Source organism: Pseudacidobacterium ailaaui, assembly GCF_000688455.1.
Lineage (GTDB): Bacteria > Acidobacteriota > Terriglobia > Terriglobales > Acidobacteriaceae > Pseudacidobacterium > Pseudacidobacterium ailaaui.
Genome location: NZ_JIAL01000001.1, coordinates 3,598,004 through 3,686,523 on the forward strand (window position 1 = coordinate 3,598,004; position 88,520 = coordinate 3,686,523).

At 54.5% G+C, this 88,520-nt stretch carries 72 protein-coding genes, 2 tRNA genes, 1 CRISPR repeat array and 1 riboswitch (1 of these 76 cut by a window edge); of the genes, 28 read left to right on the top strand and 46 right to left on the bottom strand.

Features of this window, described 5'->3' with window-relative positions:
• Window positions 1-792, bottom strand: the 5' portion of a protein-coding gene (locus N655_RS0116035; RefSeq protein ID WP_026443800.1) for a beta-N-acetylhexosaminidase. The gene continues 1,290 nt to the left of window position 1, outside the view; only the first 792 of its 2,082 coding nucleotides appear in the window; it begins with the start codon at window positions 790-792; the stop codon falls past the left edge of the window.
• A gap of 209 nt (window positions 793-1,001) precedes the next feature.
• A complete protein-coding gene (locus N655_RS19485) occupies window positions 1,002-2,525 on the bottom strand; it encodes a YncE family protein (protein WP_044934911.1) in 1,524 nt (507 codons plus the stop codon).
• Window positions 2,526-2,617: 92 nt separating this feature from the next.
• On the opposite strand from N655_RS19485, the gene N655_RS0116050 reads away from it, so the two are divergent.
• Both N655_RS0116050 and N655_RS19490 read left to right on the top strand, forming a co-directional pair.
• The gene (locus N655_RS0116050) at window positions 2,618-3,451 is read left to right on the top strand and encodes a DUF92 domain-containing protein (protein WP_081823760.1); all 834 of its coding nucleotides are present in this window, start codon (window positions 2,618-2,620) and stop codon (window positions 3,449-3,451) included.
• A 134-nt stretch (window positions 3,452-3,585) separates the two neighbouring features.
• Entirely contained in the window at window positions 3,586-4,479 is an 894-nt protein-coding gene (locus tag N655_RS19490) for an alkaline phosphatase family protein (RefSeq protein WP_238324838.1), read from the top strand.
• Between the two features lie 57 nt (window positions 4,480-4,536).
• On the opposite strand, the gene N655_RS0116060 is transcribed toward N655_RS19490, so the two are convergent.
• The 5 genes from N655_RS0116060 to N655_RS0116085 all read right to left on the bottom strand — a co-directional run bounded on the left by N655_RS0116060 (window position 4,537) and on the right by N655_RS0116085 (window position 9,474).
• A tRNA-Cys gene (locus tag N655_RS0116060) sits at window positions 4,537-4,612 on the bottom strand.
• Between the two features lie 43 nt (window positions 4,613-4,655).
• Complete coding sequence (locus N655_RS0116065; protein ID WP_026443803.1) at window positions 4,656-5,312, bottom strand: peroxiredoxin; 657 nt, start codon at window positions 5,310-5,312, stop codon at window positions 4,656-4,658.
• Window positions 5,313-5,541: 229 nt separating this feature from the next.
• Window positions 5,542-6,729, bottom strand: a complete 1,188-nt coding sequence (locus N655_RS0116070; protein ID WP_026441353.1) for an IS256 family transposase — start codon at window positions 6,727-6,729, stop codon at window positions 5,542-5,544.
• 467 nt (window positions 6,730-7,196) lie between these two features.
• A complete protein-coding gene (locus tag N655_RS0116080; RefSeq protein WP_081823762.1) occupies window positions 7,197-8,183 on the bottom strand; it encodes a radical SAM protein in 987 nt (328 codons plus the stop codon).
• 151 nt (window positions 8,184-8,334) lie between these two features.
• Window positions 8,335-9,474: a PDZ domain-containing protein gene (locus N655_RS0116085; protein ID WP_026443805.1), complete on the bottom strand. Its 1,140-nt coding sequence runs from the start codon at window positions 9,472-9,474 to the stop codon at window positions 8,335-8,337.
• 197 nt (window positions 9,475-9,671) lie between these two features.
• On the opposite strand from N655_RS0116085, the gene N655_RS20030 reads away from it, so the two are divergent.
• The 4 genes from N655_RS20030 to N655_RS0116105 all read left to right on the top strand — a co-directional run bounded on the left by N655_RS20030 (window position 9,672) and on the right by N655_RS0116105 (window position 12,772).
• Window positions 9,672-10,064, top strand: coding sequence for a DoxX family protein (locus tag N655_RS20030; RefSeq protein WP_155987630.1), 393 nt, complete (start codon window positions 9,672-9,674; stop codon window positions 10,062-10,064).
• 84 nt (window positions 10,065-10,148) lie between these two features.
• Complete coding sequence (gene lpxD / locus N655_RS0116095) at window positions 10,149-11,156, top strand: UDP-3-O-(3-hydroxymyristoyl)glucosamine N-acyltransferase (protein WP_026443806.1); 1,008 nt, start codon at window positions 10,149-10,151, stop codon at window positions 11,154-11,156.
• 130 nt (window positions 11,157-11,286) lie between these two features.
• Window positions 11,287-12,054 (top strand): response regulator, encoded by a 768-nt coding sequence (locus tag N655_RS0116100; RefSeq protein WP_238324798.1) that lies wholly within the window; start codon window positions 11,287-11,289, stop codon window positions 12,052-12,054.
• A gap of 337 nt (window positions 12,055-12,391) precedes the next feature.
• Entirely contained in the window at window positions 12,392-12,772 is a 381-nt protein-coding gene (locus tag N655_RS0116105; RefSeq protein ID WP_044936183.1) for a hypothetical protein, read from the top strand.
• Between the two features lie 220 nt (window positions 12,773-12,992).
• Here N655_RS0116105 and N655_RS0116110 read toward each other — a convergent pair whose 3' ends face one another.
• The 7 genes from N655_RS0116110 to N655_RS0116145 all read right to left on the bottom strand — a co-directional run bounded on the left by N655_RS0116110 (window position 12,993) and on the right by N655_RS0116145 (window position 24,238).
• Window positions 12,993-14,237, bottom strand: a complete 1,245-nt coding sequence (locus tag N655_RS0116110) for an MFS transporter (RefSeq protein ID WP_026443809.1) — start codon at window positions 14,235-14,237, stop codon at window positions 12,993-12,995.
• Between the two features lie 66 nt (window positions 14,238-14,303).
• A complete protein-coding gene (locus tag N655_RS19505; protein ID WP_044934915.1) occupies window positions 14,304-16,481 on the bottom strand; it encodes a molybdopterin oxidoreductase family protein in 2,178 nt (725 codons plus the stop codon).
• On the bottom strand, window positions 16,478-17,983 hold the full coding sequence (locus N655_RS0116120) for a DmsC/YnfH family molybdoenzyme membrane anchor subunit (protein WP_026443810.1): 1,506 nt from the start codon (window positions 17,981-17,983) through the stop codon (window positions 16,478-16,480). Before N655_RS0116120 ends, N655_RS19505 begins: the two co-directional genes overlap by 4 nt.
• A gap of 73 nt (window positions 17,984-18,056) precedes the next feature.
• Entirely contained in the window at window positions 18,057-19,832 is a 1,776-nt protein-coding gene (locus tag N655_RS0116125) for a sulfite reductase subunit alpha (protein ID WP_238324799.1), read from the bottom strand.
• Between the two features lie 15 nt (window positions 19,833-19,847).
• Window positions 19,848-21,626, bottom strand: a complete 1,779-nt coding sequence (locus N655_RS0116130) for a NirA family protein (protein ID WP_026443812.1) — start codon at window positions 21,624-21,626, stop codon at window positions 19,848-19,850.
• Between the two features lie 196 nt (window positions 21,627-21,822).
• Window positions 21,823-23,316 carry an alginate export family protein gene (locus N655_RS0116140; protein WP_026443813.1) on the bottom strand — a complete coding sequence of 498 codons (1,494 nt, stop codon included), beginning with the start codon at window positions 23,314-23,316 and terminating at the stop codon, window positions 21,823-21,825.
• A gap of 79 nt (window positions 23,317-23,395) precedes the next feature.
• Window positions 23,396-24,238: a formate/nitrite transporter family protein gene (locus N655_RS0116145; protein WP_026443814.1), complete on the bottom strand. Its 843-nt coding sequence runs from the start codon at window positions 24,236-24,238 to the stop codon at window positions 23,396-23,398.
• A gap of 331 nt (window positions 24,239-24,569) precedes the next feature.
• On the opposite strand from N655_RS0116145, the gene N655_RS20035 reads away from it, so the two are divergent.
• The gene (locus tag N655_RS20035; protein WP_238324800.1) at window positions 24,570-25,973 is read left to right on the top strand and encodes a uroporphyrinogen-III synthase; all 1,404 of its coding nucleotides are present in this window, start codon (window positions 24,570-24,572) and stop codon (window positions 25,971-25,973) included.
• Window positions 25,942-26,229, top strand: coding sequence for an ANTAR domain-containing response regulator (locus tag N655_RS20985; protein WP_238324801.1), 288 nt, complete (start codon window positions 25,942-25,944; stop codon window positions 26,227-26,229). The genes N655_RS20035 and N655_RS20985 overlap by 32 nt, the downstream gene beginning before the upstream one ends.
• 33 nt (window positions 26,230-26,262) lie before the next feature.
• On the opposite strand, the gene N655_RS0116155 is transcribed toward N655_RS20985, so the two are convergent.
• Window positions 26,263-27,453 carry a tetratricopeptide repeat protein gene (locus tag N655_RS0116155; RefSeq protein WP_026443815.1) on the bottom strand — a complete coding sequence of 397 codons (1,191 nt, stop codon included), beginning with the start codon at window positions 27,451-27,453 and terminating at the stop codon, window positions 26,263-26,265.
• Window positions 27,454-27,528: 75 nt separating this feature from the next.
• On the bottom strand, window positions 27,529-30,909 hold the full coding sequence (locus tag N655_RS0116160) for a TonB-dependent receptor (protein WP_026443816.1): 3,381 nt from the start codon (window positions 30,907-30,909) through the stop codon (window positions 27,529-27,531).
• 220 nt (window positions 30,910-31,129) lie between these two features.
• Between N655_RS0116160 and N655_RS0116165 the strand changes: the two genes are divergently transcribed.
• The gene (locus tag N655_RS0116165) at window positions 31,130-32,533 is read left to right on the top strand and encodes a glycoside hydrolase family 30 protein (RefSeq protein ID WP_044934917.1); all 1,404 of its coding nucleotides are present in this window, start codon (window positions 31,130-31,132) and stop codon (window positions 32,531-32,533) included.
• Here the strand turns inward: N655_RS0116165 and N655_RS0116170 are convergent.
• The 3 genes from N655_RS0116170 to N655_RS0116180 form a co-directional block, all read right to left on the bottom strand.
• Window positions 32,517-33,596: a LacI family DNA-binding transcriptional regulator gene (locus N655_RS0116170; protein ID WP_026443818.1), complete on the bottom strand. Its 1,080-nt coding sequence runs from the start codon at window positions 33,594-33,596 to the stop codon at window positions 32,517-32,519. The two genes, N655_RS0116165 and N655_RS0116170, sit on opposite strands and share 17 nt — an antisense overlap.
• Window positions 33,597-33,736: 140 nt before the next feature.
• A complete protein-coding gene (locus N655_RS0116175) occupies window positions 33,737-34,180 on the bottom strand; it encodes a hypothetical protein (protein WP_026443819.1) in 444 nt (147 codons plus the stop codon).
• 10 nt (window positions 34,181-34,190) lie between these two features.
• Complete coding sequence (locus tag N655_RS0116180) at window positions 34,191-34,439, bottom strand: hypothetical protein (protein WP_155987631.1); 249 nt, start codon at window positions 34,437-34,439, stop codon at window positions 34,191-34,193.
• A gap of 173 nt (window positions 34,440-34,612) precedes the next feature.
• Between N655_RS0116180 and N655_RS0116185 the strand changes: the two genes are divergently transcribed.
• Window positions 34,613-35,557, top strand: coding sequence for a tetratricopeptide repeat protein (locus N655_RS0116185; protein ID WP_155987632.1), 945 nt, complete (start codon window positions 34,613-34,615; stop codon window positions 35,555-35,557).
• Between the two features lie 342 nt (window positions 35,558-35,899).
• Here the strand turns inward: N655_RS0116185 and N655_RS0116190 are convergent.
• Window positions 35,900-35,976: transfer RNA gene (locus tag N655_RS0116190), tRNA-Arg, on the bottom strand.
• A 129-nt stretch (window positions 35,977-36,105) separates the two neighbouring features.
• Between N655_RS0116190 and N655_RS0116195 the strand changes: the two genes are divergently transcribed.
• Entirely contained in the window at window positions 36,106-37,452 is a 1,347-nt protein-coding gene (locus N655_RS0116195) for a D-arabinono-1,4-lactone oxidase (RefSeq protein ID WP_026443822.1), read from the top strand.
• Window positions 37,453-37,490: 38 nt separating this feature from the next.
• Here the strand turns inward: N655_RS0116195 and N655_RS19515 are convergent, their stop codons facing one another.
• Window positions 37,491-38,849, bottom strand: a complete 1,359-nt coding sequence (locus tag N655_RS19515; protein WP_044936192.1) for a M20/M25/M40 family metallo-hydrolase — start codon at window positions 38,847-38,849, stop codon at window positions 37,491-37,493.
• Window positions 38,850-39,179: 330 nt separating this feature from the next.
• Here N655_RS19515 and N655_RS0116205 point away from each other — a divergent pair, with 330 nt between their 5' ends.
• On the top strand, window positions 39,180-39,482 hold the full coding sequence (locus N655_RS0116205) for a hypothetical protein (RefSeq protein WP_026443823.1): 303 nt from the start codon (window positions 39,180-39,182) through the stop codon (window positions 39,480-39,482).
• A gap of 9 nt (window positions 39,483-39,491) precedes the next feature.
• Here the strand turns inward: N655_RS0116205 and N655_RS0116210 are convergent, their stop codons facing one another.
• A complete protein-coding gene (locus N655_RS0116210; protein WP_238324803.1) occupies window positions 39,492-39,716 on the bottom strand; it encodes a permease in 225 nt (74 codons plus the stop codon).
• Window positions 39,717-39,807: 91 nt separating this feature from the next.
• Between N655_RS0116210 and N655_RS0116215 the strand changes: the two genes are divergently transcribed.
• The 3 genes from N655_RS0116215 (at window position 39,808) to N655_RS20805 (ending at window position 41,913) form a co-directional block, all read left to right on the top strand.
• Window positions 39,808-40,512, top strand: coding sequence for a CoA transferase subunit B (locus N655_RS0116215; RefSeq protein WP_044936195.1), 705 nt, complete (start codon window positions 39,808-39,810; stop codon window positions 40,510-40,512).
• Window positions 40,513-40,624: 112 nt separating this feature from the next.
• A riboswitch (Fluoride riboswitch) is annotated at window positions 40,625-40,705 on the top strand.
• Window positions 40,706-40,813: 108 nt separating this feature from the next.
• Window positions 40,814-41,191: a fluoride efflux transporter CrcB gene (gene crcB, locus N655_RS0116220; RefSeq protein ID WP_026443826.1), complete on the top strand. Its 378-nt coding sequence runs from the start codon at window positions 40,814-40,816 to the stop codon at window positions 41,189-41,191.
• A 14-nt stretch (window positions 41,192-41,205) separates the two neighbouring features.
• Window positions 41,206-41,913 (top strand): DUF190 domain-containing protein, encoded by a 708-nt coding sequence (locus tag N655_RS20805; RefSeq protein WP_202900348.1) that lies wholly within the window; start codon window positions 41,206-41,208, stop codon window positions 41,911-41,913.
• Between the two features lie 50 nt (window positions 41,914-41,963).
• On the opposite strand, the gene N655_RS0116230 is transcribed toward N655_RS20805, so the two are convergent.
• The 4 genes from N655_RS0116230 to N655_RS0116245 form a co-directional block, all read right to left on the bottom strand.
• Window positions 41,964-43,169 (bottom strand): hypothetical protein, encoded by a 1,206-nt coding sequence (locus N655_RS0116230; RefSeq protein ID WP_026443828.1) that lies wholly within the window; start codon window positions 43,167-43,169, stop codon window positions 41,964-41,966.
• 1 nt (window position 43,170) lies between these two features.
• The gene (locus N655_RS0116235; protein WP_026443829.1) at window positions 43,171-44,331 is read right to left on the bottom strand and encodes an alkaline phosphatase family protein; all 1,161 of its coding nucleotides are present in this window, start codon (window positions 44,329-44,331) and stop codon (window positions 43,171-43,173) included.
• Entirely contained in the window at window positions 44,331-45,659 is a 1,329-nt protein-coding gene (locus N655_RS0116240) for a tetratricopeptide repeat protein (RefSeq protein WP_155987633.1), read from the bottom strand. Before N655_RS0116240 ends, N655_RS0116235 begins: the two co-directional genes overlap by 1 nt.
• Window positions 45,660-45,775: 116 nt before the next feature.
• Entirely contained in the window at window positions 45,776-49,231 is a 3,456-nt protein-coding gene (locus N655_RS0116245; RefSeq protein ID WP_238324804.1) for a carboxypeptidase-like regulatory domain-containing protein, read from the bottom strand.
• A 561-nt stretch (window positions 49,232-49,792) separates the two neighbouring features.
• Between N655_RS0116245 and N655_RS0116250 the strand changes: the two genes are divergently transcribed.
• The gene (locus N655_RS0116250) at window positions 49,793-51,196 is read left to right on the top strand and encodes a C45 family autoproteolytic acyltransferase/hydrolase (RefSeq protein ID WP_238324805.1); all 1,404 of its coding nucleotides are present in this window, start codon (window positions 49,793-49,795) and stop codon (window positions 51,194-51,196) included.
• A gap of 64 nt (window positions 51,197-51,260) precedes the next feature.
• Here N655_RS0116250 and N655_RS0116255 read toward each other — a convergent pair whose 3' ends face one another.
• From N655_RS0116255 to N655_RS0116275, 5 genes are all read right to left on the bottom strand, one after another.
• Entirely contained in the window at window positions 51,261-51,740 is a 480-nt protein-coding gene (locus tag N655_RS0116255) for a nucleoside deaminase (protein ID WP_044934922.1), read from the bottom strand.
• Between the two features lie 5 nt (window positions 51,741-51,745).
• Window positions 51,746-52,915, bottom strand: a complete 1,170-nt coding sequence (locus N655_RS0116260; protein ID WP_162173572.1) for a glycosyltransferase family 2 protein — start codon at window positions 52,913-52,915, stop codon at window positions 51,746-51,748.
• A 58-nt stretch (window positions 52,916-52,973) separates the two neighbouring features.
• Window positions 52,974-55,487: an alpha-L-rhamnosidase-related protein gene (locus N655_RS0116265; RefSeq protein ID WP_202900374.1), complete on the bottom strand. Its 2,514-nt coding sequence runs from the start codon at window positions 55,485-55,487 to the stop codon at window positions 52,974-52,976.
• Window positions 55,484-56,686 (bottom strand): L-rhamnose/proton symporter RhaT, encoded by a 1,203-nt coding sequence (rhaT, locus tag N655_RS0116270; RefSeq protein ID WP_026443836.1) that lies wholly within the window; start codon window positions 56,684-56,686, stop codon window positions 55,484-55,486. Before rhaT ends, N655_RS0116265 begins: the two co-directional genes overlap by 4 nt.
• Before the next feature lie 129 nt (window positions 56,687-56,815).
• Entirely contained in the window at window positions 56,816-57,988 is a 1,173-nt protein-coding gene (locus N655_RS0116275; protein WP_238324806.1) for a pyridoxal phosphate-dependent aminotransferase, read from the bottom strand.
• A gap of 36 nt (window positions 57,989-58,024) precedes the next feature.
• Between N655_RS0116275 and N655_RS19520 the strand changes: the two genes are divergently transcribed.
• Window positions 58,025-58,681, top strand: a complete 657-nt coding sequence (locus N655_RS19520) for an HAD family hydrolase (RefSeq protein WP_044934927.1) — start codon at window positions 58,025-58,027, stop codon at window positions 58,679-58,681.
• 7 nt (window positions 58,682-58,688) lie between these two features.
• On the opposite strand, the gene ribB is transcribed toward N655_RS19520, so the two are convergent.
• From ribB to N655_RS0116295, 3 genes are all read right to left on the bottom strand, one after another.
• Entirely contained in the window at window positions 58,689-59,858 is a 1,170-nt protein-coding gene (gene ribB, locus N655_RS0116285; protein WP_026443838.1) for a 3,4-dihydroxy-2-butanone-4-phosphate synthase, read from the bottom strand.
• 68 nt (window positions 59,859-59,926) lie between these two features.
• Window positions 59,927-61,171: an ABC transporter permease gene (locus N655_RS0116290; protein WP_026443839.1), complete on the bottom strand. Its 1,245-nt coding sequence runs from the start codon at window positions 61,169-61,171 to the stop codon at window positions 59,927-59,929.
• Window positions 61,164-62,069: an ABC transporter ATP-binding protein gene (locus N655_RS0116295; RefSeq protein WP_026443840.1), complete on the bottom strand. Its 906-nt coding sequence runs from the start codon at window positions 62,067-62,069 to the stop codon at window positions 61,164-61,166. The genes N655_RS0116290 and N655_RS0116295 overlap by 8 nt, the downstream gene beginning before the upstream one ends.
• A gap of 214 nt (window positions 62,070-62,283) precedes the next feature.
• Here N655_RS0116295 and der point away from each other — a divergent pair, with 214 nt between their 5' ends.
• Window positions 62,284-63,708 carry a ribosome biogenesis GTPase Der gene (gene der / locus N655_RS19525; protein WP_044934930.1) on the top strand — a complete coding sequence of 475 codons (1,425 nt, stop codon included), beginning with the start codon at window positions 62,284-62,286 and terminating at the stop codon, window positions 63,706-63,708.
• A 43-nt stretch (window positions 63,709-63,751) separates the two neighbouring features.
• Here the strand turns inward: der and N655_RS0116305 are convergent, their stop codons facing one another.
• Complete coding sequence (locus N655_RS0116305; RefSeq protein ID WP_026443841.1) at window positions 63,752-64,546, bottom strand: tyrosine-protein phosphatase; 795 nt, start codon at window positions 64,544-64,546, stop codon at window positions 63,752-63,754.
• A 15-nt stretch (window positions 64,547-64,561) separates the two neighbouring features.
• Window positions 64,562-65,293 carry a phosphoribosylformylglycinamidine synthase subunit PurQ gene (gene purQ, locus N655_RS19530; protein WP_155987634.1) on the bottom strand — a complete coding sequence of 244 codons (732 nt, stop codon included), beginning with the start codon at window positions 65,291-65,293 and terminating at the stop codon, window positions 64,562-64,564.
• Between the two features lie 130 nt (window positions 65,294-65,423).
• Here purQ and N655_RS19535 point away from each other — a divergent pair, with 130 nt between their 5' ends.
• From N655_RS19535 to N655_RS0116325, 3 genes are all read left to right on the top strand, one after another.
• Window positions 65,424-65,927, top strand: a complete 504-nt coding sequence (locus N655_RS19535; RefSeq protein ID WP_044934933.1) for an AI-2E family transporter — start codon at window positions 65,424-65,426, stop codon at window positions 65,925-65,927.
• Window positions 65,928-65,984: 57 nt separating this feature from the next.
• Entirely contained in the window at window positions 65,985-66,236 is a 252-nt protein-coding gene (locus tag N655_RS0116320) for a CPCC family cysteine-rich protein (RefSeq protein ID WP_026443842.1), read from the top strand.
• 71 nt (window positions 66,237-66,307) lie between these two features.
• On the top strand, window positions 66,308-67,072 hold the full coding sequence (locus N655_RS0116325) for a YggS family pyridoxal phosphate-dependent enzyme (RefSeq protein WP_026443843.1): 765 nt from the start codon (window positions 66,308-66,310) through the stop codon (window positions 67,070-67,072).
• On the opposite strand, the gene recO is transcribed toward N655_RS0116325, so the two are convergent.
• Genes recO through N655_RS0116350 form a run of 5 tightly spaced genes read right to left on the bottom strand, consistent with a single transcriptional unit; the run spans window position 67,061 to window position 70,956 of the window.
• Window positions 67,061-67,801: a DNA repair protein RecO gene (gene recO / locus N655_RS0116330; RefSeq protein WP_026443844.1), complete on the bottom strand. Its 741-nt coding sequence runs from the start codon at window positions 67,799-67,801 to the stop codon at window positions 67,061-67,063. The two genes, N655_RS0116325 and recO, sit on opposite strands and share 12 nt — an antisense overlap.
• Before the next feature lie 18 nt (window positions 67,802-67,819).
• Entirely contained in the window at window positions 67,820-68,305 is a 486-nt protein-coding gene (locus N655_RS0116335; protein ID WP_202900349.1) for a YbhB/YbcL family Raf kinase inhibitor-like protein, read from the bottom strand.
• Window positions 68,306-68,307: 2 nt separating this feature from the next.
• Window positions 68,308-68,931: a P-loop NTPase family protein gene (locus N655_RS19540; RefSeq protein ID WP_044934934.1), complete on the bottom strand. Its 624-nt coding sequence runs from the start codon at window positions 68,929-68,931 to the stop codon at window positions 68,308-68,310.
• A 4-nt stretch (window positions 68,932-68,935) separates the two neighbouring features.
• Entirely contained in the window at window positions 68,936-69,925 is a 990-nt protein-coding gene (lpxD, locus tag N655_RS0116345) for a UDP-3-O-(3-hydroxymyristoyl)glucosamine N-acyltransferase (RefSeq protein WP_026443846.1), read from the bottom strand.
• A 5-nt stretch (window positions 69,926-69,930) separates the two neighbouring features.
• Complete coding sequence (locus N655_RS0116350) at window positions 69,931-70,956, bottom strand: UDP-N-acetylmuramate dehydrogenase (protein ID WP_026443847.1); 1,026 nt, start codon at window positions 70,954-70,956, stop codon at window positions 69,931-69,933.
• Window positions 70,957-71,018: 62 nt separating this feature from the next.
• Between N655_RS0116350 and N655_RS0116355 the strand changes: the two genes are divergently transcribed.
• Window positions 71,019-71,444, top strand: a complete 426-nt coding sequence (locus tag N655_RS0116355) for a BrxA/BrxB family bacilliredoxin (RefSeq protein WP_026443848.1) — start codon at window positions 71,019-71,021, stop codon at window positions 71,442-71,444.
• A 19-nt stretch (window positions 71,445-71,463) separates the two neighbouring features.
• Here N655_RS0116355 and N655_RS0116360 read toward each other — a convergent pair whose 3' ends face one another.
• Complete coding sequence (locus N655_RS0116360) at window positions 71,464-72,678, bottom strand: threonine synthase (protein WP_026443849.1); 1,215 nt, start codon at window positions 72,676-72,678, stop codon at window positions 71,464-71,466.
• 40 nt (window positions 72,679-72,718) lie between these two features.
• Between N655_RS0116360 and N655_RS0116365 the strand changes: the two genes are divergently transcribed.
• Genes N655_RS0116365 through N655_RS0116380 form a run of 4 tightly spaced genes read left to right on the top strand, consistent with a single transcriptional unit; the run spans window position 72,719 to window position 76,009 of the window.
• Complete coding sequence (locus N655_RS0116365; RefSeq protein WP_026443850.1) at window positions 72,719-73,621, top strand: Cof-type HAD-IIB family hydrolase; 903 nt, start codon at window positions 72,719-72,721, stop codon at window positions 73,619-73,621.
• 14 nt (window positions 73,622-73,635) lie between these two features.
• Complete coding sequence (locus tag N655_RS19545; RefSeq protein WP_081823845.1) at window positions 73,636-74,424, top strand: lytic transglycosylase domain-containing protein; 789 nt, start codon at window positions 73,636-73,638, stop codon at window positions 74,422-74,424.
• A gap of 16 nt (window positions 74,425-74,440) precedes the next feature.
• Complete coding sequence (locus N655_RS0116375; RefSeq protein ID WP_026443851.1) at window positions 74,441-75,502, top strand: lysylphosphatidylglycerol synthase transmembrane domain-containing protein; 1,062 nt, start codon at window positions 74,441-74,443, stop codon at window positions 75,500-75,502.
• A gap of 51 nt (window positions 75,503-75,553) precedes the next feature.
• Entirely contained in the window at window positions 75,554-76,009 is a 456-nt protein-coding gene (locus N655_RS0116380) for a DUF1440 domain-containing protein (RefSeq protein WP_238324807.1), read from the top strand.
• Window positions 76,010-76,243: 234 nt separating this feature from the next.
• On the opposite strand, the gene csb2 is transcribed toward N655_RS0116380, so the two are convergent.
• From csb2 to cas3g, 4 genes are read right to left on the bottom strand one after another with little or no spacing between them, the layout of a single operon-like run.
• Window positions 76,244-77,728, bottom strand: a complete 1,485-nt coding sequence (gene csb2, locus N655_RS0116385) for a type I-G CRISPR-associated protein Csb2 (RefSeq protein ID WP_026443853.1) — start codon at window positions 77,726-77,728, stop codon at window positions 76,244-76,246.
• A 3-nt stretch (window positions 77,729-77,731) separates the two neighbouring features.
• Window positions 77,732-78,751, bottom strand: a complete 1,020-nt coding sequence (gene cas7g / locus N655_RS19550; RefSeq protein WP_044934936.1) for a type I-G CRISPR-associated RAMP protein Csb1/Cas7g — start codon at window positions 78,749-78,751, stop codon at window positions 77,732-77,734.
• A gap of 28 nt (window positions 78,752-78,779) precedes the next feature.
• Complete coding sequence (gene cas8g1, locus N655_RS0116395; RefSeq protein WP_026443854.1) at window positions 78,780-80,954, bottom strand: type I-G CRISPR-associated protein Cas8g1/Csx17; 2,175 nt, start codon at window positions 80,952-80,954, stop codon at window positions 78,780-78,782.
• The gene (cas3g, locus tag N655_RS0116400; RefSeq protein ID WP_026443855.1) at window positions 80,951-83,356 is read right to left on the bottom strand and encodes a type I-G CRISPR-associated helicase/endonuclease Cas3g; all 2,406 of its coding nucleotides are present in this window, start codon (window positions 83,354-83,356) and stop codon (window positions 80,951-80,953) included. Before cas3g ends, cas8g1 begins: the two co-directional genes overlap by 4 nt.
• A gap of 405 nt (window positions 83,357-83,761) precedes the next feature.
• On the opposite strand from cas3g, the gene cas2 reads away from it, so the two are divergent.
• Window positions 83,762-84,091 carry a CRISPR-associated endonuclease Cas2 gene (gene cas2, locus N655_RS0116410; protein ID WP_202900350.1) on the top strand — a complete coding sequence of 110 codons (330 nt, stop codon included), beginning with the start codon at window positions 83,762-83,764 and terminating at the stop codon, window positions 84,089-84,091.
• 24 nt (window positions 84,092-84,115) lie between these two features.
• Complete coding sequence (locus N655_RS0116415; RefSeq protein ID WP_026443857.1) at window positions 84,116-85,930, top strand: CRISPR-associated endonuclease Cas4/Cas1; 1,815 nt, start codon at window positions 84,116-84,118, stop codon at window positions 85,928-85,930.
• Between the two features lie 184 nt (window positions 85,931-86,114).
• A CRISPR array of direct repeats spans window positions 86,115-88,463; the repeat unit is 36 nt; unit sequence CTTTCCGCAGTGGAAACACTGCGGCCTCATTGAAGC.
• Window positions 88,464-88,520 lie beyond the last annotated feature (57 nt).

Sequence of the window (88,520 nt, forward strand, 5' to 3'; positions counted from 1 at the left end):
CAATGATGCGTACTGCTGCCAGGTAAGTACATGATGCAAATGCCCAAAGGCCTCCTGCTCCGGGACAATCGTGATGTGATATTGCTTTGCATACTCGACAAGTTCTTTTGCCTCGGCCTGCGACATGGACCCGCCGGGAAGGGCAGGCAGCGGATGAGACGCATACTGCATCGTGTTCTCAAAATAGGGTGAGTACACGTTGAGCTTGAACGCAGCAAAAGTGCGGACCTGCTTCTTCTGAAATTCGAGCGTTGGGACCGGGCCCCGCGAGAGATCATCATGCACGCCGCGATACTTCATCGCTGGCCAGTCACGGATGACGCAACCGCGAAGTACGGCGTTCTCTCCAGTGCCGGAAGTCAACTGCTTGATGGTTTGAACGCCATAAAAGACGCCGGCCGAGCTGTGCCCTATGACATACACGTCTCTGCGGGAGGTCACCAGAACATACCCTTCCTCGTACATTTGGGGCAGAAAAGACTGTCCGGACTGGGAGAGAATACGCCGGGCAGACGGGTCAGAGTCCCGCAGAAGATGAATGCGAACAGAAGACGCTTTTGCAGCGAAAGGAACTCCCCGGGCCTTCAGGTCATCGGAAAGATCTCGGGCCGCGAATTTATCGTCTTGTTGGTTTCCGGGCACAGAAACCTGCACACCGTGTGCCAGAGAAATATCTTCCCTGCTCTGAAATTCACGAGGTTCCGGGATGAGCGCAGGGCGTTTGGACTGGCAGAATCCAGCAAAAACAGCAACGGACAAAAACACGAAGAGAACGGCAGTATGTCTTCTCACGTAAGGTCCTCTGGAACTTCCTCAGACCATCCGAAGATGGAAGGAAGGGGAAGCAAAACCGGATGCTGAATCAAGAAAACAAGAAATTCCGTGCTTGATTACTTTGATAGAAGACTATACTGCCGATGGCAGAGCAAGTCAAGAAAAAGGCGCCGCTGATCTGACGGCGCCTCACGCAGATGCCTCTTGAGAGGCTTGCCTGTCCTCACTCACGGGGCCCCAGAACCTGCGGAACGACTTTGTGTGATGCTGTTGGCGCTCGTACCGCTGGTACCGGCATATTGGGTCGTGGTCCGCAGATCTACCCCATAGCCCTGAAGAAGGATGGATGAGGACACAATATCCGTATCTGTGCGGATCACGGTCACATAGGGACTGTCCTGGGCAACCGTGTAGACCTTGCCCGCGGGGTAATTATAAGTAGAAGCGATAGACCGCGGGTGGCCATTGACAGTAAGGGTCTTTTCTACTGTAAAGCTCGACAGATTGATGACGCTTACAGTGCCGTTCCCTTCATTGGCTGTATATGCGCGGCTACCGTCCTGCAATACTGTCACCGCCGCAGGATGGCTTCCTGACGGCAATTTCACCGTTGCTAGGACATGGCCGAAGTTGGCTGTGTCGGTGTAGCCCTGCACCGCCCCGTTGATGCTCACATCGATGATGCTGACCGAGTCATCATCGTAGTTTGCAGTCACCAGAAGCGCAGATGGGCTGTAAATGTCCGCGTGCACCGGGCCGGCGCCGACTGTGATGGTGGCATTTTTTAGATAAGTGCTGGGAGAATTTGTGTCCAGCGCGTTTTTGTAGCTGTCAATCACAGTAATTGTTCCGCTGCCGCGGTTCAGAATAAATGTTCTGCGGCCATCCGAGGTCATCAGGCCATAGACCGGACAGACCCCCAAGGGAAGCTGACTGGTTACAGTATTGGTCGCAAAATCGATTCCATCTGCTTCGCCCGTAGTTGTCACCGAAGAAGGGGTATCACATGCTCCCCACTTGAGGTTACCGCCCTGTAAGTTACCCTGGCTGATGGCATAGAGTCGCTGTGCATTCGAGTTTCCGACGGCCACTGCATTGATCAAGCCAGGAGCGACGGGGATCTCCAGCTTGAGCGAAGGCGGACTTCCAGTCAAAACTCCAATCGCGGGGCTCCCATTCAGGTCAGAAGTGAAAGGCTCCACGACATACTGCCCGGAGGTGGTGGTTAGGATATTGGTCGGAACCGTGGCCACTTGATTGCTTTCAGGCAAAGTGGTGTTCTGGACCTTGTTGGTCTGAAGGCTGGTGCTAAGAGGCACCGTGCTGAGAGTACTGGTGCAGGTCCCGGTGGGGTTACCGCTGCTGTCCGTGGCTTCTGTGACGTTTACGCTGTAAGCAGTAGAGCCTGAAGGATCAAGAGCAAAGGTCAAGGGGCCAGGACCCACATTGGCCTGGGCCATGATGCTGTCACCGGAGAAGTCAATCAGGGTGACTACGCCTCCATTGTCGTAAGTTGAAGCTGTGGCCGGACACAACGACTGTGGAAAGGCCAGACCAGACGTCTGCCCATACCTCACTAGATTTGGCTGGGAAAATGCCACCAGATAAGCCGTCGGTTGCGGGGCCGGACCCGATGGCGTGACCGGCGTCACAACGGGGCGATATTGGTTTCCGCATCCTGCCGCAGCAAACAAGGCAAGCAGCGCCCCGGCGGCAAACCACGGGCGCTCAGGCCCTGTCAGACTTCGCACTCTTTGATACCTCACTCAGCAACAAATCCTATCGTTAAGAAAGCTGGGCAGTCCTGTAAGAATTAGATTGTAAATCACAGAGCCCCATTCACATGAGACAGGAAACTCGGTTCCGCCCGCCGCTCTATTGGCAGTCACAACTGCTCCTCCTGATTGTAGTGCCTGTTTGTTGCATATGGATATTCTTTCAGACGGTGGAAGCCTGGGAACGTCGCGATCCAGTCCTGGTGCAAACCGCAGGAATCTGCATATTTTTTGGTCTCGCGGTTTGGATTGCACGTGCAGGAACGGTCCCGGCCATTTTCACCGGCGTTCTGGTTACAGCATGCCTGTACCTGCGCTTTCCTGGCCGGGAAACCGCGCTCTGGTGTCTGGTGGCAATGCTGACGCTGACGCTGGCAGCAACGCGATTCGGACGCAAACACAAGGAAAAGCTGGGAGTAGCGGAGAGGCCTTCCGGACGCTCGGCAGCGCAGGTAGCAGCAAACCTGGGCGTGGCCGCGCTGGCCTGTCTTCCTGCCCATGCGCCGTGGGTGGCGGCGGCTGGTGTTTGCGCCGCGTTGAGTGAAAGCACTGCCGACACCTTGTCTTCTGAGCTTGGGCAAGTCTTCGGAGGTAGACCACGCCTGATGACCACCTTCCGTCCAGTTGCCACCGGGACCGATGGCGGAATCACCCTTGCTGGAACTGCCTGCGGGTGCCTGGGCGCGGCCACCATTGCAGCTGTCTCAGCGTGGACTTTTCATTTCAATCTGAAATCCGGAATCAATGTTTTCTCCTGCGGCGCGCTGGGCCTGTTTTTAGACAGCCTTCTGGGAGCGACGCTGGAAAGACGCGGCCTGTTGAACAATGATGCGGTCAATTTTCTCTCGACTCTGGCTTCGGCCCTGTGTGCGGAACGGATAGCGGGGTTGCTTGGAAGGTAAGAACAATTTCTCAATTTCTAGCTTTATGGCCACTTTTTTGTGCAGAGGTGCATCATCACGCATAAATTTGGTGGTGGTGGTGATGAACCATGAGCTCACCCAATCGTTTAGGAAAAGTTCCATGCTTGTTTCCCGTGTTTCTGCTGTTGGGGATGACTTCGTGTGGCAATCCGTCCTATCAAAATGCGCCCCCTCAGGGGCATATCCAGAATGTTTTCATCATTATGATGGAAAACCACAACTGGACTGGCGCAGGCGCCAATAGCATCGAGAACAACCCAAATGCTCCCTACATCAACCAAGTCCTGATTCCTATGGGGGCGCATCCGAGCAACTATAACAATCCTCCTCATATGCACCCCAGCCTGCCGAATTATCTTTGGCTGGAAGCCGGAACCAATTTTGGCATTCTTACGGACGGGCCAGCAGTGGCTGGTCTGAGTCAAACGACCACCCTGCACCTGGTTACCCTTCTGAAAAATGCCGGGATTTCCTGGAAGGCCTATGACGAAGCCGCGGATGGGAAGACTTGCCCCCTTACACACTGGCATACGCCCTTTGTTTTCTTCGACGACGTTACCGACAACATGAATCCGCAATCCTCTTATTGCATTTCCCACATCCGGCCACTGAGCGAACTCACGGATGATCTAAAAAGCGACAGCACCGCTCGTTACAACTTCATTGTGCCGAATGACTGTCATAGCATGCACAGTCCCTGCAATGGAGGAAACCAGATTGCCCAGGGAGACGAGTGGCTGAGCGAAATTGTTCCCCAGATCCTGGGGTCCAGCGCTTACAAAAACGGCGTGCTTTTCATTGTGTGGGACGAAGCAAAAAAAGGAGATGGGCCGATTCCTATGCTGGTGCTCTCACCTTTTGCCAAGACCGGCGGATATACAAACCTTACGTATTACAATCACGGATCCACTTTGCGAACTGTGGAAGAAATTTTTGGAGTGCAGCCCTTGCTGAGAGACGCAGCCAAAGAAACGGACCTGAGCGATTTCTTCAACCAATTTCCGTGATTCGCTGCTGGTGGCGCCGAGTTCCTACTCTTTCTCTTTGAGTCAAGCGAGGAATACTGGAGCACCGGGCGGGAATTGAACCCGCGAATACTGGTTTTGCAGACCAGCGCGTTAGCCACTTCGCCACCGGTGCCCATTTTCCGCCGCAGTCTCCCGCGGCGGAGGCTGACCTAAGTTTACTGCGGCTGTGAAGCGACGCGCAGATAAGGCTTCACCGTCCTGTATCCCGGGAAGAGCTTATTTGCTTCTTCATTGGAAACGGCACCGCTGATGATGATGTCCTCGCCCTGCTTCCAGTTGGCCGGGGTAGAGACCTTGTGTCTGGTGGTGAGCTGGAGAGCATCAATCACGCGCAGAATCTCATCAAAATTGCGGCCCGTGGCCATCGGATAGGAAAGGGTCAGCTTGATGCGCTTATCCGGACCGATCACAAAAACAGTACGGACAGGAGCATTATCGGCAGGCGTACGTCCGGCCGCTGTGTCTCCGGCTGAGGCCGGCAGCATGTCATACAGCTTGGCAATTTTCAGCTCCGGGTCTCCAACCAGAGGATATTTCACCGGATGGCCGCCTACGTCCTCAATGTCCTTTGCCCATTTCTTGTGGTCTTCCACAGAATCCACGCTCAGGCCCAGAACTTTTACACCGCGCCGAGCAAACTCATCCTGAAGGCTGGCCACTGCTCCCAATTCGGTAGTGCAGACAGGGGTGAAATCCTTTGGGTGTGAAAAGAAGATGACCCAGCTGTCTCCAATCCACTCATGAAAGCGGATGGTGCCCTCAGTGGTTTCGGCTGTGAAGTCCGGCGCAATATCGTTAATACGGAGTGACATACGATTCTCCCAATCTTTGTCTAAAAATAGAAAACCCACCCGGCAGGTCGCTGCGGGTGGGTATCTGAGCTTGGTTTTTCCGGCTTAGCTCCAGCAATACACCCGCACGGTGCGGCAGCAACAGCAGCAGCAGAGACACATGCAGGTTGGAGCAAGATGTTCCATTACTGAGTTAGACTATAAGCGCATACTCCGCATTGTGTCAAATCTCCCTCTGGCCGGGGTGACGTCAAGCTGCTTGTGTAAATACGCGGAGGGTGCGGTTTTTCCATTCCAGATTGAATCTCTGGAAGATGGAGTAGATGATTCGGTCCACGGACTGCACGTTGACGAAGCAAACCATGGGCCTGGTTCTTCGACGCACTTCGACGAAGCAGCGTTCAATGATGTTGGTGGTGCGCAGCTTGCGCCACAGGTGCTTGGGAAAATGGTAGAAGACCAGCAGGTCGGGCAGATCGCGTTCCAGTTGCCGCACCATGGTGGGATATTCCCGGCGCCAGCGGCGGCTGAAGGCGCGCGCGGCAGCCTCGGCCTGACGGCGGCTATCGGCCAGATAGATGGCCTGGGCATCCAGCTTGACGGCATCATGGTCGCGCTTGCGCACCTTGTCGAGGATATTGCGCATCTTGTGCACCCAGCAGCGTTGATGGGCTACGCGGGGATAGACGGTCTGGATGGCGGCAGCCAATCCGGGGCAGCCGTCGGTGACGATCAGCAGCAGCTTGTCGCCCTTCAGACCGCGCCGGTAGAGATCCTCAAGCAACGCCTCCCAGTGAGCCTGACCCTCACCCTGGGTGCGCAGAAAGCCGAGCAGTTGCCGGGTGCCGTCCCGGCGCACGCCGTAGGCCACCAGCATCTGCACATGCTGCCGTCCCGCCGGCCGGCGCACCTTCAACGCCACGCCATCCAGAAACAGGTAAGCCCATTCGTCCTGCAGGGCGGCTCGATGAAACTCCCGCACCGCCTGATCCAGATCACGCGTCAGCCGCGAGACGGTCTGGGCACTGATCGTCTCGCCCGTCAAAGTGGCCACCAGCCGACCCACCTGGCGGGTAGAGATGCCGCGCAGAAACGCCTCCCGGATGAGTATGGCCAGCTCCGGCGCCCGGCGTTGGAACTTCTCCATCGCCCGGGGAAGAAAGCTCTTGCCGCGGGCCCGCGCCACGCGCAGCCGGATGGTGCCGAAGCGGGTCACAAAATCCCTCTCGTAATAGCCGTTACGGTACTGTCCCGGCTTGCGCGTTCCCCGTTCGTAGCTGTCCCAAACTGCATACTGATCGCGCAACCGCTCCGATTCCGCTTCCAGAAATCGCTTCCAGGCCACCTGCGTCTTCTGCTCCAGGTCGCCCCAGAAGCTCTCCTTCAGGTTGGTCAAGAAGTGCTGAAAATGCTCGGTGATCGATACAATCTTCGCCATGGGTGTAAGGCTCCTTTTCAAGTTCGGCTTTAGCTCGTCAGGCCAAAGCCACCTTACACCCTCCTGCCTTTTACACAATCGAAGTTACGTCACCTCTGGCCGGGCAGCTTATCAGGGTTTGCGACTAAAAAAATGTTCGTAATTTTGCCCGATTCATCCATATCCAGGGTGATTACATCCGCCAGAGACCCATTTCTGTAAATTAAAGCGCCAGGTTCTCCGTTGACCTGGACCATTCGCGCGGAAAAATTGTCCAACTCATGCTTTCAGTCAGTCCTGCCAGTCCTCCACCCACAACGATGTAGAAACCCATATCTGATTTCCTCCACGGTCAGGACGAAGCAGACGCAGGATTTGTGACAAGGGATTTCGGGGACAGGCTTCCACAGACGCACTCGCAACTGCTCCCGTCCGGACTGAAGTGCGGACAGAAGAATGATCAGAATTGCGTCGAGGCCACAGCAGTCCTATAGCTGAATGTTGACCAGGCCGGCGGTGCTGCCAGGGGCGGCTGGACGCTGGGGAGAGCGCCAGTGATCAATATAGGAAACCTGATGGACGCAACTGATCGTGCAGTGCGGAGCACAGCTCTTTTCGGTAAAAAACTCCCGGCGAAGGTCATCCTTTGTGTATTCGGCCAGTGGTTTCCCGGGATATCCGCGTTGCTGGGAGCAGTAGTGGACCAGGCCGTTCTCACAGATGTAAAGGTAACGTGCGCCGGCGCGGCAACGCCAGTCATTGGGCTGCCCGTTGGCGATGGCTTCCTGAAACTGATTGAAGCGGGAATAGTTCTTCTTTTTCCAGCTCCGCATCTCGTTCCAGACGGCACGCTCCTCCCCTCCTAGAGGTTTAAGCTGGCCTTCGCCATCATGAATAATTCCGATGGTCGAGGTAAAGCCGAGTTCGAGAGCGCGTCTGCCGATAATGAGGGCGTCCTGCGGGTTCTTGATACCTCCTCCCACGACAGAATTGATATTGACGTGAAAGTCGGCGTATTCAGAAAGCCATTGCAGCTTTTTGTCCAGCACCTTAAGGCTCTTCTTGGAGATTTCATCCGGCTGCACATTGTCGATGGAAATCTGAAGATGGTCGAGTCCTGCCCGATTGAGACGCTGAATGCGCTCCGGCACAAGCAGATAGCCATTCGTGATCATTCCGGCCAGGCTGCCATGATGACGGATACGGGCAATAATCTGGTCCAGGTCCGGATGCAGCAGGGGCTCTCCCCCCGAGATGGTGATGATGCTCGTACCGAGCCGGGCGAGATGGTCGATGCGGCGCAGCATTTCATCGACCGGCACAGGCTTGGAGACCTCGTCATATTCATTGCAGTAAGCGCAGGAAAGGTTACAGCGGCGCATGGGCACAATCTGTGCCATCACCGGATGCCGTGTGGAAAGCAAGGCATGACCGACAATGGCAAGCTCTCTTACCCGGCGACGGGTCGCTTTCATGCGATAACTCAATCTCTTTTGACGGGCTGCTGGCATGTGCTTTTCTTATTGAAACACAGAGAGATAGCACAAGGCGAACCGGCTGGGTGGAAATGCCCTCGCCCCGGAGCGAATGGAGACCGATGCGGGTTGAATGGGTATGCTCAAGAACTTAATTCATTTCTTGGCCTAGCTGGTCCAGCCTTTCTGTAAGCTGCTCCAGTTGCTTTTGCATCTGCTGAAACTCCTTCGACTGGACCTGCTTCTGGACCTCATCAGAGAGCTTTGACAAGTCCTGACGACGGGCAAGGAGTTCGGCCTCTGCCTTGGAGGCGGCCTCGGCTGCACTGCGGGTTTCACGGGACATCTGGTCCCAGGGAACAGCAGCAAAATCGCTTTCGAGTTGTGCCCGCAACTGCCCCGGATCCGGGAACATACAGGGTGGATTGACCTCGCCCTTCTTTTTCGCCTCGCCAGCCTGCATCGTCAGCTTCTGCTCTTTTTTGTCTCGCATGACAGTGAGCTGGACCTGCTTACCGCGATTATTGTGCAGGCTGCGAAACCAGTCAGCACGAGAGGCAACTCGCTCGTTGTTCACCTTTGTGATGACATCGCCGGCCTTCAATCCCGCGGCTGCAGCCGGACTATTATCATCCACGCTTTTGACCAAAAGACCGGTTCCATCCGTCACCCCGAAATAATTGGCCAACTGCGTGCTGATAACATCCACGTCAGCGCCAACATACAAACTATTTCCAGTAAAAATGCCGAAGAACCCATTTCCGAAGCCATGCGAAGTAGACGGGGCCAGAAAGCCATCAGGAAGCGGCGTCTGTTCCGGATCGGGAACGGAGAAGTGCTTGGACCATGCCTCCGCCTCCACTTTTGAGCGGTCGGCCAGTTCTACGGAGACCTCTTTCTGCTGGCCATCCCGAAACACAAGAAAATGCACTGTACGGCCGGCCGGCGTCTCACGCAGCATACGCTTTAATTGCTCGGCACCCTCAATCCGCTGGCCATTCATCTCCAGAATCACGTCGTGAGGCTTCAGACCGGCCTTGCTGGCGGGGCCGTCGTGGTCCAGGGTAGCAATCTCAGCACCGTGTGGATCTTTCAGATGCAAAGCAGCCGCGCGGTCATTGTCAATTTCATGCAGCTCAACGCCCAGATATCCCTGCGAACTGTGCGCCAGATAAGCCGCCGTATCACTGACTACGCTGACGGGTTGCGCAAGACCCCAGTTTGTTTGCAAAACAAGCCCCGCCCCACCTGCCACGAGAATCGTCCAACCCAGCCTCAAAACCTGTTTCATCGGAACCGCCTCTTGTTCTTTTTACTTACTGGTATGTAAGACTTTTCGGCTGTGGAAAAGTCACCTCCAGCATCGCACAGAAAAATGAAATTTTGGAAGATTTGAAGCAAATTCGGGGCCTGCTCAAGGCCGGACATGAGCAAAAGCTGATGGGTGCCAGGTAGACGGGTGGATTGCCGGAGACATCCAAAGACGGCATGAGCTTCGATCTGTCTCCCTACGTCAACTGGAGCCTGCTTCTGCTACGTTTCATGGTCGGGATGGTCTTTCTAGCCAGTGGTTTTCTGCATCTGAAGGCACCCGAAGAGCGTGCCAGGAGTATTGGAATGAGCAAAGGGTTTACCGTCTTTCTGGGTGCAGCTGAGCTTTTGGGCGGCGCAGCCGTCATCGCAGGTGTTCTGACGCAGTGGGCGGCCATCGGCCTGAATCTGGTTCTGCTCGGGGCAATTTATATGAAAGTCGTGAAGTGGAAAACCGGATTCTGGGGAGAAAAGTCTTCGGGATGGCACTATGATCTGATGTTCTTTGTCATGAATCTGGTGATTCTGTGCACCAATGGGGGCACCATATCGCTGATGCACGGACGATAAATGGAATATCGGGAGTATCCAACAAAAAAGAAAGCGGGAATGGAAGTATCAAAGCTCGGGCCAAGCTTCCGATACAATCAGCGCATGAAGTCTGGGGAGCTTGCGGAGCGTCTGGGTGCAGCCTGCCATGGCAACGCGGATCTTGAGCTGACCGGAGTTGCAGCCATTGAGAATGCCGGTCCTGGAGATGTAACGTTTGTTGCGAATCCACGATATACGGCCTTGGCCAGGAACACGAGAGCGGGGGCGGTCCTGGTGGCGCCAGACTTTCCGGAAATTCAAGCCACAACACTGCGCATTGAGAATCCTTATTTGGCCTGGGCACGTGTTCTTGAGATGTTTCACCCCGCACCCAAATATCCTCCCGGGATTCATCCCACCGCTGTGATTGCTGCTTCTGCGCAAATCGGCGAAGGGGCCTCGATTGGGCCCTACGCCGTGATCGGAGACAACTGCGTCATCGGAAAACGCGCCACACTGCTTCCTCACGTGGTGATTTATCCAAATGTGCGAATCGGGGACGATTTCCTTGCCCATGCTCACTCGGTCGTGCGTGAAGGATGCGTGCTGGGAGACCGTGTGGTGCTGCAAAATGGCGTGATCGTGGGAGGCGACGGTTTCGGCTTTGCCAAAGACCAGGCGGGACACTGGCAGAAGATTGTCCAGCCCGGACCAGTAGTACTGGAAGATGATGTTGAAATCCAGTCTAATTCGTGCATTGACCGCGCCAGCGTGGGAGAAACACGCATTGCAAGAGGGGCAAAAATCGACAACCTGGTACAGGTGGGGCACAGTTCTACTGTGGGCGAGGACACTCTGCTATGCGCACAGGTTGGGTTGGCCGGTTCCACGCATATCGGTAAAAGCGCCATTCTGGCCGGTCAGGTAGGGGTGGCGGGGCATTGCCATCTTGGCGACCGGGTGATTGTGACGGCACAGTCCGGTATTGGCGGAGACGTTGAGGAAGGAAAGGTGGTCAGCGGATCACCTGCGTATGACAATAAGCAGTGGCTTCGGGTTTCAGCCTTGATGCCGAGGCTGCCGGAGATTCTTAAACGGCTGGAGCGTGCCGTGAAAAAAACAGCCGAATAAGAAGGCTCCTATAGTTCTATAGAACGGAAGAAAACGGTGAGGGAACGCTGGAAAGATTGCAGCTTTCCACGCGAGAACCGCATCCCACCTAACAATGCCACCAGAAGAGACAGAGATCAAAGAGGTTGGCGTGCAGACGCCGACTGAAACTCCCGTCCGCGTGCTGCTGCTGGACGATCAGGAGGAAAACCTCCTGCTGCGCTCCACAATTCTGCGCAAGTACGGATATATGACCCAGACTGCTTCCACAATTGAAGAAGCGGAATCCTTGCTGGACACGATTGATATTGCAGTGCTGGACTATCATCTGGGGGCGGGAAAATTCGGCACATCCGTAGCAGCAGTCCTGCGAGAACGCCATCCGGAGGTCCCGATTATTATCCTTTCAGCAACACTGGAAAGGCGCTTTGGTGGTCCGGAGGACATGCACCTGCTGAAAGGACACAGCTCTATCGATGACCTAGTAGCCGCGCTCCGCACTTTCGAAGCAAAAATGCGCGGGAAACCGGTTGTGGTGGATGCGCGAGAGTTTTTCTATTCCCGCATCAACATGGCCATGGGCGATGATGTGGTCTTGGAGGTCCTGGACGCAAACGGCATCTGGCAGTATGTGAATGAAACCTGCGCACGCCTGCTGGAGCATCCGCGTGAATGGTTTCCAGGACGCAACATGTTTGAAGAAATGCCCGATCTGGCCTCCGACTGGCGAGAGATCCTCCGCACGGTAGCAGAGGCACGCGAAACCTATATTGACCGTACGTATCGCGGGCTGCTGAACCTTCCGCGCAAGGGTGAGGAATGGGTCTGGAATGTAGTCGCGTTTCCCCTGACTCTGCATTCGGGCAAAACCGGAGTTGTGCTAACTGCGCGGATCCTGGAGCGGAAGACTACGTTATAAGGAACAGCGCCAGACCCCCCTTTTAGGCCTGGGATATTCAGACGAACGTGTTGCAAAATCCACATCTCTTCAAGATGTAGGGCACCCGTTATACGCTGTAATTTGCGACAACTTTGATTATCTGTCCCCTTGAATCGAATTCCATGTACTCCCCGGTTTCTGTTCCCTTTTGATTGGCGTCATCGAGGATGATGGAAGACGGTCCCCGCATTCCATCTACCAACTCAAACTTCAGGTTTGGATATGCTTCATTTCTCCAGTTGCCTGAGGATCGCGTTTTATCAGAGATTCTCCGAACCAGCAGAAGTATTTACTATAAGACGGTGTGAAAATGCGCATGAACAGTTGGATCTCTTGGACACGGCGGACAGCAGCCACCCTCTTCCTGGTTCTTATCGCTTGTTTCATAGCGGGATGTCGTTCCCCCTATATAACGGCCACGATTACAAACCAAAGTGGTGGCCCACTTTCTCTCATTGAAGTGGATTACCCCAGTGCGAGCTTCGGTGTCGGCTCGCTGGCTCCGGGGGCGCAATACCACTATCGCTTTAAGATTCTGGGGAGTGGTCCGGTCAAAATCCAATTTACGGACGCATCGGGAAAAGAACATGCTTTCTCAGGACCAGCGTTGAGGGAGAGACAGGAAGGCAATCTGGCAATTACTGTCGAAAAGAATGCAGAGGTCTCGTGGGGGCTCAAACTCACCGCATCCAAATAAACATGCAAACTTTTAACCTAGATCCAGTACTGCTTGCCAAAGCTTCCGCCCCTGGCGAAAAACCCTATCCTCCTGTAACTCCAGACCCTGATCCGAAGCCAAGGCCCGATCCAGAGCCAGAACCAGGATTTGGACCGGACGTTGTCCCTGTGAAAGAGCCTGAGCCGGAAGATGTACCAGACGTAACGCCACCCTCACCAGAACCTTTACACGCGCTGCGTTACACCAACGAGGTTATTGCAGCAGACTGAGCTTCCACCGGATGCAAGGCGCGGCCGCCCGCACCTACCCAGGAGCGGGTCCACTGGCGGGCGACGATTCGCATCATGGCGAACACGAGAAACGCGATTCCGATATAGAGAAGAAACCCTGGCGCATAGGAGCCAAAATGTTGCCTGGACTGTCCCAGCAGGTTGGGGAGGATGGAGCCGCCCAGTGCACCGATTTCGCCAATCATGCCGCCGGCTACAGCAGTCGTCACAGGCCAGCGGAGGGGAACAAGCTGAAAGGTTGCTCCATTTCCTGCTCCAAGCGCCGCAAAGCAAAGCATGAAGAGCAGAGTGGTAACCGTGAGTGAAGGGGACGCTGTCAGTCCCAGCAGTCCGGCAATTGCGATTACAAAAACATAGGTCAAAGTGGTGATTCCGCCCAGGCGGTCTGCAAGCCATCCGCCGACGACGCGCGTCATGCTTCCGGTAAGTGTGGCAAGCACGGTAAGCGATCCAGCCTCTACCTTGGAGACGTGAAACTGCTTGAAGTAAAACGAAGGCAGGAATGTGGCAAGGCCTAGGAACCCACCAAAGGTGATGATGTAAATAAGATTGAAGGCCCAGCCGTCTTTTTCCCAGAGGCAGCTTAAGTGCTCTTTCAGGCTCTGGTGCTCAATGTCTGGAGGCTCTTTTGCAAAAAAGATCATGACCAGAAGCGGGAGCATCATAAAGAGCGCGGCGAACCCATAAACATGCTGCCATCCAAAATGCTGCGCGAGGCGTGGCGCAAATAATGCGGCAACCGCAGTACCACTGTTCCCCGCCCCCGCGATGCCCATCGCAAGACCTTTGTACTTTTTAGGAAACCAGCCCGAACCCAGAGAAAGCGCTACGCCAAAACTTGCTCCGGCAATGCCAAGAAGCACACCCATGGCGAGAACATCGTGGTATGTTTTTACAAAAAGAAAACCATAGAGAAGCGCCAACACGATGGCTGACATCTCTACGATTGCAGCACTTTTTCGCCCGATGTACTGCGAAAGCACACCAAGAGGAAAGCGCATCAGCGCGCCTGCAAAAGTGGGAATGGAAACCATCAGTCCAACCTGGCCCTGCGTGAGGTGAAACTGCTCGGAGATGAATGGTCCCATCGCTCCATTCAGCACCCATACGGCAAAGCTGAAATCGAAATATAGAAATGCAGCAAACAATGTAGGAATATGACCTGATTCACGAAATGCTTTCAGTCCTGCCATGATGTTCCTCCCAAAGACATGTATTGGAATACCTCATCGAAGCTTTTTCGCCGCTGGGCCTGGGGGTCATCGGCGGCCTTCGTTTGGTGCAGACCGCTCCACGCGCACGGCGCATTGTTTAAAGTTTGGTTCCCGTGAAATGGGATCGTAGGCTCCGAGCGTGACCAGATTCGAGTTGGATTCTGCAAAGTGAAAGGGCATGAATACCTGCCCCGGTGCAACAATACCGGTGATTCGCAGTTCGACATTCTTTACGCTGCTACGGCGTGAAATGATGGTGACACGATCGTATGGCTTCAGGCGCAGGCGCGATGCGTCGGCGGGATTCATCTCCAGCCATGCATTGGGGACCATGTTCTGCAGCAGGGCAACCTGGGCCGTTTTTGTGCGAGTGTGCCAGTGTTCCACCGTGCGTCCGGTATTGAGAATGAACGGATATTCTTCGTCAGGCTGTTCAACAAATGGCTCCCAGGGAACGGCATGGAAGCGCGCTTTACCGTCCGGATACTGGAAGACTCCGTCCTGATAGAGACGCGGACCACCCCACTGGATTCCGCCGCGCTCTTCGATCTCTTTCCAGGTGAATTTGCTGTAATCACAAAGTCGACCCTCTGAGACGCGCTGCCATTCCCGGAACGCGTCTTCCGGGCCTTGCCAACCAGGATAGAGTTCATCACGCACGCCCAGACGTTCAGCAAGATCAAGAAAGATGTCAAAGTCCGGCCGCGCTTCGCCCGGGGGCGAAACAAGGCGATTTACTTTGCTGACTCTCCGCTCAGAGTTTGTGAAGGTCCCTTCCTTCTCGCCCCAGATCGCAGCAGGCAATACCAGATGAGCAAATTCAGCGGTGGGCGTAGGATAAAAACCATCCTGCACTACAAGAAAATCAAGACGGCGCATTGCATCTTCAAACAGTCCGTAATTCGGAAAGGAGACGGCAGGGTTGGTTGCGATGATCCACAAGGCCTTGATTTTTCCTGCAACCGCGGCCTCGATCAAATCAGGATAAGCAAGACCCCTCGCTGCAGGAATGCGGTCCACAGGGATGTTCCAGATGCGCGCAAGCTCTTCGCGGTCTGCAGGATTTTCAAATTTGCGATATCCAGGCAATCCTGAAGTAAAGCCGCTTTCCCGAGTGCCCATCGCATTGCACTGTCCTGTAATAGAAAAGGGAGCGGCCCCAATGCGGCCGATGTTCCCCGTCATTAAAGCAAGATTATTGATGGCGGCAACCGTGACCGCGCCCTGCGTCGAGTGGTTGACCCCCATCGTCCATCCGATCCATGCTGCTTTTGCGCGTCCATAAAGGCGCGCCACGCGAAGGATGGTTTCCTGGTCCAAGCCAGTGATTGAAGCCACGCGCTCTGGGGTGTATTCCTGCACATGTGCCGAGAAGGCCTCATATCCTGAAGTGTGCTGCGCGATGTAGTTTTCATCCACCATACCTTCACGGATGAGGACATGCGCGATGCCATTGAGCAAAGCGATGTCACTCCGGGGCTTGATGGGCAGATGGATGTCGGCCATCATCGCAGTCTTGGTTACGCGCGGGTCCACGACAATGAGGGTGCGCTGATGGTTGCGGTCCAGGCGCTGGCAAAGCAGCGGATGATTGTCGGCAATGTTGGCGCCAATGAGAAAAATAACATCGGCGTGCTCCAAATCCGCATAAGCTCCGGGCGGCCCATCGCTACCGAAGGAAAGCTTGTATCCGCTGACTGCGCTGGCCATGCAAAGCGTAGTGTTGCCATCATAGTTCGGGGTCCGGAAGCCAAGCTGCACGAGCTTACCCAGGGTATAAAACTCCTCGGTAACAAGCTGACCGGTGCTGATGACGGCAAAGGCCCCCGGTCCATACTTCTCCTGGACAGAGCGCACACGCCGAACCATGGTACTCAGCGCCTCATCCCAGCTGATGCGGGCCATGGCGCCTTTTTTGCGCAACAGCGGATAGCGCGCGCGGCCTGGGGCGGTGAGGATATGATGCTCACTCAGTCCTTTGGGACATAGCTTTCCGGAATTTACGGGGTGTTCCGGATTTCCTCGCACTGCAACGGCTTTGCCCTTGCGAATGCCAACCAGCATCCCACATCCGACCGAGCAGTATCCGCAGGTGGTCTTTATCCAGTGTTCAGCAATTCGAGAGGCCGAGATCATACCGGCTTCTGCATCGTAGCCATAGGCATATTTCCCCCGCAAAGTATCCAGTCCCAACATCTGGCGGAGGCGCGCAATGGTGCTCATTCATGTCCTCCGCGAACAAAAGTAAGGGCCATGTTGAGCGGCACGACAGAAACAAAGAACAGATAACGGGAGAGTAGAACTCCACATACCGCAAAGGCGGAAGCCAGAGCAGCATGATTGCCGGCACACAGCATGGCCAGCCCAACCAGAGCAAAGGACATGAGTAGCAGCGCACGCAGTCTGGGAGTACATAACAAAGCTGCACTCGCCCGCTTTTCAAAGAGGTTGGCGTGATAGAGGCGCAGCAATTTGATTCCCAGGTTCGCAGTCCAGGAAAAACCAGACAGCCACAGCAGACGCGCGTTCCATGGAAGGCCTGTTTGTATCATTAGCGGTGTGCAGGCAAACCCAAGCAGGGCGGCGCTCAAAAGGAAATCCGTCGGAGTATGGACCATGTTCCAAGCTGGTCGCGCCGGCACAAGATAAATGAAAGCGCTGGCCACAATACCGGACAAGCCAGCGATGAGCGCCAACCAGCCAAGGACCACAGGAGCGCCCTGCGGAAATATACGCACCCAGGAAGTCGCGGTGGCGAGCGCAAGTGCTCCGGAAAACAGCCCAAACAGCAACACCTCACGGCTCAGCCAGGAGCGCCGCCACATCTTAAGAGCACGCCACGCATAGGCTGGCCTGCCAAGATGAAAGACCGATATGTTCAGTGCGATACTGGTGGCGAAAAGAAGGATTGTCAGGACACCTTTCCCCGCCGCATGAAATAGCAGAACCCCGAAAAGTGAGCCAACGACCATCTGCATCAGGACGGTCATCAAAACAAGCGAAAGATGGGCATGTTCGGGACGGATACGGTCTGTATCCACGCGCTCCAGGACCACCGAAGTATTTTTGGGCAAGGTAATGCGGGTGGTAGAAAGCGTCTGTCCAGCCGCGGGCATTCCTGGGGATTCGGCGGCGGAGTAGTCGGCCCGCCACTCGGCAATGTTCACGATCTCCACTTCAATGGCACGTTCTGGACAAGCGTTGACACAGGCTGGCTCAAATCCTTCCGCTAGGCGGCCGTAACACATGTCGCACTTGCCTACGACACCCCGTTCAGGATTGAACTGCGGAACACTGTAAGGACAGTTCCAGACGCAATACTGACAGCCGATGCACGCTTCAGCCGAATGCAGGACAATGCCGGTGAGCGGATCTTTGGTATATGCATTGACGGGACATCCGCGCAGACAATCAGGATCGAGACAGTGGTTACAACCCATCGAGAGATAGTGCCGTCTGGTATGCGGCCATTCACCTCCCTCAATTTCACCAATGCGCCGCCAATGAATTGTGGCCGGATTGCCGTTCTGCTCGTTACAGGCGACTTCACAGGAACGGCAACCGATGCACTTTGTCATGTCGAAGTGAAAGCGGTATTGCTCACCGGCGCGCGGGAAGCGATCAGGTATCAGAGGAGCGCTTTGTGTCGCTGCGTCCGCATCCCCGGTCGTCACGCGTACAAAGCTGTCGCTGGTTCCAATGCGCTCATGTAGCGGCAAAGACACGTATCGGTTCCCTCTTGTTTGAAAGGTCTGATGGTTGCAACTTTTTGTGAACGGCAAGCGGCCAGTGTTTCCGCTAATACACGTCCCGGTGATAGCGATGGTCTTCTTTCAACTGCCGGACATATTCTTTCGCGCCTTCCTGGTCCAGGTTTCCATGCCTGGCGACGATGGCGTGCAAAGCTGCATCCACGTCCTTGGCCATACGCGAAGCATCCCCACAGACATAGAGACTTGCACCATCCTGAAGCCAGGACCAAAACAGTGGCGCGTTCTCCATCATCCTGTCCTGTACATAGACTTTGTGCTCCTGGTCCCGCGAGAAGGCCGTATCGAGACGGGTGAGATGGCCATCGGCCGCCATGCTTTCCAATTCTTCGCGGTACAGAAAATCATTGGCTGCATTCCGCTCTCCAAAGAAGAGCCAATTTCGGCCCTTCGCGCCTCGCGCACGGCGTTCGTGCAGAAAGGCACGGAAGGGTGCAATCCCTGTACCAGGGCCAATCATGATGACCGGGGTATCCGGATCTTCCGGAAGGCGAAACTTCTTATTGGGCTGGATGTAAATCGGCAGCCTTTCGCCGACCGGGACCCGATCTGCAACGAGAGTAGAGCATACGCCGCCGCGCTCGCGGTTCAGGGAACGGTACCGGACCACGGCAATCGTGGTATGTACTTCGCCTGTATGCACGGATGGGCTGGACGAGATCGAATAAAGTCGGGGGGTAAGCCGGGGCAGCATTTCCACCAGCTCTGACGGATGATGGATGACGCCGGGACATTCTTCCAGAATGTCGATCAGTCCACGCTCGTAAACGTATTGCTCCAGATGCGATTGCTGTTCGGGGGCGAGAAGGGCGAGAAGCCGCTTGCACTGGCCCATTTTGGCATAGCGCTCAATCAGCTTGCGGTTTAGACGGGTGATGACCAGGTATTTTTCCAGTGCCTTCTTCAAAGGCATGGCACCGGCTTTGGACAACTCCACCTGCTCTTCTCCGCTGAAGCGCAGTAAGTTAAGGATTTCTTCTACCAGAACGGGATCATTGTGTGGGATGATGCCGCAGGCGTCGCCGGGCTCATATCGAATACCAGACTCGGCAATCGACCAAGTAAGATGCAGCGTGAGTTTTGTCGAACCGTTGCGTGTGAGCGGACGCTTTTCCTTAAGCGGAGCAAGATAAGGATGCTCACGTGTGGCCGCAGCCGATGATACGGGAGCTGCCATGGCAATCGAGGGAGGCAGCACCGGCGAGGCAGGAGGAAGAGAATCAGGCGGCTCTTCTTTGGAGATGGCTTCCAGACGCCGGAACAATTGCTCCTTCCATGCTGCAAAAGGGCCGTCGATTTCGACATCGCACTCGACCCGGTCCAGAATCCGGGTAGCACCGAGAGAAGCCAGCTTGTTGTCAAGATCAATCCCGAATTTACAGAACGTCTCATAGTGGCGGTCTCCAAGGGCGAAGACGGCATACTGCAAATTCTCATATCGAGGAAAGTGCTCGACACAGACCTGCTCATAGAAAAATTGTGCGCTATCCGGGGCCTCTCCCTGGCCATAAGTGCTGGCAATAAAGATGGCGTACCGCTCGGCTGCAAGAGCGGCGGAGGTATAGGCCTCCAGGGATGTCAGAGTTGCATCGAAACCTTTGCTCTTCAGGTCCTTTGTCAGCTTGCGCGCCAGCCCTTCTGCTGTTCCGGTCTGCGAGGCATAAAAGACGGAGATCTTCAGCGGTGCGGGCTTTACTGCAATTTCCTTTGCGGGCGCACTCGAAAACATTCCGGCCAGAAAACCGTTCAGCCATGCGCGCTGTTCTTTTGAAAATGGTGCATCGTCGGGAACAAATGGGACCATCTGTGTCATTCTGGTTTAAACCGCCCTTTCTATACAGAATGATTGGAGTGTTTGAACGTCGTGCCTCCGGGTGAAGGAGAGAAAGGACTCGCCCGGAGTGCGCCGCTCAAGATAGGCTCGAAACAACCGTTCCATCACTGCAGGCAGATCGCTGGCTTTGATGGCCGGAACCAATTCGCGGGCCAGCCCCTGAGTATCATCGGCCCCGCCGCCAATGACTACCTGATATCCTTCCTCGCCCTCGACCCTGGTTCCGAGAAGTCCGATGTCTCCGATATAGTGCTGGGCGCAGGAGTGGGGGCAGCCGGTAACATGCAGATTCACCGGCTGCTCGATGACAAAGCGCTCATCCAGATAATTGGCCAGCTCGACCGCATGGCGTTTGGTATCGGTAGCAGCATAACGACAACCTTGATTTCCTGTGCAGGCCACGGTGCCGCGCAAAACGGTGCCTGCGGAAACCTTCAGCCCTGCTGCATGGATGGCCTCCAGGGCGGCCTCCACATCATTGGTACGAATATTGGGAAGAATCAGGTTCTGCCAGACCGTCAATCGCATCTCTCCGCTGCCGAAGCGGTCTGCAATGTCAGCCAGGGCGCGCATCTGGCCAACAGGCAGCCTGCCCACGGGGACGGAAATGCCGATATAGTGCAGTCCTGGCTGCTTTTGGGGATGAACACCGAGATGACCCGCGCGATCGATTGGCTTACGGGGCAAACATTTTTCCGCCGGAAACCGCAGCAGGGGAAAAGCGAGCAGCTTTTCGGTCTCTTGAAGAAACCGCTCAACGCCCCAGCGGTCTACCAAATACTTGAGCCGGGCCTTCTTACGGTCTGTACGGTCTCCGTTTGCAATGAAAACGCGGACCATGGCCGCGGCCACCGCAACTGTCTGCTCTGGCGTCAGCAGCAGACCACAATCGGCAGCGAATTGTTTGTGCCCGGTGATTCCGCAGAGCAGAGTACGGAAGTAGACGCCGGCCGGAACATCCTTTCCCTCCTCCACCCTGGTAGCGACAAAACCGATGTCATTCGTATCGGCCAGCACACTGAGTGATCCGCCATTATCGAAAGCCACGTTAAACTTGCGCGGGAGACCATAGAGATCGCGCGAGTTGAGAATGTAGAAATGCAAAGCATCGGCCAGCGGACCAACATCGTACAGCTCGTCAGGATCAATCCCGGTGAGAGGCGATGCCGTGATGTTACGGATGTTGTCTGCGCCGGATCCACGGGAGGTCAACCCGAGACTTTGCAGCTTCATGAGCACGCGGACAATATCTTTTGGCTGGAATTCGCGGATCTGAATGTTGCCGCGCGTCGTTATGTCGGCGCGTCCTGAACCCCAATCGGCGGCCATCTCCGCAAGACCACGCATCTGATGGGACCGCAGAATGCAGCCAGGAATCCGCAGACGCAACATGAAGGAGTCCTGCGCTGGAGCAACATAAAACAACCCATGAAATTTAAAGCGGAAGACATCACCCCCGGCAGGGGGCCGGTTCTCGCGGGCGTGTTCGAGAATCTTGTCCCAAATATCGAGGGGATTTTCTTCATATTTCAGCCGTTCTTCCTTGCACAGGTCCGCGATGGGAGTGCCGAACCAAGTTTCTTCCTCGGGCTCGGCGGCCTGGTTTGAGCCACCCGACCCAGGATCGTGTGTCATCAGCCCAGTTGGGGTCTGACCAACATAAGGAAGCTTGCCGCGCTGCATGACTCCCGCAAAAAATCCCTGGAGATAAAACTTCTGCTCCTCTGTAAAATCAACTGCCGGAGAAAACGTCCCTGTTGCCATGACAGAAATCCTTGTTAAGAGATGAATGTGAGTTCGCCAGATGGAACTGCCGTTCAGTGCTCTTCGCGGAGCGTGAGAAATTTTCGAGGATTTTCTGCCATGGCACGGCATGGTGCCAGGCGAGCGCGACTGGTTAGATCATACTTCGGCCGGTCTTCCCAGACAAGCCGAAGCGGGCAGAGAGATGCGCCTTTTTTCATTTTTTCTGGCCACCTCTCTGTTCGATATCGAAGCGATATACCAGCTCTGCGTATCCGTATTGAGCATCATGATTTGCTGGATAAATCTTTTCTATGACCTGTTTTCCCCAGGTGTGCGCATAGTAGAAGTTCAGCGCCACGTTTCTTGTGGTCTGCCAATCAGCGCTGATATCGGCCATGGAAGCAAAGGAGGTGCTGTTGTTGGCTGGCCGTCCTTGAAAGCCAAAGACTTTGTTGTCATACGCGCCGCCCCCCAAATACCAGAGATCTTTGCCTGACGTAAGCTGGAGCCAATGCAGATCAGCACGAAGGGCGAGCTTCCCTACAGGCTTTTCCGCAACCTGGAGGAAGGTGTCTGTATTGTTCATCAGGTTATAGAACGGCATCCGAGCATAAACACGCGGCGTCGGCAATACCTGAAAGAATGTGCCATGCTTCGCATCCGTCGGGTTGTTGTCACCGCTGCCGCGAAACCATCCGGCACGGAGCCAGGGTGAAGAGGCGGCGCGAGTAAACTTATAGCCACCTTCAAGTGCCGCAGCACCGGCTTTGTGGTCCAGCACTCCCCAGCTTCCGTTCTGGATGGCCCCCCAGAAGAGGAAATCAAATTGGCCAGGGCCGAGCGGGACCGCAGCCAGCAGGTCTCCACCATAGGTGCCAATGCGGATATTCCGATGGTCTGCCGAACGGACGGAGAGGGCACGGTTGTCCGTTTTCGTGATGCCAGTCCGGCCATCGTGATAACCCAGCGCGAAGGCGCGCCAGAGCAGATGCTGCTTTGCCGTGGATTGCGTAAAGGCCAGATACTGAACATCAACATTCAGCTCCGGATTGCCGTTCATATTGAATACTCCCTGATCGGCGCGCGCAGCAAAGGCCGTGATGTCCCAATTGCCTGAGCCAAGATGCCCATCCACACCATCAAAACTGCGCTGTGCGGTGGAAAAACCAAAGTTGCCTACCAGCCGCTGTGCTACTCGATTGGTCTGAAGCCAGGCGATGGTTGCATTTTTGGGCTGTATCTCCTGGCCCTCCAGAAATTCGAAGCGTCCAAGACGAAGGTTCCTGTCCGCACCATGAAAGTGATAGCGCAAGTATCCCTGTTTGAAAAATGCAGCAGCGGCGTTGCTGTTATTACTGTTTGAAGCATAGTACGTCGCCCCCAGGCCTAATTGCCCCTGTGCGGTCACAGGAGACACGGCGTGGTCCGGTGCCCAAAGAACAGATGGCTGGGCCAATTCAAGCTGCCAGTCCCAATGCTGGAGATGCTGCGCCATACCAATACGGAGCAGATTTTCCAGATACCCATAAGTCTCGGTCTCTGGTGGAGCAGCAAACCACTGCCATGCGTTGACACGGGCGCGATCGTAGACAGAGACACTGACAGGCAGACCGCTGGCAGGCGCGTTCTGCGCCCGCAGGCATTGCGGAACTGATAGCCATATCGGCAGAACCAGGAGAAAGGTTGTAATTTTCCATCGACTCGTCATATGAGCTTTGCCTCCACGTTTTTGAAATTGTTTTTGATCGATTTCTTCCCATGCTGTCTGGGCCGGGCGTTCTTTTACTTCAGGCCTCTACAGCCTCCGGCTGGGTGGTCGGTATTCGCTCTTCCCCACGCTTTGTCTCCCTGATGCCGCTCATCCAGAGCATGGGCAAGCCTACAAACAATAGGCCGCCAAACAGGTTTCCAAAGGTGACAGGAAGCTGGTTCCACAGCCACCAGTCCCGCAAGGAAACAGGCGCACCCAGCAAAATACCGGCAGGCAGAATGAACATGTTCACAACGGAGTGCTCGTATCCGAGAGCAAAGAAAGTGAAGATGGGCAGCCAGCAGGCGGCGATCTTTCCCAAAGTCGAGCGCGACGTCAGCCCCATGACGACACCCATACAAACCATCCAGTTACAGAGCATGGCCTTGATGACAGAAAGGCCAAGGCCAGCCATGCCGAGCTTTTGATAAGCCAGTGTCTTGGCCTGCGCCGCTGCGATGAGAAGAGTCCCTGCTCCTGCGGCTGGTACATGATGAAACTGGGTAAGGACCATGGCATAAAGCCATGCATAGAGACAGCCGCCGATGAGATTTCCCAGAAAGACCAGGGCCAGATTCACCAGAACACGGGGCAGAGTTACTCCGCCCGCAATCCAGGCAGCGGGCAGCATGGCGAAGCTTCCGGTCACCAGTTCAAGACCGAGGACAACGATCATGGCAAATCCCACAGGGAAAAGAATGGCGCCCAGGATGGGAGGCAGGTTCTGCGCTGTCGCGGTAAAGGCAACCGTCGTGGCAAAACCGAGCAGGGCCCCGGAAAGGAAGCCACGCAACAATAGCTGCCCGACAGACAACCGGGACTTGCTTACAGCATTCGCTAAAAAGGTTTCCGCAACTTCCAACGGCTTGACGTAATCCATAGGACGCTCCTGAGTCTGGGTAGTGATATGCGCATACGCTGGCATGGCCGCGTAAAATGAATCTGCAATTGTTTGGGTTTGCTCAGCGGAGAGCAGGTGGGAAAGCAGCGGACACTGCGTGGTGTCTTGTGAAAAGGTTGCTTTGATAGAGCAATACCATGAGGTGCACTGGAATGCAATCAAGTTCGCACTGCTAAATCCGCAATGAAAAGACTTTTATCGATGCAATAAACAAATTCAATTCCAGAACGCCTTTCTGAAGTTCCATGTCAAGATAGAAATCATCAACCGGCCACAGCGCCGTCTGTGAGCAAGCCCGCAGGAGGAACCTATGGCGCACGCAAGCTTTCAAGGACTGCGCGTCCTGTCGCTTGAGTCACGCCGCGCCACGGAAGTTGCCAAGCTCATCCGTACTTACGACGGCAACCCGATTGTTGTGCCTTCCATGCGGGAAGTGCCTGCATCGTCCAACAAGCAGGCTTTTGAATTTGCGGAACGGCTGATCCACCGCGACTTTGATCTTGTGGTCTTTCTTACCGGAGTTGGCGTCCGCACACTTTTGAACGTAGTGGAAACCAGATATGACCGGACAGCCTTTCTGGATGCGCTTCGTTCTGTGAAAGTCGCCAGCCGCGGCCCAAAGCCTTCCGGTGTCTTGAAAGAGCTGAAAATCCCGATTGCCGTCTCTGCTCCGGAACCATGCACCTGGCGCGAGGTCCTTTCCTCGCTGGACAATGCTTTCGGCGACGAGTTGAAACAGTTTCATGTGGCAGTGCAGGAATACGGCGCATCGAACCCGGAATTGCTTACCGGACTGACGGAACGAAGCAAAGAGGTCACCAAAGTGCCGGTCTATCAGTGGGCACTCCCGGAAGACCTGCAACCCCTGCGCGAATGCGTCCTGGGCATCGCCAATGGAAGCGTAGATGTAGCGCTCTTTATGACGGCCGTGCAGGTCATCCACTTGTTTCAGGTAGCTGAACAGATGAATTTTGTGGAAGACCTTCGACGTGGCCTGGAATCCATCGCCGTGATTTCCATTGGCCCTACCACATCGGAAGAGCTGCGGCATTATGGCATTGTTCCGGACTTTGAGCCGTCGCACCCCAAAATGGGCTTCCTTGTCAATGAAGCGGCGCAATACGCAGGACGCATCCTGGAGGAGAAACGCAGTCGCTCCACGTCAGCCTCAGCCGGGATCGAAATGGTCCGGCCTGTGCGCCGCATCGCGCCCTCCTCTCCAGCCATGGCTGGTTTTCGCGATGGACTGACGGCCTTTGATTTTCTGCATGAAATTTCAAGCCGCATCGCCTCTGCGGATGCCTTCCATGCCGTTCTGGACCGGATCGTAGACTTCGTCTCAAATGTCATCCCCTGCGATTCCTGCTTTATCTATGTGCTGGAACAGGACAAACTGGTGCTGCGCGCCTCAAAAAATCCGCATACTGACGTGGTTGACAGGCTGGATGTACGCCTGGGACAAGGGATTACTGGATGGGTAGCACAGCATCGCGAGCCGGTGGCCATTGCTTCCAATGCATCGCAGGACCCCCGCTTTCAGGTCTTTCAGAACCTTCCGGAAGACCATTTCGAAGCAATTCTTTGTGTACCGGTGCTGTGTGCCAGCAAGGTTGTGGGGGGTCATCACGCTTCAGCACCGCCAACCCTATCACCACACTTCGCAGGAAGTGCGTTTGCTCTCCATGCTCGGCTTTCTTGTAGGGGCCGAGATTGAGCGCGCGCGTCTGGAAAATGAAAACGAAGAACTCTCGGATCGACTGGAAACCCGCATCGCAGTAGACCGCGCCAAAGGAATTCTGCAACGGGACCTTGGCATTGGAGAAGAGGAAGCCTATCGGATGATGCAGCGGGAAAGCCGGCAGCGCCGCAAGTCTATGCGTGAAATTGCAGAGGCAATTCTTCTGAGCGAAGAATTCAGGAAAAGCCGGCCAGCTGCGGAAGAACGGCCAGCAAAGCAGCCTGCGGTGTGAAGACTGCATGGTTCCAGACGACCACGTCCGGCTTTATTCAGGTAAGTCTGCCTCTTTTTGTTGATTATCCCCGGTTTCTACACGCATGTCGTGAAAAATCTTTCGTAATTTTTCCTTCATATCTTTGTATTTTTTATATTCCTCCAGTTCATGATTTGCGGCCTGAATGTTGCCCTGCTGGCGATACAGCGTGTTCAAGCGGTAGTGCGCCACGTAGTCTGTAGGATCCAACTGAATGGCCCGTTCAAGCCATTGCTGTGCTTTGGCGCGATCATTCATCAGCAAAAGGGTTTTGGCCAGTTCTGTACATGCATCACTGCTGTTGGGCTGCAATGCGGCAGCACGCATCTCATGCTCATACGCGGCCTGGAGATCTCCGCGACGCGCTGCGATTTCACCCAGCATCAGCTCAGCACGTCCATCGTCTGGATTCACAGCGAGAGCAGCCTTGAACTCAGCTTCTGCTGCCTGTCGGTTGTTTTCCTCCTGAGAATTGAACAAAAGGTCTCCCAGTTCTGTATGCAGGCCGGGCAGCCTGGGGTCTATCTGAATTGCTTCACGATAGTTTGCAATGGCGGCAGTTTCCTCTCCGTGACGCGCCAGCTCACGTGCCATCACCTGATGCATCTCCGCGCTATGCGGTGCAGCCAGCGCAAGCGTGATCATGGCTTTGCCTGCCAGATCGGAATTAATTCGATAGCTCATGTAAAGCAGTGCGGGATCGGTCGGCTGGATTGCCAACAGGCTGGAAACTACTGCGGCCGCTTTCTCCAGGTCCCCACTCGCTGTGTCCTCATCAATCAGTACGCGACCCACTTCGTTTTTGAATTTGCTTTCATCCAGATGAGGAAAGGCCGCCTCAAGGTCGGCACGGCTATTGGCAGCATCGTTGACTCTGGCTTCTGCAAGCCCCAGCAGGGCCTGGATCTTCCACAATCCTGGTTGCAAGTGCACCGCGGAGCGCAGGTGGGGTACGGCGGCAGCGTAGTCTCCGCGAAAAAACAGCAGCACCCCCAGATTGCCCTGAGCATCGGCATTGTTAGGATCGAGAGAAAGGATGGCCTGAAATTCAGGGATGGCCAGATCTGGGCGCTTCTGCTCTAGATACGCGTGGGCCCTCCGGCTGTGGGCTTCAATTTTCTGTTGCGCAGTTGCACCGGATTGGGCAAAGGCCAGAGAGTACAACCACAACAGCCCAAATCCAAAAATAATGTTTTTTCTCATAACGCTGAGCGTACTCTTTTTTGAAAGAAAAAGAGACGGCCCAAGGCCGTCTCTGAAACAAGCATTGCATTCTGCTTAGAAGGTGAAGTGCGCGCTAAGCTGCATGTTGCGCCCACCCACGGTGGTTGAGCTGATCTGCTGCGAGAACAGATTTTCAGGATATGCCTGCCCCGCCCCCACATTCGGCAGATTGTTCTGTGGGACCCCGAAGCTGGGATGGTTGAATGCGTTCGTAGCGTCAGCACGGATCTGCAACTTGACCTGCTCCGTCATGGAGAATGTCTTGCCAAGGGAGAGATTGACGACGTTCAGCCCTGGTCCATAAAGGCTATTGCGACGCACGTTCCCCCATTGACCGGGTACTGGCTGCGAGAAGGCCGCAGGGTTATACCATTCCTGAATCGTGCGGTGACGAGGAATCGGACTGACTCCGGTTGCATTGGGATAGATGGAACCAGACAGAGCATAGTTTGGGCCGCTCGTTGTCACGGTAAATGGATTGCCCGTGGAAAGCACCATCGTGCCGCCAAGCTGCCACCCTCCAACCACTCCATCCAAGAGCCGATTATGGTTGAGATATGCCCTGCCGATACCAAATGGAAGCTCATAGACAGCGTATCCTTTGAAGGCATTCCGCACATCAAAATTCGAGCTTCCGTAATTGGCCGATGGATTGTAGGCATTCTGGTAAGGCTGGCTTCCAGCACGGCTTCCCCACCCAGATGAGTCCTGATCGTCCAGCATGTGCGACCAGACGTAGTTAAAGTTAAAGCTTAGTCCTGAAGTGAAGCGCTTCGTGATAGAAGCCTGCAGCGAGTTGTAGTTGGAGATGGCATTGTTCGTGCTTCCGTTGATGCTGCCATAAATTGGATAGGGCCGATCGGCGCTATCATTCGACGAGAACTTCGATTCCGGAACCTGATTAATATCTACCGGAAATGCGAGGTTCTGACCGTGGCTTGCAACATAGGCAATTTCTCCGACCATATTGGTGCCCAGCGAACGCTGGACCGCCAGTGTCCACTGATAGATTTTGGGCACTGGTGTGTGATAAGCGTTGTAATTCACATTTTGCCCATTACGCGCAGCCGGGTCCGTCGAGGCGGTGGTGTAAGGCAGGTTGGACCCGGTTCCACCAATCAGCACTACCGGAGTAATGCCATTGGTCTGGTCGGTGACACTGCCAGAAGAGCTAATAGCGTCACCCATACCGGCACCATATGTATCCAGGCTCCAGTTGTATGCATAGATTCCGAAGCCACCGCGGATCGTGGTATTCGGAACCGGGAGCCATGAGAAGCCCACCCGAGGCAGTACCGTATCATAAACATCCGCCTGTAGGGAGTGCCGGCCATGTGCTCCTGTAGTGCCATACCACATCGCGCCCGGGGTGTCCGTGGCAGGATTGATCACTTCCGGATCAAAATCTGCCATGTTGTTCTTTACCTCATTCCATCCATGTCGAATCTGATACCTCAAGCCCAGGTTCAGGGTAAGGTTAGGACGGACTTTGTAATCGTCCTGAATGAATACATGCGCATCCTTCAACCGACCGCCATACTCCGGTGAAACACTTGCGTTCCAGGATTGCGCATATCCCAGCAGAAAGTCCGCATAATTCAGGCCAGTAGAAGTATTGGGCTGGGCCACACCATTGGAATCCAGTGTCCACTGTTGCGTATATTGCCCAGAGAAATTCATGGTGCCTGCATTGGTATTGCCCCAGGCAGTAGAGTCATCGCGATAGATCAGTACCTCTCCACCGAAGTGAAGGATGTGCTTGCCGCGGATCATTGTCACGACATCTGAGGGGTCAAACACATGCTCTTTGTAGACGGCATTGGAACTCGGCTGGATCCACGCATAGGGATAAGGTGGCCCAAATTGGACAGCAGGAATCGTATCGGCCTTGGCAAACTGCCAGCCGAGCTTGGCCGGATAGCCTTTGCCCAGTGACAGATCTGCAAAAAAGTTTCCCTGCCAGGTATAGCCGAGGCGTGCCTCGTTGATGGTAGTCGAGCTAATGTTCCAGACGTCGGTAATCTGTGCGTTGTTGTTGTCCACGTCGCCGGACTGACATCCAATCGGACAGGCCGTCACAGAATTGGGATAGATGACCGGCGTGTCACTCTGGGTGTCTGACATGGTCAGGCGGTTATTCGGCGTAATGTCATAATCGAGACGACCAAAAAACTTCCTGTACGGCGTCGACTGCGGCAGGCTTGAGTAGAAGTTGTTCTGCAACAATCCAACAGAATTCAGGCTCCCGGCAACAAACTTTCCACCCGGAATGTGATTGGAAGGAGTGGGATAAAACTGCTGGAAGGCCGCTGCAACTTTATCGAACATGGCCTGCGGAATGGCATTCGATCCATATTCTTCAAGAAATGACTTGCGAATCGGGTAGGGATTTCCTTTTGCATCGTGCCCGATGGTTTGCGTCGTCGGATCGTAAATCAACGGCTGTCCAGAGAAGTCGCCCGCCATGACCTGCGTAGTGGGCACCGTGTTGAAGGAGTTGCTGGCCGATCCGTGGTCGACAATCTGATCGTAGTTAAAAAAGAAGAACATCCTGCGGCGAAGAATCGGACCGCCGATGGAACCGCCAAATTCGTTATAGCGAAGGAATGGCACTGTAACTTTATTTCCAAAGCCATAATTGGCAGCATTCAATGCATCATTCTGAAAATAGTCGTAGGCCGAACCGTGAAACTCGTTTGTGCCACCTTTGCTGATCTGGTTGAAGATGACACCACCGATTCCATACTGTGCGGAAAAGGTAGAGGTATTGACCTGAAGCTCAGAGACGGTCTCAAAGATTGCGGGGTTGGCATTCTGGCTGTGGGACAGGGTCGTGGAAGCCCCATCGGCGAGAATGTTGCTATAGGGTAGGTTGCCATTGATGGCTACTTCCTGGCCGGGATTGGACGCTCCCTGGGACCCACCTGGCGTTCCACTCGCGCCAGGAAGCAAAATTGTAAAGCTCTCCCAGCTTGTGCCTGCCGTTGCTGCCACCTGCGGCAACTGGGACATGGATTTGGCATCCAGCGTGGTGGATTGTTCGGCCGAGTCAGTGTTGAGCAATGGCACATCGGAATTTACTACGACCGATTGTGTGGCCGAACCGACCTTCATCTGGCCGTTGACGGTCATAAACCCTACCTGGACAGTAATAGGGCCTCGAATCAGCTCTTCAAAACCATCTTTTGAGAACGTGACTTTATAGTTGCCGGTAACGATGGACGATGTGTCATAAATGCCATCGTTGTTAGTGACAAACTCTTTTGAAACACCCGTGTCCACATTCAGGACCGTCACCTTTACACCGGGAATCACCGCACCAGAGGGGTCTGTAACCGTACCTCGAATGTCGCCGGAATTTGTGCTTTGCGCAGAAACCACGACGGCCGACAGAATACCTGCGGCGGCCAGGGTCCTGAAGACTGCTTTCCACATAAAAGCCTCCTGAAGCTCTTTCTGCTGTCTGTTTCGCGATGCCGTGTACATCGTGAGGCTTCATCCCAACAGACAAGCGTTTGTTTTCTTCTCGTTTGCAATCGCCTGGGAAGGGCCGATGATGATAAGAACAATTCCCAAACATACTTGTCAAGCAAATTCTTTTTCGTGTAGCTTTAGACAAACCTTTGTCTTACAGGAACAAGGAAACAAAAACCTTATGATTCAAAATACCGACCGGCGCACTTTTCTTAAGCTCTCGGCGATGGCGGCCGCATCCGCCATTTCTCCCTCGTTTGCCGAGGCCAACCGGGACATCCGGGCGTGGCGCACGACACAGGGGCAGCGGTGGCAGCCGGTCAAGGGACTGGCATGGACGCTGCCGGGCAGCATGTCCCCTATGGTCATTCGACTCGATCCGGCCCAAAAATATCAGCAGGTTCTGGGTTTCGGCGCAGCGCTCACAGATGCATCCTGCTATCTGCTGGAACAACTGGATGCGGAAAAACGCAGGGCCATTCTGGAGGAATGCTTCGGGCCCTCCGGGCTGCAGCTCTCTGTGGCCAGGACGACGATCGGATCCAGTGATTACTCGCTGTCTGCCTATAGTTATGACGATACCCCGCAGCCGGATCCCGAGCTGAAACATTTCAGCATTGAGCACGACCGGAAATATATTCTTCCGCTGCTGCGCGAGGTCCAGAAGATTAACCCCGAGACGTTCTACTTTTCTTCACCCTGGAGCCCTCCGGGCTGGATGAAGACGGGCGGATCTCTCCTGGGCGGATCCATGCGGAAACACTATTTCGATGCATATGCTCAATACTTTGTGAAATTCCTGGAGGGCTATGCTGCAGAAGGGGTAAAGATCAAGGCCATTACCGTGCAGAACGAAGTAGACACGGATCAGGACGGCCGGATGCCGCAGGCCCTATGGGGACAAGAATATGAGATGGATTTTGTAAAAGAGCATCTGGGACCGGCGCTGCAACGGGCCGGGCTGGATACGAAAATCTGGATCCTGGACCATAACTACAACCTCTGGGGCCGGGTCGTGGATGAACTTAGTGATCCGGAAGTTTATAGGTACGTCGATGGAGTTGCATGGCATGGATATTACGGCAACGCATCTGCAATGACGCGCGTTCATGACCTGTTTCCAGACAAAAATGCTTACTGGACTGAGGGAGGACCGGATTATAAAGACCCAGACTATGCGACAGACTGGACCAAGTGGTCCAAGACCTTCACCGAAATTCTACGTAACTGGGCACGCTGCATTGTAAGCTGGAACCTTGTCCTTGATGAAAATGGAAAACCGAACATCGGGCCCTTTGATTGTGGCGGAGTGATTACGGTGCACTCTGGTACGCATGAAGTCACCCGCAGCGGACAGTTCCTGGCTTTTGCGCATTACTCCAAAGTCATCCGTCGCGGCGCACGCATCTTCGCGTCCTGGGGAGATACAGAGGAGATTGCCCATGTAGCGGCTGAGAATCCGGACGGCAGTCGTGTATTGATACTGACCAATACAGGCAAAGAACAGCCTGTACAGATTGCGTTGAAAGAGCAAGCACTTTCGTTGACCCTTCCGCCCGATTCTGTCACTACGCTTGCGTGGTAAGACGACGCAGCTTTGCGGAGGATTTTGCTGCGTCGCGCGAGGGCCCTGTGGATTCCCGGACAATCAGCTGCGGCTTGACGGCGACCTCGGCAGGCGACGTTCTGCTCGAACTGAGTTTCTGGAGCAACAGTTGCGCAGAAAGGCGGCCCATTTCATGCAAAGGCTGGCAGATGGTGGTGAGGCTAGGCGTTTGAAAAGCGGCCTGTGGAATGTCGTCAAATCCAATAACGGAAATGTCCTCGGGGACACGAAGTTGAGCATCATGCAGAGCACGGATGGCACCGATGGCAGCCATGTCATTGAAGCAGACAATGGCGGTAAAACGGCGATGGTGCGCCAGAAGCTGCTGCACCACGGGATAACCCAGCTCAGGAGAAGTGAGATCTTCCGTTAACTGGATCGTCATTTCCTGCCGAATGGCAATCCCCAGATCACGGGCCGCCTTTACAATTCCCTGCCAGCGCACCTCTGAATCCGAACTGTACGGCTGCCCGCGCATGAAGGCAATGCTGCGGTGTCCGAGATCATACAAATGGCGCATGGTCAGTTCAGCGGCCCTGTTGTGGTCCAGGACCACGTTTGTAACGTTCGGGATCCTGCGATGTCCGGCGACGGCCACAGCAGGAACCGCAAGCTTGTGGTCCAAGTGCGTGTCAATGGCGATGATGCCCTCGGCCCCCCGGCTGATTAGCATCCGAGGATACTGTTCGATAAGGTCAGGACGGTGCCGATGATGGGCAATAAAGTAAAAATAGTCCTCTTCGAGCAGGTGGTCGCCGATGCCGCTCATAACTTCCGTGTGATATCCGTCGGCGAGGACCGGGACCAGGATGCCAATCGTCATCGTGCGACGGTTGCGTAAGGAGCGCGCTACAAAGCTTGGCTGATAGTTGAATTTTTTTGCCGCAGCCCGAATGCGCTCGCGGGTCGCTTCTGGAATCGACCGTCCGGGAACATTGTTGAGAACAACCGAAACCGTGGCGGGGTCAAGTTTTAGGTAAGCAGCAAGAACCTTTAGGGTGACTGGTTCCCCGGCCTTGCCGGTATCACGGTGTTTGCCCATAGTATCTGCAACCTCCAATGTACATCAGCAGGAGGCGTACCGGAGCAAATTCATGGTGGAGAAATCGCTGAATATGCAGGATATGGCGCGCCCAGAAAGGGACGATTTCCGAAATCTTCGGACGGTCAAACGCCGAGTAGCTAATCGCAGTATCTGGGTCGCCATACGGCCAGCATCATATACTCAGCCCACTGCCGCATCTCATTGTCCTCGACAACTGTGAACTGTACAACGCAGTTGGTGCGAATCCACGACTTTGCCTCACTGAGGCTTACACACACACCGTTGCGGACAAGTTGATAACGGAGATTACCTTTCTGATTTCCCTGAAAGTGGTTTTGGTAAATGCGCTGGCGAAGACCCCCGGCGGCAGTTTTTGTGCACCCAGCCCTAAGTACTTCTCCTGGTGCTGCAGCTTTTTCGTAGATAGCATATATGCCGGGCTTATTCGGCAAACGTCCACGCAACTGCTCATCAAAAGGAACAGGGATGCTCTTCAAGAGCTGATCCAGAATCGACATGAGTTCCGCGGTGCGCACAGTCTTCCAATCAGAACATCCAGAATTATTGTTGTGCCAATTCATATCATTCTTCCTACTCTTCCGTATCCACGGTGAATCCAAACTTCTCCAGGATTCGGTAAGCGTCTTGAGATGTTATTGCAATCTTTGGTAGACCAGTTACAGTAGCAATTAACTGCCGGATTGGGTATCGCTTGCCGTTCACAACCGTTGAGTACTTCTGGATGCGCTCCGGCTCCATCGCCTTAGCTGCCTTCACAAAGTCTTCCCGTTCCTTCTCGAAGGGTTTACCTCGCAGCGTAAATCGGATTTTAGTGGGCATTTTGACCTCCTGTTTTATCATAATACATCACATCATCATTTACCACAACATATTTCTATGTCCAGCTGCTTGACCAAGAAGCCCCTTTCAGAATCAGATTGCGAGAGGGACCCTATTTCGGGATTTGTAAAACCAGTAGGGCTACCATAGCGGTTAGCCATCCGGAGACGAAAGTGAAGGGACTGAAACTTGCAAATAAGCTCCTCGGATGCCTCTTTTTCATCGGGGCACTGTTCGGCTTTTGCTTGCTGCCGATTCAGGGTCAAGAGTCCGGGACAGCCTCAGCTCCGAAGAAGAACGATCTCATAGATGCGATTTACGTGGGCTACCTTCCCATGCGAAACGTTATGGCGAAGGATATGTGGGAGAACCTGAAAGAGGGTGTTCGACAACTTGAGGATCAGGACCCGAATAACCAGAAAGTCCAGATGTTGGCTCTGCTCATTGAAGGCGAAATTGCAAGAACTAACAAAGAATTCGATCTTGCCCATAACGAATTTCTGCAGGCAACCAATCTGACTCCAAACGATTCCCTGCCATTCTTGGGGCTTGCGGAAACGGCACTAGATCAGGGGCAGACTCACCAGGCAGCCATAATGCTTTTCGTAGCTGAAAGCCAGGTCTCCAAGTCCGTACCAACCGAATTTCAGCACTTTTGCTATACCCGCATTGGAGAGCTGTATGAAAGAGCCGGAAAGTATTCGGACGCAGTCAAAGCCTATGAATTGGCCGTGGCAAAGAAGCCAAATTGGGGGCAGGGCCAGAGGACGTTGGCCCAAATCTATCTCACTTTGAATGAACCGGACAAGGCCCTCGATCACGCTCAGAAGGCTGTGGCCCTGGAGCCGAAGGAACCATTAGGTTATTTCATCTTGGGGGGGGCGCAAAGCCGCTTGGATCGGAAAAATCTGGCTCTGGACGCCTTGCGTAAGGCAGTGGAACTCGATCCCGGAAATCCTTTGTTCCATTATAGGCTGGGCCTTGAGTACGAAATCCAGGGCAACAAGATCCTTGCGTTGCGTTCATACCTGACTGCGAAAAATCTGATGGGGTACGGAAGCTACCCTACAGACTTGGTTCAAGACTTGGACGAAGGAATAGCACGCCTGCAGAAGTGATGCTTAAGCTAACTTAGTGCGCTTCAAAGTCATCCATTTAAGCTCGGAACTGTAGACTTAACTCTCCTCATGCTTAATGGTCGGCCGGTTCACAAGATTGGCCGTAAATATCCAGACAGATTTTGCCGGGGAAATCCCTCTGTATTAGTGAGGGAGCACTTTCTGTGTGCCCCGGTTTAGCGCGAAGGCAGTCAGTGATCGAGGTACGAAAGAAACGGACTGAAGTGCACTTCAGTACCGGGCTTCAGACGCGACCTTAGACGTCTCTTGAAAAAGCCGAACTCTCCATCCCGTATATAGGAAGCCGCTTGATCTGGTCTCTGCCCAAGCAAGAATGCGAAATGGCGCGCCCAGAAGGATTCGAACCTCCGACCTACTGATTCGTAGTCAGTCGCTCTATCCAACTGAGCTATGGGCGCGCATTGGGTAGAAATGAACTTCTTTCAAGATATCAAGTTCGCTGGAAAGTCGCAACTAAGGGCCTGTGGACTTTCCTCAGACGGCACCATAGCCAATACAGACAGGCCCGTGATAAAACTTTTCCATCCATGAACAAGCGCGATTTCCTGAGGACATCAGGCATACTCATCAGTGGAGCTACTTTGAGCCGCTATCTCTCATCGGAACAGGTTTCTGGCGCACGCACCAACTGGGCCGGCAATTATTCATACAGCACAAAGAACCTGTACGAACCCACATCCGTAGAAGAAGTCGGGCAGATAGTCCAGCGCTGCGAAAAAATCCGGGTCCTGGGATCGAGACATTCTTTTAACGCCATTGCAGACAGCACAGAAAACCAAATTTCCCTTTCGCACCTGGAATCCATGAAGGTGGACAAGGCCGCGCGCACAGTAACGGTAGAGGGAGGCGTACGCTATGGAAAGCTTGCTCCCTTTCTAGATGCCCAGGGATTCGCCGTCCATAACCTGGCTTCGCTGCCGCATATCACCGTTCCTGGAGCATGTGCCACGGCAACACATGGCTCAGGCATCCACAATGGCAATCTCGCTACGGCTGTTTCCGGCATGGAGATCATCACGGCCCATGGAAAGCTTGTCTCGCTTTCCCGCGCCAAGGATAGCGACATGTTTGAGGGGGCCGTTGTTTCACTTGGCGGTCTCGGTGTTGTTTCCAGAATGACCCTAGATCTGGTGCCTCAATTTCAGATGCGGCAAGTGGTGTATGAGGGCCTCTCCTTCAATCAGCTCAAAGAAAATCTCGACGCCATCTTCGCAAGCGGCTACAGCGTTAGCCTCTTCACCGACTGGCAGGGCCACCGTGCGACCCAGGTATGGATCAAGCAGCGGATGGAGCCAGACACATCATCCACCCTTCCGCTGGAGTTCTATGGCGCGAAGCTGGCCACGCACAAACTGCATCCCATTGCTGGACACGACGCCACACCCTGCACAGAGCAAATGGGCATTCCCGGTCCTTGGTATGAAAGACTGCCCCACTTTCGCATGAACTTTACTCCGAGCAGCGGGGCCGAGCTGCAGTCAGAGTATTTTGTACCTCGCGAACACGGTTATGAGGCCATACTGGCAGTGGAAAAGCTCCGCGACCAGATTACTCCCCATCTCTTTGTAACGGAACTGCGCACGGTAGCGGCAGATCATTTGTGGATGAGTATGGCCTACCGGCGGGATTCACTGGCCATTCACTTTACCTGGAAGCCGGAATGGCCAGCCGTCAAACGGATTCTTGCCTTGATTGAGCAAGAGTTGAAGCCGTTTGATCCGCGCCCGCACTGGGGAAAGCTCTTCACCATGAATCCAGCAGAATTGCAGGCAAAATACGAGAAGCTGTCCGAGTTCAAGTCGCTGCTAAAACAATACGACCCAGATGGAAAGTTTCAGAACGCTTTTCTGCGCACCAATCTCTACAGCAGCTGATTCGGGGCTTCCCCACACTGAAAGATGTGGGGAATTTCCTAGCGCGGAGCGGGCGTGACAGAGTCGGCCAGGGCGTAGGCCAGTACCGCCATGACGGCGGCGTTTTCATTGAGCTCCGTAGGGACAACTTTGTCAAAGGTATCTGCCGAAGTGTGGTGGTAATTGAAATAAAAGCGGCTGTCCTGGTTCGGAGCAAACTGCGGAACTCCTTTCAAAAATGAGACGTCCTCTCCTGCATCCTCGCTCATTTTTACCGTCGTTGCTCCGACAGGAACCAACGCATGCGCAACCGGACCAAGCCACTCTTCCAACTGTGGATTGCCTGCTGCGATGATGCCGATGGGATGCCCTGCACCCAGGTCCGATTCGATTGCGCCCACATGATTTTTGAATTCACTGGCGTGTTCCTCAGCGTAGGTCTCAGCACCGGAACCTCCCTGCTCTTCGTCCATCCATGCAACAAAGCGCACGGTACGGCGAGGATGGATGCCGAGCTTTTGCAGCAGATGAATGGTCTGCATAGAGACGACGATGCCTGCCCCATCGTCAATGGCCCCGGTTGCCAGGTCCCAGGAGTCCAGGTGCCCGGACACAATGACCACCTGCTCCGGGTGCTCACTTCCCTTCCAGTCAGCAATCACGTTGTAGCTTTGCACGCGGGGCAGCGTCTGCGGGGTCAATGTGAGGTGCATTCGCACGGCCCCTTGGCTGGTGAGGTCTTTCAACAAATCGGCATCCTCGGCTGTCACCGCCGCTGCGGGAATTTTGGGCAACCCTTCGGCATACATGGTGGCCCCTGTATGGGGCAGCCGGTAATCGGCGTTTCCTACAGACCGTACCAGAACAGCAACGGCTCCAAGCGAGGCTGCAACCGCAGGACCCGCTCCGCGATAAACTACGGCCTGCCCGTAGGCGGACAATCCATCGCCCTGGGCAGCCAGGCGCTTGTCAAATTTTTCGTTAAGCAGAAGGATTTTGCCTCTGACCGCGCCTGCAGGCAGCTTTTTGAGGTCCTCAAAAGAGTCCGCAACAACCACCTCGGCCGTTAATCCATCCGCTGGGGTGGCAACACTGCCGCCCAAAGCAGTCAGCACAATCTTCTGGACAGTGCCCTCTGCCATTCCTGGCCAGGAGACCAGCTCGGCCGTTTCAGCGCCGCGCACCCAGTGGGGCACCAAGGTCTTTTCCAAATGGACCTCGGCGCCAAGAGCCCGCATCTGATCGGCCACATATTCCACGGCCTTTTGTGCCTGCGGGGAGCCGCTCAGCCTTGGACCGATGTTGTCCGTCAGGTGCCTCAGTTGATTCAGTGCATAGGGGTCCTGCATGGCAGCATCTCTAAGTTTTTCCATCGTAGCGACCTGCTCAGCGGTCCAGGCTCCCGTAGACGTGTTCATCAGGCGCTGCAATCTTTCCTGAATAGAGGGGCCCTGCGCCAAGCAAGAAAGCGTGGTACACGACAGGACCGAAAAGAACCAAAGCATCTGTTTTCTAGGCATAGGCGCATCGTACCACGGTCCATCTTGCATTCTCATCCCACTGCAGGGCCAGGACCGACATGAATCGGCAACAGTTTGCATCTTCTGATACCTCAAGGAAAAGTTCAGCCGGGGTCCCACTCGTCCTGCACAACTACAAACGGTATGCTCTGAATCATGAGTCCGGCCACAACGACCAGTAAACGAAAAAAAAAGAAAACTTCAGCAACATGGAGTGTTTGGTGGCCCTTGCTGCTTGGAGTCCTGATTACTCCGTTCGCCGTGCGCGCTGCTGGCGTATTGGCGCTCGCCGGCCCGGCTGCGCTGCGTACGCTGTATCCTTACGTGCAGCTCGTACAAAGCCCTGTTCTAGGATTTTCCGGTGAGCTTGCCAGTGTGCTCTCCCAGGCGATGATGTATCTGCAGTTCCCGCTCTACGGTCTCTTGTTCTCGCTGCTGCTGCGAAGAAAAGGCTTCGGGACGGCGCTGCTGACCACGGCCATCATTCATTTTGGCGCAGTAGCCATTGCGGTCAGCCTGGCGCATCTCTGATGGGTCACCTCACTGCTGAAGCCATCCTTCATAGGGATAAAGCAGCAGGAAGAGGATCATGGCCAGCGCCATGAGATCCATGTAGACAAGAAGAAGTACGCGGCCATGATAGAGACTCCAGCGAAGACGCAGGCAGCGGAGCGTATCAAATGTGCCATAGAGGGCCATCGCTGCCGGAAGCAGCAGAAACATCGAAGGGCGAGGGTTAGGAAATCCTGAGATCAGAAATGACAAAACCAGGCCTCCCAGGACTAGAATGGTTCCGCGCAAGGATGAACGCGCCCGAAGATTGAAGATTGCCGGAGGCATTCTGAAAGCAACCGTTATGATTACTCTACCGAATTCTGGAGGCCCTTTGGACATCAGAGCACGCGAGCTAGAAAAACGTGAGCGTATCGTCAAAAGGGTCGCGCTCGAACTCCGTGATGGCTATTACGTCAATCTGGGCATTGGTATGCCGACTCTGGTAGCAAACCACGTTCCTGCTGGCATTGAGGTGGTCCTGCAATCAGAGAACGGAATGCTGGGTGTCGGCCCGTATCCGCTGGAAGGACAGGAGGATCCGGACCTCATCAATGCGGGCAAAGAAACGGTCACCGAGCTGCCGGGGACCTCTTATTTCTCAAGCGCCGATTCGTTCGCCATGATTCGCGGCGGACACATTGATCTGAGCATTTTGGGCGCAATGGAAGTCGACGAAGAAGGCAATCTTGCAAACTGGATGATTCCCGGCAAAATGGTGAAAGGCATGGGCGGAGCCATGGACCTGGTGGCAAGCGCACGGCGCGTGATTGTCGCAATGGAACATACAACCCGCGATGGACGTCCGAAAATTCTCAGGCGGTGCACCCTCCCCATGACTGGCCTGAAGGTTGTGCATACGATTGCGACGGAAATGGCCTGGATCCAGGTCACGAAAGACGGACTCTTGCTGGAAGAAATTGCCCCCGGACTGACAGTTGCTGACGTACAGGCTGCTACAGGACCGGTCCTGAAAATCAGTCCGGACCTGAAGGAAATGCCTGTTTAGCGCACAGGCAAGCAGGCTTTCCTACGAACAAGCGGAAGATGGTCACTCCTTGAAATTTTCATGTGCCCGTAGACCCTTGCTCTTGCCACATGGGCTAAAATGATGAATGTTAATCCAGCGTGGTGAAGGAGTTCACCCTTAACCGCTGTCCTACCTGACTTCAGGCCGGACAGATGATGACTCCTGACAGGAGACCCTGTCGTGGAGTTGTTCTCGCCCGGCAAGGCCTCCCTGAAAATATTTAGGATTTGCCCTCTGGATGGTTTCCGTCCGGGCAAACAAACACTACAGGAAGATGCCATTGCAAAAATATCTCTTGATCGCACTCGGTGGCGCACTCGGATCGCTGGCCCGCTATTGGGTCGGAGTGAGCGTCACAGACAGGATGGGGTCCAGGTTCCCTTATGGCACATTTGTCATCAACATCACTGCCTGTTTCATCATTGGCTTTTCTCTTACCTTTCTGGGCAGGCGCGTGGACATGGCCCCGGCGTGGAGGTTTCTGGTGCCCATCGGATTTGTTGGCGCTTACAGTACCTTCTCAACGTTTGAGTGGGAGACATTTGTCAATTTGCAGGCGGGAGCATTTTGGATTGCCGCTCTTTACGTGGGGCTGAGCTGCCTGCTGGGTCTGGCCGGCGTATGGTTCGGAGTGCTGGCCGCAAAAGCGATCTCTTGATCATGGAGGAAACAATGCTGTCCGCAGGAAAAGCAATCAAGGTTTCGATTTATTTGAGTGAAGGGTCTACCCATCACGGAAGCTCCGCATACTCCAGCATTCTGGACTATCTGTTTTTTCATGGAATTTCAGGGGCCACGGTGCTCAAGGGTGTTGCTGGATTCGGAGCTGACCATCATCTGCATTCGGCCGGTACGGTTGAGATATCCGATAAACTTCCGGTCAAGATTGAATTCATCGAAACAGAGGAAAATGTCCACCAACTTCTTCCGCGACTGCAGGAAATGGCAGGGAGCGGAATAATCGAGTTACAAGAAACCACGGTGATCAAGCCAGCCGGACCTTCCAGACAGCAGAAATCTCCAAAACCAGAACATGTAAAGATTGAGGGCAAAGCGAAGCTCATGCAGATCTTTATTGGAGAGAGCGACCGTTGGCAGGGCAAACCGCTGCATGAAGCTCTGGTGCAGGCCATGCGCGCTTATGATCTGGCCGGAGCTTCTGTCTACCGGGGCATTCTTGGATATGGCGCTCACCGGCGCGTCCACAAAGAAAAGCCCTTTCACCTTTCGCACGATGCCTCCATTCTGATTACAGCTGTGGACAGTGAAGAAAAGCTGAGGTCTTTTCTACCGGTCGTAGACCAGATGGTACAGGAAGGCCTGGTTACATTGTCGGATGCAGACATCATCAAATACGCACATCGGACGGAAGAGTCTTGATTATGGAGCATAGAAACAGCAAAGAAGCGGAACTCAGACCAGCGTTGCTGCTAACCCAACATTTCCAGCAATTGTCCCATCGTCAAGCGTGATGGAGAAACGGTACCACGAGGGAGCGCAGGCCCGATTGCCAGCGCCTCATTTCTACCTTCAAACCATGCTAGAAATCTGCTGTTCTCGGCCCCGGAAAGCCGCTGCTGGTTGATCCAGGTATAGTACGCACCTATATCGGCATCGATAAGCGAGCCAGCCGGATCGGTTTCGATTTCTTGGTTCTGCCCGGCCAGCAGCTCATTCATGGGAAGCTGTCTCTGCCGAGGAGCAAATCGGACCAGTAAAGTCACGGGCTGCGCGCGCCGCAGGGCTTCACGTGCAGTCCACTGTGCAAAGGTCGTGCTGAAGATCTGCGTTCCAGAGCCTTCCGTAAGAATGCTGGCTTGAAAGTGTGCCAAAGGAGCATCTTTTATGGCATCCAGACCGATGTCTTCTGGGCGTGTTTGCGCCAGAAGTGTGCGTAACGCTTCAGGACCGCCGGTTCCACTGTGAATGACCGCCTGCATCCGCTTCAGGATGGCATGCCTGACAGGTGTAAGCTCAGCATAAGAGACCCTTGTCACGCGCGGATCTTCAAATGCAGCTTCTCCGCCGTCAATATACCAGTGCTGATAATTTTCCGGATGGCTAGCAGCGCGCGCCACGACCGTCTTTTGGACGGCTTCCCAGCCGTTGGCAGGATCCAGATTTGGAAAGAATGTTCCCAAAGGACGCAGCTTGCGGAAGACCGGGTAAGGACTGTCCGTGCATCCCTGCCCCACCAGAACAATGCTGAGCCTGGGAACAACTGGTTCCGGGTCGGGTTTTGCTTTCTGCCATGCCGCAGCATATTCATTCGCTGCAGTCCGAAACGCATCCATCTGGTGTGTAGACCAGAGATAGGCGGTCCATGCCTCACTGAAGGACTGGGGCTGCCTGACCCAGTCCATGGCGGCAAGCTTCTCTGTAACACGTATGGCTAGGAATCCCTGCAACAGCGAGTTTCGCTCTTGTGGCGAAAGGGAGTCCAGATAGGCAAATTGGTCACGAAGAATGCGCTGCTCCGCAGGAAAACGAACGTCATAGGCGATGACTTCTCGCAGCAGCAGCGGTGCCAGTGAGAGCGGTAATTGCTGGAACAGCTTTAGATGGGCAATTGCAAAGGCCCGTGCCCCAGGCGCATAAGATGCAAAGTTTGAAGCTGTCAACTCATTCGGTTGCATCTCAGGCAATCTCCGTAAGGGGAACACCTTTGCTATAGCGCGCCGAAAAACCAAGGCGTGCACCGATGGTCGGCACCAGGTCTATGGATTCGACAGGCCGGTCAATTACGATACCCTGCCGTATCCCGGGACCAAGCACCATCATCCACGTTGTGCGTGAAAGCGCATCTCCGGTGCGATGGTGCTGAAAACCGTTGCCCCCCGCGTCCATGTCGGAGTCGCGGCCGAAATCGGGAAGGACAAACATGGTCGTTCTGTCCTTGTACTCCGGTTCAGACTGGATGGTGTTCCAGATTTCAGCACAGAGCCGGTCAGAACGTTGAATTCCGCCGATATAGAGGGAATACGCTCCAGAATGAGCTATATCGATATCATGCAGCGTAATCCAGAGCAGACTGGGCGCCATCTGCCGCATCAGTTGCTTTGCGATATAAACCGAAAGCTCATCCGGACTGGCAAGACTCATCGCATGATGCACAAAATCATTGACTGAGAGCTTGAGGATGTCTTCCAGTTGCTGCATCTCCACTTCGCTGCCCGCAAGTTCCGGCGTGTAGAACGGCGTTTCGTAATTGTCGCGGAGCAGGTGCGCATAATCTATCGCCCCATGGGCAGGTAGCGCTGCCTGCAATAAATGCTTGGGCAGAATCACTCCCGCGCCCAGGCCTGCCCCATAAGAGCGATTGTTGCTTTCGCCAATGCGATTGAACCCGTTGCTTGGCGCTACTACCCATGCATCATGAAGGGGGCGCCTTAGGTCTTTACGAAAATACTCAAAAACAGTTGGGTTCTCCGGAGGTACAGCAGCAAAGTTATTAAATGTTTCGTAAACGCCAGTAGCAAGACTTGCAGTGGCTACGTAATGCCCCAGAATTCCCCGATTTACCACCTGCGCATAAAAAGTGGATTGCGGGAAAAGTGTTTTCACCAAGTTAGGAATGTTCTCCTGGCCTTCAGGTGCAAAGGTTTCTTCGTCGCGAGCGCCCCCCCCGAAGGTAACGACAACCACCTTCTGGTTCTTCAACTGTGCCAGTGCGCGCAAGGGAGAAAAACTAAAGACGGACGCCGCACTCGCCAACCCGGCTGAAGACCGCAGAAAATCGCGCCGGCTCCAGGCGATGCGCCTTGCTGCTTCACGCGCGTCAGAATGGTTGATGCTCATCAATTTTTTGACACCAGGAATGTTGTCACCTGCCTAAACCTTGCATTCAAATCATCTTTTTCCTGCTGGCTATATTTCTGTTGCAGTCCAATTTCCGCCTGCGCCTTTTCATGCTGCCCCGTGTGTGAATAGGCCAGCGCCAGCCGGTAATGCGCCTGCGAATACGCCGGCCTCAAAGCGATTGCTCTTTGCAACGGAGCCAAGCTGGCCTGCCAGTCCTTTTTCTGCTGCTTCAGCACTCCAAGCTGATAATACGACTCAGGAAACTTTGGATCAGCAGCAATCGCCTGCTGCAACAACTGGTTCGCCAGTGCCAAGTCCTGCTGATCGCTGGGACGGTGCAGAATACTTGCAGCAGCGTATGTGGCTACGGGAGCGTTCTTCGTGTGCCGCTGTGCAAAATCAACCAGACTGGAACAACCCGGGCTGTCATCCGGCATCAGACTGCAATCATGCCCCAGCAGGCTGGCAACAAATTCGTCGTCCGGATCAGAATTCAGCAACTGTGCAAAAATCGGCGCAGCCTTGGCGAACTCATTGTTCGAGTAATGCGCAATTCCAAGGGCCAGAAGCATACGCTTGCTGGCTGGGTAATGTTTCACTCCAAATTGAAAATACTGAATCGCCGGATCAAATGTCCAATGCCTCAAAAACTCGATTCCGGCAGTGTAGATGTTCTGCTCACTGGGATCAAGCTTGACCGCTGCCACGTAATGCTCGCCCGCATCTTTGTAATTTTTCTGCTTTTCGCAGATGTCGCCCATGAGCGACTGTGCTGCAGCGGACGTCCCCAGGTTCGAGGCGCGTGACAGAACTTCACCGGCTTCGTCATACTGCCCGGAGTCATAGAGCGCCAGAGACCAGTTATAAAGCAGATCATCATCCGGGGCTTTCACGCTCGCCGCTGTTGCAAACGCCTTCGCTGCTTCTGCCGGATGTTTCATCTGCATGAGTGCCAGTCCGTAATTGGATTGCGTCGCTGGATTTTTCGGATCGAGCAGTGCAGCGCGCCGCAGCACACGAACAGCATCTTCATTGCGATCCAGCTTGAGATAGACCGCCCCAAGGTTCGCCAATACCGGAGCGGAGGAGGGCCTCAGCTTGACGGCTTTTTCCAGCAACGGAGCAGCCTGAGCGTAATTTCCTTCTTCTGCGTAGATTTCGCCAAGCGACGCGCTGATTTCAAAGCTCTCAGGATACTTCGCTGCTAGCGAAGCGAGAATGCTCTCGGCCTCATGCAGGTGCCCTTCATCTTCGGCCTTCATCGCAGCAGCAAGTGATTCGGCATCCTTCGCAGCGGTCCTGTGTTGAGCAAGCAAAACAGGCATTCCTGCTCCAGACAAAATCGTGAGGAAAAATGCGGAAATGAAAGGCCGGAAAATCACCGAATCTGACGATCTCCGGCGGACAGATGATTGTCTGCCCGCCGAAGCTAGTGTAGCTCTTAGAAGTTGTACTTCAAAGAGAATTGGAAGAAGCGGGAGTCCGGAGTGTAGTTCTGGAAGAACCGTGCACCCGTAATCTGACCGCCATTCGGCCCAAGACCAGTGTTCGACGGTTCGCCATACCCAGGTGTATTGAGCAGGTTGAACACATCGGCCCGGAACTGGAGGTTCTGCTCGTGCCAGGTAGGGAAAGACTTGAAGAGCGATGAATCCACTCTTACATAGCCAGGTCCCATGACCTGATTCCGAGAAGAGCCAAGGTAAGCCAGTGCTGCACCCCCGCTCACTGTATTCGGAGTGCCATCGGATTTATAGGTGATGTCACTTGCCTTGGGGTTACGGAAGGCACACGGGTTGTACCAGTTATTCAACGTCTTTACTTTTGTTGGACAGGTAAAGCTGCCGCCATAACTGGGGTCTGGTGTTCCTCCACCCTTGAAGGGGTCCGCTATCCGGATAGCGCGAGCACTGGCCCCGGACGGATTGGATATGTTGCTTGAATAGACGGTGAACGGCTCGCCTGTCTGCGCACGGAATGTAAGACTTGTAGCCCATCCACCAAACAGGTAGTCGGCTGCCCCTCCGTGATTCATAAACCTGCGTCCTCTTCCAAAGGGAAGTTGATAATTTCCATTGAAGGTAAGACGATGACGCACGTCGAAGGGCGAGCTTGCATAATCAAGTCCAATGGGCACGATATTGGTGCCCCTATAGCCTCCATCGCCTGTGCTGCCAAGCGGAGTGGGAGCATCATCCAAAGAATGCGAGTAAGTGTAAGTTGTGAGGAAGCTCAGGCCATTCGACAAACGGCGCTCCAGTTTGGCCTGAAGCGAATTGTAATTGGAAACTCCCTGGTAGGAGTTATACGCCACACCCCCAAAATCCGGGAATGGCTGGAGTGGATTGGGTGTTGGACCATAACCGTTTGGTGCCAATGCCACCATTCCATTCGGGTTTGGAAAGACGAGCAGATGCCTTGCCAGTGAACCGACATAGCCAATGCTCGCCACCATGTTGTTGGTCAGTGCATACTCTGTGGAAAGGTTGAATTGCTCGCTGTAAGCGGTCTTGGCATGTGGGTCTCCACCGCGCAAGGCCGGCGTATTGATTGCATTTTGCAGACCTTGTGCAATCGCATTGCTGAAGCCGGTTTCCAGAGTAAAGCCGTTGGTTGGGCAAGTTCCTCCAGCAGTACAGCTTGTTGGAGAATTGAAGCTGGAATCAAATTCAAACGGGTAGTTCTCACCCAGGTTTGGGTAGTAACCAGCACTTTCCAGTCCTCCGAAGAAGATGCCGAAACCACCGCGAATGACGGTCTTATCATTCGGGCGGAAGGCGAAGCCAAATCTCGGAGCAAAGTTAAGGTTCTGTCCCTTCACAAGCGGATTGTAGTTACTATATTGCAGGCTGATGTTGTCCTTTGCTAAAAGATCCAGGAACTTCTGCGCCATGACAACATTTCTGCTTTTAGCGGGAAGAAGATAGACACCTGTTCCTCCACCAGCAGAAGGAGCATTGGTCGGATAAAAGAGGGCCTGGTGACCGTGCCTTTCTTCATAGGGCTGGAAATATTCATAACGGATGCCCAGGTTCAAGGTCAGCTTTGCATTTACCTTCCAGTCATCCTGAAAATATCCAGCATTGTCCCAGCGAACATCATCGCTGTTGAATACGTTGGATATGGCCGAGCTATTCATCAGGTTCAGCAGGAAGTCGGCCGCACCGAAGCCGGTATTCGGTGTCCCCACCTGGGAGGTATAGACGCCCGTGAAGTTATACGTCCCACGGGGCTGCGTAGGTTGCGTGGTGGAAAAGCGTACGTGTTGGATGCTGACTCCCATTTTTAAAGCATGGTTACCAGCAATTTTTGTCACGTTATCCAGCACCTGCCACACGTTGTCATATTCGTTGGAAATGTAGAACTGGGGCGACCCAAAATGCGACAAACCACCCACATTAACATAAGGCAGTCCGCCATTGCCGGGATTGTAGGGGATCCCGCCAAAGCCAAGTGATGTGGCAAAGTTGGGATCATATGCATGAAAGTTCTGATATCCGAAGTGGCCGTAGTTATAGCCAAACCGGAACTCGTTTGAGAGCGTCGGAGTGAAGATATGGGTTTCACTAAAGGCAAAATTTTCGCCTAAATTGATAATATTGCCGGTATCACCAAAGCTACCGCCATCCAGAGTTTCTCCCAGAGGCGCGGGATGCACGGCTGGATCATGCATGTAGCTGAACCGGGCAAACGTCTGGTCTTTTGAACTGATGTTCCAGTCCATACGCGCATCCCACTGCCAGGTGTTGTCCTGCGCGTTGCTTTGGCTGGTGTAGTTGTTATAGGTTTGTCCTGCCACTCCGACGTTCGGCATCGGATAGAGGTTTAGGATCTTTTGGGCTACCGCATCGATCTGGTTTGAGCAAAGAACATTTTGCTGACCGTTGCAGGACATTGGCGTAGTCCCAGCATTGGTCGTGCTCGGCTCATACAGAGTGACTGCGGTCCCGCCTGAGGTCAGCGAAGGATTTAGGAGTTCACTAAAGTTCCCTTGCCGCATCAAAGCAGTTGGGACAGTTTGACCGGAATGTGTTTCTCCAAAGATGATCCGGTTCGCTTCCACATCGCCGAAAAAGAACAGCTTGTTTTTGATGATGGGAAAGCCAAGGGTTGCACCGAACTGGTTTTCCCGGTACTTCGGCACAGTTCCCGGAGTCGCGTCAAAGTCGTGAATATCAAAGGCGTCGTTGCGGATGTACTCCCACAGGTCACCGTGAATCTCATTCGTGCCGCTTTTGATACTGGCGTTGATAACAGCACCTGCTGAGTGGCCAAATTCCGCGCTGTACGCGCCTGTCTGCACCTTGAACTCAGCCAGAGCGTCCGGTGGAGGCCGCACGATGAAGCTCGCGCCGTTCAAGAAGTCCACGACGTTGTTGTTGTTGTCCACACCATCAAGAATGAAGTTGTTCTGCTCGGCGCGCTGTCCATTGGCGTTGAAGTCGCCCTTGCCTGCTCCGCGCGAACCGCTCGGTGGCGCTGCGCCCGCTGCGAGTTGCGCAATAAACACCCAGTTGCGGCCATTTAGCGGAGTGTCATTGATGGTCTTGGTGTCCATCACCTGACCGGTCGAGCCTTCCTCGGTTTGCATCAAGGGCGGCGCAGTCGTGACTTCCACCGTCTCCGTGGCTGCACCAGGTTTCAGTTCAACATTCACAGCAAGGCGCTGTTGTACGTCCAAGTGCAGGTTCGATTGTGTTGTTGTCTGAAAACCGGGCGCACCCACTGTAACCTGGTAGTTCCCGATCTTGACTGGCGAAAAGGTATAGACTCCGCTCTGGTCAGTTTTCGTTTGTAACTCAAGACCAGTGTCTGTGCTTTTCAGCGTGACCTGGGCGTTCGGAACGACCGCGCCAGTAGTATCTGTGACCACGCCGGTGACTGAGCCTTGGTCCATCTGCCCGAGGGCAAGGCACGGGGCCAGAAGCAAGAAAACGATTGCTGGGAAAATTTTGTACAAGAGCCTACGCCACACGGCAGTAGGTCCATGGATCATACTTTGCATACACCAACCTCCCTGGAAAGTGTCTGTCTGGAACTGCATACCACTTTGCATCATGTTTACTTTCTTTCAGGCGCTTGTTTCATTCCACTTCATGCAGCCTGGCCTTTCGGTAGAGCGTCCCGTGATTTGTATCTGTCTGGTTACACCCTTTCTCCTTTCTCTACTTGCAATGTACGCGCGTACATTCACAAGTAAACGAATACATTTGATTTTTGTTCAACCTGCCTTTTCAACAAACGACCAGGATGAAACCGTTAACATTTCCCGGGGACCATATGTAGTGGAAGAGAAACACGATTGTCAATAAAAATTTTTATGGCATCTCTCTGAAGTGCCTGCCATACGATATGGAACATCTTCCTGCCATGCTATTTTCGTAGGCAAGCAATTTTCCCGGGAGCATACGTCATGAGACATCGAGGCTTGTTCATGTGTGGGTGGCTGTCCACAATCGTGCTGAACGCAATATTCAGTGTCCATTGCTTTGCTGCTCAGCAGCCCGCAAACAAGCATGATCCCCATCTACATGGCGCGTATCGCTTCGAACGCAACGGATGGACCTATGTTCATCTTGAGGGATCTCCGGAAGAAATTGGCTATGCGCACGGTTATCTGTTGGCAGACAAAATTGCCGATGCTTTGCAGGTTTTCAAGATAGAAGACCAGCACAGCACAGGTCATGACTGGGCCTTTTTTCGAAATACCGCCAAGACCATCCTCTGGCCGCACATGGATCCGGAATATCAGCAGGAGATTTCCGCGATTGCTCAAGGCGCACGCGCTCAAGGCGTCCATGTTGATGTGTGGGACATTGTCGCGCTGAATGGCACGATGGAACTGTCAGAATATTATGTTCCCTGGCTCAACAAACAGCAGCCCAGAAAAGATGCTCCAAAAGTAGATGCACCAGGAAACTGCAGCGCCTTTATCGCCACCGGAAGTTATACCAAAGATGGCAGGATTGTCATTGCCCATAACAACTGGAGCTCCTATGCAGAAGGCGCACGCTGGACCATGATCTTCGACATCCAACCGGAAAAGGGCCATCGCATCTTGATGGATGGCGTGCCCGGGATGATCACCAGCAATGACGATTTTGGCATTAACGATGCCGGAATCATGCTGAGTGAGACAACCATCTCCCAGTTTGAGGGATGGAACTCCCATGGCAGTCCGACGTTTATGCGCTCGCGCAAGGCGCTGCAATATGCAAACTCCATAGACGATGTGGCTTCCATTCTGCGCAAAGATAACAATGGCGGATACGCAAACGATTGGCTGATTGGCGATCGCAAAACCGGAGAAATCGCGTATCTAGAACTTGGGCTGAAAAACACTCCGCTGTGGCGCACAAAGGACGGATATTTTGTGAGTTCAAACTTCGCCCGCGACCCTAAGCTCATCCAGGAGGAAACCAGCGGTTTCAACTACAACGACCTCTCAACTTCGCCCAATGCGCGCCGCGTGCGCTGGGAACAGCTTATGTCCACAAACAAAGGGAAGATCGACGCCGACGCTGCGGGCCGTTTCCTTAGCGACCATCAAGACAGTTTTCTAAAAAAGGAAATGGCGGACCAGCGCAGTCTGTGCGGACACGTGGACACAGTAAAAGATGGGATTCCGCAATGGGACTGGCCACCTTATTTCCCTGGCGGGGCCGTGCAGGGAAAAGTCACAACCAGTGAGTTGGCTGCTCAAATGAGCATCATTGCGCACGCCGGGCATCCCTGCGGTGAGGACTTTTTGGCCAAGCCCTTTTTATCTGCACATCCTGAATTTCAATGGATGGCGCCCATTCTGCGTGATATGAAGGCCGGGCCCTGGACTACCTTTACCGCAGGTGAAAAGGCACAATAAGCGGCAGAAGATCCGCTCGTATGATGGCGGCCATGGTCTGGCCGCCGCAAAGTTTCCGCGCGGTTCAATATTCGATTTTGTCAGGGTTTTCCGTCCAGGCCTGAAAGCTCTCCCATGCCTCCTCGCGCAGCATTTCAATCTCCGGGACCTTACGCTTTTCTCGCGGAAGCGCAATCTGCTCGTAGAGGAATGCATCGGCAAAGTGGATGCGCGCCGCATCCTCTGCGCGGTTTCCATAATAGATGGCCTGAATATGTGCCCAGTAGGACGCAGCCAGGCACATTGGACAAGGCTCGCAACTCGTAAAAAGCTCGCAGCCATTTAGATTGAATGTGTTCAGGTTCCGACATGCATTGCGAATGGCCACAATTTCTGCATGTGCTGTGGCATCGTTGGTGGCGGTCACTGAGTTTGCGCCTTCGCCCACAATCTGGCCATCTTTCACAATGACGGCCCCAAATGGTCCCCCTCGATTGCTGCGAACATTTTCCGTAGCAATCGCAATGGCACGCCGCATGAACTGCTCTTTCAATTCCCTGCACATACTCTTTATCGTAAAGGCCCGGCCTGGCTGCGTAGTTCCCTGAGCGGATAAAAGGTGCCTCTCCAAACAACCCCTCCACGTATAAGCGTGATCAGCATGGAGCGGACCAGGGCATAAAGAATGAACACCGCGGCGATAGGATATAAAACTACATAGGCAGAGCGGACGCTGGTGATCTGCTGCCCGAGATAACGATACATGGCCACAGCGCAGACCAGCACAAGCAACGAAGACAACGGCGCAGAGCCAGGTCCAGCAACAGCCAGCAAAGGCACGAAGCAGAAGCCAGCAAGGGCCATACAGACTGCAAGCAAAAGGAATGGATTGAACCGAAAGACAGCAAAGATGTTTTTTGTGAGGTTTTTTACAATCCCCATGACCCCGGAAGCCCAGTGGACGCGTATCAGATTGCGACCAAAAACAAAACGCTGGCGGAAGCCGTGTTGTTTGATAAGAAATCCGAAACGAAGGTCTTCAAGCACCTCCATCGGCAATGCATCAAAGCCTCCAATGGCATCATAAACATCGCGCCGCACAAGATTAAAAGCGCCGATTCCCACAGACTCTCGGCTCTTTTTGTCGGCAATCTTCCATGGACGCCAGGTAAGAAAGGAAAGCAGCTGGATGGCAGAAAGCACCATGCGTTCGCCAAAGCTTCTGAGCACCAATGTAGGAAACAGCACAAGATGGTCAGCCTGGTTTTCTGCCCATACAAGAGCGCGATGCAAACACGTCTCCTCAAAAATTACATCGCCATCCGTAAACAATAACCATGGCGCAGTGGCCTGCCTTGCGGCTACTGCCATGGCATGGGTCTTCCCCATCCACCCTGTGGGCAATTCCCTGATATGAATGACTCGGATGCCCGTGTGAGCTGCAACACGTTCCATGATGGTGCCGGTCGCATCCTTTGAGCGGTCATTGACGGCAATAATTTCGAGGTTAACATTGCGCTGGGCAAGCAGGGAACGCAAAGTTTGCTCGATGGACTGCTCTTCATTGCAGGCCGGAACGATGACAGAAACAGAGGGCCTCACTAGAGGTACATCCGACCTGACCTCTGCCGCAGTCAGAAGATTGGGCAGGCGCGGAAGGTGATACAAGGCAACCGAGGTCCGCCAAAGCCAAAGAAACGCAATCACCCAAGCAAGTACCAGAAGAGAAAAAGACAGCATTGTCATTAGTATGACAAAACAATGCTGTCCTGCTTGTCAGACCGTGGCAGACCTGAATTTATTGCGTCGAAATCTCATAATGTCCGGCCTGTCGCAGCACAACAATGGCGCGCGCGCCATTTTCTGAGCTCTCAGCATGTTCTGCTTTTCCATTGACCAACACTTGCTGCCCCGCAGAAGACACAGGGACTGAGACATGCGCTTCTACCTGATCCGGTAGATCGATGGCAACCTCAGCGCCACTTCCCTTCTTCCTGACAGACACATTCAGCATTCCATGCGGTGTAGGCTCGCCGCCTTTGGCCCAATCCAGGTCAATCAGATCAGGACGAATATCTACACTGGAAAAACCAGGGCCGGTAGCATGAATCCCCAGCACCTCTTCCATCAGCCAGGGCGTTACCCCGCTTGACCAGCCATGCGCCAAACTTACGCGGTAGCCGGACATATTGTCTGCCTGTAGAGAACCATGCGCATCATTTTTGTACCAGGCCGGATCGTAACCCTCCCAGAAGCTCGTCGCACCTTCGTCTACCATGCCTCCCCAGTACTGGCGTATCCAGTTAAGGGCCTCTTGCCGGTGGCCCATCTTTGCCATGGCACTGATGACGTAATAGTTATAGTAGGGCGTGATGATGAACGCGTTGTACTTGATTTTTCCTACACTTGATAGAGAAGCATTCCAGATGTCCGAATACTGCGACGCAGGAACCAGACCCGACAAGACCGCCATTGCATTCAACTGCCAGCGGCTGCTGTACGCATTCGTCTGCTTATCGAGCAGATACTGGCGGGCAGCAGACTTGAGTGCATCCAGTTCTCTTGTGAACTGCTCGGCATTTGCCGTGTCTCCCATCTCTTTCAGCAGATACACGCCCTGATCGAACGCGGCAATAAACTCCAACTGTGTTCCAAAACGCGCTTCCGGCGTGTCCCCATTGAGTTCCGGAGACCAGTCTACAAAAGGCCATGACCCCGTATGATTGACATACAAATTGCGTTCATCCAGCTCTTTTTCCATGTAGTGCATGAGCTGTACCAGACGATCGTGAAACGACATCAACTGCTGCTTGTTTCCAAAATGACGGTAGTACTCGGCCTCCCCAGTGATCCAAAAGGCGGAGTATCCTGCAATACCGTTCACATGCTGGCGGACCGGGGCCGGACCAATCAATCGGTCCAGAGTGTCTTCCATCAAAAAGTGGTCGGCAAAAACATCATTGATCGTGCGTCCGCTCACATCCAGGTCGCCCATCCAGCGGCCACGATCGCGCTTGGGCGCATCCCAGATGTCGTCCTGCATACACAGATGCGCCGTGTAGGCACCGATGGTCCACATCAGGTTCAGCTTCGGATCAGAAGATTCAAAAAATCCCTGATATTTGACTGGATAATAAATCAGATCAAGATTGATGGATTTAAAACGAAGTCCCCTGCCACCCTGCACAAAGCGAAGCAAGGCATAGCGGAACGCGCTCTTAGGACCGTAGGCCGATCCGTGAGCTGGAATGTAGACAGCATTTACGCCAAGGTAAGGTTGCTTCAGCGCTTCGTCTTCGGATTCTCCATACTGGACCGTCACGACTGCAGGCAGATCTGAGTCGGACACAAAATGCAGTCGTCCATTGGCGTCACGCCCAAAATCCAGCAGAATCTGGGGTGCCTGCGTATCTTCCACTTGCGGGGCAGGAAGGTCTACTGTGAATTCTCCTTCGCCGCCTTTCAGGGCGTCGGCATGGTGCACCGTACCCACTCCGCTATAAACGTGTTCTACGCTGACCGGCGGCAATGAGGCCTGGGCCAGAAAGGGGGAAATCCCCTCGTATCCGGGCCAGTTGTACATCCCTGCATCGGCATTCCACTGGAACAGATCAATCGAGCCTTCGATCGACCCAAGGCTATCGGCAGACTTCCAGGAACTGTCCTCAAAATCCCCCCTTTGCCATCCATCCGATGCATTCAGAGATGCCTTCCAGTCTTTGTCACTGATGACAAGGACCGGACTGGCCTCTCCCCGGGCCGCGCCCACCAGCTTGACTGCCATCGCCTTACCGGCGGCAAGCTGCATCGTCAAACGGCTGTTGGTAAACCCATTCACTCCGGCCCCGCGTACCACTCTCAGAGCGATTACATTCTTCCCCTGACGCAAAGCACGGGAGACATCGAAGGTAAACATCTGGATTCCGATCGGAGCATCCAGATTGGCCTCATCATGGCCAATCATCTGTCCGTTGAGGTAGACCTCGACCGAACGTGGACCAGCGATATATAAGGTTGCAGCCGCCGGGACCTGGTGGAGCATGAAAGAACGGCGGAAGTAGTGCGGAGCTGTCTCGCTGTCCCTTGCCGGCCGCCGGTAGGAAAGCAAAGCATCATTGCTGACAGCATCTTCTCTCGTCCAAATATATTCTTCTGGTAGCGGTTTGTGTATCGCCGACTCCAGCCGGGGAGAGAGAACGCTGCGCGTAGGATCAAGCTGGTCCAAAGGAATTCTGGTCGGCTTCAGCTCCTGCGCTGATGCGGTGCAGGACAGAACCAGAACAAGGCACTTCCACAACAATTTGCTTCTCAATGCGATACTCCTTGCGCCGACGCGCTGGCTGAGTTTGGACGAATACTTAGATAGTTTCCGTATCCAACGATGACCGTCGAACCAATCAGCACAATCAGAGTGCACGCCACCAGCGTGCGAGTCCGAAGGCTGACTCCCTTCCATTCTCTGAGGGCGATGCCCCATAACGTGCTAAAGATGATGATGCTGGCCATGTGCAGCGTCCAGCTTGAGAATTTGAAGCGCCCCATCTGGGTTTCGCCCATGGTGTAAAAGAAAAACTGCATATACCAGGTGGTGCCCGCCAGGGCCGAGAACAGATAATTTGCAATCAGGGGTACTTTTCCCTGCTCTTGGACTGCGTCCATGACCTGCGTAGCAAGCTCTACGCCGGGTGCATCGGTCGCAGTTTCAATCACCGGTTCTTCATCCCTGGACGGGTAAGGTCCTCGGGTCTCAGCTGCCAGATACTGATAGCCGGTGTGGTTACGAAGATGAAGGACCAGACACCAAACAAAATTCGTAGTAAATCCTCCGGCCAGCAAAACCACCAGTACGGGCAGTCCCTGCCATAAAGGAGACGTGCCATGCGCAACCGTGATTCCCTTGATCGGGTCTCCAGCGGCCAATCCATAGGCAAAACAGGCACTCATAATGCCGCAAAATGTGGCCACAAGTAGTCCGCGCTTGAGATCAAATTCCTCGATTGTTGCCCGTTTTTCCTCATCCGACAATTCGCGTTCTTTTGAAATACCTGCTGCACCTGCAAAAGCAATGCCTGCAAGGCAGACGACCACTCCAGTGAGAATGATGATGCCGGAACGCGAACCTAATACTTCCGAAGCAAATTGCCCGCGAAAGATTGGCGGCATGAGTGTACCGAAGGCGGCCGTATATCCTAGCGCTACTGCCATGCCCAGCGACATTCCCAGATAGCGCATGGTCAGTCCGAAGGTGAGGCCTCCAAAGCCCCAGAGGACCCCGAAAATAAAGGTCCAGAGGATGCTGCTAAGGGGTGCCTGATGCAGAACTGCAAGAAGGTCGCGCGTCATCACTCCGGCGAGGAGCCAGGGAACGATGATCCAGCTAAAAACACCGCCGACCAGCCAGTACGTCTCCCATGCCCACCGCTTGACTCCACGAAACGGAACATAAAAACTGGCTGAGGCAAGGCCCCCCAGCCAATGAAAAAACACTCCCAGTAGCGGGTTTGCATCCACGAAACATTCCCCTTGAATATGGCCTGTTGATGTCCCTGCTTTTCAGCCTGATGCGAACGATATTTGAGGCAGGCAGCTCATGTCAAGGTGCAATATATTTCTGTTTTGAAACACACTGGCAAACATGTTTCAGACAAGCCTTACAACGTCCAGGACCCTTTCGATTCCTGACCGAAATTCTTTTTCCTCTGGCAGCAGACTTACGACCAAATGTCCATTGCCGGGGAAACCAAAGAATGATCCGGGATGCAGGGAAACTCCGTGCTCGCGGACCAGTTCTACGGCCAGATCCTCTCCCTCGCGAAGCGCTGGGATGCGCAGGACAGCGTACCATCCTCCCTCCGCATGAAGACGGTCCACCATACTCTGGGCGGAAAGCAGAGCATCCAAAGTCTGCAAATTTGCCGCTGTGCGCTTGAATATCTGCTGTTGGATATTTTGCCTGTGCTCGATCCAGACAGGCAGTGCACATTGTACGGGAGCATTCATGGACAGGAAGGTGTCCGCAATCACCTCTAGCCGCGACAGGGCCTGCGTCAGTTCCGCTTCCGGTCCGAATGCCGCAATCCACGCGGCCTTCATTTGCGGAAGTCCAGCAATCTTACTCATTCCACTTAATACGAAGGTCAGTACCGAATGGGAACCTGCCGCAAAACTCTGGACGGAAACCTCTGTGAGCGGATAATCCAAAAAGACTTCATCCACAATCAGCGCAAGACCATGTACGGAACATAGTTCTTCCAGCGCTTTGCGCTCGTGCAGTTTTGTAAAGTGCCCGGTTGGATTGTTGGGATGGACCACAACAATGGCCCGTGTTCGGGGTGTGACCCCTCGTCGTAAGCCTTCCAGGTCGAGATGCCAGCCGTGGTCATAAAAAAGCGGGTATGGCACCAGTCGCACGTGGTCCAGCGTGGCCAGGAAATCAAAGAGCGGGTAGCTTGGTTGAGCAATTAGAATTTCATCTCCCGGATCACACAAAAGCCGAAACACAAAACTGTAGGCCTCGCTGGTGCTGGTAGTCAGAAAGACCTGTTCCGGGCCAACCATGGCCTCATGGTCCCGGTAGTATCGGCAAACGGCACTGCGGGCTGCAAGCATTCCTCGCGGATCTGGCTCATAATCCAAAGCCCCTGGCACACAGAGGGGAGCAAGAATTGACTCCGCATCATAAGCAAAACCGCATCGCGTCGGGTTAGAAGCCGTCAGATCGAACAGTGGCAAACCGGACCTTTTACGCTCCTGCAACGCACGCGCCAATTCCGTCTCTGTGGTCTCCCATGCTGTGCGCGTGGAAAATCGCATCGTCATATACCGCATAATAGAGAGACAGGAGACTGCATGGCGATCCGCGCTGTTATTTTTGATTACGGAATGGTCTTGAGCCAACCCCAGGACCCCTCTGCGCTCAGCAATATTCTCGCCATCACAGGACTTGACCGCGAAACCTTTGACCGCCATTACTGGACACATCGTCATGCCTACGACATGGGCCAACTCAATGGACGTACCTATTGGCAGCAGTTTGCCCAGGACACAGGCCTCCATTTAACACAGACTGACATCGAGCGCCTGATTGAGAATGATGTACTGATGTGGTGCACCATCAATGAGCCGATGCTGGCCTGGGCCCGATCGCTGGCCGATGCCGGCCTTCGCATCGGCATCCTGTCCAACATGGGGGAAGAGACCCTGAGCTTTATGCGGCAGGAGTTTGCGTGGCTTGGGGACTTCCATCACCACACATGGTCCTGCGAACTGGGCATCGCCAAGCCCGACCCGGCAATCTACACTCACACCTGTGAAAAGTTAGAGGTACTTCCGTCAGAAGCACTCTTTCTGGATGACAAGCCGGAAAATGTAGAGTCAGCGCGCCGCGTGGGTCTTCACGCCCTGCAATTCAAGGGTGTCGCGCAGCTTCGCGAAACACTCGCTTCAATTGGATGGCCGGATCATTTTCCTCTACCCGAGGAAACGGTGGGCAGCACGACAGCCTGAGGCTTCGTCAGGATCGAAGCACTTCACCCATGTCCGGGACAGGCACCTGTTCAACAATCTCCACGCCAAAACCATGCAGGGCTGGTACATGTGTGGGTGTGTTGGAAAGCAGACGTACTTTGTGGATCCCTAGATCGGCCAGGATCTGCCCTCCCAGTCCAACCTGGCGCAGAATGCGTTGGTGCCGTTCATCGCGTGCCTCCCGCTGGCGGGCTTCGCGATGCAGAACAATGCGGTGCGGGGCGACCGAGCGGTCGATTTCAAACCCCCGGCTGGTATTGTGCAGATAAATCAGAGCACCGCATCCTGCATCGGCAATCGCCTTCAGGGACCGCTGAACAATGCTGTGGCAGTCGCACAATGTGGCGCCGAAAACGTCCCCGGCCAGACAGTGGGAATGGACACGCACCAGCACCGGGTCGTCAACCTTGTCCACATCGCCACGCACCAGCGCCAGATGGCTCTCATCTCCGTTGACTTCACTTTCATAAGCAATCATCCGGAAATCGCCGTATGGGGTGGGCAGGTCCGTCTCTGCTACGCGGAAGATATATCGCTCATTTTGCAGGCGGTAGCGGATAAGTTCTGCTACGGTGAGCATTTTCATTCCGTGCTGCTGGCAGAACTCGATGAGGTCTGGCACACGCGCCATGGTGCCATCGTCCTTCATGATCTCGCAAATTACCCCAGCAGGGACCAGCCCCGCCATACGGGCCAGGTCTACAGAGGCTTCGGTTTGTCCGGCGCGGACCAGGACCCCTCCTTTGCGCGCGCGCAATGGGAAGACGTGCCCGGGGCGGGCAAGATCATTTGCCGTAGACCTGGGGTCAATGGCAACCCTGATCGTATGCGCACGGTCGTGCGCCGAGATGCCAGTCGTCACCCCTTCACGCGCTTCAATGCTCTCAGTAAATGCCGTGCCAAAGCGTGAGGAATTCTGCTGCACCATAGGCGTCAGACGCAGATAGTCGGCACGTTCTTCTGTCAAAGTAAGGCAAATAAGGCCGCGGCCATATTTCGCCATGAAATTGATCGCCTCAGGCGTAACAAACTCTGCGGCCAACGTAAGATCGCCTTCGTTCTCGCGGTCTTCATCGTCCACAACTACGATCATGCGCCCGGCCTTAATTTCTTCCAGGGCGCCCGGAACATCGGTAAAGGGAGGCTGCGCAGCCATAACCTTCTATTCTGAGCCAGCGGAACAAACTTTGCCACTCGAAGGCCGCACACGACGGCCATTTCCACCTAGCTATAGCGAAGCCAACGCAGCATTTCCGGGACTGTGGCCCGCTTTCCATACATCAGAATGCCTACACGATAAATGCGTGAAGAAAACCAGATCACAATCCAAACGGAAATGGCAAGGATGGCCAGTGAAAGCGCGATCTGCCACATAGGAGGAAACTGGGACGCGATTCGCAGAAACATAGTAATCGGCGCACAGGGAGGAAACATGGACACTAGAACTGACCAGAATGATGCCGGGTTGCTCATGATATAGGTGATCATTCCAAAACCCAGCCAGATCGGCACAGCAGCCAGAGGAGCATACTGCTGCAGCTCCTGCTCACTCTCGCAGGTCGCGGCCAGTCCCGCAAACAGCGCGCTGTAGAAGGCGTAGCCCAAAATGAAATACAAAATAAAAATCACAACTTCAACAGGAGAGATCTCCAGCCTGAAGTTTCCCGACATCAACATCGCGGCCAAAGCAGTACTCGAAAACAGAAGAACACCAGCAGCCCAGATGGCAAGCTGCGTCATGCCAACAGCTCCAATGCCAATCAGCTTTCCCGCCAGCATGTCGCCCGGCTTTACCGTAGCCAGCATGACTTCAAAGATCCGCGATGTCTTTTCCTGGATGATGGACCGTCCGACATTCATGCCATACATCACGACAGTGAAGGAAAGTAGAAACGCCATGACATAGGCGGCCCAGAAGCTGCTCAGAGCATCTGCTGGGACCTCCCGACCATTCTTCACCTGCTCGGTTTGGATCCGGACGCTGCTGGTGATGGCCTCCACACTGCTGGCGGCAATTCCATGTGCAATCAAGCGATGTTGAATCACCGCACGGTCCAGGGCATGGTTTAACCGGGCATCCATGGTGAAATCACCGGACGACCGGCCGGCATATGTGGCCTCGACCTTGTTCTCGGGACCCGTTTCAATCCAGAGAAATCCATCCAGCTGTTTCTGGTCCACCTCTGAGATAAGCCGCTGCCGGTCCTCCGCGTGAACAGGCGCCAGCACATCCACGCTCATGCGAGCATCCTTGTCCGAGAGCAACTGGTCACGGACACTGTTTGCCAGTTGTGGATCAGCAGCCGCCACAAGAATATGCTTTCCCGCACTGGAGTTCTTGCCGGTGTAGTAGGAGATTGCCAGAATGGCGACAAAAATTACAGGGATCAGTACTGTGGTAAGCCGGAAGGCATTGCCCCGAATCTGCTCCAGATACTCGCGTTTTGCAATCAGCCAGATGTCACGCATCTACTTTTTCTCCTACGGTCTGGATGAAAATTTCTTCCAGCGATGGCTCGGCCAGTTCAAATCGATAAATCTTTGCTTTGCTTGCGGCCTCCTGCAGGAGGCTTTGCGCATCTGCATGGGGTTTGAGGCGGACTTCAACATGGTCGGAATAGTCCTTGTATGCTGCCACGGCAGGGTGGCGCAGAAAGGAATCGTCGCCTTCAAACTGAATGACGACGCGGTTGCGCTCATAGCGGGACTTGATTTCGCGCATCGCTCCGGCAAGCACGGCCTCACCATTGTTGACCAGGCAGATCGAATCACATAGCTTCTCCACCTGGTCCATACGATGGGTAGAAAACAAAATGGCCTTGCCTGCCCGCTTCAGTTCCAGCAGCGCATCCTGTAGCAGAACAGCATTCACCGGATCAAGGCCGGAGAATGGTTCATCCATAATAATGAGCTGGGGTTCATGGAGCAGCGTCGCGATAAACTGGATTTTCTGCTGCATCCCTTTCGACAGCTCTTCGGTCTTCTTCTCAATGGAATCGAGAATCTGCAGCCTTTCGCACCATTCATGGGCACGCCGGCTGGCCGTCTCTGCATCCAGCCCTCTCAGCTCTCCCATAAAAATGAGCTGGTCCATGACCTTCATTTTTTTATAGAGACCACGCTCCTCTGGTAAATAACCAACTTTTTGCAGGCTTGCGCGCGAAAATGGCCTGCCCAGCAGACGCACAGAGCCCGAATCCGGCATCGTAATGCCCACCATCATACGGATGGTTGAAGTTTTGCCTGCACCATTTGGTCCCAACAATCCAAACATGGTTCCAGGACCAATGCTCAGACTCAGGTCCCGGACGGCAACTTTGTTCTCATAGGATTTTGAGATATGGTCCAGCTCAACGACTGGTGTCATGCAGTTGAATTTTCTCCCATTTGGCTGTGGCGTCAGTGTATACGAAGAAGAGCGGCAAGTGGTCTGGTCTTTTTCAGAATCTCCAATTGCAGCTTCCTGTTCCGGTAAAATTTCAAAAGGAAGCTTATTTTTCCGCGAGAAGGCGGCCTGACCATGCATGGAAGGCCATTTTCGCACTTCCGGTATATTCTTCTGAGTTCCGCTTGGTCATACATTGAAAAATCCAGTACAAGATTCCGCCGCACCACCTCTGATTGCCATCGTTGGCAGACCGAATGTTGGCAAGTCCACGCTCTTCAACAGGATCACAGGGTCCCGGCGGTCCATTGTGGGTGATGAACCAGGGATCACGCGCGACCGCATTTATGGAGAGGTAGAATGGGACGGCCGTCTGGCCCGAATTGTTGATACGGGAGGGATCATTCCTGAAGACGAGGCCCTCATTCCAGCAGAAATCTTCCGCCAGGCCCGCGTCGCACTGGAAGAAGCACAGGCCATCGTCATGGTTGTAGACGGCCGGACCGAACTTGCTTCTCCGGACCTGGATCTCGCCCGCCTGCTCATCAAAACAGGAAAGCCGCTCTTCCTTGCTGTCAATAAGATTGATACTGAAGCCTTGCAAACTGCAGCAGAAAATTTCCGCCGTCTGGGTATCCAAAATCTGGTTCCGATATCAGCCGAACATGGCCACAATATCGGCGATCTGCTGGACCAGGTATTTTCTGTTCTTCACTTCCCGGAACAAAAGCAAGCGATTGCTGCTGTTCAACCAGGGCACAAAGAAACTCTGCATCGCACGCATGGCGAGTTCCAGCAGCAGGAGATACGCGTTGCGATCATCGGGCGGCCCAACGTAGGCAAATCTACCCTGCTGAACGCTCTCACTGGCTCTTCGCGCGCCATTGTCTCTCCCATTGCCGGCACAACAAGAGATGCGGTTGATGAGGTGATTGAGCACGCAGATCAAAAGCTGCGCATTGTGGACACAGCAGGTATTCGCCGGAAAGGCAAAACACACCTGATGGCAGAAAAGCTGTCTGTCGTCATGGCGCGTAAGCATCTGCAGGCCGCCGATGTCGCCTTGCTGGTCATTGACGCCACGGAAGGCGTGACTGCGTCGGATGCCACCATTGGGGGCTATGCCCATGAGAGCGGTCGCTCCGTGATTCTTGTGGTCAACAAATGGGACCTTGTAACGACCAAGCGTAGCGACGGAAGGCCTCCGGCGAAACGCCAGATCTTTGAACAGCAGCTGCGCAACGTACTCAAATATCTTGATTACGCGCCAGTGGTCTTTGTCTCAGCCGCTCAGGGAACAAACGTTTCGCGCGTGCTGGATGCAATTCTCCGCGTCGCAAAGGAACGGCGCAAACGCATCTCAACCAGTCAGATGAACAAGTTCCTGGAGCATGTAGATTTTGAACGCGCCGGAGTACCAGTTTCAAAAAAAATGCGCATCTATTACATGACGCAGGCGGCGGTGGCCCCCCCGACCTTCGTGCTCTTCACAAACCGGGATGCGAAACTGCACTTCTCCTTTGAACGCTTTTTAGAAAACCAGGTCCGCAGGGCCTTCGGCTTTGAAGGGTCCCCGATATGGTTCAAGGTCAAGGCAAGGGAGAAAAGCGGACAAGACTAAAACATGGTTCCTGTGCCTTGGTCTTGCAACAAAGCTCTAAGGGTCATTTGGAAGCAAACAACCGGCTGAAAAAACCCTTTTTGGGCTTTGCGTCCAGCTCATCATGGAGCCCCACTGGCTCGGGCTGAACTGGCAAAGCCGATCCATCAAAGGCCGCTTTCGGGTTTGTTACACACAGCCGTTCGGCGGTCTCTTTCCCATACCGTTGCTCAATCACTCTATATGCCTCACTCATGACCGGAGGACGCGAACTAAGATTATGCGCATCACTGGCGATGAAGTGGACCCAGTTCCTGTCAAGAAAATTAAAAGCCATGGATTGCGCAGTACGTCCAAAACGCCCCGTCAGGGAGGAGGCCGTAATCTGTACCAGACAGCCCTCTCGCAGCCAGGGGACCATCCGTTCCGGGTGGCGCTGGATAGTAAAGTTCCGCTCAGGATGTGTGATGATGGGGCAAAGACCCTGCACACCCATCTCATAAAACACCTCATGGATGGTTGCTGGAATCATCAGGTCTGCAAACTCAACAAGAAGATATTTTTTTTGGTTGATGGTGTACTTGGCAGGATTCTTCAGTGCGTCCTCGATATTGTCATACGACAGATGAAAATCGCAGCCCAGGCCGAGCGTCATCCTGCCATTCAGATGTTCGCGTAAGACTGCAAGGCGTTCCTGGTTTACATCAGGATTAAAGCGATATCTGTCATTTGCATGCGGAGTGCAGACAATGTGTGTAATGCCGTCCTTGGCGGCCATTTCAGCCATTGCCAACGAGGTCTCCATGTCTGCGGCCCCATCGTCCAGGCCAAACAACAAGTGATGATGAATATCAATCATGGATGCAAGGACCCGCTATCTAAGTGCCAGTTCCTGGGAGATGGAACCTTTTTCCCGTACTGCGAGATAGTCGATAAGGGACGCAAAGATCTTGTACCCGTCTGAGGAGCCGAGCAATGCTTCAGCAGAGCGATCAGGGTGCGGCATCATGCCCAGCACATTGCGGCCCTCGCTTAACACCCCGGCAATGTTCCCCAACGACCCATTGGGATTGGCTTCCGGCGTAATTTCTCCTTCTGCGGTGCTGTAGCGGAAAGCAATGCGATCTTCCCTTTCCAGCCTCGCCAGCGTTTCGGCATCGCAAAAGTAGTTCCCTTCCATATGCCCGATTGGAATCTTCAAAACGTCGCCTTTTTGCAGCGCTCCCGTGAAGGGTGAGCGGGCCGTCTCCGTGCGCAGGTAAACCTGTTTGCAGATATAACGCAACCCGGCGTTGCGCATCAGAGCACCCGGCAGTAGACCGGCTTCGCAAAGAATTTGAAATCCGTTGCAAATGCCTAATACCAGTCCGCCCTCAGAGGCAAACCTTTTGACGGATTGCATGACAGGAGAAAAACGCGCGATGGCTCCGGTCCGCAGATAGTCTCCATAAGCAAAGCCTCCCGGCACCAGAATGGCATCACAATTTTCCAGGCTGGAGGAATCATGCCAAAGAAAAGTCACCGGTTTTTGCGCGATTTCAGAAATCACATGATAGGTGTCCTGATCGCAATTGGAGCCAGGGAATACGAGCACGCCGAATTTCATACTAATAACAGGCTAACAGCTTTGGGCAGTCCGATGGTACAGCTTGCAGACGCCCTGCCAAAAGCAGATCAATAATGCGGCCATCTTTTAGCCACTTTTGGACTTCTAACCTTTGGATGAAATTGCTGCCATGTCTCCATTTGACCTAAAAAGCTCAAGCACGACCGCGGGCACGGCCTTAGTGAACTGGTGGCGCGCCGTGTCCCTGGAAGCATTGTGCGTGGCCCTTCTCTGGTTGGTCGGCCTCTGGCTGCTACACGTTCCGCTTTTTCCCGTATGGGCGCTCATCGGCGGACTGATGGCCTTTGTCCCTAATTTTGGTGGCGTCATCGCCCTGCTGGGCCCTGTATTAAGCATCCTGTTCAGTGTCAGTGGCCGGGACATGGAGCGGCTGGGCTTTCTTCTCGGGCTTTATGCCATCATTATCTTTGTAGATCAAATCTTGATCCAGCCAGCGCTGATGAAGCGCACAGCCCGTGTTCCCGTCTGGGCATCCATCCTTGCACCCATTGTGCTGGGAATCGTGATCCCTTTCTGGGGAGTATTGCTGGCGCCTCCGCTGCTGGCCGTCATTTATGCCTTCCGCAGACCCCCGAATGCGGCACAGGAGCGTGGAACCGCCATGCAAAGATGAAAAACAAATTCTGAAGAAGTTCCGCAACTCGCATTTTCGAGTTGCGTCTGAAGTGTTATGAAACAACTTACGCGTGTGCGCTGCCTCTGCTGCGGTTATAAGACTCTGGCCAGACCAGATTCGAATGGACTTTGCCCTGTCTGCTGGTGGCAGGACGACGGACAGGATGACAACGATGCTGACACCGTGCGCGGCACAGTCAATGGTGAGCTGAGCCTTACTGAAGCGAGAAAGAACTTTCAGCTCTATGGCGCGGCCCATCCGCAATTTGTTCCACACGTGAGGACACCCGAGCCAGGCGAAATCTGATCCGGTCGCGCCGACCTGCGCTGCATCAGAAGATTCACGTCTCAGCCAGGAGCTCGATACAATCAGTTTGCATGTCCCTGCAGCAAATAATTTCTGATCGTCTGCAACATCTTTATGACCAGATCGGGGCGGCCTGCCGCCGCGCCGGCCGCGATCCTGACACGGTACAGTTGATGGCGGTCTCCAAAACACATCCTGCCGAGGCCATGGCTGCGGCCTATGCGGCGGGCATTCGGATTTTTGGAGAAAACAGGGTGCAGGAGTTTCAACAGAAATCCTCTGATTTAAAAGCTTTCGGCATCAACATCGCCGGAACCAGGAAGGACGGAGGCGACCAGGCAGAAGTCCATTTGATTGGCCATCTACAGTCCAACAAAGCGGCAAGGGCCGTGGAAGTTTTCTCTGCTGTGGACACGGTAGACTCGCTTCGGATTGCCCAGCGGCTGAATGAGGCCGCTGCCAGACTCCACAGACAGGTCCCGATACTGCTTGAAATCAAGCTCAGTGAAGAACCTACCAAGACCGGCCTGCTTCCCCATTCGCGCGAACTGGCAGATCTGCTGGAACGACTGCCAGCAATGGACCATCTGACGCTGCATGGCCTGATGACGGTCGCCCCGCTGGATGGAAACCCCGACACGGCACGTCGCTGCTTTCGAAACCTGCGGCAGTTGCGCGATGCGTGGGCCGCGCAGTATCCACAACTTGACTTCAGCCAGCTTTCCATGGGTATGTCGGGAGACTTTGAGATTGCGATTGAAGAAGGATCCACGATGGTCCGTATCGGCTCCGCCATCTTTGGGCAGAGACAAGGACCAGTCAAGCTATCCGCTTAGCTTCATCAGGACCCGGGCCGAGGTAAGCTTGCGCTCCAGGTGCCGCTCCAGTGCCTGCACGGCAAATCGACGTAAATCAACCCCGCACGCCGAAGACCAGTTCTCCTGAGTGAATGCGGCCAGAGGACGATGGAAAATGCGGACGGCCATGGCCTGTGACGGAGCAGATAACACCGAACTCGCCAGCCTTTTGTGCTGCGCACACACCAGACCATCAGCTTGCGCATGCCAGTATGCCGGCCGCCCGACGAAGGGCTCGCCCCCGACTGTGCAGTGCAGAATGTCGGGCATCCACCCCATCAGGCGCAACATCCAGAGTGCAAAATACGTCACCGGCATCCAGACATTTGTTGTGGTTGTGTGCTCCAGAACAGAATGCACGAGTCGAAAAACAGCATCCTGCGGGTCGTAATCGGGCAGGCACTCTTCAAGCACCTCGGAATAGAAAGCCAGTGCGGCGGCACGAGTGTAGTCTACTGCTCTGGAAAGAGGAGATGTGATAATCTCGCACGAATCCAGCCGGACCAGTTCCTGCCTGGGCCGAATCGCGTAATTGGCCACGACGCAGGTCATTGGCTCCAGTGCCCCGCCAAAGCGGCGACGGCTTTTGCTGGCCGCTTTAGCGATGCCCTTTATCTTTCCGTGTCCGCGGGTAAAAAGAGAGACGATAAGGTCGGCCTCATGCACTGGCCACGTGCGAAGAACGACGGCTTCCTGCTGATGAACCATTGACTCATAGTGAGGATACTATTGTCTGCGGCCGTAAAGCCCGGTCAGACTCCCTTCTGCCAGAACATGCCCCTTCATCGCCTGTTCTAAATCTTTTCTGGTCGCACCATCGGGCAATTCAATCTGCCGGTCCAATGCATAAACATGAAAAAGGTAGTGGTGCGCCCGACCAGGCGGAGGACACGGCCCTCCGTACCCGGTCTTGTCAAAATCATTTCTTCCTTGCCTCGCTCCTTGGGAAACAGTTTCTTGTGACAACAGCCGGACCTGCGCGGGCAGATGAAATACGATCCAGTGGGTAAATGTTCCTCCGGGAGCGTCCGGGTCTTCCATGATGAGCGCCAGGCCCAGGGTTTTGGAAGGGACATCTGCTATGGAGATCTGCGGAGGAAGATTCTCTCCATCGCAGGTAAATTTCTGCGGAATCGCACCATGGTCAGGAAAATCCTGGCTGACCACAGTCAATCCAGCACTGGCCGAAGTGTGCATGGCAACCCAAAGCATAATTATTGTCCATGGGAGCCGTAGACGGGTGTGAATGCCGGCGAACATGCTTGCCTCTCATTCTCTTTCGAAACGAGCTGCTGCTTCACGAAGCTGAGGACCTCATCATTCAGGTAAGAGGGAGCCTGCACAACGAAGTTCGGGATGCCTTTACGTGGAAGGCATCCGGGAAATGGCTCGCTTGCGCCGCCTGGAAATAGCACAGCGTCTGCGAGTTGGAAAAACCGCTGCGCAGAGGACTTTATGTCTGGCGTCTTCGGGTCCATGATGGCCAGAGCAAGGTCCGGCTGGATGAACTCCAGAATACGATTGGATTCAACGATGGCATTCCTTGCTTCCTCAAGCAAGCTCCGGACCATCGGCATGCCTTGAGCGAGCGTACCTTCGGGCGCGCAGACCAGCCATGCTCGCACCGCCCCGGCAGCCAGATAACGGGCAGTATCCGGGCGGCCGCCGCGTTGCTGCTCTTCTACGATCTGGAACCGGGTGGCAGGACCCCCGCAATGCGCATGAGAGGTAATTTTCAAGGCCGTCCAACCATAACCGGCCAGATGCGAAATCAAGCCGGTAACCAAGGCAGTCTTGCCCACATTTCGAGCATTTCCGCCAACTACGATGATGGCCATGACCTTATTTCTCCCGGGCCAGACGTGCCAGTACCGCAAGCTCTTTCAGATATTCTCTGATGGGGCGTGCCGGTGTTCCCCAGAAGACGACCCCCGGACCACGGAGCTTTTTGCGTGAGGGGATGCCAGACTGCGCCCCGAGAATCACCTGTTCGCCAATCTCCACATGGTCCGCAATCCCAACCTGACCACCGACAATTGCGCCGTCGCCAAGGGTGCTGCTGCCGGAAACTCCAGTTTGCGCCGCAATGACTACATTCTTGCCGATTCGGACATTGTGTCCCACGTGGACCAGATTATCGAGTTTGACGCCACGCAAAATACGGGTCTCCTCCAGGGCCCCCCGATCGATCGTGGTATTTGCCCCAATCTCAACATCATCTTCCACCACGAGCGTCCCTTGTTGCGGAAACTGGAGATATTCGCCGGTCTCCATGTCCCGCACATAACCAAATCCATCTGCACCCAGAACTGCTCCCGCATGCACAACAACGCGGTTTCCCAGTGTTACTCCGGGATAGAAAACTACGCGCGGATAAATCCTGCATTCTTCTCCGATTCGCACGCCCTTTCCAATCACCGCGCCCGCACCGATCCTTGTCCCTGCTCCTACCTGCACCCCCTCCTCCAGCACTGCATAGGCACCTACAGAGACATTTCGACCGCACCGCACCCCAGCAGCAAGAATGGCTGTCGGATGGACCTCTGGTCCCTCTTCCTGCCGTTGCAACAGACGCGCCGCCCGGGCAAAACCGAGCCGGGGTTGCCGTAAAACAAGGAGAGGCTTTTTCCCACTGGCTTTCTCCGCCAGCTCTGCTGTCACCAACACGGCCGCACATGAGGATTCGAGTGCTTGACGCAGCGCAGCCTCGTCTTCTGCAAACACCAGGGCATCCGGTGACGCTGATTTTGTGCTGGAAACGCGCAGCACATCTGCATCGCTGCTGCCGCGGACTTCTGCGCCAAGGGAAATGGCAATTTCTTCCAGTTTCATAGAATTCATCCCACCCAGACTGGCTCAGGCTCCAGCCGGATTCCAAACTTCTGCTCTACGGCCGCAACGATGCGGTCCCGTAACGCAATGATTTCTCCTGCAGAAGCTCCATTGCGATTGATGAGGGCCAGCGAGTGCCGGCTTGAGATGCCGGCGCGTCCGTGCACATGACCTTTATGGAAGCCAGTTTGTTCCAGCAACCATGCTGCCGGTATTTTGATTTGCCCTCCCTCCGTGGGATAACCCGGTACATTTGCGCCACCCGTTTGGACCACGATCTGCTCAAAATGGTCCGGCGTGATTATGGGGTTTTTGAAAAAGCTGCCGGCGCTTTTCGCGTCTGGCTCTCCGGCAACCAGCAACATTCCTTTCCTGTGCCGGATCTCGCGCACGGCCGCGCTGACCTGTCCCAGGGAAGGCATGGTCGTCCAATCCTCAAAGTATTGCTTTAAGTCTTTATAGGAAACTGTTGGATATCCGTCAGGTATTAAGTCATATTCCACGCGGGTGACGATATAGCGGCCTCGGGCCTGGGTGTTGAAGATGCTGCGGCGATAACCAAAATGGCAGTCATCCCGGCCTAGGGCCACAAACCGGTTTTGTTCACAATCAAAGGCCCGAACGCAACGGATGGTACTGGAAACTTCTTGTCCGTAAGCGCCTACATTCTGCACTGGCGTTCCTCCTACACTTCCCGGAATTCCGGCAAGGCATTCCACGCCTGCATAGTTCTGTGAGACCGCAGTGGTTACAAAGGCGTCCCATTCTTCTCCGGCAGCAACGGAAAAATTCCTGCCGTTTTGTTCGATTCCTTTAAGCAAAATATGCAGGATAAGACCGGGAAATCCCTCGTCGCTTACCAGCAGATTGCTCCCTCCGCCCAACACAAAAAGCGGGGTGGCATGTTCCCGGGCAAACCGGACTGCCTCTACAACCTCGTCTTCGTGATGGGCTTCCACAAACCAACGCGCCGGACCGCCAATCCCAAAGGTCGTGTATGGGGCCAGAGGAACGTTTTCAAGGACACGCATCAGCTTCAAGATACCAGTAGAATAAAAAGAGTGCCGGACAAACCCGGTATGGAGGAAAAAACGTGTATCCGGAAATCATGGTCATTCCCATGCGCGAGGAGCTGACCCGCGCTGGCATCAAGGAAACCCGCACTCCAGAGGAAGTGGACGCCGCGCTGGCAAGGCCGGGCACCACCATGGTGGTCGTCAATTCAATCTGTGGTTGTGCCGCAGGCAAAATGCGCCCAGGAGTGAGACTGGCTCTGCAGAATTCCGTTGTTCCTGACCAGTCCATCACTGTATTTGCCGGACAGGACCGTGAGGCAACAGAACGCGCACGCTCTTATTTTGAAGGAAATCCTCCCACGTCGCCTGCGATCGCCATTCTGCGTGATGGCAAATTAGTTTATCTGATGCAGCGCTTCATGATTGAAAATAATACGGCGCAAGGCATCGCCGAGGAGCTTGCCCGCGCCTTCAACGAGTTCTGCGCCAAGGCGACAGCATAAGGCGCCAGCAGGGCCGCTGTTATTGCGGCGTAATGATCCCTCCTACGGGCGTCCGCTGGGGCAGAGTCTTCACCTCATTCCGGCGGATGCCCATTGCATCAGCGATCAGGTCCACATATTTCAAACCAGACCCCGTATTAAAAATCACAACGCGGTCGTCAGGACGCAAAAAACCAGTTTCTATCAGGAAATCATAGGCAGCTGTTGCGGCCGCTCCTTCGGGTGAAAGCAGCAGACCCTCATGCCGGGACCAGTCCAGCAAAGAGGCAAGGATCTTTTCATCGGGAAGGTCTACAACTGTACCCCCCGAGGACCGGACAATGTCCAGGATCATGAAGTCACCGTAGGGTTTCGGCACGCGAAGACCGGAAGCAAAAGTTGAAGCGTTTTCAAACATTTGTGATGTTTTTGCGCCCTGTTGGAATGCACGGGAGACCGGGGCACATCCGCTGGCCTGGACAGCAATCATTTCCGGGCGCTTGCCGCGCACCCAGCCAAGCTGCTCCATCTCTTCAAAGGCCTTCCACATGCCGATAAGCCCGACCCCGCCGCCCGTGGGATAAAAAACAGCGTCCGGATAGGTCCAGCCAAGCTGTTCTACCAGCTCGTATCCCATGGTTTTTTTGCCTTCAACGCGGAATGGCTCCTTGAGTGTAGAAACATCGAACCAACCCTCCTTTTCCTTGCGTTCCTGGACGATTCGAGCACAGTCAGAGATAAGGCCGTCCACCAGAGTCACATTGGCTCCGTAGGCGACGCCCTCCAGATAGTTGGCCAAAGGTACATCTTTGGGCATGAAAATGTGTGCCTCGATACCAGCCGCTGCAGCGTAAGCTGCCAGAGCTCCGGCGGCGTTTCCGGCCGAAGGGGCAGCCAGCTTCTTTAATCCGTAATGACGGGCCATCGAAACAGCCATCGCCATACCGCGGGCCTTGAAAGTCCCGGTTGGATTGGTCGCTTCTTCCTTAAGATACAGATGTGCAAATCGGCGGCTCCGCAGGATCGGGGTCCAGCCTTCACCCAGAGTTACCGGATCGACGTCTGGAAGGACACTGGCATAACGCCACATGCTTTGGTTTCCGCCCTCGACTGGACGAACGGCCGTCTTTTGCAAGGCTGATATGTCATAGCGAACATAAAGCGGTCCGGCGCAGGAAGGGCAGACTGTCTTGTAGCTGTCTGCGGACACCTGATTTCGGCAACGGGAGCATTCGAAGCATGTAATAGATGCCATAATCTCAGCGTAACAACACCCGGCCTGTAAACTATCCACAATGGCCGATTTTCCTCACCAGGTTGCCCCTCCCATCAAACTGATTGCAATTGATATTGATGGCACATTACTGCCATCCTCGGGAACCGCGATCAGTGAGCGGAACAGGCAGGCCCTGCGTCATGCAGAAAGTGCGGGCCTGGAAATCGTGATCGCTACCGGAAGACGCCAGGCTTACGCCACCCCATTGCTGGCACCGCTGGGGTTGAAGCCGGAAACGGTCCTGATTACTTCGAACGGCTCCGTGACCCGTACTTTGTCCGGAGAACGCCTTGAGCATGCATGGCTTCCGATAGAAACAGCGCGTGATCTTTGTGGAGTTTTACGGCAGTTTGGCGGGACTACCGTTTTTACCTTTGACCGTAATGGAAAGGGGGAGCTCGTCCTGGAGTCGCTGGTCCAATTGCATTCACGCATTGCGGCCTGGGTAGAGGCCAACCTTCCCTGGATCGAAGAAGTGCGGCCGCTGGAGGATGCCTTTGCGACGGGAGAAGCTCCTGTACAGGGAATGGTGTGCGGCACAGTGGAAGAGATGAACAAAGTGCAGCAATGGCTGGCTTCCAGCGCTTATGCAAAACGAATTGAGCTGCATCAGACACAATATCCTGCACGCAACCTGAGCATCCTGGACATTCTCCCTCCCGGCTGCTCGAAGGGAGTGGCCCTGAAGAAACTGGCTGACTCCCGTGGGATAAAAAGAGAAGAGATCATGGCCATCGGTGATAACCTGAATGACCTTGAAATGCTGGAGTGTTCGGGAAATCCAGTGCTGATGGCCAATGCCTCGCCTTCTCTGCTCGCAATCGGGAAGGAGCGGGGATGGGACATCGCCCCCGCGAATGACGATGACGGAGTGGCGGTCATCCTGGAACGGATACTTTGTCATACAAGCGTGGTAAAGTGAGCCTCATACAGCCTATGAATCGTCTGTGGCAAACCAGCGGACACGCTTCCGGCGGATTCCATGATCTGCGATCGCAGCATGGCGCCCTCAGGTTTCACCGAAAACTGGCCAGCGCTGGGCTGTTGCTCCTGTGCTTCTGTTTTCATGCTTACGCCGCCGAACGCATCGCACTGAAAAATGGTTTTGACCTGTTCTGCGACCACCGTGAGTCGAATGGGGACCGCGTCCGTCTTTATCTCGATTCGGGAAATACCAATTTTATCGACGTGGACACTTCCGAGATTGTGGGCATAGAGCATGTCGATCTTCCTGGGCCTGGCCCATCTCCCCAGGCAAATCCTGCTGGGCCCACATCGGAAGATATGCATCAGATTTTGGCCCGCGCGGGAAAACAACATGACCTGGATGTAGACCTGCTGGCCAGCATCATCCATGCAGAAAGCGGTGGAAATCTGCATGCAGTCAGCCGTGCCGGCGCGCGGGGCCTGATGCAGCTTATGCCAAAAACGGCCGCGGCGCTCGGCGTAAGTGACAGTTTTGCAGCGGACCAAAATATCAACGGTGGGACCGCGTATCTCGACGCTCTGCTGAAAAAGTATCACGATGACCTGGCACTCGCCCTGGCCGCTTATAACGCTGGCCCCGCGGCGGTAGACCACTGGCATGGGATTCCTCCCTACCGGGAAACCCGACTTTATGTGGCGCGAATCATTCATGAATTTAACCGGAGATATGCAGAGCGCATGTCTGCCGGCAAGCAGACTGCAAGTCTGACCAACAGCGCCACAAAGAATACTTTCTGAAAACGAAGGACGCTCTTTGACCAAAAAGAACTGGATCCTCTGGCTTGTCATTCTGGCTGTACTTACGGTTTTCACGCTTTGGGCGCGGCAGCGCATCCATTTTCAATGGAAAGTTTTTTTTGAGCAGCTCAGACTGGCCGACTGGAAACGTATCAGCATGGGCATTGGCCTGATCTGGGCCGCCTATGGCTTGCGCGCCCTGCGCTGGTCTATTTTTTTGCGGCCAACGCGACGCATTTCTCCTTTTACTCTGGTAGGCCCCATGGTCATTGGGTTCACAGGAGTGGCCATTTTCGGCAGGCTTGCTGACCTTGTGCGTCCGTATCTGGTATCCAGGAGAACTCAGATTCCGTTGAGCGCCCAGATTGCGGTTTATACCGTAGAACGCATGTTTGATATGGGTTCTATGGCATTGATCTTTTCCACTGTCCTTCTGTTTTCTTCAGACCGTCAGGCGTTGCCGCGACCAGACCTCATCAATAAGGCAGCCCTGGGCGGACTCCTTGTGGCCCTTTTCCTTGCTTTCTTTACCGGCTTTGTCCGCGCATCAGGACAAAGCATAGGCCGTCTGCTGGGAAAGTCCATCGGAACACTTTCGCAAAATCTTGGGCGGCAAATCGAAGAGAAGGTCCTGAATTTTCGCGACGGGCTGAATGCCATCGGCTCAATGGCTGATCTGATGCTTGTCATTGGCATCTCCTTGGTCCACTGGGGCATGATTGCGCTGGCTTATCTGGAAACAGCGCGGGCCTTTGTTGCCGATCCGGTCCTCTCGCACCTGCGCCTTTCTCAGTGCATGTTGCTGATGGCCGCAAGCATGGGCAGCTCTCTGATTACACTGCCGGTCCTGGGCTGGTTTACGCAGATCGGTCTTACCACAGCAGCCATGCAGGCCTTTTTTAAGGTGTCGTGGGAGCCAGCGCTGGGATGCGGCTCGGTTCTGCTGCTGGTGACATTCCTTAGCGTCATCCCGCTGGGGTTGATTTGGGCCCACTTTGACCATATCTCCTTGCGGAAGGTAGCGCATGAAAGCGAAGAAGCGGCGGAAAAGGCACCCCTGCACCCATCCACATCCTGAATTTCCAAAGGGAACGTGAGACTGGCACTTGGCATCTCAGAAGATATGACGATGAAAACAAGGTCCGTACTCAAAGGTGCTGTTGCCGGATTGGTGGGTGGGCTGGCAGGAGCTGGCGCAAAAGCCCTGGCGGAGCACCTCTTTCCTCCGCGCTCCAAGGGCCAGCCCTCACCTCCCGTCGTGCTTGCCGAGCAGGTGGCAGGGCACCCGCTGCCGAAGCAGAAACAACGAGCTGCGATGCAAGGCATCCACTGGGGCTTTGGGGCCTTGGCCGGAGCTATTTATGGAGCAATCAGTGAATTTGAACCGTCCGTGACCGCATGGCGAGGCGCCGCCTTCGGCCTTACACTCAACAAATTGACCCACGAATCTCTGCTGCCGCGAATGGGACTCGCGGCCCCTCCCGAACTTCAAGCCTCCAGGGAACGCGCCAGCGAGTGGACCACGCATGCAATTTATGGTGTTGTCACGGATACCGTAAGACGCGCGGTGCGGCATTCTCTTTAAACGTTCTGGACCACCAGCCATCCGGGCTTCATGGCAAAAAACGGACAGGAATATCGCACCCGGAAAGTCCATCTGAACGCCCGGGTGGAGTCTCCACAGGTTATGTGATATCGAAAGCTACTGGACCTCCAGCCTTGCTTTTTCTGTCTCGGAATGTTGCACACCAACTCTCAAGTGGGAAGCACGCGCCCTGAGAAGCCCAGAGGAAATCCGCAACCCGGCTTGGAGTAAACTTCAGGCTCCATCTGCGGGACAAAATAGCCCTAAGCCAAAATGGCACCCAAACCCCAGCGCGATGGGTCCATCTACTGGCTCGGGAAAGCGGATGCGCCAGAAACTCCCCCGACGGTCTGGTTGCATAAGACCACGCTTTTCACGGTGTCGGCGGAAATCAAGAGGCCGACGCAGCTGATTTCCAACCGGAATCTCTTTTAAGGAAGTCAGTTGTATCGGTTCGGGCAATCCCCGCATAGCGCATTCTCGCCTGATCTGTGCTGCGACATCGAAGCCGCGTTTCACGTGCCACGGATGCAGATACGGCGTAACCGATTCCCACTCGCTCACTTTGGCCAACAAATTTCCCCCGGCTTCCGCCTCACCGATGTTTTCAAGCACGACTTGCCATTCACCGCCGTCATGGCTCCAGATGCGCTTGAGTCTTTCAGCGATTTGCCGCGTCTCCAGATCCATGCGATCAGGAAGATAGAGGATGAGATGGTCGATGCGTCCATCGTTGTTCTGATCCCAAGGCAGATAAAAGGCATGGCGATGACGATTCTCATTTGGCAATCCGTGCCCTGAGATGAATGCGGGAATCGCACCTTCACCCAATAACCGCTTGGCTTCGCTCATAACGGCACGTCGAAATAATTCGCCAATGCGAACAGTCTCCTCCACGCGTGGCAGAGGCTTCCCAATCAAGAGATAGCGGGCCGTCGTTGCCGTACGAGATGTTGCCGGTTGAGGCTTACGTCGTGGACGAAGCGCTTCGGCAGGGCGGCGATAGAATTGTTTGCGCGCGGCTGGGGGCTGGCTCCAGCCCTGAGTACGCAGAGTGGAGGTTTCTACTGACAAAGCATCCAGCAAATTTTCTGGTAACGTCTTGGCGAGCCTCTTCGCTTTTTTGTTGTCTTTATCGGCCAGAAAGCTGTTGCGGAAGCTGTCATAATCTTCTGGCCTCAACGGAGCAAGCAGCGTGACCCTCTCTTCCACTGATTCGCTGTCAGACGGCTCGATTTCAGGACGACAGTTCGGCTGAAATCTGCCCTCAAATCGGACGGCTTCAATCCACGACTCAGCACGTCCCAGATATCCCATGACGGCAAGCAGGTCGTCCAGCAAAGCAAGCTGCTCCGGGCACAAATCTAGCCCCGGCCAAGCCATAATCAGAGGCTCCTTGCGGCAGACCGATGCAAAAGCGTCGAAGACCAGCGATGTTTCGCCCGACTTCCATTGCGGCATGTAGTGCCGCGTATGGCTATGGCTCGCAGCTGGCAGAGAGTATTCAGGAAGAGACTGCGAAAGCGCTTCGATCAGGCCGCGCAGCGTAGACTCCTCATGTCTGCCGAGAGGCTTGACCTTATGGTGCCAGGTAGCAATGAGGGCGCGCAGCACACGCCAGGGCTCCGGAGGCCAGACGATTGCCCCTTCGTTGACGTGCCGGTCCCAAGGCGTCGCATGGTAGCGTCCAGCGGGAAAGGTGAATGCGATCGCCAGCATGGTCTATTCCCTTTGGTCGTCGCCGCTGGCGTTAGCCGTACCAGATGTGGAGTTGCTAGTATCTTTGTTGGATTTGCCAGCGCTGCTGTAAATTACCGTTGTGACTTCAAAGCCTGCGTCAGCCTTGGCCTTTTCAATCAGACCAGGAAGTGCGCTTTTGAGCGCATCCCAGGAGGGAAGTTCAAAGCCCGTCGGGCGTTTCACCTCGATCGACTTGCATTCGAGATCGCATGCCGTCCGCAAACGCAGTCCCTCTTCGAGAAAACCTCGAATCTTAAAGAGCGCCAGTCCCACAAGCAGCTCATATACAGGTTGAGAAAATCCATAGCCGCGTAGTTGGGCCAGATCAAGATTGAAGAACGCACCGATATCGGATGAGACAAATTCGTCGCGGGCAAACGGGACGTTTCCAAATCCCTTTGAAGTATCGCCCGAGGGGTTTACTCCATCATTCTTTACGCCACCGCTGGCGGCCGTATTGACTTTACTCGCTTCGATAAAACCTGAGAGAGCACGAGGAAGACGCAGACGACCACCGGCAAGCTCTTTCTTCGCCAGGAAAACGCCATGCAGTAAAGCATTGATGTCGAGCTTTAACAGAATGGACGCTAGCTTGCGCAGGTCAACCAAACCCTCTTCCATATTGGCCAATTCGCTCTTCAGGCGGTTGAAGACAGTCTTGTCTCTCCCTTCAAGAATGTAGGGCGAATTGATGCGATGGGCTTCCAGCACCGAGTTGGTGAGTGGCTTGCCATCCTTATCTTTGACCTTAATGACAGACAGGCCTTGCAACGGTTGGACCCAGTCATCAGCGACCTTGTCCCAACAAACTTCCTCCATGCGGTTGGCCATACTTTGCGCAGACTCAACCAACAACATCGCTGTTCCATCTGGTCCTTCGTATTGTGCTGCGCCGATTTCCGGGAAGCCCGTTGGTTGGAAGCGTGTCCCCTGCAGCGGTTGCAGCTTTGCCTCCAGCAGCAGACGAGGAGCGTTGTTCAACGTGGAAAGATCAAGGCTCATGGCAGTTTCCTTTCAAAGTTCGACAATGTTATGCCGCCGGATTTCCAGCCGCATCATGGATCTTCTTCAGCACGCTCCCCGCAAGCTTGCCATACGCGCCGTAACGCAACGGAATGAGCAGCGCAGCAGCTACGCGTTGCGCAGAGATGCCATCGAGTGCAGGCAAAGCGTCCTGCGTAAAAACCGGCTCCATGCCAGCAATGCGGAGTCGCCGCCATGCTGCAAGCACCATGCGATCGGGCTTATGTTCGGAGGCAAGTTGCGTAAGAACCCCCGGGGGCACAGGAAGGTGCACATCTGGTTGAAGCACTCCCAGACTGCGCAAAATCGAGTTGGGCGTAAAGCATAGCTTCAGCAGAGCAAAGGCCGCGGGAACCGTTCCGTTCGATCTGCGGTCGTCGTCTTCCGGTACCTTGCACAGGCTCAGGCCCGGCAGGAGTGCAGCAATCTTCCGGTCCATGCTGTCGTCTTCAAGAAAGGCTGCAACGTCCTCAAGCGTAGCGCCAGAGGCACTTTGCAGCGGTTTATCATTCATCTCAAGTTTTTCAGCCAGCCAGAGTCTGCGCTCAAGCAGATGGCGCAGCTGATTCGGGAGGCTTCCAGCCATGCCCATGCAAAGCCGCACTCCATCGTAAAGGTCTTTTCCACGCTTCCGGTCACCCTCGGTATCTTCTTTCCACCGCGGCGAGCAGGGATGCACGGGAAAAATCTGGGCCATGATTGGCAGTCGGATCTCCTGGGTTCCTCGCAAACCGGCCAATGCACAAGCAATGCGGAAGGCCGGCGTATGGTCATTGGCTTGTTGTATCCACCGCTTAGAAAGTAGCGGGATTGGATTGACATTTTCTCTTGCCTTGCTGCTGCTGGCCAGCGCAGATTGAATTTCTCCAAGCAATGTCAGGATGGCCTGGGTTTCTGCAGGAGTAGATTCTTTGCCGGAGAACTTGAAAAAAATGTCCTCCAGATCATGGCACAAGGTATGAAAGCGCTTTGCGATCTCATCGCTTTGTGCGAACTTACGAAATTCTTCCAGCCAGTGATTCTGGTCGAGTTCATCGAGCAGGTTCGTACGAGGCTTATCAGTCACTTCGACGCGCGTAAGAGGAGTAGCAAGATGCGCGTCACCATTTCGCTTTAGAAACGCATAGCGTTGAAAGCTACGGATACCCCGATAACCACCTAAATGGTGGATGGCGCGGATGAAATCAAGCGCGTTCCGCGCCGGCTTCCTGCCAAGTACTACACGACCTTCAGAAAGCAGAGCACGGACCTCTGGATAACTCGCATATTGGCTCCATAATGGCATCCAAAGTTCGCCGCGCGCATTGGCTTTATCGCCTTCACCCAGGCCGCCGAATCCCGCTCCAACGGCCGTCACAGTAAATGGGTAACTCAGAGCGCCATAGGGATCATCCTCATGGCGGCGAACAGCGGCAGCAGCGAAGAGTAAAGCGCCTTCAATCATGAGTACAAAGTCCCATGGATTGATGACAGCCTCGGCCTTGAAACCAGTCGTGGCATTGGGGCCACCGGCCTGTCCAGGTGAAAACTGGCCGATCTTGCTGTTGATCAGACCTGCGGCGGGCTCTCCAAACAGTGACATCCGAAGCCAGTTACGCGACTCCGCCTCAGCGCTCTTACCGTCCAAACAAAGTACATCCACAAGGCGCTGCATAAAGTTATTGGTAAAGTCCAGCCGGCCGTCATTGCCCCCTGTACCGAGCAGAGGGGGATATTGCGGCGTGTCGCCTGTGAGAAAAACCGCCGCATCCAACCAATCGATGGCCTCGTCGGGGAGAAGCCCACGCATCTGGACAAGAAGAAAAACCTTTTCTTCACCCTTGGGACTGGCGCTTCGGTCCATGCCTGTAAGGGCTTCTTCGACCATACCCAAGCAGTTGCGATAAGTGTCAAGCCTGGCGTCATCGCTTTTAAGAATTATGTTGAGCGCATATTTATTATCTTTTTCATAGAACCCACTGCCGCCATTCCACGGTGCCATGACCGGCGTTGGCTGATATTCGTGCAGAAAGAACTGCTCCATCTGCTCACACGTCAGCGGTGTTCGCAGCCAAAGGGATTCGTTTCTCCAAGCTGCCTTGGTTTCTGGATATTTTCCGGAGAGCAATCGCAAGACTCCAAGCGCTTTAAGATAGCTGGCCAACGGCGTTGGCGAACACCCACCAAGAACTATCTCGTTCATGCGCCCTCCTGCGACACGGCATTTTCTTCTTCATCAGAGGCCCGCCAGTCCGCCAGACGCACCAGCGTTTCCAGCCATGCAAGCTTGAAAGGGCCATGGTCATCAAGTAGACCCAGCGTGCGCGCCGTCCATGACGGGCCCTGTTCACCTTCGCCCAACTCCATCAAAGCAAGCCTGAGCGCAATTTGATTACTGTGCTCGCCATGAAAATCCAGGGCCTGAAGCTCATCGCCCTCCCAGATGCCGCGCGCGAAGCGTCTGCCATCGGGCGCCGGATCTTCCGTTGGCATGGCGCGCAGACTCATGCGTACTTTGCCGTGGTGCGCCGCTATGAGATAGGCGATGAGGTCGGCGTCCTGCTCGCCATCATGCTGCGCCAGCCACGCAAGCGCGGAGGCCAATTCGTGACGGAAGACCTTTCGATTGCGTTCATCCTCGAGGCGCCAGTTATACCTCGGTGACTTTGCGAGTGGAAGATCGTCATCGGCCAGACCACAGCGCGTCTTATATACGATATGGGCCTTGCCCACATCATGCCAGAGTGCCGCACGGCGCAATGCATCCGCATGTGTGGTCTCATCAAGCGCATTGCATAGTTGCATGATGTGATCGGCTGCATGACCGAGATGATCGACCAACGCGACTGGGTGCTTTTGCCTGGAGAGATCATCTTCACTGTAAGCATCAAGCTCGGCGTCCGCAGTATTGACCGGCGGCACAGGATCTTTAGAATTTGCATCAAACCCTATTTCCTCGATGTAACCCCCGTCGGAGGCTCTCAACAACAGCACCATGCCGGAACGCGGCCAACGGTCAAGCTTGACCCATCGGTCATCCAGCGGATCCCAATACCAAGCACCCCGTTTTTGCAGGTCCTTGGCCTGTCCCATGGAAATGGGACACAGCTCATCGCGGGCGGGGCCGCCCTGCGGCTTTGGCTCATTGGGATTGTCTTCAAAATCACGCCAGAAGACCTGTACTCCCGGCGGGTCACTGTCCCGGATGTAATCCGACACATCCACATCGAAGCCGGAAAGATCGGGGTCGGTATTGAAGAGGTCGAGAAAGTCTTTTTGGCGCAGCGTGGCCGTCAGTGGCCTGTCCTCATCGCTCTCCCTCAGATCGCTTGGGCTCGCGCTGGTCAATTTCTCCATGTATTGGCGCGCTGTGACCAGCTGACCGCTGTCATAGGGCCTTGACGCTTCCTCGTCGTCCTCTATGTCGATCCAGAAAATTTTTGCTCCTTCGGGGTTATGCTCGCCGTAGCGATTGCAGCGTCCGAACCGCTGCACGAGCGAAGACCATGGAGCAAGTTCAGTAATCAGCACCTTTGACGTAATATCCACTCCAGCTTCGATGGCCTGAGTTGCAACGATAATGCGGTTCCTTTCGGAGTTGGAATCGCTCAGGCGCTTGTTCTGCTTCCTGCGGTCCGCTGCGCGAAAGCGCGCATGGACAAGAAGGTCCTCTTGCTCTGGCCGCGCCTTGCGCAGCAGGCAGAACAAGCGTTGCGCGCGATCGACCCGGTTCAGAATGACGAGGGTCTGACTGTCTTCAGCATGAGCTTTCAACACCTCTTCGCACAACGCCTTCAGGTAGGCATCCCGGCCATCTTTTTTGCCAGCATTTTTTCCAAGAATGATGGGGAGCTTTTTCACGGCCTTGACGGAGTTGAGCCGCCTTTCCACCTCGGCCTGCTGCTGGTCATCCTCTTCAAGGCCCAGTGTTTTCAAGCCTTCCACATACGGCTTCAAGTCAACCGTATCCATCCACTTCTTGTTCAGCGTAGCGGAAACCCACAGCGAGCGGCTGTTTTTAGCCAGAGGAAAGCGCCGGCGAAAAGCTTCCAGCTGCGCGGAGGTGGAAAGTCCCGCCCCCATCAGTTGTACCTCGTCAAAGACCCACATGCTGTCGTTATGCAGCAAAGCAAATGGGACTGGCCACTGATAGCGGCTCATTCCGTATCCACGCATCAGGGCACGAGAAAGCAGCATGTCCTGTGTGCCAATCAGAATGAGGTCTTTTTCCGGGAAATAGGTCCATTGATCGTCGTTGGATCCCCCCATCAGAACATGGACCGACACCCTATCTCTTTCATAGGTCTGACCACAAATGTCCAGGTTACGCAGCCACGCCTGGATGTTCTCCTCTGCTTGCTCCACCAGTACGCGCATGGGTAAACACCATATCAACCGGCTTGGGGTGGAAGCGTCTCTGACCTCAGATCGCTTGCCCGAACGCCAACCACGCTTCCATAGCCATGCCAGTGTGACCGCTGCAGTCTTACCCATGCCAGTCGGCACGCTCAGCAGGTCTGGCCATGGCTGCTCAGCAAGACGGGCTTGATAATCGAAGGGCGAAGATAAACGCGTGGCCTCTGAAAAAAATCTTCTGTAGTCCATGCCAGCAACCAAAGCACATCGAAAGACTTCTGTTCGTCAACAATGCATTTCAACTTCATTGCCATCGCTCTTTTCTCACTCGCGATGGTCTCCCTAGAATCACGCCATCAAACAGCAGGTATTTGATAGGAAGCAAAATAGCATCCACTTTTAAAAAACACAAGGACCTTAGGTAACGGATTGCCGCCATACTGCGTGGATCCAGTCATGGTTCCAGATCGATGAACAGCATCCCTCTTGCACCCATCCGAATGGCCTGAAAAGCAGACGAATCGCGGCGCGCACCAGAATCCATGATCTGTCCCCCGGCAGTCAGAATAAAGCCATTAAACATTATGTAACAACAACTGCTACAGACATCTTGGATTGTCATTTTCGAGTGCCTTACCCTGCAAATCCCGTATTATGATGCTCGTTGTTAATTTCTGGCAAGAGGTGGTCGTGATGCGTCACTCCTACCTTGTCTGTTATGACATCTCCGACGACAAACGCCTGCGCAAAGTTTTTAAAATCATGCGTGGCTTTGGGGACCATCTGCAATTCTCTGTCTTTGAATGCCAGTTCACCCCCGCAGACCTGGTGCGCTGCCGTGAGGCCCTCCGGGCCGTCATCCATCATGAAGCCGATCAGGTGCTATTCGTCAACCTCGGACCCGCAGAAGGTCGGGGCGAACGCGTCATTACTGCTCTCGGCAGGCCCTACACCAACATGGACAGTCCCTGCATTGTTGTCTGACTCTATCGCAAAAGGAGCCGATGCATGTCAACACAGCCTCTCCATCAGGACAAAGATCTCATTCATCACCTCCGCCTTCGGCCCCCCAACGCCCTGCCTGATCTTCTGCCCGCCCGAATGTTGAATGAGTTTGCTTATTGTCCGCGCCTCTTTTTCTACGAGTGGGTCGAAGGCGTCTTTGAACACAACGTCGAAACCCTGGAAGGACAGGCCATCCATTCTCGTGTGGACTCCACACCTGGCAGCCTTCCCGCCCCGGAAGACCTTCCGCAGGAAACCATCCATTCCCGCTCCATCACCCTTTCCAGCGATCGCGCTGGTCTCATCGCAAAGCTCGACCTTATCGAAGGTGACAACGGTGTTGTCTGCCCGGTGGACTACAAAAGGGGCCGCCCGCGCGAAGTCGACGCCCTGCCTGCGCCCTGGCCTTCGGACCGCATCCAGATCGCCGCCCAGGCCATCGTCCTGCGCGACAATGGCTACTCCTGCAAAGAAGGCATTCTTTACTATGCCAGCACCAGGCAACGCGTGCGCATCGTCATAGACGATGCTCTGCTCGCTGAAGCTGAAGAGCTGCTGGTCCAGGCCAGAAGCATTGCTTTACAAGATCAGCCTCCACCCCCACTGGTGGACAGCCCCAAATGTCCCCGCTGCTCGTTAGTTGGAATCTGCCTTCCAGATGAAACCAACGCACTTCAGACGCGTGCTCTACGCTTTGAAGCAGCTCGCCCCATGCAGATGTCCTTGTTTGCCCTCGAACCGGATGCTTCTCCTGCACCGGTACGGCAGCTGCTCCCCGCCCGCGACGACCTCCGCCCTCTGTATCTCAACTCCCAGGGCTTCCGTGTCGGTAAGTCCGGAGAAGTCCTGCAAATCAAAGATGGAGACACCTTAAAGCAAGAGGTCCGCCTGCGTGAAATCTCACAGATCAATCTCTTCGGCAACGTTCAACTCTCTACTCAGGCCATCCAGTCCTTCTGTGCTGCGGAAATCCCTGTCTGTTACTTCTCTCAAGGAGGCTGGTTCTATGGCATCACTCGCGGTCTCAATGCTCGGAATGTATTTTTACGATATCGCCAGTTTGCCTGTGCCGAACACCAATGGATCACGCTGCGCCTGTCGCGCGCACTGGTCGCCGGCAAAATCCGCAACCAGCGCACCATGCTGCAACGCAACCACATCGAGCCACCGCAGATGGCCCTCCGGCAGCTCAAGCAACTTGCAGGAAAGGCTGAAGCAGCCAGGGACCTCGAGGAGCTCCTCGGTATCGAAGGCTCTGCTGCCCGCGTTTACTTTGGGGAATTTGCGGGAATGTTGAAGGCCCCTGCCGAAGGCAGCACGGCGCATCATGGCGCGTCTCTCGATTTCCGCTTTGACTTTACGCAGCGCAATCGCCGCCCACCCCGCGATCCCGTCAACGCGCTGCTTTCGCTGGCCTATAGCCTACTGGTCAAAGACCTCACCGTCACTTGCTATGCTCTCGGATTCGACCCGTACTGGGGCTTCTATCATCAGCCTCGGTTTGGCCGTCCCGCCCTGGCACTGGACCTCATGGAACCTTTCCGCCCTCTCATCGCAGACTCCGTCGTATTGACCGCCATTAACACCGGCATGGTCACACCGTCTGACTTCATCCGCTCCGGCCCGGCGGTAGCGCTCAAACCTGGCGGACGAAAAAGCCTCTTCCGTGCTTATGAGCTGCGCATGGATGGTCTTGTCACCCATCCCTTGTTCGACTATCGTGTCAGTTATCGTCGGCTTTTAGAGATCCAAGCTCGCTTACTGGCCCGCTTCCTCAATGGAGAACTGGATGACTATCCCGTCTTCATTACCCACTGACCTTGCTGCGAGCGGTACCGTGATGCGCCAATGCCGGCCACCGCTCGCAGTCTTCAACCCCAAGAAAACTGTGGACTTGACGCTACCCTCTGGCTTGATATGCTGGAGCTTGCAGCCTCCAGGTGGCAACCTCTCGCAAAGAGGATCGCAGGTCCTTGAAAATAGACCACGTCTGGATGGAGCCCTTTCCGCAGTGGAAACACTGCGGCCTCATTGAAGCTTTATCCTGCGCCTTGTCGTCAGTGGCACAAACCACACTTTCCGCAGTGGAAACACTGCGGCCTCATTGAAGCAAATGAATTGCTGAAACTTGCTCTTAAGCGCTCCAACTTTCCGCAGTGGAAACACTGCGGCCTCATTGAAGCACTGCGCAACCTCTTCCTTCGCCGCGACTACCTGCCTTTCCGCAGTGGAAACACTGCGGCCTCATTGAAGCTTGTGGCCGAAAGATTCTGTCCGTAGATATTCCCGCCTTTCCGCAGTGGAAACACTGCGGCCTCATTGAAGCTCAATATCGCATCCGGCAAAGCAGCGCAGAAACACCCTTTCCGCAGTGGAAACACTGCGGCCTCATTGAAGCTGTGCCAGCTCAGCAAAACACCATCCCGCAACTGCTCTTTCCGCAGTGGAAACACTGCGGCCTCATTGAAGCTATTCGGCAGGGTTCACAACTGTTTTCGGACAGGCGGCCTTTCCGCAGTGGAAACACTGCGGCCTCATTGAAGCCAGCCCCTGCGGATGCCTCTCCTGCCGCAGCTGCACCTTTCCGCAGTGGAAACACTGCGGCCTCATTGAAGCTATCCCGGCGATTGGTTAAAGGATCCGAACCTTCGCCCTTTCCGCAGTGGAAACACTGCGGCCTCATTGAAGCTTGCCAGTCAACTCTAACATTGGCAATGCACCTGTGCCTTTCCGCAGTGGAAACACTGCGGCCTCATTGAAGCTCTCTTCAGGAGTAGTAGAGAGCTTGTCTCGGGCGCTTTCCGCAGTGGAAACACTGCGGCCTCATTGAAGCCACGTGTGCATGCGAAGATCGCGGACGCTCGCAGGGCTTTCCGCAGTGGAAACACTGCGGCCTCATTGAAGCTCCGCAAGATTGCCTAGTTGTTCCTGTTTTCAAGCCTTTCCGCAGTGGAAACACTGCGGCCTCATTGAAGCTGTTCGGCAAACTGGACAAGTATATGATCCGGCGCGCTTTCCGCAGTGGAAACACTGCGGCCTCATTGAAGCTGATGGAGTCAGGACCAGCACTCACAACAGGCTTGCTTTCCGCAGTGGAAACACTGCGGCCTCATTGAAGCGATTGTTGATGTCAGCTATGCGCTGGGTGCGTTCGACTTTCCGCAGTGGAAACACTGCGGCCTCATTGAAGCATGAAGCATGGGCCGAAGAATATTGGATGCCCATCAATCTTTCCGCAGTGGAAACACTGCGGCCTCATTGAAGCCAGCATCATGGCTTCAGGCTGCCTGACATTTTCGAGCTTTCCGCAGTGGAAACACTGCGGCCTCATTGAAGCAACTGGTTTTGCTGGCGTGCACTCTGTGCCGCCTGTCTTTCCGCAGTGGAAACACTGCGGCCTCATTGAAGCCTGTTGACCGGAATTCCATTTGCCAGTCTCAGAGCTCTTTCCGCAGTGGAAACACTGCGGCCTCATTGAAGCTTGTGCTGGCAGGCCATGAGATTGACTCGATCGTCCTTTCCGCAGTGGAAACACTGCGGCCTCATTGAAGCCCGAGCGATACGTCACTTTCGGTAACCTGCGTGCCTTCCTTTCCGCAGTGGAAACACTGCGGCCTCATTGAAGCGACTGGCAACAATGTAAAGATCAACGCTGACACAACATCTTTCCGCAGTGGAAACACTGCGGCCTCATTGAAGCTTCGTAAGCCGCGTCATGGTTTCAGTCCCTAAGCAGCTTTCCGCAGTGGAAACACTGCGGCCTCATTGAAGCTGACGGTAACATTTCCTTTCGTCAAAAGCGTCCTGGCTTTCCGCAGTGGAAACACTGCGGCCTCATTGAAGCCGTCGTTAACTTCAGCTTGTGCAGGCCAAAAGAGATCCTTTCCGCAGTGGAAACACTGCGGCCTCATTGAAGCTCTGAGGAATACAACTGGGTTCGCTGCGATGCGTGCCTTTCCGCAGTGGAAACACTGCGGCCTCATTGAAGCCGTGCTTGCACGGCTCGCCTTATTCACGTCTCCTACCATCTTTCCGCAGTGGAAACACTGCGGCCTCATTGAAGCTCCCTAATGTGTAGGACTGGTCTGTGACCGACAGCGCTTTCCGCAGTGGAAACACTGCGGCCTCATTGAAGCAGGCGGGAGAGGATGTCAACGGGGGTCATCAATGCTTTCCGCAGTGGAAACACTGCGGCCTCATTGAAGCCCAGCACGCCCAGCAGCGCCGTGCCCACTGCGATGATGCTTTCCGCAGTGGAAACACTGCGGCCTCATTGAAGCGTACCTACGTACAGCACAATAACTTCATGGGCAGCCTTTCCGCAGTGGAAACACTGCGGCCTCATTGAAGCTGATGAAGGCCCTGCGCGATGCCGGGGGACACCAGCTTTCCGCAGTGGAAACACTGC

Bases quoted from the DNA above. Each gene is read 5' to 3' on its own strand.
- N655_RS20985 (WP_238324801.1), top strand. From the start codon at position 25,942: ATGCTCGGCTTTCTTGTAGGGGCCGAGATTGAGCGCGCGCGTCTGGAA.
- N655_RS0116360 (WP_026443849.1), bottom strand. From the start codon at position 72,678: ATGGCATCTATTACATGCTTCGAATGCTCCCGTTGCCGAAATCAGGTG.
- N655_RS19515 (WP_044936192.1), bottom strand. From the start codon at position 38,849: ATGAACACGTCTACGGGAGCCTGGACCGCTGAGCAGGTCGCTACGATG.
- cas3g (WP_026443855.1), bottom strand. From the start codon at position 83,356: ATGGACTACAGAAGATTTTTTTCAGAGGCCACGCGTTTATCTTCGCCC.
- N655_RS0116380 (WP_238324807.1), top strand. From the start codon at position 75,554: ATGAAAACAAGGTCCGTACTCAAAGGTGCTGTTGCCGGATTGGTGGGT.
- N655_RS0116350 (WP_026443847.1), bottom strand. From the start codon at position 70,956: ATGCGTGTCCTTGAAAACGTTCCTCTGGCCCCATACACGACCTTTGGG.
- N655_RS0116170 (WP_026443818.1), bottom strand. From the start codon at position 33,596: ATGGGCAAACACCGTGATACCGGCAAGGCCGGGGAACCAGTCACCCTA.
- N655_RS20030 (WP_155987630.1), top strand. From the start codon at position 9,672: ATGAGCTTCGATCTGTCTCCCTACGTCAACTGGAGCCTGCTTCTGCTA.
- N655_RS20035 (WP_238324800.1), top strand. From the start codon at position 24,570: ATGGCGCACGCAAGCTTTCAAGGACTGCGCGTCCTGTCGCTTGAGTCA.
- N655_RS0116295 (WP_026443840.1), bottom strand. From the start codon at position 62,069: ATGACACCAGTCGTTGAGCTGGACCATATCTCAAAATCCTATGAGAAC.
- N655_RS0116080 (WP_081823762.1), bottom strand. From the start codon at position 8,183: ATGAAAGCGACCCGTCGCCGGGTAAGAGAGCTTGCCATTGTCGGTCAT.
- N655_RS0116305 (WP_026443841.1), bottom strand. From the start codon at position 64,546: ATGATTGATATTCATCATCACTTGTTGTTTGGCCTGGACGATGGGGCC.
- N655_RS0116110 (WP_026443809.1), bottom strand. From the start codon at position 14,237: ATGGCAGGACTGAAAGCATTTCGTGAATCAGGTCATATTCCTACATTG.
- lpxD (WP_026443806.1), top strand. From the start codon at position 10,149: ATGAAGTCTGGGGAGCTTGCGGAGCGTCTGGGTGCAGCCTGCCATGGC.
- N655_RS19520 (WP_044934927.1), top strand. From the start codon at position 58,025: ATGGCGATCCGCGCTGTTATTTTTGATTACGGAATGGTCTTGAGCCAA.
- N655_RS19505 (WP_044934915.1), bottom strand. From the start codon at position 16,481: ATGAGCACCATTGCGCGCCTCCGCCAGATGTTGGGACTGGATACTTTG.
- ribB (WP_026443838.1), bottom strand. From the start codon at position 59,858: ATGGCTGCGCAGCCTCCCTTTACCGATGTTCCGGGCGCCCTGGAAGAA.
- N655_RS0116050 (WP_081823760.1), top strand. From the start codon at position 2,618: ATGAGACAGGAAACTCGGTTCCGCCCGCCGCTCTATTGGCAGTCACAA.
- lpxD (WP_026443846.1), bottom strand. From the start codon at position 69,925: ATGAAACTGGAAGAAATTGCCATTTCCCTTGGCGCAGAAGTCCGCGGC.
- N655_RS0116230 (WP_026443828.1), bottom strand. From the start codon at position 43,169: ATGCAACCGAATGAGTTGACAGCTTCAAACTTTGCATCTTATGCGCCT.
- N655_RS0116165 (WP_044934917.1), top strand. From the start codon at position 31,130: ATGATTCAAAATACCGACCGGCGCACTTTTCTTAAGCTCTCGGCGATG.
- N655_RS0116240 (WP_155987633.1), bottom strand. From the start codon at position 45,659: ATGCCTGTTTTGCTTGCTCAACACAGGACCGCTGCGAAGGATGCCGAA.
- N655_RS0116215 (WP_044936195.1), top strand. From the start codon at position 39,808: ATGATTACTCTACCGAATTCTGGAGGCCCTTTGGACATCAGAGCACGC.
- N655_RS0116335 (WP_202900349.1), bottom strand. From the start codon at position 68,305: ATGCTTTGGGTTGCCATGCACACTTCGGCCAGTGCTGGATTGACTGTG.
- N655_RS19545 (WP_081823845.1), top strand. From the start codon at position 73,636: ATGAATCGTCTGTGGCAAACCAGCGGACACGCTTCCGGCGGATTCCAT.
- N655_RS0116105 (WP_044936183.1), top strand. From the start codon at position 12,392: ATGAACAGTTGGATCTCTTGGACACGGCGGACAGCAGCCACCCTCTTC.
- N655_RS19535 (WP_044934933.1), top strand. From the start codon at position 65,424: ATGTCTCCATTTGACCTAAAAAGCTCAAGCACGACCGCGGGCACGGCC.
- N655_RS0116195 (WP_026443822.1), top strand. From the start codon at position 36,106: ATGAACAAGCGCGATTTCCTGAGGACATCAGGCATACTCATCAGTGGA.
- purQ (WP_155987634.1), bottom strand. From the start codon at position 65,293: ATGAAATTCGGCGTGCTCGTATTCCCTGGCTCCAATTGCGATCAGGAC.
- N655_RS0116160 (WP_026443816.1), bottom strand. From the start codon at position 30,909: ATGTGGAAAGCAGTCTTCAGGACCCTGGCCGCCGCAGGTATTCTGTCG.
- N655_RS0116290 (WP_026443839.1), bottom strand. From the start codon at position 61,171: ATGCGTGACATCTGGCTGATTGCAAAACGCGAGTATCTGGAGCAGATT.
- N655_RS0116180 (WP_155987631.1), bottom strand. From the start codon at position 34,439: ATGCCCACTAAAATCCGATTTACGCTGCGAGGTAAACCCTTCGAGAAG.
- N655_RS0116260 (WP_162173572.1), bottom strand. From the start codon at position 52,915: ATGCTGTCTTTTTCTCTTCTGGTACTTGCTTGGGTGATTGCGTTTCTT.
- N655_RS20805 (WP_202900348.1), top strand. From the start codon at position 41,206: ATGCTGTCCGCAGGAAAAGCAATCAAGGTTTCGATTTATTTGAGTGAA.
- N655_RS0116320 (WP_026443842.1), top strand. From the start codon at position 65,985: ATGAAACAACTTACGCGTGTGCGCTGCCTCTGCTGCGGTTATAAGACT.
- N655_RS0116130 (WP_026443812.1), bottom strand. From the start codon at position 21,626: ATGGCAACAGGGACGTTTTCTCCGGCAGTTGATTTTACAGAGGAGCAG.
- recO (WP_026443844.1), bottom strand. From the start codon at position 67,801: ATGGTTCATCAGCAGGAAGCCGTCGTTCTTCGCACGTGGCCAGTGCAT.
- N655_RS0116255 (WP_044934922.1), bottom strand. From the start codon at position 51,740: ATGTGCAGGGAATTGAAAGAGCAGTTCATGCGGCGTGCCATTGCGATT.
- N655_RS0116125 (WP_238324799.1), bottom strand. From the start codon at position 19,832: ATGGTCCCATTTGTTCCCGACGATGCACCATTTTCAAAAGAACAGCGC.
- N655_RS0116065 (WP_026443803.1), bottom strand. From the start codon at position 5,312: ATGTCACTCCGTATTAACGATATTGCGCCGGACTTCACAGCCGAAACC.
- N655_RS0116235 (WP_026443829.1), bottom strand. From the start codon at position 44,331: ATGAGCATCAACCATTCTGACGCGCGTGAAGCAGCAAGGCGCATCGCC.
- N655_RS19540 (WP_044934934.1), bottom strand. From the start codon at position 68,931: ATGGCCATCATCGTAGTTGGCGGAAATGCTCGAAATGTGGGCAAGACT.
- N655_RS0116415 (WP_026443857.1), top strand. From the start codon at position 84,116: ATGTCAACACAGCCTCTCCATCAGGACAAAGATCTCATTCATCACCTC.
- N655_RS0116070 (WP_026441353.1), bottom strand. From the start codon at position 6,729: ATGGCGAAGATTGTATCGATCACCGAGCATTTTCAGCACTTCTTGACC.
- cas8g1 (WP_026443854.1), bottom strand. From the start codon at position 80,954: ATGAACGAGATAGTTCTTGGTGGGTGTTCGCCAACGCCGTTGGCCAGC.
- N655_RS0116085 (WP_026443805.1), bottom strand. From the start codon at position 9,474: ATGAAACAGGTTTTGAGGCTGGGTTGGACGATTCTCGTGGCAGGTGGG.
- N655_RS0116275 (WP_238324806.1), bottom strand. From the start codon at position 57,988: ATGCGATTTTCCACGCGCACAGCATGGGAGACCACAGAGACGGAATTG.
- csb2 (WP_026443853.1), bottom strand. From the start codon at position 77,728: ATGCTGGCGATCGCATTCACCTTTCCCGCTGGACGCTACCATGCGACG.
- N655_RS0116325 (WP_026443843.1), top strand. From the start codon at position 66,308: ATGTCCCTGCAGCAAATAATTTCTGATCGTCTGCAACATCTTTATGAC.
- N655_RS0116145 (WP_026443814.1), bottom strand. From the start codon at position 24,238: ATGGATTACGTCAAGCCGTTGGAAGTTGCGGAAACCTTTTTAGCGAAT.
- cas2 (WP_202900350.1), top strand. From the start codon at position 83,762: ATGATGCTCGTTGTTAATTTCTGGCAAGAGGTGGTCGTGATGCGTCAC.
- N655_RS0116155 (WP_026443815.1), bottom strand. From the start codon at position 27,453: ATGAGAAAAAACATTATTTTTGGATTTGGGCTGTTGTGGTTGTACTCT.
- cas7g (WP_044934936.1), bottom strand. From the start codon at position 78,751: ATGAGCCTTGATCTTTCCACGTTGAACAACGCTCCTCGTCTGCTGCTG.
- N655_RS0116245 (WP_238324804.1), bottom strand. From the start codon at position 49,231: ATGGACCAAGGCTCAGTCACCGGCGTGGTCACAGATACTACTGGCGCG.
- N655_RS0116175 (WP_026443819.1), bottom strand. From the start codon at position 34,180: ATGAATTGGCACAACAATAATTCTGGATGTTCTGATTGGAAGACTGTG.
- N655_RS0116140 (WP_026443813.1), bottom strand. From the start codon at position 23,316: ATGACGAGTCGATGGAAAATTACAACCTTTCTCCTGGTTCTGCCGATA.
- N655_RS0116365 (WP_026443850.1), top strand. From the start codon at position 72,719: ATGGCCGATTTTCCTCACCAGGTTGCCCCTCCCATCAAACTGATTGCA.